Origin of the sequence: Bradyrhizobium prioriisuperbiae (genome assembly GCF_032397745.1) — a bacterium.
In the GTDB taxonomy this organism is placed as follows: Bacteria; Pseudomonadota; Alphaproteobacteria; order Rhizobiales; family Xanthobacteraceae; genus Bradyrhizobium_A; species Bradyrhizobium_A prioriisuperbiae.
Genome location: NZ_CP135921.1, coordinates 5675299 through 5785891 on the forward strand (window position 1 = coordinate 5675299; position 110593 = coordinate 5785891).

Below are 110593 nucleotides of genomic sequence, written 5' to 3' on the forward strand. Positions count from 1 at the left end.
GTCGTTGCTTCGCGGCTAACATTACCACCAAGCGAAGAAAAGCAGACCGCGCGGCGTTGTCACGTCGCAACAAATTGTCTTCTTCCAAAAGCAGTATATTCAGAAATTCGATCAGCGCCGTGCCAATAGCAGGTCGGCACCAGTGGCCCGCGCCCCCATCCGCACGCAAGGCTTGATCCAGGCGACGGCGTCAATCGACTCGGAAAAAGGTTCCCAATTCAAAAATGCCGCAGGCTTTTGAGCGATTTCGTGATCGCCCAACTGGGGGAATTGGTAGTAGAAGCATCGCCCGTGTCACGCAGCCAAGGCAGAATGCTTATGGGATACGCGTCGTACTTGGAAGACATTACAGAAAAGGCCCACGAAAACAGAATGATGCGCGGGGCGTATGAAGATCGGGGGCGCCTCAAACCGGTCTATGTGTCCGTCTCTCCCCCGTTGCAGCCGATCATTACGCCGATGACGCTGGCAGTCCCGGCCAACGCGGATGCCGAGATCGCCGCTAGACGCGCCCGGGTGCTGCACGAAAAGCACGTACTTGCGATCTACGAGCTTATGCCGGGAAAGAACTGGCGCCACTAGCACTAAGCCGCAGCCTTCCTCTTACCAGTACCGCGCCCGACAATCGTTTAGGGCGATGAACTCGCTACAAGACGAGTGTCAACGGAATTCTCGACAACGCGAAGCAGCACGTCGATGAACCCAACGACGAGGATTGCTTCTTCCTGCGAAAAACTATCGCTTACGTGGTGATGAGTATTGTTTCGGAACGCTGGAACAATGCCGCGCAGGATTTGCGTGAAGCCTCTTTGATCGTCGGCCTGACCACTTCCGACTTGAAGCACCGTTTTCGACATCTCGTCCTTGAATGCGAAATTCACCAAGGGCTCGCCGGTCATGGGCGTCGGTGGTCTTGCCTTCTTTCGTATGCGATCTTCCAGCACGAGCGTTGCCTGATTGATCGCGCGATCATATCGCGAACTTGCGCCGAGCAGGTCTAGACATCGCGCTCGAAGGCCCTGATCCTGCAGAAGGTGCTTTGTAGCGCTCATCAGGGAAGTGCGCTTGGATGCGGGCTTTCGCGGAGATGACGGCTGTTTCGCCGCGCGGGCGGTCGCAGTACGTTCTGGGACGCTCTTTGCCAGCAAGTCACGCACCTCCGCCTGCTTCGATGAGTCAAGCTTCCGCTGATAAACAGCAGTCCCGATGCCAGATTGTTTGGCGAGATATATGAGCGCAGCCTCGGAGGAAACGCCGTACTTATGCGCAAGCTTGCTCACCGTCTCACCAATGTATTTTCCCGGCTTGTTCTTTGCCGTGGCGATTTTGGTCAAAAGCTTGGGATCGAGGATTTTCCTCGCCATCACACTATTTCCGTCGCGTCGGTGTTAGGAGAGTCCGCACGCTGGTAACCGGGGACCCCACGATTGCCGCAATGTCGTTTGCGCCCAAGCCCATGTCAGCAAGGAAACGAACAATCTCGCCCACGCCCTGCTTACGCTTGCCCTTGGTGAAATCCTTGTCGTCAAGCAACTGCCGCATCGACAGCGCTATGAGGACGTTGAGTTTGCGCGATATGTCGTCCGAAAGCGCCTCACTGTTGCTGGCCATGACGCCTCGTCCCCTTCAACATCTTGTTGACGCTAGCGGTCGCTACGCGGAGGTGTTTCGCGATAGCCTGTTGCTTCACACCTTCGCGCGCCAATTCGAGCGCAAGGAGGTGCTGCAGCAGGGTGATGGCTGTATCTAGTTTTCCTTCCAAATCTGTTCCTTTTCCCTTCACGCGCTGGCTCCTTTTGTATCTTTGGGCTTCTTCATCAACTTCCCGATGCGGCTAACGCGGTGGATATCCACACCCACGATCTGCCGGATTTGATGCTGTCCGATCCCCGCGAGCACAAGCTGAACGATCATCATATCCTTCAGTAGCTCTTCTACGCTGCTTTGCCGTTCCTTCGCCTTTACCACGCTACTTCTCCTTCCGCTTCCGAATCCCCGACACCGACAGCTCTTTGTTTATGTGCGTCTGAGTCCGTCCGAGGATTTCAGCGATCTCGGAAGGGCGTATACCCAAGCCGTAGAGCACCTCGATCTGCTGCCGAAGAGACATTGGCCGGTCATCCTTGGGGCGAAGCATTAGGGCAATAACTACCTTTAACAGGCGGTTCGTTGATTCCAAAGAAGCAGGGTCCATATATATCAGCCTTCAAGAAAGATGTTGGTCTCGCCAATAATTAGTATGTGTATCTAAATTTTCAATGGATTAATATTTATATATATACATCAATTGCTTATATGAATGTTATGAAATACACTTTTTGTAGTATTATTGACGGAATTGCCGCAAGACTGATTCGGGGGGAATTCATGGCCGCTACCGCAGACAAGCAGCTTGAAGATATTAAACGCCTACTTGTCCTTCTTCTGATGAAGCTCGGCTCGTCCTCGGACGAGATCGCGCTGGCGCTGAGCGTCGATTCAAGCGCCGTACGGAGGCTTATTCCGGGGCGCAAGATCAAAAAGATCGTTTCGGAGCGAGGCGCCTGATGGTCGTCGCCGTCAACGACATTCGCTCCAATCCGCATGAGCAGATTGCTCATGCGGTGGCCGTTCTGAAACGATCAGCAGGCCTGCAGGAGATGTTTGAGGCGATCTGCAAGGGTGGAGCAAAGCCCAAGACAGTAACGCGGTTGATGGCGACCACCGGGCGAAGCCATGTGAACGTTCTTCAGCTTGGTGGTAAGCTGGCCGATGCCCAACTCGTGCAGAAGACCAAAGTAGGTGGCGAGACTGCGTATGCAAAGGATCGGTATCTTGCCTCTAAGCGGGCCATGATTCAGCGCCTAATCAAGGATCCAAAGAAGCTCGCCAAACTCCCGACAAAGTATTCGCCGCGCCAAAGTGTGGCCGCGAGCGTTAAGATCACCGTTCCACATGCAAAGATTCAGATTAGGGAAGTCACAGTTGACGACTTCGACCAGTTCTCCAAAGTCAAAAAGATCAAATCGGCACCGAAGAAGGTCGTGTCAGAACGCGCCTTTAAGGATGGCATTCTCAAACTCATCGGTGACTCTGGGAAGTTTCAAGATTGGGGCGGCGAGCCCAACGACCTCTACACCACCAAGCTTCGGCACAGGGGCGTGCGGCGCCCGATGGCGTTTGCGTTTAAGGGGCCGGCTACGACCGGCGAATTGACGCCTAAAAAACTCGGCAAGAATGGCGACCAGATACAGCGCCTATTTCTCTCCCCGGCGGAGGTCTTTATCGTCCAGTACCACGATCACGTGGGTCAGGCGGCCATCGAGCAGATGAAAGCCTTCGCCTCCTTGAATTCCGTACGCGAAGGGAAAGTGATTTGGTATGGGGTCATAGATGGTGACGACACTAATCGTCTTATTGCGGCCTATCCTCGTCACTTCAAACTGAAATAGATCTAAGTCTTAACACGCTTTGACTTTCGAACCGACTTACGATGGCAACGTCGTGCGGGTCCGGTTCCCGCCGTTCGCACCACCGATGTCTTGGCGAATCGGTGGTGCACACGGGAGATCGGACCATCCGGCTTGAAAATACCCTAGCAGGATGGCCCCAGATCCCGCGATCCCGGCATATAGGCAACGCTGAAGTTCGGCCGGGCCTGAATCCGGGCATACCAGTCTCTGACCCGCGGCAGTTCGCTCCACATCGTCGACAGGCCCAGGTCCTCCATCCGCACGATGGTCGGCGTGAGGCTGACGTCGGCAAGGGTGTAGTGGTCGCCGATCAGCCAGGGGCCGTCGGTGAGCGCCTGCTCCATCCGCTGCAGGGTCTGGTTCAGCTTGTCCAGGGCTTCGTCGATATCAGCCTGGCTGAAGCCGGTGCGGCCCATCTTGCGATAGAAGTGTTTTCGCAGCGGCAGCTGCTCGGTGTAGTCGAAGAATTGTTGGTCGCTCATCTGTGACCAGATCGGCACGAAATAGGCGTTGAACGAGGGCGGGCGGATCGCGGGTGTGGGCACCTCGTCGATATATTGCCGCCAGGCCCGCATCCGTGCGGCGATCTTGGGATCCTTCGGCCGCACAGGTCGCTCGGGATAGACATCTTCGAGATATTCGTTGATCACGGTGCTGTCGATCACCACGTCGCCGCCGTCGAGCAAAGTGGGGACCACGCCGTTCGGATTCATCTTCAGATATTCCGGCGAGAGGTGATCGCCCGATCCGAAGTGGATGACGTGGCTGGTCCAGGTGAGTTGCTTCTCGGCGAGCACCAGCCTGACCTTCTGGCTGCATGTCGAAATGGGCGCGTGATAGAGTTCGAGCATGATATTCCTCCCGTGTTGTCTCCGGCCAGCATCCGACAGTCCGGTGTGCGCTGGGAAATGCACAGTGGTTATCGCTCCCATGATCGTTTTGAAGGAAGGCTAGCGATGGATCTCGATGTCCTGAAAAGCTTCCGGCGCATCGTCGAGCTCGGCAGCGTGTCGCGGGCCGCGTCCGAACTCGGGATCTCCCAGCCGGCGCTGACGCGGCAGATGAAGCGGCTGGAGCATGAACTGGGCAGCGAGCTGCTGGTGCGGGACTCCCGGGGCGTGCAGCTCACGGAGGCCGGCGAGTTTCTATTGCCCCGCATCAGGCCGCTGCTCGATCAGGCCGCGCATGTCGCCGAGGAACTGTCGGAATGGCGCGGTGCACTGGCGGGGGACGTCGCCATCTGCATGCCCGCGTCGCTGCATCGCGCGGTCACATCGCCGCTGGTCGCCGATCTCCGGCGCACAGTGCCGGGGTTAAGGCTGCGGGTGATCGACGGCTTTGACGCGCTGCTGCACGATCAGTTGCGCGATGGCCTGGTCGATCTCGGTGTTCTGGTTCATGATCCCGAGCGGATTATCGATGGTGTCGACCAGACACCGTTGGTCCGCGAGCCGCTGATGCTGATCGGCCGGACATCGGCGTTTCCAGCCGATGCGCAGGTCAAGATCAGCGACATCGCCGACAAGGACCTGGCGCTTCCAGGCAAGCGAAACTACCTGCGCCATCGCATCGAAGCCTTGTTCCGAAAGAAGGGGCTCGCGCCGCGGATCGGGCTGGAGGTCGATTCGATGCGTCTCGCCAATGATCTTGTGATGGGCGGCGAATGCTTCTCCATCGTCCCGCAATCGGGGGTTGAAGTCGTGTCCCGAGCTGGCGTCGCAGCGTGGCCGATATCAGACGCGTCAATCTCCTGGGCGCTCTGTATTCAGAAACGGCGCCGGCAATCGCCGGTTGTCCGCCAGGTTGTCGCACGTCTCACAAGTTTTATGCTGCAGCCGCCGCGATCCAAGATCGCCTGATCGCGCTGCTCTTTTTTGGAAATCTGGAACCGCGTTAGCCGGCGCATTTTGCCGGTTGACATTCGTGCGGACGGATTCAAATATGCATTTCAAATGAGCATTTGAATTTTCATGACAACACGCGATCGCATCCTGTCAGCGGCTGAACGGCTCTTTGCGGAAAAGGGCGTCGAGAACGCCACGCTGAAGATGGTCACGCAGGAGGCAGGGGTGAACCTCGCCGCCGTGAACTATCATTTCGGCTCGAAGGAAGAGCTGGTGTTCGCGGTGTTCGACGATCTGGCCGACCGCATCTCGCGGCGGCGGCTGGCGCTGCTCGCGGCGCGGAAGCTGGCTGTTGGAGGCAAGCCGCTCGGCATCGAGGAGATCGTCTACTTCTTCATGGAGCCCTACGTGCTGCACGAGGGTGGGCGCGACGGCGCGCTGCTGATCAACATGATCCTGCACCACCGGGTGTCGCCGACGCGAACCGCTGAACGAATCCTGGCGAAATACTTCGACAAGGTTGCCTACAAGTTCGTCGAGGTGTTCACGGAATCGATCGGTCATCTCGACAAGAAAGCGCTGTGGTGGCGCTATTATTTCATGGTGAGTTCGATCCTGTTCACGGCGTCCGAGCGCGGGCAGGGCAATCGGCTGGCGCGGATCTCCGAAGGATCTGCTGATCTGAACAATCTCGATGAGCTGGTGCATCAGCTCACCATCTTTCTGGCCGCCGGGATGACCGCGCCAAAGGACAGTCCGCGCGTTCAATTGCCGCCTGGATTTACGACTGCGGACTCGCGCGCCGGCAATGCGCCAGCGCGACCCAAGGTCGCCGATAAGACGCCCGGCAAAAAGCCGGCGACATCAAAAAGAGTCAAGGGAGAGAATGATGAGCCGATGGCCATACGAAAAAGGACTTCACGATCTCGGTAACGGCTGCTTTGCCTGGCTGGTGCCGGACGGGTCGTGGGGATACAGCAACGCCGGCCTGATCGTCGACGGCGACGACAGCCTGCTGGTCGATACGCTGTTCGATCTCAAATTGACGCGGGAGATGCTGGCCGGCATGCGCACCAAGGTGCCGCAAGCCACCCATATCGACACCCTGGTCAACACCCACGCCAATGGCGACCACACCTTCGGCAATCAGCTGGTCGCAGACGCGCGCATCATCGGCACCAAGGCCTGCGTCAGCGAAATGCTGGAGCGGCCGCCGGAGTTCCTGCGCGAACGCATGGCCAACTGGCAGCAGCTCGGCGAAGCCGGGGCGTTCATGCACGAAGTGATGGGCAGTCGTTTCGATTTCGAAGGCGTCGTGAATACGCCGCCGACGTCGGCGTTCGATGGCGAGATGTCGCTGCGGGTCGGGGCCAAGGAGGTCAAGTTGCTGGAAGTGGGACCGGCCCACACCCACGGCGACCTGCTGGTGCATGTGCCCGAGGATCGCGTGGTGTTTACCGGCGACATCATGTTCGTGAAGGGGCATCCGGTGGTCTGGGCCGGACCGATCTCGAACTGGATCAAGGCATGCGACCAGATCCTGGCCTGGGATGTCGAGACCGTCGTGCCCGGCCATGGTGCCATCACTGACAAAAACGGTGTGCGCGAGCTCAAGACCTATTTCGAATTCATCCTGGTCGAGGCGCGCAAGCGGTTCGATGCCGGCATGACCGACGAGGAAGCCGCGCGCGACATTTCATGGGATGCGTTCCGCGACTGGGGTGATCCGGAGCGGGTGTTCGTCAATGTCAACGCCGCCTATCGCGGTTTCGTCAACGATACGAATCCGCCCGATGTCATGCGCATGTTCAGCCTGATGGCGGAGGCGCATTTCAAAAGAAAGGCCGCTTGCCCGGCCTGCGGTGGTCACGGCGACACGCATTCGCATTGAGGGGAGCCAGTCATGCTGACGCTCTACAACAATGCCTATTCGACCTGCAGCCAGAAGGTGCGGCTTTGCCTGCACGAGAAGGCGCTGGACTGGGACGATCGGCAGATCAACTTCCGCCTGCAGGAGCATCTGGCGCCGGAGTATCTGAAGCTCAATCCCAATGGCGTCGTGCCCACGCTGGTGCACGATGGCAGCCCGGTGGTCGATTCCTCGGTCATCATGGAATACCTCGACGAGGTGTTTCCGGACACGCCGATGACCCCGCGCGATCCGGTGGCGCGTGGACAGATGCGCGCATGGATGCGTTATTTCGAGGAAGTGCCGACGGTGGCGGTGCGGTTTCCGTCGTTCAACCAGGCCTTTGTGCGGCACTTCAGGGAGCTCGACGAGACCGAGTTCAATGGCGCGGCCGACGCGCGTCCGCTGCGCAAGCATTTTTTTCAGCAGATGGGGCAACAGGGGTTCAGCAAACGCGACGTCCGCAACGCGCTGGAACGCTTTCGCAACACGGCTGTGCGGATGGACACTGCCCTGCAGGACGGCCGCCCATGGCTGCTGGGCGATCAACTGACCATTGCGGACGCCTGCGTCGCGCCGCTGTTCGACCGCATGGACGATCTCGGTCTGGCGTGGCTGTGGGAGCGGCAGCTGCACACGGCCGGCTGGCTCGATCGTTATCGCGCACGCCCGGCCTACGGCGCCACCTTCTATGAGCGAACGCGGCTGTCGTCGATTTATCCCGATCTGCACGACACCGTCCCCGGACGCGACCTGCTTGAGGAGATGGCGCCATGAAGCTCGTGACCTTCGAGGCGGAGGGCGCACGTCATATCGGCTGTCTGCTGGCCGACGGCGAGGTGATCTCGGACTTCACGGCGGCTGATCCCTCGGCCGTTCATTTCCACGACATGCTGGCGCTGATCGATGGCGGCGCCGGCGCGCTGGACCAGGCCCGGGCGCTGGACCGAGCGCCGAAGAAGACAATCAAGCTCTCCGACGTATGCCTGCTGGCGCCCGTACCGGAACCGCGACAAATGCGCGACTTCCTGTGTTTCGAGCAGCATCTGCGGCAGGCGCGGGCGAACCGTCCACTGTTTTCCGGCGGTGCGCCGCTCGATCCGGCATCGATCGAGCTGCCGCAGGTCTGGTACGAGCAGCCGATCTATTACAAGTGCAATCGTTTCAGCGTGATCGGCACGGGACAGGACGTGCTGTGGCCGCGCTATTGCAAGCAGCTCGACTACGAACTCGAATTCGGCGCCGTTCTCGCCCGCGGCGGCAAGAACATTCAGCGCGAAGACGCGCGCTCGCACATCTTCGGCTACTGCATCTTCAATGACATGAGCGCACGGGACGCGCAGATGAAGGAGATGGCGGGGCAGCTGGGGCCTGCGAAAGGCAAGGACTTCGACACCGGCAACGTCCTCGGCCCATGGCTGGTGACGACTGACGAAATTCCCGATCCCTACGACCTGACCATGATTGCCCGCGTCAACGGCAAGGAATGGTCGCGCGGCAATTCGGGATCGATGAAGCACAAGTTCGAGGACATTTTGGCCCATGTCTCCGACGAGGAGACGCTGCACGCCGGGGAGTTCTTCGGTTCAGGCACAGTCGGCAACGGCTGCGGGCTGGAGCTGGGACGTTTCCTGCAGCCAGGCGACGTGGTCGAACTCGAAATCGATGGCCTCGGAATTCTGACCAACAAGGTCGTGGTGCAGGCCTGATCTCGATCGGGGCCGGGCTGCAAAAATAAAACGACCAATCCAACAACAACACAAGGAGGGAACAACCATGCGTGATCGCATCATTGGACTGGCCGTCACAGCGGGCGTACTCGCGGCAGCGCTTTCACCGGCGCGCGCGGACAAGATCGTGCTCGGGTTTTCGGCATCGACGGCATTTTCGACGGCGTTCGTCGCCGCCAACGAAGGTCTGTTCAAGAAGCACGGCCTTGATATCGAAATGAAGCTGGTGCCGAATTCGTCGACCACACCCGCGGCGCTGATGGCCGACAGCCTTCAGGTCGCGACTCCGACGGCGCCGATCACCATGCAGGCGATCGAGCAGGGGCTCGATCTGGTCGTGCTGGCCGGCGGCGGTTACTACACCAAGGGCATCGAGGATGTCGCCGTGATGGTGCGCCCCGACAGCCCGATCAAAACCGCGAAGGATTTCGAAGGCAAGCGGGTCGCCACGGCCGGCTTGAACGGCTTCCTGCATGTGCTGTTTCGCAAATGGATGGCCGACAATGGCGGCGACTACAAGAAGGTGAACTTTACGGAGGCCGCCTTTGCCCAGCAGATCGATGTGCTGCGTGGCGGCCAGGTGGACGCCATTCTGGCCGTGCAGCCGTTCCTTTCCCGCGGCCTTGAGACCAATGCCGGAAAAGTCGTGGCCTACTACATCGCAGCTTTGGAGGGCGAAACGCTCTCGGGCTGGTTCGTCGCCACCCGGGCCTGGACGGCGAAGAATCCCAAGGACGCCGCCGCGTTCCAGGCAGCGATGAAGGAGGCCACCGACATGATGCAGAAAGACCCCAGCATCGTGCGCACGGCCAACCTCGTTTACATCCCGTTCCCGGCGGAGGTTCAGGCCAAGTTTTCCGAAGGCAAGTATCGGTTTGAAGTCCAGCCCGAGGCGATCGACAAGTGGAACAAGATCGCGCTGGAACAGAATATGCTCAAGAAGCCGCTGGATCCGGCCAAGATCGTTTACAAGCCATGATCGCGGCGGTGTCCAAAGTGCAGGTTGGTGCTGTTCCCGAGGTGGCCGCTCCGGTGATGGCCGTCGACGATCTCTCCTATGTCGTCAATGGCCCGAGCGGGGAGTTGCTGATCCTGAAGAACGTGTCGCTTGCGGTGCGCAAGCGCGAGTTCGTCTCCATCGTCGGCGCATCAGGCTGCGGCAAGACCACGCTGCTGCGGCTGATGGCCGGGCTGCTGCGTCCGACCGAAGGGCAGGTCACCTTCAACGGCGCAACCGTGACCGAGCCGCACCAGCAGCTCGCGGTCGTATTCCAGGATTACGGCCGGGCCCTGCTGCCATGGCGCACGGTGGCGGACAACGTGTCGCTGGCGCTCGAAGCGCGCCGGGTGCCGGGGGCGGAACGGCCGGCCATCATCAGTGGATTGCTGCAGAAGGTGGGGCTGGGCGACCGGCATGACGCGTTTCCGCTGCAGCTCTCCGGCGGGATGCAGCAGCGCCTGCAGATCGCGCGCTGCCTGGCCCAGCAGCCGGAGGTGCTGCTGATGGACGAGCCGTTCGGCGCGCTCGATGCCATGACGCGGCAGAACCTGCAGGACGAGGTTGCCCGCCTGTCGGCGGAGAGCGGCACCACCGTGATCTTCGTCACCCATGACCTGGAGGAGGCGATTTATCTCGGCGATCGCGTCATCTCGATGGAAAGCCGTCCCGGCCGGATCAGCGAAGTGGTCGAGATCGACCTGCCGCGGCCGCGGCATCAGCTCCGAACCCGGGAGGATGCGCGTTTCCTGGCCTACCGGCATCGCCTGTTCGATCTGCTGCCGACCACGGGGCACTGACATGACGGGATCGCTCAAGGGGCTGATCTTTCCGGTGGCCGTGCTTCTGCTATGGGAGATTTTGGCGCGCAGCGGATTTTTCACCTCAACCAGTCTCTCCAATCCCAGCGCGATCGTCGCGGCAGGTTGGGGACTGGTGCTGGACGGCTCGCTGTGGCGGGCGACACGCGAGACCTTCGGGGCCGCGCTGGGCGGCATGGCCATTGGCGCGGTTCTCGGCATGACCGTCGGCGTGGCGTTCGGGCTGTCGCGGTTGCTGGCCTCGCTGATGCGGCTGTCGATGGAGTCGTTGCGGCCGGTGCCGTCAGTGGCGCTGATTCCGCTGGCGCTGCTGATCTATGGCTACGGCTATCGCATGGAAATCGCGGTCGTCGCCTTTGCCTGTTTCTGGCCGGTGATGATCGTGACTGAGAGCGCCGTGCGAGGCATCGAGCCGCGCCTGATCGAAGTCGCCCGGGCGCTGAAGTTTCCGGTGTTCGAACGGGTCACCAAGATCATCCTGCCGGCGGCGCTGCCGCGGGTCTTTGTCGGGCTGCGGCTGGCCGCGGCGATCTCGCTGGTGGTCGCGGTCACCGTCGAGATCACCACCAATCCCATTGGGCTTGGCTATGGCCTGATCGTGGCGCAGGAAGGCGACCGGGCCGACCGGGTCTTTGCCTTCCTGTTCTGGATCGGGTTTCTCGGCTGGCTGCTGAACGCGCTGCTGCTGCGCGCGCAGCGGCACTGGTTCGGCAAATACGGCAACTGGATGGAGACCGCACGATGACCGCGCGCGGGTCCCTGGTCGGGGCGGGAAGCCTCGTGGTGCTGCTGCTTCTCATCGGACTGTGGCAACTGGCGTCGAATGCGGAGCTGATCCCGCAGGCGTTTTTCCCCGGCCCGGACCGGAGTTTCGGCACCCTGTTCGAGCAACTGGGCACCGAGGAGTTCTGGTTCGCGTTCTCGGAAACCCTGCGGCGGATGTTCTTTGGCTTCGTGCTGGCGTCGATCCTGGGCGTTGCGCTTGGTACCGCATTGGGATCGTCGCCAAAAGTGCGCGAATATCTCGAGCCGACGCTGGAGTTGATCAGGCCTTTGCCGGCCTCCGCGGTGATCCCGGTGTTCGTGCTGATGCTCGGCCTGAACGAGCGCATGATCATCTGCGTGATCGCGTTCGGCTCGATCTGGCCGGCGCTGCTCGGCACCGTGCATGGCTTCAAGACCGTCGAGCCTCGCCTGTTCGAGGTGTCGCGCATCCTGCACCTCGGCCGGCTGGAGATGATCTGGAAGATCGCGCTTCCCAACGCGCTGCCGGATATTTTCGCCGGGTTGCGGCTGGCGCTCACCGTGTCGCTCATCCTTGCCGTGGTCACGGAAATGCTCTCCGGATCGAACGGCCTCGGACACAACATCATCCTGGCCGCGCGCTCCTTCCGCAGCGCCGATCTGTTCGCCGGCATCATCGTGCTGGGCGCGATCGGTTATGTTACCAACGCCGTGCTGGAGCGGGTGGAACGGCACATGCTGCGATGGCGGCAGTGACGGCGGGATCAAACAAAAACAACACAGGAGACGTTGCATGAAACTTGTCACCTTCGTCGCTGATCAAGGCGAGCAGCGTTGCGGCGCCCTGATCGAAGACGGCAGCCGAATCGTCGACCTGCAGGCGTCGCATCACACACGCTGGAGCAGCGAGGCGCCCGCGCTCGCCAGTGTGCTCGCGATTGCTGAGGGCGGGGCAAACGCGCTGGACCTCGCCGCCGACCTTGTCGCGCATCTTGTAAAGACCGGAACCGGCGTGACCGTCGCGCGTGATGCTGTGCGGTTAGATGCGCCGATCCCGCGGCCGCCGCAGATGCGCGACTTCCTGTGTTTCGAAAAGCACCTGGTCCAGGCCTTCCACCAGGCACGCGTGGTGCGCGCCAGGGAGACGCCCGATCCGGAAGCGGCGATGCGCGAGATGGAGGCCAAGGGCGTGCTCGCCATTCCGGCCGTCTGGTATGAGCGTCCGATCTTCTATCACCCTAATCGTCTCAACGTGGTCGGCCCGGAGACCGAGGTGGTCTGGCCGCCTTATTCGCAACTGATGGACTTCGAGCTGGAATTCGGCGCCTACATCGGCCGCAAGGGCAGGGACATTCCCAAGGACAAGGCGCGCGACCACATCTTCGGCTACACCATCTTCAACGATTTCTCCGCCCGCGACGAGCAGACCCGGGAGATGCCGGGCCAGCTCGGCCCCGGCAAGGGCAAGGATTTCGACGGCGGCAACGCCATGGGGCCGTGCCTGGTCACCGCCGACGAGATCGGCGATCCCTACCGGCTGACCATGATCGCCCGCGTCAATGGCGAGGAATGGGCGCGCGGCAACAGCGGCGAGATGTCCTGGACATTCGAGGACTGCATCGCCCACGCCTCCCGTTCCGAGACCATCCATCCCGGCGAGTTTTTCGGCTCCGGCACCGTTGGCGGCGGCTGCGGCCTGGAGACCATGCGATTCCTGAAATCCGGCGATGTCGTCGAGCTCGAAGTCGAGGGCATCGGCGTGCTGCGCAACCGCGTCGTGCGCGCTGGCTGAGCGCCACGATCTTTTTCACAACAAAACACGAACGGGGAATACACCGATGCCGTATCGCATTCGACGCGTGGTCACGGGCCATGACAAGGACGGAAAATCCAAAATCCTGATGGATGGCCTGGCGCCGAACATTCTCGAGATGGCCTCGATGCCCGGCGTCGCGCTGACCGACCTCTGGCGCACCAAGACATCACCCGCATCCAACATCGGCAACGCCGACACCGCGACCGGCAAGATCAAGCTCGAGCCACCGGAAAGCGGGACCATCCTGCGCATTGTCGAGTTTCCGCCGGACAAGGCCTGGCGCGACACTGCGAACGCCGCCACCGCCTTCAAGTCGATCGGCGCCGGCCATGCGCCCGATCATGCTTCCGGCGACCCCATGATGCACACCACAGCCACGGTGGACTACATCATCGTCCTGCAAGGCGCGATCTATGCCATCATGGACAATGAGGAAACGCTGCTGGAGCAGGGCGACATCTTGATCCAGCGCGGCACCAACCATTCCTGGAGCGTGCGCGGCGACGAGCCATGTATCGTTGCGGCAGTTCTGGTGGGCGCGAAGCCGGTCGGGCGGCTGGCGCGGGCGGCCAAGGCGAAACCGAAAAGCAGACCGAAGGCGCCCGTGAAGCGGAAGAACGCCGCCAAGGCGGTGAAACGCAAGAAGTGATGATGGCGATCCGGACTTTCAAAAAAGCTTTGCAAAACGGCTGATGCAGCCGGCGAGCCAGGTTACGGTCCGGCGCGTTGTCAGGCACCGTAGCCGCTCGCTGACTGACGTGCTCGGAATCTGGGAATTGCCTTCTGGTGGTCCGCCGCAAACCGTTCCAGTTCTCCAGCCAACCGATCGAGCACACTTGCCCAGTCCCTGGATCCAGGTTGGCGCAGCAGGCGCGCGGCCGGGTACCACGGCGTGTCGGCGCGCTCATAAAGCCACCGCCAGTCCAGAATATGTGGCAGCAGTATCCAGGTCGGCTTGCCGAGCGCGCCTGCCAGATGCGCGACGGAGGTGTCCACGGCGATCACCAGATCCATGGCGCTCGCCGCCGCCGCGGTGTCCGCGAAGGTCGTCAGCAGCGGCCCCAGGTCGACAACCCTGCTCTTGAGCTGTTCGAGTACGGGGCGATCGTCCGCGCGGGGGTCCTTTTGAAGGCTGAAGAGTTGGACGCCGGGGATCAGAAGGCGGGGCAAAATAATGTCGGCCGGCAGAGACCGCTTTCGGTCCTGCAGATGGCCGGGGCTTCCCGTCCAGACGACGCCGACTTTGAGACCGGCGTATTCAGCAAGCCTCTGTCGCCATTCGGCGGCCTTTGCCGGGCCGACCCTGAGATACGCCTCCCCCGGGATGGTCTCGATGCTGGTTCCGAGTTCGTAGGGAAGGCTCATCAGCGGCACATGCAGATCAAACGGCGGCTCCGGCTCGTCACGGGAGATCACGGTGACGTCCAGGCTGTCGCGCAACAACTCGGTCAATGGGGGCTGAACCTGCAGAACGACCGGGCCTCCGGTCGTCGCGGCGGCGGACACGAAGCGGACAAACTGCAGGGTGTCGCCGAGGCCTTGCTCCGCATGAATCAACAGGGTTCGGCCGTTGCGAGGTTCTCCGCTCCAGCGCGGCACGTCGAATGGCCTCTGCCTGAACCTCGGCGCCGGATGACAAAGCCTCCACTCGTATTCGCAGAAGCCCGCTTTGAGGTCACCAGCCAGCAGCAGATGCATCGCGTGATTGTAGTGAAGCTCCGGATCGGCGGGCTTGAGGTCCACCGCGCGGCCGGACATCTCGATGGCCGGCTGGCTCATGCCCAGGTTGCTCAACGCGATGCCCAGATTGGTATGGCCTTCGGGCGAATCCGGATCGAGACGGATGGCGTGTCTGTAGGCCGCGACCGCGCCTTCCGGATCGTCTCGCTTGCTCTGAATAATCCCGAGATTGAGATAGGCGCCGGCGTTGTGCGGAGCGAGTTCGATGGCCTTGTCGCAGGCCGCGCTCGCTTCAGTCAGGCGCCCTTGCCGCGCCAGGGCAGCCGCGAGGCTGGCGTGGATATCCGACCGCCCCGGCGCCGCCAGGGCGGCGAGCTGGTACATCGAAACCGCCTGGTCCGTCCGCCCGAGCCTGAGCAGAAGCCTGGCCATGATCAGATAGGCTTCAAGGTCGTCAGGCTGAAGCTCGACCGCGCGGCCGCACGCCGACAGCGCGTCGGTGAGCTGTCCATCCTGTGCGAGCGCCAATGCGAGATTGCGATATCCCGGGCCGAATTGAGGGGCGAGGGTGATGAGTTCGCGGTAGGCCTCGATGGCGCCGGCCAACTCGCCCTGATCCATCAGGCGATTGCCACGGTTCAGAACGGCTTCGATTGATGCTGCGGTGTCTCCCGTTTGTTTGTCCATCCCTGCTTGGTCCCGTTACATACCGCTGGGTTAAACGGGCGAGAGTAGGGTTTCCGGCAACATAGTGTGATTGGCGTGCAAAAATGTGCGCAGCCACGCGAAGCGCGAAGATCGGCGATTACGACACGTTGGTGGCCCGCGTGAGGGCTCTGCTGCGCCAGATGGTATTCGAGCGGGCGGAGAGCCATCTGCGCCTCTACCAGATGGTCTGCAACGGAGCCGAGGCAAAAGAGGTCAATGTCAAAGTCCGAAACGCGTTTCCGGGCACGCCGGAACGCATGTTGGAGCATGTCAGGCTTTGGGAGCGGATCGCCGCTGAAATCGCGGCCTCGGCACCGCCTGATGCGGAGGCGCGGTCCGTCGTGAATACGGAAGCAGTGGTGGAAGCTGCCTTTTTCAACGCATCCCATGGCGAGGGAATTTATCTGCCGATCCTTTACTGGAAGGATACGCAAGGTCAGCTGCAGTGTGCCTTCATATCGCCTCGGCCACTCGGCACCTACGCCAACCTGCTGCTGGAATACGATCCGGATTGGACGGTGGAACGGAAGGTGGTCAACCGCAACGCCTGCGGTTTCACTGCAACGCCCTCGCTGGCGATCTTTGCGACGGGACGTTTGGGAATCTGCTGCCTCGATCTGAACAGCACTGCAACGTTCGGCAAGCTTTCCGATTACGGGAGTTTGCGCGAAGCGCTAACCAGCCGCGAAGCGTTGCAGATGTTCGCGGAGCTGTCGAATGGCGTTGCCAGCAGTCGTGGGTGTCAGATTTGTATGGGAACCGGCAAGCAGCTGTGCGCGCCTGGCCACGCCGGCACGGTTTAATCGACAGTTGAAGCGCATCTCCGTTCGCCGGTCTCCGACCGGTGCCCGCACCACGCATCTCTCAGTCAGCGACGCGCGCGACGTCCTCACAGCCACGCATACAGCACCACTGCATTGAACGAGACTGCCGCGGTCAGCGCCAGCGGGACGGCCAGATGCAGGCTCCAGACGGTGGTTGCGAGGATCTTCGTCATGGGAAAAAGATGGCGCGATTCCACCCGGCGAGTCCCAAAGTATATTTTCGGGGACAGAGAGCCCCCATTTACTTTCGATTCACGACTCGGAGTCCGGCTGCCGAGGGTGTCCGACGCGGGGATTGCGGCGCGCTGACGCCGCAGCGCTTTCGTGCCGAAACGTTTGTTAAGCTACTGGAAAATAAATATAAAAATCCGAATCGCGGTGCCCGCTGCTCGCTTTGGATGGGCCGGGCTTGGGTCTCGGCATGGCCTCAATCCCGACACGCGGCTACGCTTTACGCAACGGCAATCCGTTCTGTTTTAAGAAAAGTCCGCATGACCCATCGTTCGAATATCAGCCTGATCCGTCGCGCCGCGGCCGTCACCGTCGTCTGTCTCGCTGGTGCCGTGTCGGGATGCTCGAATCTTCCCGACAACGTCGTGTCGGCCGCGTTTGTCGATCCCGCGAAATACGATCTTTATGATTGTACCCAGCTGCGCACGGCGCGGACGGGCACGGCCGCGCGTCTGAAGGAATTGAACGGACTGTCGGACAAGGCGAAGACCGGCGCGGGCGGTGCAGCGGTGGCCGAGGTCGCTTATGGCAATGATATCGTGACCACGCGGGCGCAGGCCAAGCTGATCGAGGATGTCTGGCAGCGCAACAACTGCGACAGCGCGCCGGTGCCGCCACAGAAGCCGGATCCCGCCGCGGCGGCGAAGGATCTCAACGCCACAGGTCAGCGCAACCGTACCGGTGTTCGCTGATAAAGCCAGCTTTCGCGATCAACTGGCGTCGGCCTTCCAATCGTAAATCCAGTCCTGCCGCGACAGCAGCCGTTCGCCATCGAGCAGCCGGATCACCGTATCGCGCGCGACGGCCAGCGGTCCGCGCAGGTGATAGATCTGTCCGGTGTGCCGCGCGGTGCGCTGCATGCGGGCGACGCGCGCCCGTCGCTGCGTGCTGTAGCGGACCAGCGCGGCGGGCACCTCGTTCGGCGTTGTCATGTCGGCCAAGCTTTCGGCCAGCACGGCTGCGTCCTCGATGGCCATGCCGGCGCCTTGCGCCACGAACGGCAGCATGGCGTGCGCAGCGTCGCCCAGCAGTGCGACGCTGTTGTTGGTCCAGGACGCTTCGGCATCGACGGCAAACAGGGCCCAGCGTCGCCAGCTGTCCACGGTGCCCACCAGCGACCGGGCGGCGGGCGGCCATCGACCAAGGTCAAACTGCTGCGCGATGTCGGCTGTGTCGGCGGCTTCGTCCCATCCCTGCGCACTCCAGCTGCCGGTCGAAATTGCCACCACATTGATACGTTCGCCGCCGCTCATCGGATAAGCGACGAGATGCGCGTTCGGCCCCAGCCATAATTGCACACCGTGGCGATTGAAATCCTGCGGCAATCGCCCGGCATCGACGGTGCCGCGCCAGGCGATGCGTCCGGTGAAGCGGGCTTGCATCTTCGGAAACACCTGTTGCCGCACGGTGGACCAGACCCCGTCGGCGCCGATCAGCGCCAGCGCCGTCTCCTTGAGGAGGCTGTCTCCCGTGCGCTGGGTGACGGTGACGCCGTCGGCACTGTCGACAACGTCCTCAACGGATGTACCCAGCCGCAGCTCGATATCAGCGATATCACCGATGCGCGCGAGCAGGGCCGCCTGCAGATCCGCGCGATGCACGATCCAGTACGGCGCGCCGTAACGCGCGCCCGCCTGCGCGCCGAGCGGGATGCGCCCGATCTGCCGGCCGGTCCGCGCACTCATGATGTGGACGGCATCGGGCACGATCACGCGCGACGCGAGAAGCGGCGCAACGTCGAGAGATATCAGGATGCGGCTGGCATTGGGGGAGAGCTGCAGGCCGGCGCCGGCCTGTTCAAGCCGCTCGGCCTTTTCCAGCACAACGATGCGGAAACCCCGGGACGCGAGCGCGAGTGCTGCGGTCAATCCCCCGATGCCGGCTCCCGCGATGAGGATGGTCCGGGACCGGGGCACGTTCGTGCTAAGCGGCTTTGTCCTTCAGCCGGCATTCCGGCGGACGCGATTCACCGGCCGCCAAGTCAGCCGCGAAACGATACAGCGTCGAGCAGTAGGGGCAGATGATTTCGGTGTCGTTGCCGAGATCGAGAAACACGTGCGGATGGTCAAACGGTGGATTGGCACCCACGCACATGAACTCCCTCGCGCCGATCTCAATGACCGGAACCCCTGCGTCATTGTGAAAGTGAGGAACGACGTGATCAGCCATACTTTTTTATCCACCTGTCATGCAGCCCATCGGGACTGCGCCTGCAAACGTTTTCACCAAGCAATTTCAACATATCCCGCGAAATGACCAGATTTCGCGGGGGTGTGCCGGCGAAGGCGCGCGGCACCATACTTTCCAACAACGGTAAGTTCCAGACATTGCACCCCAGAATCGACGACAATCGAGTCCGTTGATTCCAGGCTCACTTGCACCATGGAAATTCGACACAATCTTGTCGGTATGGAGAAGCCCTCCTTTCGTCGCCATAGACTTAAGTCAGGGGTTGTCCGTCGGAGTTATCGCGGCCTGCCTCGCAAAGGCGTATGAACAAGGCGCGCGGAGAACTGGCTGGGGGATACCGTTTTCGGATGCTGTTCGCAGGTCGACCGATCATTGTGGCTGTGGCGGCTGGCGCGGTTTGCGCGGCGGCTTTGATTGCGCTGTGGCCGCAGGCGCGCGCCGCGGGCGAGGTGTTGTGGGCGCAGGACGATCCGGCCTCCCTGTCGGATGCGCAGATGAAAGTGGCGCTCGGCGGCGCGGATGCGGTTGTGCGCCGGATCGAGGACGCGCTGGCCGCGAATGACGCTGAACTTGCACAAAGTTTTATCGATCTCGCTGTGACCAACGGCGTTGCGATTCCCGAAACGGTGACCACGCGCGTCGCGCAAGCGGTCGAGGTGGAAAACTCCGCGGCCCATGCCGCGACCCGTTTCGCGACGGGGCTTGTCACCGGCGAGGCCGACGATCTGGCCAGCCTGTCCGGCACGGTGGCGGGCGATCTCTTTGTGTTCGGCGATATCCGCGACGTCGTGCGTGAGGGCAAACGGCTGGCCACGGGCGAGGAGCCCGACCGGCTGGTGCTTGGGCTTGCGACGGCCGGCCTTGCCATCACCGCGGCAACTTATGTCTCCGTCGGCGGCGCCGCGCCGGTGCGGGCAGGTTTGACGCTGGTCAAGGACGCCCGCAAGACCGGCCGCCTCGGCGCCGGCCTCGCCGGATGGGCCGGGCGCTCGGCGCGCGATGTGGTCGACACTGCGATGCTGCGGGAGGCCGTGACCACCGCATCCGTGGCGCGGCCCGGCGCCAGCATCACGGCCATCAAGGCGGCTTTCCGCGCGGAGAAAGCGGGCGCCTTGCTGCGGGCGGCCAAGGATGTCGGCCGCGTCAGCGAGCGGGTCGGAACACGCGGCGCGCTGGAGACCTTGCGGGTCGCCGAGGGGCCAAAGGACATTGCGCGCGCCGCGCGGCTGGCGGAGGCCAAGGGCGGCCAGACGCGGGCGATCCTGAAACTCTTGGGACGCGGAGCGCTGCTGCTCGCAGCCGGCGCGTTCAATCTCACTTTGTGGGTGTTCTGGGCGGTGCTGGCGCTGTTCGGCGTGCTGTCCTCGATCAAGGCCACCACCGAACGCGCGACTTACTGGTGGATCGGACGCGCCAAGGCGCGCAAGAAGGTGCGCAAGGCCCGGCGGCAAGCCGCGGCGATGGCCGCCACCGATGCCTTAACTTCGCCACGTCCGCCGGTGGAATTGGTGCATAACACCCTTGCCGCGCCAGCCTAAATTGACTAGGCCGGTTATCGTTCTTCCCCCACAATATGGATTGATCCCGATGCCGAGCTTCCACAACGGCTCCGTTGAAATTGCCTATCTCGACGAAGGCGAGGGCGATCCGATCGTGCTGATTCACGGCTTTGCGTCCAGCATGAGCGTCAACTGGGGCTATACCGGCTGGGTGTCCGAGCTGCGCAAGGCCGGACGGCGGGTGATCGCGCTGGACAACCGCGGCCATGGCGGCTCCAGCAAGCTCTACGATCCCGAGGATTATCATATCGGCACCATGGCCGGGGACGTTGGTGCATTAATGGACCATCTCGGCATCCCCCGCGCCGACCTGATGGGTTATTCCATGGGCGGCCGCATCACCGCCTATCTCGCTTACTCAGCCCCCGAGCGCGTCCGCTCGGCGATCCTGGGCGGCATCGGCATCCGCCTGATCAAGGACGCGGTCCTGGCCGAAAACGTTGCCCAGGCCCTGGAGGCCGACGACGCGGCCGGCATCACCGACCCGCTGGGAAAGACCTTCCGCAGCTTCGCCGACCAGACCCGTTCCGACCGCCGGGCGCTCGCCGCCTGCATGCGCGGCTCGCGCCGGCTGATGACATCAGAGGAGGCCGCCGCCATCACGGTTCCGACCCTGATCGCGGTGGGGACGGTGGACGACGTGGCAGGCTCCGCCCACGCGCTGGCGGAGGTGATTCCGCAGGCCCAGGTGCTCGATATCCCGGACCGGGACCACATGCGCGCCGTTGGCGACCGGGTCTACAAGGCCGGGGTCAAGGATTTTCTGGCCCAGCGCCCCTGAGGACGATCCCGGGCGGTACGTCCGTCCGGACAAAGCAACCCTGCCGCGCGCGCGCCGGTTCCCCCTTGTGGCGGGATTGTCGTCTTTTTTAGACGCACTATGTGGTAGGATCGTTCTCCCATAGGGCTCGCGGATAAACCAAAATGGCGAAATCTCACCTGGACGCACAACCCGTGCTCTCGACCGTCGATCCGATCTGGACGCGTGTCCGCGCCGAGGCGGAAGACATCGTGCGGCGCGAGCCGGAACTCGCGACCTTCATCTTTTCCACCGTGCTGCATCATGAGCGCCTGGAGCAGTCCGTGGTGCACCGCATCGCCGAGCGGCTCGATCACACCGCGCTGTCCGGCGACCTGATCCGCCAGGCCTATGATGAGGCGCTGCGTGACCAGCCGGATCTCGGCAATGCATTCCGCGCCGATCTGGTCGCGGTGTTCGATCGTGATCCCGCGACCTCGCGCTTCATCGATCCCTTGCTTTACTTCAAGGGCTTCCATGCCATTCAGGCGCATCGCCTGGCGCACTGGCTCTGGCACAAGGGTCGCAAGGATTTCGCTTACTACGTCCAGAGCCGCTCGTCGGCGGCGTTCCAGACCGACATCAATCCCGCTGCGAAAATCGGCCGCGGGATTTTCCTCGATCATGCCACCGGCCTCGTGGTCGGCGAGACCGCGGTGATCGAAGACGACGTCTCGATCCTGCACGGCGTTACCCTCGGGGGCACCGGCAAGGAAAACGAGGATCGTCATCCCAAGGTCCGCCAGGGCGTGATGATCGGCGCGGGTGCGAAGATTCTCGGCAATATCGAAGTCGGCCGCTGTGCGCGCATTGCCGCGGGCTCGGTGGTGGTGAAGCCAGTTCCCAACAACGTGACTGTGGCCGGCGTGCCGGCAAAGGTGGTCGGTGCCGCCGGCTGTTCCGAGCCGTCGCGCACCATGAATCAGATGCTCGGTGCGAACGGTTTCGACGCCTCGATCTGAAATTTGAAATTTTTATGATTTGAGGGGCGAATAATTTTCCGGCTTTGATATAGAGCGTTTTCCAGCGAAGTGGACACCGGTTCCCCCGCGACAAACGCGAAGCGTTTGCGCGGAGAAAACGCGTCAAAACGAAAATCTAGAGCTTCCGTTCCGATTCTATCGGAACGGAAAAAGCTCTAGCGGTCGGGCGCGGATCGGCCTAAACCCTGCGCATCCCTCTTTTTGTTGGAGACGCTCGTGGACGTTCAGGAAGTCAGGAAGCTCGATGCTTATTTGAAGCGTCTTTTCGGCAACGCGAAAATTCGCGTGGTGCCGCGGCCGAAGAAGGACGATTCCGCCGAAGTCTATATCGGCGAGGAATTTGTCGGCGTGCTGTTCGTCGACGATGAAGACGATGATCGTTCGTATCAGCTGCAGATCGCGATCCTCGAGACCGATCTCGAAGAGCAGGTCTGATCGTCTTCCATTCGATCAAGTTGACGCCGCAGATGGTCATTGCCGTCTGCGGCGTTTTCGTTTGATCGCAATCAGCTCTGTGGCTTGTAGATCTGCGCGACGATGCGATCCATTGCGCCGGCGATCGCTCGCCAATCAGCCAGCCAGCCGCGCGGGAAGCGGAAGGTCAGGTCGGCGCCATCGAGGCGGCGTTCGCTGAGGCACATGCCGGGCGTTTCGCCGTCGCGGGTGCAGCGGGCCACCAGGGACGGCGAGGCGGCGACAAAGAGGTCCTCGTTCGCATAGGGCGTGTTGTCGCGAAAGGCCTGGGCCGTGAGGCCGTCGTCGGTGCGCGCGGCTCCGGCGGCCAGGTAGCGCGGATAGATGGTGCGGGTGCGTTCGTCCGGCGCGAGCGCTTCGCCATGTGCTGCGATCGACAGGAAGATCGCGTCGATCGACGGCTCGGTGTCCTCAACCGTTTCGGCGCTGATGCGCTTGCGCGGTTCGCCCGCCGCCAGCGACGGATAGGCAAAGCTGAGGTCGACGCGCTCCTGCGGACCGGTATGTCGCTGCACCTTCATGCGCATGCTTTCGGTGGGCACGTTGAACACCATGCCCCCGACGCTGATCGGCAGCCGCGACGGATCGCTGACCGCCTGGGGGGTCCAGGTGGGCCATAACAGATAACAGACGGCAGACACCGCGGCGGCGCCGATCACGCCCGACAGCAGAGCCGGCACCACATGACTGCGGCGCTTGCCGGGTCGCGCGCGCCGGCCGGAAACGGACATAAGCAACGTCATCAGAACTGCAGTTCGCAAATCGAGGGAAGGGCGAATCAATCGCCGGAGTATGCCACGCGGATCGCGAAGCCAAAGCGGGGGCGTGCGCGTCGAGTCATGCGGCAGTCGCAGTTCCGGCCGCGGTCGTTAACCTTTTCTTAAGGATGTGCTGGCGCGCGGCAACGCATTTTGCGAAGCAGGAGCATCGCGTAGCGGGGTGGGGCTGTCGATGTCGCCGGATGTGTTGAATTCGCTGTTCTCGCTGCTGATCGGTTTTGCCCTGGCGGGTGCATTGACCAGCGGTTACCAGGCGATGGCCAATCAACCCGCAGGCTTCGCGCTGTTGCAGCAGGGCGTCGCGCCGATGACCTTCGCCGCGGTGCCGTTCCTGGTGTTCGCCGCTCCCTTCATCATCATGCGCAACACAGTGCGTGGCCGCAAAATCGAAAAGCGGCGCGCTGAGTTCGTCATGTTGGCGACGGTGCTCGCCGGCTTCTGGAGCATGATGTGCGGCACGGTGTTTCTGCGGCTCCTGGAAATCACCGGCCTGTTCGCCTAGAGCCCTGTCGAAAACAGGGCTCCAGGTTTTTAATTGGCGCATTTTTTTGACGCGAACCCGCCTCCACTTCGCTTGAAAACACTATCGTTTTTAGCATCTAGCGGTCTCGCTTTCCGGTCCTGATCCGTGGCAATCTCGCCGCGATTTGAGCATCAGAAGAAAGCGTGGCATGGCGATTTATGAACTGGACGGGCGCTCGCCCCAACTTCCCTCGGACGGACACTATTTCATCGCAGACAGCGCCGAAGTGATCGGCAATGTGCGGCTTGGCCCAAACGCCAGCGTCTGGTTCGGCTCAGTGCTGCGCGGCGACAACGAGCTGATCGATATCGGCGAGGGCTCCAACGTGCAGGACAACTGCACCTTTCACACCGATCCGGGATTTCCGCTGACCATCGGCCGGAGCTGCACCATCGGGCATAACGTCATCCTGCACGGCTGCACCATCGAGGATGGTGCGCTGATCGGCATGGGCGCGATCGTCATGAACGGTGCACGGATCGGAAAGGGGTGCGTGGTCGGCGCCGGCGCAATCATCACGGAAGGCAAGACGTTCTCCGAGAACTCGCTGATCGTCGGCGCCCCCGCCAGGGTGATCCGCACCATCGATCCCGCCCAGGCTGGTGCGCTGTTTCGCGGTGCTAAGCACTATGTCGCGAACGGCCAACGTTTCAAGGCCGGCCTGAAGAAGATCGGCTGATCGGGAGGTCGCGGTTATGTCGACATCAGAGACAGCAGCGCCGCGATCGATCGCTGAGATCGCGAGCTATCACGCCCATGTCTACTACGATCCGGCGTCGTCGCGGGGGGCGGCCGAACACCTTCGCACGCTGATCGGCGAACGCTTCCGGCTGCGGCTCGGCAACTGGCATGACCTCAAGGTCGGGCCGCACGATCAGGCGATGTTCCAGGTCTCGTTCGCGAAGGAGCTGTTCGCGACACTGGTGCCGTGGCTGATGCTCAATCACGGCGGCCTGAGCATCCTGGTCCATCCCAACACCACCAATCCACGCCGCGATCATCTGATCGATCCGCTCTGGATCGGCACACCGGTCGTGCTTCATGGCGAGAAGTTGCCCGAGCACGACGATGCGGAAGACGCGCTCGAACCCAACACCATGCCGCATCTGCCGGCATGAGCCGGGATCGGCATAGACGTCCAGTTTGAGTGAGACGAATATTCCGCAGTTCACTGCATTTCTATCTTGCGCGATTGGCCGTATTGCGTCCGACGTTCTTCAAAAGATGCGGCTGTGTTGGAGCAGGGAGAACGGCAGCGAGAGCTGCCAAGATTTTAGGCGAGTATTGTTGTGAACGCTGTCTCTGCCAGCGGCGACAAACCGTGGAAGTTTCCATCGGAGAGTTGCAATGGGATTGCTTCACATTTACGACGCGGACGATTGGCGCATCAGGTCGACAGCAAACCGGTCGGATTCGTCCTGCCGCGTCGGGGTCACCAGCGGGGACCTGGCCGCCTCGCTGGATCCGTTGCTCAGTTTGGGTCGGATCTACGATCGCATCCTGTTCGAAACCCATGGCAGCCCGGGCACGATTTACTTTGGCGACAATTCCTTCGATGCGGATTGGTTTCGCTCGGTCATTCCACGCGGGTATTCCAGATTGGCGATCCGCAACGCTCGCGTCTACTTCAACGGCTGCAATGTCGCCGATGGTAAGGAGGGTTGGCGCTTCCTTGAGGCGGCCGCCGCACTTTTTCTCACGCCGGGCGGTGGCCAGGTCTTCGGTCAGACGTCAATAGGATTTAGCAACCTCTTCAACGGCCACGTTGTTCACCTGTGGGGCCGCACGCGCACGCTATTTGTCGACGCGAACGGCCGGATACTCGAGCGTTTTGCACAATAGCGTACGTCGACGTTTCGATGCATCTGCGATTGGATGCGGCACGTGACGGGCGCCGCGCAAAAAGTTGCGGCCAGCCCTGGGGGAGGCTGGCCGCGCGCGATCCGGTCTGGGACGGGGAGGGGTGGGGATGCGACCGGTTCGCGGGTCTCCAAATTCCTTCTAGGTTCAGCGTGCGCTCGCCGTTGAAACGGCAGGGCGGGTGTCTCCAAGCGAGACCCAGACATTGGGATCGCTCTGGCTCTGTCGCTTGACGTAGCGGTAGCCGGTGTCGGTCCAGGCCAGAACCTCTTCGTTCTGGTTGTCGAGAATGAACTCGCCCTTGCTCGACTTCACCGTCAGCACCGCGTGCCCGTCGCCTTTCTTGTCGCGGACCACCGTGATCAGCAGCGCTTCGCGCGGCCAGCCCGCATCGATCAGCATCTTGCGTTTCAGCAGCACATAGTCTTCGCAGTCGCCGTAGCCATCGGTCGGATACGACCACTTCTCGATGACACCCCAATGATCGACGTCGGTCATCGGCTTGATGTTCTCGTTGACCCAGCGATTGACGCGCAGCAGGTCGCGCCATGCGGTCTGCGTCATGACGATGTCGCGCGGCTGCGTCGCGCCGCTGCGGCAATCATCCGGATTGTCCGCGCAGAATTCGACCCAGCCGATCGGTGCTCGCGCTGTCTCGCCGACACCTGCATAAAGGCTTGCCTGTTGCACGCGCTCGCCGGCGCTGGCGTGTGCCGTCAACCCCATCAGAATGGCGCATGCCATTCCGATGCCCTGTCCTCGAATACGTGACACTGTGGCCCCCGTTTTTCTTGTTGGGCCATCTGTCGCATGGACGATTTGCAGCGCCGCTAAATCGCCTCAGTCAATTCGAGACGAATGAAAATCAAAACTGGCGCATGTTCGATTCAAATTTGAATCATCTTGGGCGGAGATTTGAGATGATCGGATTTGATTCAAATTTTATGGATTAAGCCGGAGCCAGTTGTTGCGGCGATGTTTTCAGGATCGCCATCTGCCGGCATTAACCCTGCGTGTGGCCGATCATGGTTATCGCGACGGTATCCATGCACGAAAAAGCCCGCCGTTCGGCGGGCTGGTGACGTCGATGGCAGGCGCCGGCGTTTACCTGGCGGTGACGTTATCTTCGAGAGTCTCGGCGAGCTGCGGAAATGCGAACTCGAGCGCGAAGCCGTCCTCGAGGTGGCGTATCACCTGGGCCTGCACCCGGCCGATCGTCACCTTGGAGCCGATCTCGGGCCGGGTCTGGGACGAAATTGCGGCGCCCGACAGCGACATATCGATGATCCGGCAGTGCATTTCCTGGCCGTCGACGAGCAGGATCCGCGCACTGGGGTTGCGCGGGACGATACGGTCGTGACGGCGGTCTTCCGGCAGGTTCAGGATCTGGCGGTTGGCGAGCCATGTCAGCTGCGCTGCCATCTTGTCGCGCTTGCGCGGCGTGGCGGTCACCGTCATCGCGAAACCGTTGTCGATGATCCGGGTGATCTTGCCTTCGACGCGGCCCACATGATCGAGATAGGCGATGACGCGGTCGCCGACATTGCCGATGCCCGGCGCCAGCATGGCCAAGCCGCCAGGCGACATATTGATTATCTGGCAGGGAAACTCGCGCCGATCGGGCAGCATGTAGCGGCCGAGCAGGTGCACCTTGACGCGCTGGAAACGCCGTCGTTCTTCAGCGGCGGGAAAGGCGGGCTTTCGTTGCGCCAATACCATAAATTTGTACCAGTTGAACCGCGCGTCGGTATGCACGAACCCTACGGCGGGCAGGGTTAATAGGCGGTTACTCCTGTCCTTTGTAGTGTCTTGGAATTGCAATGATTTTTCGATGGAGTTTGCGCCGCGCCAGGCTGCGCGGTTTTTTGCCAACGACATTTGCCAACGATAACCGTGACCATCGCGTTCAGGCTCATGACGGCGCCCCGTTGATCACGGCTATTGCGTCTTGGTCGTGATGATTTTGATTCAGCAGAGATTGAATCACGATCAGCAGCCGCAGATCAGCGCGTACCCTCATACACCATGAAACCCCGCACCCCACTCCACCGGCGCACAGTGCGCAGGCGGCTGCGCGGGCGTGGCGCGAGATGGCGCCACGTCGTCAGCTTGAAATCGGTCATCGGCCCGGTCGGCGGTTGAAACGGCGCCAGCAAGCCGGTCAGGCTGAGGGGTGTGTGGGCTCGTGCGCTGAAGGGCAGGAGCAGCAGTTCGAGATGAGCCGGCTGCCCATTCATCGCGCGGGCGGTGACGCCGGCAATGGTCGGCTGGGTCTCCTCGGCGACGATCGTCAGAATGTCCTCGATCTCGCGCCGGCGGGCGGCCGCAAACAGGGGTGTGAAACCCTGACCCTTGGCATCGCGCCCCAGCAGTGCGCAGACGCGGGTCCCGGCGACACGGAACGGGTATCCGGCAGCTGGATCGTTGGACAGCACGAAAATATCCCCGAGCAGCTCCCGCACGGCGCCGGGTTCCATGTCGCTGCGGTCGGGGGCCGCTGCATTGCCACGCTTTTCGTCCCAATAGTTGAAAAAGGCGCGGCTCGATGGGTGTTTCATAACCTGTCCCTGACCTGCCAACGGCCGGACACGGACATGTCTGTCCCGTTACCGGTCATCGTCGGGGTCTCTCCTGTTGTGCAGGAGGGGGGTTGCAGCGTCCATGCCGTGGCCGTGTTTTGGCCGGTTTCTCCGCGGCTTTATGGCGTTAACGTTAAATTAACTATGCGCTTGGGGCTTTTGCGTAGTCCGGCTAGTATCTGCTCACGTCAACTGCGGAACGGCTGTTCTCCACGGCCCGCACCGGTTGCCGATAACAGGTGGCGTCAAACAGGCTGGTCATCGCGGGGAGGGGTGGGGTTCCTGCGGCAAGACTGCTCACAACAAGACTTGCTTACGACAAGACTGCTCACGACAAAGACTGCTCGATCGATCGCCCACGTGCGATCCGGAAGGGAGGGCGAAAGCCCTCCCTTTTGTTTTTCTGGCCAAGCGAGGCCGCATTTGTCTTGCTGCGATGCAAGGGCGAGCTTGCGCGAGCGCTCCAAAGCCGCCTATCTGAAGCGCTTGGCGGCTGCCCGACTCGGCGCCCCGCATCGACATGTTGGGCCCGCGACCTTTGACGTCTCCACGCGAACCGATTTTGACCATCCCCGGCGCCATGACGGCGCTGCTCGTGCTGCTGGGCGCGGTCCATCTGGTGCGGGTTCTGCTGCCGATCGAACTCGGCGAATGGATGATCTGGGCGTTCGGCTTCGTCCCGGCACGCTACGATCTGCCATGGTCCGATCCCCGGTTTCCCGGCGGCGCCGGCGCCGCGATCTGGACTTTCCTGACCTATTCGCTGTTGCACGCGGATCTCAGCCATATCGGCTTCAATGCCTTGTGGATGCTGCCGTTCGGAAGCGCTTTGGCGCGCAGGTTCGGGACGATGCGCTTCTATCTCTTCATGGCGGTCACTGCCATCGCTGGTGCGGTTGCGCATCTTATGACGCATCAGCATGAGGTGGCGCCCATGATCGGAGCATCGGCGGCGGTGTCGGGCGCCATGGCAGGGTCGATCCGCTTTGCCTTCGGCCATGGCAGCTTTCTGGCTTTCGGGCGGCGCAGCGATGCCGAGAGCGCGGCGCAGGTCCCGGCACTGTCGCTGTTTCAGTCCCTGCGCAACCCGCGTGTGCTCGCGTTTCTGGCGGTCTGGTTCGGCATCAACATCGTGTTCGGCGTCGGATCGATCGCGGTCGGCGCTGCGGCGCAGAGCATCGCCTGGCAGGCCCACATCGGCGGATTTGTCGCAGGTCTCGTGCTGTTTTCGCTGTTCGATCCGGTTGCCCGGCAAAGCGGCGCCGAGAGCGATCCGTCGCCTGCGGACGTTGTCGACGGCGAGTAACGCCGCACGACGGCATTATCATCGATCCCAGCAGTTTTCTGCCGAATGGCTCCCATCCGTTCGGTGCGCTGTCCCGCGCCTTGCGAGTCCGCGCAAATTCATCCATCATCTTTGAACCAAATCGACACTGTGCTGTTTTTGACGACTGAAGAATACAAGGCCGCGGCGTTTGCAAAGCGGTTGTCTTTTCTCAGGAGGCGACAATGACGGTAAGGGCGATCCTCAATTCCAAAGGGCACGAGATTCTGGGCGTCGAGCCGAATGCCAAGCTGTCGACGGCCATCAAACTCCTGGCCGAGCGACGGATCGGCGCCGTGCTGGTGATGAAAGACCAGCAGCATATGGAAGGGATCCTGTCCGAACGCGACATCGTCCGTGTTCTCGGTGAGCGTGGTGCCAGTGTGCTGGATGAGCCGGTGAGCGCGGTCATGACCCGCAAGGTCGTGACCTGCAGGGAGGCCGACACCGTATCCACCATCATGGAAGTCATGACGACGGGCAAGTTCCGGCATCTGCCGGTCGTTGAAAACGACATTGTCGTCGGCCTGATCTCGATCGGCGACGTCGTGAAATCACGCGTCCAGGAATTCGAGCGCGAGCAGGAAGCCCTGCACGAGTATATCAAGACGGCTTGATCTAAAGCCATCTCGGCACCGGGGCATTACGCTCCGGTCGCTCGCGAGGCGTTGACGCGGCGTAGCCGAAGCGACAGCAGCGTTCCGACGAAACCGGCAATACCAACAATGGCTGCCGCAGCGGGCCAGCCAAAGGCGTCGATGGTTCTGCCGATCGCAATCGGTCCGATCACCTGGCCGAGATTGCTTCCCTGCATCACCAAACCTAGCACGACCGGCGTCAGCCGGTCTGCTGGAGCAACGACGGGTGCAGTGGCCAGAAGTGTGGCAGGCAGCAGACCGCCGATGGCCGAGAACAGGACGCATAGAAGAAAGGTCGGTGTGTTGGCGAAAACGGGCACAAAGATTCCAAGGCCGGCAAGGGTCATGATGAGACTGGCACTCCCTGCCAGCATCGCCCGTGGTGCCCCGCGAGACAGCAGCAGGCCAGCCGCGATGTTGCCGACGATGTTGGCGCTGGTCGCGACCGCACTCAGCAGGCCGGCGGTGCGCAGCGAAACACCCATGCGGTCCATCAGAAGCACGGGCAGGAAGCTGAACAGCGCAAAGAACATCAGACTGTAGAGTGCGAACGTGGCCGCGAGAACCAATGGTCCATTGCCGCGGCAGGTGGCAGTCACGTCTTGGCCCAGCCGTCGCCATGACGGCTGGGCGCGAGCACGCGTCGCGGGCACGACGGTCAAGACCATGGCGATGGCGAGGACAGCGAGTCCGGCCGAACACCACCAGACCATGCGCCAGTCGGCAAAGAGCGGCGCCGTGAGCATCGCTAGCGCCATGCCCGTGGGCATGAAGCAGCTCCAGAGTGCGATCGCGATGTTCCTGCGTTCGACAGGTGCGATGCGTTGCAGGACGGCGGGACCAGCAATGGTCACGAGAAGAAAGCCGAAGCCCTCGGCGATGCGCGACGCGAGTAGCATCGAATAGCCATTCGCCATCGCGCCGCCGGCGGCACCGAGCGCCGCCGCCACAAGGCCGGCGGTCAGAACACGTCGGTCGCCGATAGCGGCCACGATGCCGCCGGCGGCGACGCCGCCGAGCGCGCCGAGCAGGGCGATCACGGCGCTGAGCCAACCCACCGCCGTCAGGCTGAGCTGCAGATCGTGCTGAATCAGAGGGGCTGCGATCGCGACCTTGCCGATCTGGAGCGAGGCGACGACGCCGGCGGCGACAACGACAAGGATGCCGTTCCAGCCCGTGTCACTTGCGAAGGTGGCCGATGGGGATGCGTCGGTGGGGCTCATGGAGTTCGACTGCCTTACGACTCGGAAACTCGCGCCAGAGAGACGTCAGATTGAGCATTTCTTCCTGTTCTATGGGAGTGATATAATGACGATGAATTTGATCGATTGAGTTGATCATGTTGGACGCGCTCACACTCGACCAGATGCGGGTTTTCGTGACTGTCGCCGAAAGCGGCAGCTTCCGGGCTGGGGCCGGCCGGCTCTCGCGGGTGCAGTCGGCGGTCAGCCATGCGATCGCCAATCTCGAGACCGAGCTCGGAGTTTTGATCTTCGACCGCTCCGGTCATCGCCCGACCCTGACGCCCGCAGGACAGGCACTGCTCGCCAATGCCAGGGATATTCTTATGCGCGTCGACGCCATGCGTGCGCGCGCCAAGGGGCTCGGTGAGGGGGTGGAACTGGAGTTGTCGCTGATCGTGGATACGCTCGTTCCGATCGCGTCGGTCGGCGCGGCCCTGAACGCCATGCGCACACTTTATCCGTCGGTCGCGATCCGGGTGTCGGTCGAGCCTCTCGGCGGTCCGATCAGCGGCTTGATGGAACGGCGTTATATGCTCGGGATTGCCGCCGGCGACGGCTTCCGCGATCCGCGGATTGTGCTCGAGGCACTTTCATCCGTGCCGTTGATTGCCGTCGTCAGCGCACAGCATCCACTGGCACGCCACGCTGAAGGTGAAGTCCTCGATGTGTCGGATCTCGCCGATCACATTCAAGTCGTTCTGTCCGATCCTTCTCGTCTTAGCGAGGGCAGGGATTTCGGTGTCATCTCGCCGCAGACCTGTCGGGTCACCGGCCAGGACACCAAGCACGCGCTGATCCTTGCGGGTCTCGGCTGGGGACGCCTTCCGCTGTGGCAGGTCCAGCGGGATATCGCTGAGGGACGGCTGGTTCGGCTGGCGACCACTGCGTTGGGACGCAACAGCGAAGTCGCCATGGAAACCTATCTCGCCCGTCGCGTCGACGAGCCGCTGGGACCGGCGGCGCGCGCCTTCACCGAGGCGCTCAAGCGTATCAGTGCGACCGAATTCGACAATCGATCACGGTGACATGTTCTGATTTTGCCCCATGCCCGGCGTGTTGCTCGAGGTCGGGGACAGGATCGAGATCGCTTCCTGGATCGATTCGAGGTTGCGCTCGGCGGCGCGTGCGCCATGCGCAATGGTTTCCTCGGCGCGGTGGAAATCAAACCATCCGATCTTGCCGACCCGCGGCGAGATCAGCACGTCCGGCGGATCGCCGGCGAGGCGGGCGCGGGTGATGCGGTCCTGCATGATATTGAAGGCCTCGACCATCACCGTGGAAATTCCGGGGCGGTCGCCGCTGCCGAAGAATTCACGTTTGACGGTGCGCTCGGCTGAAAAGAATTTTCCGATGCCGCGCTTGGGTGCCGGCAGCTCGACCGTCTCATCCGCTGTTCCTTCGACGGCGCCATAAGTCGAGATGATGGTGCCGTGGCCGAACACGTCGGTGCTGACGTTGGCCGCGATGACGATCTCGGCGCCGAGCGCGCGGGCGGCCGAGACCGGCACCGGGTTGACCAGCGCGCCGTCGATCAGCCAGCGGTCGCCGATCGCGACCGGCGAGAAGATCCCGGGGAGAGCATAGGAGGCGCGCATGGCGTCGACGACGCGGCCATGGGTGAGCCAGATTTCGTGCCCGGTCTGAATTTCGGTGGCGATGGCGGCAAACCGCAGCGGCAGATCGTCGATGCGGGTCTTGCCGAGCGACGCTTCGAGTTGCGCGGCAAGCTTGTTGCCGCCGATCAGGCCGGATCCGTTCAGGCGGATGTCGAGATAACTGAAGATGTTTTTCGGCTGCAGGCTTCGCGCCCACTCCTCCAGCGTGTCGAGTTGGCCGGCTGCATAACATCCGCCGACCACGGCGCCGATCGAGGTGCCGACCACGATGTCGGGAAGAATGCCGTTGGCGATCAACGTCCGCATGATGCCGATATGGGCGAACCCGCGGGCCGCGCCGCCACCGAGCGCCAGTCCGATTGTCGGTCGTCGCGTCGGTCCGAGACCGGCCTTGTCCCGATTTCGTCCGATCAAGCCCTCGAGCACCGTCATATTCTCCAGAGGACGGCAAGAATCAGCCGTCCCGCACAAACAAGCACAAAGCGTACCTGTACAAACGCATATAGGATTGAATTGTGCCGTTAGCCTTAACCGGCGGGGATGACAAACATGACCGGACGACATGCCTCCCCGGCGGACTTGCTCCTGCGTGGTGTGAATGCGCCCTGAATTGAACGGTCACAGGCTTGAATTCGCCGCGTTTTCGGTCAAAAACCCTGCAATGATGCCCACCCGCACCCCGTGCCGTGACCAGTCCCGTTTTCGCGTGCAATGGTCCCGTGCCGGACTGCGTGCGCTGCTGGTGGTTTTGGCTCTGGCGTGTCCGCAGGTTGCCTCGGCCCAGCTGTTTACCGACCGCCCGCCGCCGGTTCCGCCGGGATCGGTGCCTGAAGCGCCGTCGGGACCGGCCATGAACCTGGCGCCCCCTTCCGGAGCGGCGGCTGCGCCGGCCCCGTTGCCTGCCCCGATCACCCAGCCGCCGGTATCCGCGGCGCCCCTGGCCGCACCACCCGCCACCGCGGCCGTCGCGACCCCCGGGCAGGCCGTACTGGCGCTAACCGCGCGGTATGGCAAGGATCTGCCGGTGGTCAACAGCGGTCTCGTTTGGCGGATCTACGCCGACAAGCCGGATGCTGCCGGCGCGTTCAAATTGATCCGCGAGGAGCGCACCCCGACACCGAACATCGTGCTGCCGCCCGGCAGCTATGTCGTGCATGTCGGTCTCGGCCTCGTCAGCGCGGTGCGTCCCGTGACGTTGCGCCAGGAAACCACCCGCGAATCGTTCGATCTTCCGGCCGGCGGGTTGCGGATCGATGGCCGGGTCGGTTCCAGCAAGATTCCGCCGAACCAGATCGCCTTCGACATTTTCAAGGGCAGCCAGTTCGAAGTCGGCGATCGCGCGCCGATCTCGCAGAACATTCCCGCAGGCGATGTGCTGCTGGTGCCTGAGGGCACCTATTACATCATCTCGAAATATGGCGACGCCAATTCGATCGTGCGTTCCGACATTCGCGTTCAGGCCAGCAAGCTCACCGACGTGATCGTCACCCACCGCGCCGCGGTGGTGACGCTGAAGCTGGTCGGCGACAAGGGCGGCGAAGCGCTGGCCAACACGGCATGGTCGGTGATCACCCCCGCGGGCGACGTGATCAAGGAATCGATCGGTGCGTTTCCACGCGTCATTCTCGCCGAAGGCGAGTATCGCGCCATCGCCAAGAACGAGGGCAAGGTGTTCGAGCGCGCCTTCAATGTCGTGAACGGCGTCGACGGCGAAGTGGAAGTGGTTGCGCGCTAGTGTCCCGAATCCGAAGTTCGCTATGCTTAGCAGCGCGCTCGGGAGCGAACTTCGGATTCGACAAGGACACTAGCAAGCCCATGATTGTCGTGTCGTTTATGGTTCAGAAATTCGCTCGACGGACTCGCGGCGATGATGGAGCGAATTTCTGAACCACGACACGAGTATTTGAGACCGCTCAACCTCGCGGTGTTTTCGCCAATGATTTTCTAACCATTGGCTGTCTTATAAGTATCATAATCAGCATTAAGCCGGCGCTATTTACCACTCATCAATACGGCAAGGTTGAATTAACCCCGAAATTCGCTGCGTGCTGAGTTGGGGGCTGTCGTGGGTGCTGTCAGGAAGACGATCGAGGAAGAAGTCCTCACCGATACGTTGAACGACGTTTCGACCCTGCGACGAAAATGGTTTGCCGCGCTGCGCCCGGGACAACAACTGCCGGCCTACGAGGAAGTCGTGCTCGGCAGCATGGGCCGGCTCGCCGATCACATGGCGCTGCTGCAGGGAAGCGGCGAGACGCTGACCATCATGCGGACCGGACGCGCGTTGCGGCATTGGCTCGGACAGGATGCCTGGGACACCCGCGTCAGCGATCTCGCGCCGCAGTACGAGGGCGTGCTATCGGAAGCGGCCGTCAATGCGCTGGCGAGCGGCCGCCCCTATGCGACCTCGGCCTACAATGTCACCAATGGCATCGTCCGGTCCTTCGACATCTACGCCATGCCGATGGCCTGTCGGTGGGGACCGCTGCTGATTTCGGTCTACGTTCAGGAGCGCGGCAGCGGTTATAGCCTGGTCGACACCATCTTCAGCGCTACCGACGGCGGATTCCTGGCGCTCGCCGCCTGCCGCAATGCCAGCCACACCACGGTCGACTTCCAGATCGTGGATCTCAATCAGGGCGCCTCCCAGTTGCTGCAGCAGCCGGTGGAGACACTGCGCTGGCACCGCCTCAGCGAAGGGCAGCACGATCTGGCGACGGCGGATGTTCTGCGACGCCTGAGTGCCGTGATCGACAGCGGTGTAACGGATCAGTTCGAGATCGCGTCGTCACGCGGCACCCATATCAAGGTCAGCGTTGCCGCGATCGGCGATCTGTTGTCGGCGACATTGACCGACGTTACTGACCTGAAACGGCGCGAACAATCGTTTCGGTTGCTGTTCGACAACAATCCGATGCCGATGTGGGTGTTCGACGACACGAGTTTCGAGTTTCTCAACGTCAACGACGCCGCGGTGGCGCACTATGGCTACAGCCGCGAGCAGTTCCTGCGGATGAAGATCGGGGATATCTGGCCGCACGACGAACGCGACGTTCACTTCAAGTCGTTGCAAGTGTTGCAGGACAGCTATCAATCGCGGCGCAGCTGGCGGCATATCCGGGCCGACAGCAGCGAGATCGAGGTCCTGACTTATGGTCGCCGGGTCGGCTTTGGCGAGCGCAGCGCCTTCCTGGTGTCGATCATCGACGTCACCGAACGGCGCAAGGCTGAGGCGAAAATTTCCTACATGGCGCATCACGATGCGCTGACCGATCTGCCGAACCGCGTGACGTTCCAGCAACGGCTGCAACAGACGGTGGAGCAGTGCGGCCGCACCGAGCGCCGGGCAGCGGTGTTGTGCATTGACCTCGACATGTTCAAGGCGATCAACGATTCGTTCGGCCATCCGGTCGGCGACCGGTTGCTGCAGCAGGTCGCGCAGCGCCTCGGTGCCGATCTCGGCCCGAGCGATCTCGCCGCCCGCCTGGGCGGCGACGAATTCGCGGTGATCCTGGATCCGATTTCCGGGCCGACCGAGGTCGGCGATCGGGCCGCCCGGCTGATCGCGTCACTCAGCGCGCCCTATGACGTCGACGGTCGCGAACTGACCATCGGCGCCAGCGTCGGGATCGCTATCGCGCCGCTCGACGGCGACACCTCGGAGGTGCTGCTGCGCAATGCCGACATGGCGTTGTACCGGGCTAAAGCCGGCGGTGGCGGTGCTCACCACTTCTTCGAGATGGAGATGGATCGGCAGGCACAACTGCGCCGCGCGCTGGAGGCCGATCTGCGGCAGGCGCTGAACAATGGCGAGCTCGAACTGCACTACCAGCCGCTGGTCAATCTCGCCGCCGACCGCATCACCTCGTTCGAAGCGCTGTTGCGCTGGCACCATCCGGTGCGCGGCATGGTGTCGCCGGCCGAGTTCATTCCGGTGGCGGAAGACATCGGCCTGATCGTGCCGATCGGCGAATGGGTGCTGCGTACCGCCTGCGTGGATGCCGCGACATGGCCGTCCGACATCAAGGTTGCGGTCAATCTGTCGCCGGTGCAGTTCAAGAGCCGCAATCTCGTGCCGGCGGTGATGGCGGCGCTGGCGCATTCGCAACTGTCCGCGGAACGACTCGAACTCGAGATCACCGAATCCGTGCTGCTGGCGGAGACTGACGCCAATCTGCAGACACTGCATCAAATGCGCGGACTGGGCGTGCGGATCTCGATGGACGATTTCGGCACCGGCTATTCCAGTCTGAGTTACCTGCGCAGTTTTCCGTTCGACAAGATCAAGATCGACCGCTCGTTCATCCGTGATCTGCCGGATCGTGCCGACTGCATTGCCATCGTGCGAGCGATTTCGGGGCTGGCGCAAAGCCTCAGCATCGCCACCACGGCGGAGGGGGTCGAGACGCGGGAGCAACTGGAGCGGCTGCGCGCGGAAGGCTGCACCGAGGTGCAGGGCTTTCTGTTCAGTCCGGCACGGCCGGCGGAGTCGGTGGCGGGCCTGCTGGCGCGCTTCGGCAGCAATGCGGCTCAGGCGGCGTGAGGTTCAAATAGCCGCCAGCGGGCACGATCGGCGGCGTTATCCCGCGCCGTCGAGAAACAGCCGATAGGCTGGATTGTCGGTCTCATCCCAGTACGGGTAGCCCAGTTCATCGAGACGGTTGTGAAAGCGTGGCCGATCGTCTGCCGGCACCTGAATGCCGGCGAGCACGCGCCCATGATCGTCGCCGTGATTGCGATAGTGAAACAACGAGATATTCCAGTCGGGCGTCAGGCCGTCGAGGAATTTGAGCAGGGCACCCGGGCGCTCGGGAAACGCGAAGCGCAACAGCAGTTCGTTTTCGATCCCGACCACGCGTCCGCCGACCATGTAGCGGACATGGAGCTTGGCCATTTCGTTGTCGGTCATGTCTTCGACGCCATAGCCCTGACGGCGCAGGATATCGACGATCTCTCGTTTCTCCCGCTCGCCCTCACTGAGGCCGAGGCCGAGAAACACATGGGCCGGCCCGCTGCCCGACAAGCGGTAGTTGAACTCGGTGACGGGACGTGGCCCCAGGGCCTGAATAAATGCCCGATAACTGCCGGGGTGTTCAGGGATGGTGACCGCGAGCAACGCCTCGCGGCGTTCGCCGATTTCGGCGCGCTCGGCAATATGGCGCAGCCGGTCGAAGTTGAGATTGGCGCCGCTGTTGATGGCGATCCGGCTGCCGCTGGTCGAGGAGGCGGGACCGAAGGCTTTCAGGCCGGCAAGCGCGAGCGCCCCCGAAGGCTCGGCGATGGCACGGGTGTCATCGAAGATGTCCTTGACCGCGGCGCAGATCGCATCGGTGTCCACCGTCACTACTTCATCGAGAAACTCACGGCACAGGCGGAAGGTCTGCTCGCCGACCTGGCGCACCGCAACGCCATCGGCAAACAGGCCAACCTGACTGAGTGTCACGCGCTCATCGGCTTGCAAGGAGGCCGCCATGCCCGCGGCGTCGTGCGGTTCGACGCCGATCACCTTGATGTCCGGCCGCAGGAATTTGATGATGGTTGCGACGCCTGCGGCAAGGCCGCCGCCACCGATCGGGATGAACACGGCGTCGATCGGATCGGGATGCTGGCGCAGAATCTCGAGGCCGATGGTGCCCTGTCCGGCAATGACGTCGAGATCGTCGAACGGGTGGACGAATGTCAGTCCCTGCTGCAACTCGATCTGCCGGGCCTGGGCGTAGGCTTCGTCGAATGTATCACCGGACAGGATCACTTGCCCGCCGCGACGCTTCACCGCCTCAACCTTGATCGCGGGCGTCGTGCGCGGCATCACGATCGTTGCCTCAACCTGAAGGCGTTGCGCGGCGAGGGCGAGCCCCTGGGCATGGTTGCCGGCGGATGCGCAGATCACGCCCCGCGCCAATGCGTCTGCCGGGAGCGAGGCAAGTTTGTTGTAGGCGCCGCGCAGCTTGAAGGAGAAGACCGGCTGCAGGTCTTCGCGTTTGAGAAACACCGGCGAGCCGAGACGCCCGGTCAGTCTCGGCATCGGGTCGAGAGGACTTTCGATCGCGACATCATAGACGCGGGCGGACAATATCCTCTTGATCAAGTCCTGCATGAGCAAAGCCCTGGATAAGCAACGTCCCTGCTGACCAGAACCGGATCAGCGCGTCAATCAGAACCGGGTGACGAGATCGCTGAGGTTCGGCCGCGGCCGGTCCTCGACCGGCTTGTCGATGCTGCCGATATGGACGAAACCAGCCAGCTTTTCGTCGGCCTGCAATCCGAATGCACTCAGCACCTCGCGGTCGAACGCGAACCAGCCGGTCAGCCAGTTGGCGACATAGCCGAGCGCGTTGGCGGCGGTAACGATGTTCATGGCGCTGGCACCGGCCGACAGCTCCTGCTCCCAGGGCGGCACCTTCGGATGCGGCTTGATGGAGGAAACCACCGCGATCACCAGCGGCGCTTCCGCCAGCCGGTTCTTCTCGGATTCGATCTGCTCGATGGTGGCGCCGGGGTTTTTCGCGGCGAATACTTTTGCGATCACGTCGCCGGCCCGCCGCCTGGCGTCGCCCTCGAACACGATGAAGCGCCAGGGCGCGATCTTGCCGTGATCCGGCACCCGGGCGCCGATGGTGAGAATGGTCTCGAGTTCGGAGGGTGAGGGGCCGGGGCCGTTCATCTCGCGCGGCTTGGCGGAACGGCGGGTTTTCAGGAGCTCTAGGGCGTCGGGCATTTGGGCACCGGAGTTGTGTCGAATGCGTTCAAGCGATCATCGGATATCGGATCGCACCGGGTGCGGGGCAAGGGCCGCGGTTTGGTAATGCTCTAAACCGCGGCCCTGCATCTGTCTCCGCTTCAGTCGTCGCCCGCCCGGGCCCGCTTGACGTCCGGCGGTGTCGCTTCCGCGACCAGTGCAGCCAGCGCTTCGTCGAGCGGCATCACGGTCTGGCCCTCGCTGCCGAGGCGGCGGATCGAAACCGAACGGGTCTCCGCTTCCTTCTTGCCGACCACGAGCAACGCGGGAACCTTCGCCAGCGAGTGTTCGCGCACCTTGTAGTTGATCTTCTCGTTGCGCAGGTCGATGTCGACGCGCAGGCCGGCACGGCGTGCGGCCGTCAGCACCTGCCTGGCATACTCGTCGCCCTCCGAGGTGATGGTGGTCACCATCGCCTGGGTCGGCGCAAGCCACAGCGGGAAGTGGCCGGCGAAGTGCTCGATCAGAATGCCGGTGAAGCGCTCCATCGAGCCGCAGATCGCGCGATGCACCATCACCGGCGTCTTCTTCGAGCCGTCGGCGTCGATGTAGAACGCGCCGAACCGTTCCGGCAGGTTGAAGTCCACTTGCGTGGTGCCGCACTGCCAGTCGCGGCCGATGGCGTCGCGCAGCACATATTCGAACTTCGGCCCGTAGAACGCGCCTTCGCCCGGATTGATCGCGGTCTTGATCCGGTTGCCGGACCGGCTTTCGATCTCGCGCAGCACGGTCGCCATCACGCGCTCGGCATGATCCCACGCCTCATCGGAGCCGACCCGCTTTTCGGGGCGGGTCGAGAGCTTGACGGTGAGTTCGCCCTCGAAGCCGAAATCCGAATAGGTCGACAGGATCAGGTCGTTGATCTTGAGGCACTCGTCGGCAAGCTGCTGCTCGGTGCAGAACACATGCGCGTCGTCCTGGGTGAAGCCGCGCACGCGCATCAGCCCGTGCATGGCGCCTGACGGCTCGTAGCGATGCACCACGCCGAACTCGGCGAGGCGCAGCGGCAGGTCGCGGTAGCTCTTCAGCCCGTGCTTGAAGATCTGCACGTGTCCGGGACAGTTCATCGGCTTGATCGCGAACCAGCGCTTGTCCTCGGCCTCGTCGCCGGCGGACTGCGCCGCGAACATGTTCTCGCGGTACCAGTCCCAGTGCCCGGAAGTCTCCCACAGCGACTTGTCGAGCATCTGCGGCGCGTTGACCTCGTCATAGTCGCCGGCCAGACGGCGGCGCATATAGGCGACGATCGCCTGGAACAGCGTCCAGCCCTTGGCGTGCCAGAACACCACGCCGGGGCCTTCTTCCTGGAAATGAAACAGGTCGAGCTCGCGGCCGAGCTTGCGGTGGTCGCGCTTCTCGGCTTCCTCGATCTGCTTCAGGTAGGCGTCGAGCTGCTCCTGCTTGGCGAACGCCGTACCATAGATGCGGGTCAGCATCGGGTTCTTGGCATCGCCGCGCCAGTAGGCGCCGGCCACCTTCATCAGTTTGAAGGCCGTGCCGACCTTGCCGGTCGAGGTCATGTGCGGACCGCGGCAGAGGTCGAACCAGTCGCCCTGCTTGTAGATCTTGATCGACTGGTCTTCCGGAATGGCGTCGACCAGTTCGACCTTGAAAAGCTCGCCCTTGTCCCTGAACACCTGCTTGGTCTGGTCGCGGGTCCAGACCTCCTTGGTGAACGGAGCATCGCGCGCAATGATCTCGCGCATCTTCTTTTCGATGGCGGCGAAATCCTCCGGCGTGAACGGCTCGTTGCGGAAGAAATCGTAATAGAAGCCGTTTTCGATGATCGGGCCGATGGTCACCTGGGTGCCCGGCCACAGCGCCTGCACCGCTTCGGCGAGCACGTGCGCGGCATCGTGCCGGATCAGCTCCAGCGCGCGCGGGTCGTCGCGGTTGATGAATTCAATCTTTGCGTCATGCTCGATCGGGTCGGCCAGATCGGCGACGACGCCATCGAGCGCCATCGCCACGGTGCGTTTGGCGAGCGAAGGCGAAATGCCCTTGGCGATGTCGAGGCCGGTGATGTTTCTGGGAAACTCGCGCTTGGCGCCGTCCGGGAAAGTCAGCGACAACGGCTGGTCGGCGGGGCGAAGGTTGGCGAGGCCGAATTTGAATTTTTGAGGATCGTTCTTGAGGTCGTCGTTCATTGTTTTCTCCTGTAGCTCACTCCTGCGAACGAACGCAGGTAAGCGGGCCCGGAAATAACCCAGGGCGGGGGCGGGGGCAATCGCCACGGGCGGTTTCCCAGGCCGTTTGGCGAAATTTTGATTGCAAGATGGACTTGATGCAACCCGCTTGGTAGCCTTCGGCCGTTGCCGGTTTCCAGTTTGGCCTTTGTTGGCTCCATGACATTGCACCGTTTTGTCCTGGCCGCGCGCGGTCTGGGTCTTGGCTTGGTTGTTGGACTGCTTTTTGGCTTGGTCCCGAATCCCGTGTCCGCCGCTGAGGCCGCCAAGCCTCCGGAGCCGTTTTCTCCCACTTTGATCTTTTATGTCGCCAAGGGCGGCCCCGATGCCTGCGGCCAAGGGTGCGATACCTGGATCGCTGCGGAAGGCAGGATCGACAGCGAGGCCGCCGCGCGTCTCCGGAAGTTTTTCCGGCAGCACAAGGACCAGAAGCTGCCGATCTACTTTCATTCGCCGGGTGGCAACGTGGAGCAGGCGCTGGCGATGGGCAGGATGCTCAGGAACGACAAGGCGGTTGTCAGGGTGGGGCGCACGCTGGTCAAGGGCTGTGTTTCCGGCCTTCAGATCGATGATGCCTGCCTCAAGCTCAAGCAAGCCGGTGGCCAGATCGATGCGGAGATCGCCACGCGCGGTGCGATGTGCAATTCGGCATGTCCGTTCGTGCTTTTTGGCGCGATCACGCGGGGAGATCGCGCCCGACGCGTTGCTTGCCATTCACTCTCCACGCCTGACATTGACGTTTCTGCACGGCCGACCGTCTGAAGCACTGCGCGCCGAGGCGATGCGACGGGCGCTGGAGCGCGCCGACCGCAACACGTCGAAATATGTTGCCGAGATGGGGATCGATCGCGGCCTGCTCGACCTTCAGAGGACGATCAAGTTCGAGGACCGGCATGTCCTGACCCGCGATGAGATCTTCCGGTTCGGGATCGACCGGCGCGAGTTCGTCGAGACGCCCTGGCTGCTGGAGACCGGCACTCGTGCATTCCTGAGAAAGCTGGCGGTCGAAAAGCTGGAGGGGAAGACGTCATATCGTCTGTTGCAATGGCAGCTGTCCTGCTTGGCCGCCGACGATTTCCGCTTGAACTATCAGCGACAGCTCGAAGGGCCGGGGACGTATGGAATGGTCTCCATTGCCGGTGTCGCGCCCAAACCACTTCAATTCCGGTTTCCGCCGTTCAAGTCGCCGGGTTATGAAAACTGGCAACTTCGAATGACCAAGGCTTCGGTGGAGTCGCTGGCCGGACTACCGCAACTGGAGATCACCGAGACGTCGATCGCTCCCGACGGCCAGCGCCTGGTGCACGTCGCGAAATTGTCGACCGACGGACTGTCCACATCGATGAAGACACTGTTTGGCGGCTGTACGGTACCGACTATCGGCAACGATTGGTGGCGCGCTGCGGTCGAACTCAAAAAACAGAATGTTGCTCCCAAACAAGACATAACTCCGAAACAAGATCTGGCTCCCAAACAAGAGGCGGCGCCCAAAGAGTCTCCTTCCGACAAATAGTCGCGCATGTGTCCGTTGCCGACAAAGTAGATGCATTTGCATTCAACATGAATTAGTCTGCGCGAATGGGACTTAAAAAGTTTGCGGCGCCGACAGCGCTGATGTTCGGGAATTTCGTCACCGGTCTTGCGGTGATGTCGCCGGCGGGAATGCTGGCCGATCTTGCAAAAAGCCTCGGCGTGTCTGTCTACCAGGCCGGGCTGCTCATCACCTTCGGCGCGATCGTGCTGTGCATCGGCTCGCCGCTGATGACCTGGTTGACCAGCACCATCGATCGTCGCCGGCTGCTGGCCGGCAGCATGCTCGGGGTCGCCATCAGCCACGCTGCGGCGTTCGTCGCGCCGGATTACACCAGCCTGATGGTTCTGCGCCTGGTGATGCTCGCCATCATCGTGGTGTTCACGCCGGTCGCGGCGGGGACCGCCGCCATGATCGTTCCCGAGGACCAGCGGCCCAGCACCATCGTCTATGTCTTTCTCGGCTGGTCGCTCGCACTTGCGCTCGGCATGCCGTTGGTGACCTACGTGGCCGCGCATGTCGGCTGGCGCGAAATGCTCGGCGGCATCGGTGCACTGGCGCTGCTGGCGTCGGTGCTGGTCGCCGTTGTCCTGCCGAAGGGGCTGGTCGGCGCGCCGGTCGAATTGCGCACCTGGATCGTGCTCGGCCGCAATCGTCTGGTGCTGTTGCTGCTGCTGATCACGACTCTGCAGGTCGCGGGGCAGTTCTGCACGTTTCCTTATCTTGGGCCGCTGCTGTTGCAGATGACGCGGGCCACGCCGGAAACGATCGCGCTCGCGTTCGGCATCTTCGGAGTGTTCGGGTTTTTCGGCAATATTTTCGCCATGCGTGCCGTCGGCTGGATCGGGCCGTTCTGGACGTCGGTGATCTTTCTGTCGCTGTTGCTGCTGGGAAGTGTGGTGTGGGTGATCGGTGCCGGCATCACCGCGCTGCCGGTGCTGCTGGCGGCAAGCGTATTGTGGGGTCTCGGCTTTGCCGCGATGAATTCGATGCAGCAGACCCGTCTTATCGGCGCCGCACCGGTGTTCGCGAGCGCAGCCGTCGCGCTGAACACGTCGATGCTGTATGTCGGGCAGGCGGTCGGCTCGGGCCTGGGCGGACAATTCTTCGCGCACGATCAATTGCAGGCCAACGGCTATGCGGGCATTGCTTTCATCGTGCTGGCGATCGGAGTGCTGTTTCTCACGCGCCCGAGATCCTCAGTTGTCGGCGCGTGACGCGCCCGCAACACATCGCCTTCGATTTCGCTCGATCCGGCAGAACGCATTGCATCGACAGGCGGGGTCGGTCAAACATCCAGCCGATCTTCATTTGCCGTCCCGTCACCATCTCCCATGTGAGAGTCTCATGTCCGAGGGATCCCTGAAATTCATCGTCGGAGTTGGTGCCAGCCTTTTGCTGTCGGCCTGCGCATCGATGCCCCAGCCATGCCTGCCGCCGGCGCAAACCATGGCCACGGCCGAAATGTTCTTCGGCCGCAAAATTGGTGACCGGATCGGCGTCAGCGAAGCCGCGTTTGCGCAATTCACCGCACGCGAAATCACGCCACGATTCCCCGATGGCCTCAGCGTGATCGACGCCCGCGGTCAGTGGAAGGACACGGAGCGGGGAACGGTGGTGCGTGAGCCGAGCAAGCTGGTGCTGATCACCTTCAAGGATGACGCGCAAAAACGCGCCGATCTCGGTGCCATCGCCGAGGCCTACAAGCATCAGTTCAAGCAGCAGTCGGTGATGACGTCGATCAAGACGGCATGCGTCGGGTTCTAGCTGTTGCCGTCATTGACGCCACGCCAGCGCGCATAACGCCACGGCAGGTACCACCGCGCGCCCGACGGAATCGTTGCAACGACATTGTCGATCCCGGACGTGCCGAAGGGTTGGCAGCGCAGCAGCCGCGCCAGTGTCATCCAGCCACCCGCCCACAGGCCGAACCGCTCGATCGCTTCCTCGCCATAGGCCGAGCAGGTCGGCAGGTGCCGGCAATGAAATCCGATCAGCGGCGATAGGGTGTAGCGGTAGGCCACGATCATCGCGCGGCCGGCATTGCGTGGAAGCCGCTGCATCGTTTTCGCACAGGTCGCGCAATGGGGCGAGAGTTTCAGCGACGGTTTCATTTCGCTCGTTTCGACAGGGCCTGCGGCGCATCCAGGCCGGCAGCGCCGGGTTCCGCAACCGGGAACCATGCCCATGGTTTCTGCGCCACACCGGCGAAATATCGCACGGTTCTAACTGCACTGCACCAAAGTTTCATGGACGCGAATCCCCGGTGCGGGTACCTTTTTGATAACGGCGGTGTGACAGCAGGGGTCGCACGGGGCTGGTCCGATTTCCGTTTAGGGGCGGGGAAGGAACCAACTTGTTTTTGAAGGGGTCGCTCACTTTCCGGGCCTGGCTGCGGCTGGGCGTGGCTGCGGTCGTGCTCTCTTTGCCGGGAGCGTCACTGTCGGGGACCGGCAGTGCTGCGCGCGCCGGCGACACGCTTGAGCAACGCAAATTGCCGATGCGCTTTGCTTGGCATGAGCGGGCCGGTTTCGGCGGGCAACTGGTCGCTGCTGTCGGAACCATCACCAGCGATACACCGAAAGAGTTCGCCGACTTCGCTGATGGCCGCGACCTGAAGGGCGTCGCGATGGTCCTCGATTCCAGTGGTGGCTCGGTGCTCGATGCCATCAAGCTGGGACGGCAATGGCGTGATCTCGGCGTCACCACGACCGTTGGCATCGTGACGGAAACCCAGACTGCCGACGGTACGACATCGAGCATCTTCTCGGGTGCCTACTGTGAATCGATGTGCGTGTTCCTGCTGCTGTCCGGCCAGACCCGCACCGTGCCGGATGGCGCCCACGTGCGTGTGCATCAGATCTGGATGGGCGATCGTGCCGACGACGCCAAGGCCGCGACCTACACCGCGCAGGACGTCATGATCATCGAACGCGATGTCGGCCGGCTGGCGAAATACACCTTCGACATGGGCGGCACCGGCGATCTCCTGGCGCTGGCGCTGAGTGTGCCGCCATGGGAGCCGCTGCACGAACTGACGCCGTCCGAATTGCGCCTGACCAATATCGTGACCGATGACGCGGTTGCCGAGGTGGCGCCGAAGGGCAATGCGCTGACCGCACTGTCAGCGCCGGCGGCAGAGCCAGCGCAGACGAAATCAAAACCGGTTCAGGACCGCTTTATCGCCGGCGCGTTGTCGCTGGATGGCAAGACGCTGGACGACAAGCCGCTTGACGACAAGACGGCTCCAATCAAATCGACCAAGACGGCCGAGGCGGGGGCGCCGACCGGCGCGGCGGCGGCGACACGGCACTGAGTGCGTGTCGTCGCCGCGCGAGGCGGCGAAGTTGATCGCCAAGTTTATCGCAATGGTTAGTTTTGGGCTGTGTCCAAGGTCTCGGACTTGACGGCCGATTTGGCCTCGATCTGCCCGATCGCGTCGACCACGGCGTCGAAGGTCAGCAGGGTCGAGGCATGTCGGGCCTTGTAGTCCCGGACCGGTTCGAGCACGGCAATATCGGACCACTTGCCCTGCGGCGGCGCGCCACCTTCCTTGAGCATCCGCCGCACGGTTTCGCGCAGGTCGCGCAGCTCCGTGGCGTTCGAGCCGATCACGTGCCGTGCCATGATCGAGGACGAGGCCTGGCCGAGGGCGCAGGCCTTCACGTCATGGGCGAAATCGGTCACCACCGGGCCGTCCATCTTGAGGTCGATCTTGACGGTCGAGCCGCACAGCTTGGAATGGGCGGTCGCGCTCGCGTCCGGGTCCGAGAGCCGGCCCAGCCGCGGGATATTCCCCGCCAGTTCGATGATTTTTTTGTTGTAGACGTCGTTCAGCATGGCAGGTGCATACTACGGTTGCGGATACGCCCGCGTCAGCGGTCTTGGCTGGCTTCGGGGCCTATCCTATATATGTACCGGGTCGCAGGAATAAACCCACCTGTTTCCCAAGCCTGTTCTCAAAGTCCCCGGAAATAGAGAATTTCTTCCGGACCTTACGATGATATGGGTTGCGCGGATGTCGGTTGACCCCCGATATCTGCATGGGTGGCGTCCGGCAGCTGACTGCGCTGTTGCGGCGACCGGTGACACTCCGGATCCTCGATGAGGGGCCGGTCGAACGGAGAGCTGAATGGACGCGATCATCAAGCCAATACGCCCGAACCCGCCGTCGGAAATCCCGGCCTCGGAATTCCAGGCATCCGCCATCCAGGCCGACCTGCCGCGCCCGTCGCGGGAGGAAGCCGAGTTGGCGGTCAAAACCCTGCTGGCCTATATCGGTGAAAATCCCGCCCGCGAGGGGCTGCTCGATACGCCACGCCGTGTCATCGAGGCCTATGACGAACTGTTCCAGGGCTATCATCTCTGTCCCGCCGAGGTGCTGAACCGGACCTTCGGCGAAACCGCCGGCTACGACGACTTCGTGCTGGTGCGCGACATCGAATTTCATTCGCACTGCGAGCATCACATGATGCCGTTCTACGGCAAGGCGCACATCGCCTATACGCCGGTCGAGCGGGTGATCGGATTGTCGAAGCTCGCACGCCTGGTCGATATCTTCGCCCATCGGCTGCAGACCCAGGAACATCTCACCGCGCAGATCGTGGGTGCGATCGACACCGTGCTGAAGCCGCGTGGCGTCGCGGTGCTGGTCGAGGCCGAGCACACCTGCATGTCGGTGCGCGGCATCGCCAAGCATGGCGCCAACACCATCACGACGCGCTTCACCGGGCTGTTCCGCAACAATCCCGACGAGCAGAACCGCTTCCTGAGCCTGGTGCGTCAGCATCAGCGCTGAAGCAGAGAGATCGCGTAGCCCGGATGAGCGGAGCGACATCCGGGTCAGCATCGAGATAGATCCCGGATATCGCTCCGCTCATCCGGGCTGCGGGAAAGCATGTTTCCCGCCGTTCCCTTCACAAGGCTTCTGAGTTCGGAGCGAGGGTATTGCCGTGACCGCGACCAACGAGATCGAAGAGGGGCTGGTGCTGCGTCCGAAGTTCGACGCCGCCGGCCTCGTCACCTGCGTCACCACGGATGCTGTGACCGGCGACGTGCTGATGGTCGCGCATATGAACGACGAAGCGTTGCGCAGGACTATCGACAGCGGCGAGGCGTGGTACTTCAGCCGCTCGCGGGGGGCGCTCTGGCGCAAGGGCGAGAGCTCCGGCCATGTCCAGCGCGTGGTCGAGATGCGGCTCGACTGCGACCAGGATGCAGTCTGGATCCGGGTCGACCAGGCCGGCGGCGCGGCCTGCCACACCGGCCGGCGCTCCTGCTTCTACCGGGCGGTCAGCCGGGGGGCCGATGGGGCCGCGTCCCTGGCGTTTGTCGATTCGGACCGGCTGTTTGATCCGGCTGCAGTCTACCGCAAGCCTGGCTGATACCCTGAAGGGGCTGGAAAGAGGCCTAAATGGCCATCCGGCCATGAATTAACCCCGCGTTTACCATAATCGTTCAGGTTCTCTTAAGGGCCTACCGGGGAGCGGGGCACCTGAACATGACGGTCGACACCACCAGCATCGCCGCGGGCCTTGAGTCCGTGCGCGCGCAGATCACGGGTGCCATCAAGCAGGCCGCCAACGCGACTGGCGCCAGCTTCGAGTACCTGCTGTCGGCTGCAAAAATCGAATCCAATCTCAATCCGACTGCCGCTGCCTCGACCTCATCGGCGCGCGGCCTTTATCAGTTCATCGAACAGACCTGGCTCGGCACCGTGAAGGAAGCCGGGCCAATGCTTGGGTTCGGCAAATATGCCGATGCGATCAGCAAGTCGGATTCCGGCACCTATTCGGTGAGCGATCCTGCGGCCCGCAACGACATTCTCAAGCTGCGCGACGATCCGGCGATCAATGCCGCGATGGCCGGGGTGCTGACGCAATCCAACAGCTTCAAGCTGACAGGGCAGATCGGCCGCCGTCCGACCGATGGCGAACTCTATATCGCGCACTTCATGGGCGTCGGTGGCGCCTCTAAATTGATCAATGCCGCCGAAAACAATCCCCGCGCCAGTGCCGCCGGGATGTTTCCGAACGCGGCCGCGGCCAACCAGCCGATCTTTTATGATCGCAGCGGCAATGCGCGCAGCGTGTCCGAAGTCTATTCGGTGCTGACGTCGCGTTATGCCAATGCCGCGAATTCGCAGACCACGCGCGCCGCCATCGCCGCGCTCGGAGCCGGATCTGGGGCGCCGCCGGCGTATGCCGCGGCGGCGTCGGACAGCAACGCATTCTATCTCTCCGGCTTTCCGCAGGCGCAGCAAGCCGCGTCGTCGCAGCAGGCGGGCGGTGCGCAGGCAGGCTTCCGGGCGCTATTTCAGGCCGGCGATCGCTCTGAGCCCGTGTCGCCGGCGGTCCGCACATTGTGGGGCAATGGCGCCTCGATCACCGCGGATCCCGCCCCGGCTTCAGCGGCGGCCCAGTCGGCCCAGGGATCGGCTGGCGCACCGGCCGTTGGCCGCCCGAGGCCGTTCGATCTGTTCAGCGACCGCAGCGGACTTTTCAGCAGCTGAGCGGGATCAGCGTACCGCCCCCGCGTCCTTAATAAAATGTCAATAAATGCAGATAGTTATGGTGAACGCTTTGTTAAGCGTCGTGGTTTATTTTGCGTCAATGGCACCCATGAGGGTGTGGTTTTCCAAGTTGCGTAGCCGGCAGAGCCTTAATGATCGTTCGGCAGTTCATCAGTTGGGTACGGACCGCTCCCGCAGGGGAGCGTGCAGAGGCCACCCGGGCTTTGGCCCGGGCCTGGTTGATCTCCGATCTGTCGGAGGACGACCGCGCCGCCGCCGAGGGCGCGTTGCTGATGCTGCTGGACGACGGATCGCCGCTGGTTCGCCAGACCATGGCGGAGGTGTTCGCCCGCAGTCTCGATGCCCCGCCCGCCATTGTGCAGGCGCTGTCGGTCGATCAGGCCTCGGTGGCGCTGCCGATCCTCGAGCATTCCCCGCTTCTGATCGATGCCGACCTGGTCGATATCGTCGCCACCGGCAATGCCGAGACCCAATGCGCCATCGCCCGTAGGGCCTTCCTGCCGCCCTCGATCGGCGCGGCCATTGCCGAAGTCGGGCATGCCGCCGCGACCCTCGAACTGATCGAAAACCCCGATGCGGCGCTCGCGCCGTTCTCGCTGGAACGGATCGTCGAACGCCACGGCCATCTGGCGGCCATCCGGGAGGCGCTGCTCGCCCGCCATGACCTGCCGTCGGCGACCCGGCTGGCCCTGGTCGCCAAACTCTCCGATACCCTCGTGCAGTTCGTCACCGCGCGAAGCTGGCTCAGTGCCGATCGCGCCGCCCGGATGGCCGCGGAGGCAACCGAGCGGTCGACGGTGAACATCGCCGCCCGCTCGCGTGGCGACGACATGCGTGACCTGGTGCGCCATTTGCGCGCGACCGGACAATTGAACGCCGGCCTCATTCTGCGCGCCTTGCTGTCGGGCAACCTCGACCTGTTCGACGCGGCGTTGGTGGAGCTGACGGGCCTGCCGCAGAATCGTGTCTCGGCGCTGGTCTATGATCGCGGTGCCAGCCTCGATGCGCTGCTGGCGCGTGCGGGATTCCCGCCATCGACGTTTGCCGCGTTCCGCGTCGCCGTCGAGGCCGTGCACGAGATCGGCTTTGTCGGAAGCATCGAGGGCATGACACGGCTGCGCCGCCGCATGGTCGAACGCGTGCTGACGCAATGCGAGATGATGAGCTCGGAAGCGACCGAGCCGTTGCTGATCCTGCTGCGGCGCTTTTCCACGGAATCGGCCCGCGAGGAGGCGCGTCTGTTCTGCGATGAACTCGCCGAACTCGATGCGATGGCGCCGATCGATGATCGGCTGATCGCGGCCTGAGGCGCGAACCAATCTATCTCAGCGACGAAGGGCTTATTGTTATTCCCGTGTCATGCGCGGGCTTGACCTCGTAGGCGCTGGCAATTGAAGCGTCTCGACACTCTCAGCTGTCATGCCCGCGAACGAACGTGCCGTGTGGAATTGCTCGCAGGAATGCACGCAGCCGCTTCCCGCGATTCCGCAGGCGCGCGCGAGATGCATAAAGTTTTCTGAAAGTCGCGCGAAAGTTCCCGCTGCATTGCACGACGGGGGCGGATCATCGGCAGCGGATGATCGGCCGTAAATTTTTTTCTCAATTCGTCAAATTATTTTTTCAGCGATCTGCCATGCAGATTGGTCGAATGTTGAAATGAAGAGACACACATCAGAAAAATTGTGACATACGCAGTTTCCATACTTGCTCCTTATGCGATCATCGCAATGATCAGAAAAAATTGTTCACCGTGCGGAGCCGGTTCCAGAGCTCGGTGAAGCGTACGTGTCGAAATTGTGGTGCCTGCGTCTCGATGTGGGGAAGGGGCCAAGATGCGACGGATTGTTCAACGCGGACTGTTGTTGCCGGCTTTGGTCGCGGCGACGGGATTGGCGAGCGGCGGTGCAGCGCGCGCCGGGTGCGCCCCGGCTGCCAGTGCGGGCGACGATGTCCTGACCTGCGATGCGGCAACCGCACCTGATCCGACTGTCGCTCCTGTGAATCTTCTTGCCGGCAACGACCGGTTGACGGTGAACAGCGGAACCTACAGCGGTGGCATCACCGGCGGCGTCGGCACCAAGACGATCATTTTCAATGGTGGCGCGATCGCGAGCTATTCCAACACCACCGGCACGACCTCGATCCTGCTTCCGGACGGCAGCAGCGCAACGGTGAGCGGCAACATCACGACCGGCGATCTCGGCAATCGGTTCGAGATTCGCTCCGGAACCGTGAATGGCACGATTTCGCAAGGCACCGGCATCGACACTTTCATCATGACCGGCGGACGGATCCAGGCGCTTCAGCAAGGCAACGGCCGCGACAGCTTCTTCATGTCGGGCGGCACCATTGTCGGCGCCTTTGAGGACGGTGATGTCGCCACCATGACCGGCGGCACGATCGGCCGCGTCGACATGAAACTCGACAACAATATTTTCAACATGTCGGGTGGCACCATCATCGGCAACCTCGTGGCGGGCTTCGGCAACGACACCGTCACCGTGACCGGCACCAGCGTCATTGGCGGTAACATCAGCCTGAGCGGGGGCACCGACAGGGTCACCATCACTGGCGGCGAGGTCCGCGGCAATGTGCTGATGAGTTTCGGCAGTGACACCGTCGTGTGGGCCAATGCTGGCATCGTCCGCGGCACCATCGACATGGGGGCTGACAATGATAGCCTCACGCTGCGCAATCTGACGGCGTCCTCTCTCAGTGCGACCCAGGGCTTCGACGGCGGGGTTGGAACGGACAGTTTGACGTTTGACAATGTGACGACGGACGGTGTCGCGCGGTTCCGTAATTTCGAGACGGTCGGCGTCACCAATGGCTCGCGACTCACTCTCGACGGCAATTTTGTTTTGGGCGACAGCGGCACTCAAACCGGCACCATGTCGGTTGATGCGACCAGCACACTGCTCGCCGGCGGCGGCTTCAACCCGAGCATTAGCCCCTTTACGGCCGGCCAGTTCGTCTCTCTCACGAATGCCGGCACCATCGATCTCACCAACGGTCCCGCCAGCGCCGCCGACAGTTTGACGGTGGTTGGCAACTATGTCGGGGCCGGTGGCCGGCTGCTGCTCAACACGGTGCTGGGCGGCGACGGCTCGGCCTCCGACAAGCTTGTTGTCTCCGGGGGCGCGGCGAGCGGCAGCACGGGCGTTGTCGTGACCAATCTGAACGGTCCGGGCGCACTCACCACCATCGACGGCATTCAGGTGGTACAGGCAACCAATGGTGCGACCACGGCGGCGGGCGCGTTCTCGCTGTCGGGGCCGGTCGCGGCCGGCGCCTATGAATACTTCCTGTTCAAGGGAGGCGTGACGCCTGGATCGGCCGAGAATTGGTACCTGCGCTCGACGGTTGTCGCGCCTCCGCCGCCCCCCGCGCCGCCTCCGTCGGGCCCCGTGCCGCCGCCGCCACCGCCGCCGGTCGCCGCACCAGGTACGCCGCCTCTGCCGCCGCCACCGCCTCCTGGCGCCGCGCCGATTCCACTCTATCGCCCCGAAGTGCCGATCTACGCTGCCGTGCCGGCAGTCGCCCGCCAGCTCGGTTTGACGACGCTTGGCACGTTTCACGAGCGCCAAGGCGGGCAGTCCATCCTGACGGGTGGCGGCGCTGTACCCGGCGGCTGGGCACGAAGCTTCGGCTTGCACAGCGAGCAGCGCTGGTCGGGTACTGTGAGCCCGGAATTCAACGGCAATTTATGGGGGCTGCAGACAGGCCTGGATCTCTACGCGGCCGAACGGCCGAGCGGTCATCGCGACCGGTTCGGCCTGTTCTTCGGCTATGCCGGGGCGGACGGCGACGTGCGTGGCTTCGCCCGCGGCTTTGACCGGCTTCACGTCGGCAGCTTGATCTTCGATTCCTACAGCCTCGGCGGCTACTGGACCCATCTCGGCCCGTCGAACTGGTATGTCGACGCCGTCGCCATGACGACCTGGCTCAACGGACATTCGCGCTCCATCAACGGTGTCGGCGCCCGTGTCGACGGCACGCTGGTCACCACCTCGCTCGAGAGCGGCTATCCCATTCATCTGATGCAAGGTCTGACCCTGGAGCCGCAAGCCCAGATCATCTGGCAGAATCTCTCGATGAATAACACCGCGGACAGGTTCTCCACCGTGTCCTTTGGTGACTCGGACGCATTCACGGGACGGATCGGGGCCCGTCTTCAGGGTGACACCCAGGCCGGTTTGGCGAGGCTCCAGCCTTATCTGACCGTGAGCGTCTGGCACGATTTCGCTCGCACCGACAAGGTGACCTTCGCCGCGACCGACATCATCCCGACGAAGTACGGCTCCACCGCGGTCGAGTTTGGCGGCGGCGTCGTCGCGAGGCTCAACCAGTCTGCCAGTCTTTATGCGACCGCAAGTCATCTCACCGACGTTGACGGTGAGCGGCGACGGATTCTGAAGGGCAATCTGGGATTGCGCGTCACGTGGTGATTCCGGAGCGCTTTTTGATCCGACGTTCTGCCGGAACTTCAGATCGGCACTAATCGTTCGGCGCGATGCTCGGCGCGAGAATGGCTTCGAGATGCTCGGGGCGATCTTGATTGACCGTGACGAGATACTTGTCGGCCATGCCGCGCAATTTGCGGCTCAGCTCGTCGGCCATGCCGAGCTTGTCGATCCGCTTATGCTCGCGCACGATCGCCTGGATCGCGCTGACATGATAGGCGAGCAGGTCGGTCGGCACCTGATCGAGGCTCGGGGCATGCTCGATGATGCGGGACAGGCTTTCGGCCGCGGCGGCGGCGATCGGATAGCCGAAGGTGGCGGCGTGCCCCTTGACGTCATGCGCGGCGCGAAAGAACTCTTCACGCGCCTGCGGAGTGAAGCCGTTCTTGACGATAGCAGCATGGGCTGCCGCGAGGCGCTCGCACTCGGTCGCCATCCAGTCGTTGAATTCGCCGGACAGATCCGCCAGCGCCTGCTCGGCGCGGGCCACCGGATCGTCCTTGTCGTCGTCGGCCACCCGCCGGACGGCGGCCCGCAGCGGATTGGGCGGGGTGATCACCTGATAGTCGGCGAAGGTCTCGACCTTGAGGGCGGGTTGTTTGTCTGCGGCCATAGCGGTGCCTTCGCAATCTTATCGGGGGTCAGCTTGAAACGCGTGCTTTGTCAATCAAGGCGGACTGCGGCATCACCTCGGCCTTGCCGCCATTGCGGCGCTCCGGTCCGATGTAGGTGTTGGAGGTGTTGCGGCGACGATCCGGGCCGAAATAACTTTTGGTCCGGATGAAGGGGCGTGGGTTCGCGACCACGCTGAGAATGCGCTGATACAACGCCTTCGCGGAAATCGGCTTGGCGAGGAATTCGGTGATCCCGGCATCGCGCGCAATGGTGACGCGGCGCTTCTCGGAATGACCGGTCAGCATGATGATCGGGGTGTAGGGATTGCCGACGGCGTCCGGCTGGCGGATGATCTGGGTGAGCTCCAGTCCGTCGAAGATCGGCATGGCCCAGTCGCAGATCAGGATGTCCGGGACCGAGTGGCTGAACATCTCCAGCGCGGTGGCGCCGTCCTCGGCCTCATAGACTTCGCGCGCGCCGAACGAGTGCAGCAGCGTGCGCAGGATTCGCCGCATGTGCGGGTTGTCGTCGCAAATCAGAAATCGGAGCTTGTTGAAATCGATGCGGAACATGATACGGCCCGGGCGGTGAGAACGAACCGCCAGAAGCGACGGATACACCTGCCGTTAACTATAACGGGGCCGTTGTTAAAGAATGGTTGCGATCCCGCCGATGGACCTGAGCGCGGGCCGTCCAGGGGCGTTTTAGTAGCTGAACTGCTCCCGCAGGATGCGTTCTTCCAGGCTGTGGCCGGGATCGAACAGCATGCGCATCGCAATGGTGCGGTCGGAAATGATCTCGACCCGCTGCACGTTACGGGCTTCTTCGTTATCGGCGACCGCGGCCACCGGACGCTTGTCACCCTCCAGCACCTCGATCACCACAAAGGCGGTGTTCGGCAGCAGCGCGCCGCGCCAGCGGCGCGGACGAAAGGCACTGATCGGGGTCAGTGCCAGCAATGCCGCATTGATCGGCATGATCGGGCCCTGCGCCGACAGGTTGTAGGCCGTCGACCCCGCCGGGGTCGCGACCAGCACGCCGTCGGCGATCAATTCGGGCATCCGCTCGTTCTCGTCGACCAGGATGCGAAGGCGCGCCGCCTGATGGCTCTGCCGAAACAGTGCGACCTCGTTGATGGCGTGGTGGATGTGGACGTTGCCGTGGACGTCGGTGGCGCGCATCAGCAGCGGATGGATGACCGTGACTTTTGCGGCGTCGAGGCGCTCGCCCAGCCCGTGAAAGCTGAACTCGTTCATCAGGAAGCCGACGGTGCCGCGGTGCATGCCGTAGATCGGCTTGCCCGAGCGCATGTGACGATGCAGGGTTTGCAGCATCAGGCCGTCGCCGCCGAGCGCGACGATCACGTCAGCGATATCGGGGTCGTGATTGCCGTAGGCCTTGGTCAACTGCTCGAGCGCCTGCTGAGCCTCCGCGCTGGGGCTCGCAACAAAGGCGACACGGTCGTATTGTTTCGAGACGGTCATTTTTGTCGAACTCGAGCACGGGACCGCGGCGGAAGCTTAAAAAGGTCCAACAGGTCAAAGTCATGGAACGCGCGGTTCTGGTCTATACAACCTTCCCCAGTCTTGTCGAGGCGGAAGCGGTCGGCAAGGTTATCGTGGAGCGGAAGCTGGCGGCCTGCGTGAATATTTTGCCTCGTGTGGTGGGTCAGAAGCTCCCCTCCCGTCGTTGCGAGTCCGAGAGGGAGCTTCTGACCCAAAAACCACACGAGAATCATAGATTCTAGTGTCCCTTTAAATCCGAAGTTCGCTCAGAAGGTGCGGCAAGTTCGAGCGAACTTCGGATTTGGGACACTAGAATGGTCTCGCACTACTGGTGGGAGGGGGTGGTCGAGCGGGCCGAGGAAGTGGTGGCGATCTTCAAGACCCGGACGTCGCTCGCTGGCGATGTCAGCGATGCCGTTCTCGAGCACCATTCCTATACGACGCCGGCCATCATGGTGCTGCCGGTGGAAAGCGTGGAGCGCGGCTACCTCAGCTGGCTGCTGAATGCGACACAGCCGGCGGCGCCCAAATAATAAAGGCGTCGCCGGCTGTCGGAATCCACCGATATCAGTCGATCGAGCTAGTACACCGCGTGGGCGCTCGAGGTCGTGCCGTTGATCGCATCCGCGAGAGAGCGATATTCCGGGCAGGTCGTGCCGCAGAGCTGCTCGATCTTGGCGAGATTGACCTTCGCCACGTCGCGGTGGCCCTGTTCGACCTGCCACAGGCCGTAATACTGCCAGGTCTTCACATGGGCCGGATCGGCCTGCAGCGCGCGCTCGTACCAGATCTGCGACAGCTTGTAGTCGCCGAGCTTGCGATAGGAGTACCCGATCAGGTTGGCGACATCGGCGCGGTCGTCCTGTCCCAGGGTCTTCAACTGGTCGATGGCCGCGGCATAGTCGTTGCGCTCGTAGATCGTCGCATAGGCGTTGCGGTAGCCCTGCAGGAACGCGGGATCGTCCAGGCTCGAGTTTGTATTGGACTTCTTGCTCTTCTTCGGCGGCTTGGATTTTTCGCCGGACGAGGCCGGCGGCGCGGGGGTGTCGGAGCCGGCGGCGAGCACGGGCCCGGTCAGTGCGGAGGTTGCACCAAATGCCAAAACAAATGCAGCCAAGGTCAAGAAACGTGTCACACGTGCCGTCATGCATCTCTCCTGTTGCCGTCGACGCCTGGTTGGCGGCGGAAATCCTATCCGAACCCGAATCCTATCCGAACCATCGTGATGAGAACACCTGCCGCACCGTAACATTCCCTGGTTTTCGTCGATATTTCGCCCGGTTCACCGCAAGCGATCTCGTAGCCGCAAGTGATCTTGGCCGGCTGTGCCGAAGCATGGGCAAAATGTCATCCAGATGAACGCTGTCTGTCCGAGGTCCTCAGAATGAGTTCAGCGCCGCCGCCCTAAGGTTCATGCCGACGATCACAAAATCCGGCCAACCCCGACCGGCCAGCCGTGATCACATCGAGAGGAGATCATCATGTTCAAGACCATCTCAGCCGCACTGCTTGCCGCTTCGATCATCGCGGCGCCTGCAATGGCCGCCGGCACGGTCAAGAGCGATGTCGCGCCGGTCACCAAGCTGGCGCCGACCGCCAAGGTTCTGGACACCAAGGTTCCGGACGCCAAGGTTCTGGATGCCAAAGCCAGCATGCGCAAGCATGTCCGTCATCGCCACCACATCCGCCATCATCGCTCCCACAAGCATTCCGTCGTGTTCAAGAAGCACACGATCGCCCATGTGGCGAAACCGGCGATCAAGCGGGTGTCCTCGGCCAAGCCGGTTGCAGCGAAGATCAGGGGCTGAACGCGCCTCACCAAATGGGGTGCGGTCGCTCTTTGCCCGCCCCGCCAGTGCGGCCGGCGCATCCCATCGAAAGAGAACCCCGGAGTTCGCTCCGGGGTTTTCTGATTCGGTGGCGCGATCGGGGCCGAAAACCAGTCTCCACATTGCGTGCAATCCGCTTTAGAGTTCGCGCCAGTAGGATTTTTCGTGACGTGAGCAGGGCATTGGCGACATTTTGGCGCACCGCGGCCGTGGTGGGCATGGCTTTGGCTGCTACGGCGTGTGCCAGCGGTGGTGACGAGACCGCCCCTTATAGCGGCGGCAGCGCGCTGGCGGTGCAGCCTTATCCTGCGACCTATCGCGCGGATCTCCTCGCGTTCATGCGAACCTATCTCAATGATCCCCGTTCCGTGCGCGATGCGGCTATTGCCGAGCCGGTCCAGCGCGATGTCGGCGGCAAGCAGCGTTATGTCGCCTGTGTGCGCTACAGTGCGAGCGGGCAGGGCGATGCCGGTGCCGGCGAGCGGGCCGTGCTGTACCTCGACGGGCGTCTGGAGCGGCTGATCGAAAAGGGGCGCGAACTCTGCGTCGGGGTGACCTATACGCCGTTTCCCGAGATGGAGAAGCTCGCGCGCTGACGCGAGCGGTCGCGGGACGGGCGTGGTCCGACATTCTCGATCTCGCCGACACACCGGGAACAAATTTCACTGGCTGTAGTTTGTCAGGGTTCAGGTCGGTTGCGGCCTTGCTGGCGCGTTATGTTTAGAAATATTTTTCCGGGGCTATCACCTGATGCTGACATCGATTGGGCGCCTGCTGCTGTCCCTGCTGCTGTGTGCGGCCGTGGCCGGGATTGCGGGGGCTGTCACCGCGCCGGAAATCAACGGCTGGTATGTCAGTCTGGCCAAACCGTCATGGACGCCGTCGCGGTCGACTTTCCCTATCGCCTGGGCGATCTTGTATGTGCTGATGGCGCTTTCGCTGTGGCGGCTGTGGGACCACGCACTGCCGTCGCCCGCGCGGCGGGAGGCGCTCCTGTTCTTCTTCGCCCAGCTGCTGCTCAATGCGGTCTGGTCGCCGGTGTTTTTCGGCCTGCACAATCTTCACATCGCACTCGCGATCATCATCGTGCTGGTGGTGACGATCGTTGGAACGATCTTCACCAGCGCGCGTGTCGATCCACCGGCGGCCTGGATGCTGGTGCCGTATTTCTTTTGGGTGGCCTACGCGACCACTCTGAACGCCGGCATCGTGGCGATGAATTGAGCTGCATAGCGTTTTCCAGCAAAGTGGATACCGGTTTGCGCGAAGAAAACGCGTCAAAACAAAATGCTAGAGCTCCGTTCCGATTCTATCGGAACGGAAATGGCTCTAGCCAAGCCGGGCGATGGCGGCAAACCCCCGCACCCAGAGCCGCGCGCTATCCGGATCGAGCGGAATGCCGTCGGAGCCCAATCGAATAATGACGGTTTCGCTCGGCGGGTCGATGTAGATCCACTGGCCATGGATTCCCAGCGCACAGAGCACGCCGCGAGGCCGGTCGATCAGATACCATTTGCTGCGGTAGCTCCCACCGGGGAGAATCTCGGCGTAGTCACCACGCGCCCATGCTGCGGGATCGCCGCGGGTGTTGATGTCGTCCACCCACCATCCCGGAAGGATCTGCCGCCCGTTCGCGACACCCCGCCTGCGCATCATCTCGCCAAACCGCGCGAGGTCGCGTGGGGTGGTGCAGATGCCGCCGGCGGCACGCATCGCGCCGTGCGCATCGACGGTGATATAGGCATCGTGTTCCGCACCCAGCGGCTTCCAGATGTGATCACTGATCAACTGCGCCAGCGGCTGCCCGCAGGCGCGCTCATAGAGCCATCCCAGCACGTCGGTGTTGGTGGAGACGTAGTGGAAGGTCTCGCCGTGCGGGCGACCGTCCGGCTTCTGCAAAGCGAGGAAGCTGCGTAAGTCGATGGCTTGCTGTCCCGGCAACTGGGGATCCCAGCCGACGGCACGGCGATAGCGGATCACGTCGCCGTCCGGGTCGTTGTAATCCTCGGTGAACGAGATCCCGACCGTCATGTCCAGCAGATGCCGGATCGTACAGGTCGCGTAGACCGATGATGCAAGCTCCGGCAACGTGTCGCGCACCGGACGGTCGGGATCGATCAGGCCGCGATCGGTCAGGATGCCTCCGAGCGCGCCGCAGATCGATTTGCTCACCGAAAAAACGATGTGATGCTCACCTGCATCCATGCCGTTGGCGTACCATTCCGCCGCGATGCGTCCGTGGCGGAGAACGACGAGCGCATCGGTGCTGGTGGTTCGCAGCAGTGCATCGATGGTGGCGGGTTTTCCATCGGGGCCATCGAAAGTCGCGTGTCCGATGTCACGCAAATCGGACTCAAGAGGTGAAGGGACACCCGATGCTGCGATGGTCGCGGTCGGCAGCAGCTGGCGGACGTTGCGAAAGCTCCAGGTCGTGAACGGATAGGTTCTCCAGTTCGCGAGGGTGACGAGCTTGTCGGCCGGCGGCGGAAATCCATCCATCAGACGTGGTGCAGTCACTGCGTTTCCTTTTTTGGCTTTGATCTGCTGTGCATTTTGCGGGGAATTGATTGCGGCGCAAGTTGGCCGTCTTGATTTCGCGAAACAGTGAACAGGATTGTGCCCCACGAAAAATCATTGAATTCAGTGGGGTTCGTTCCGCATGTCGGTTCTGCACGTCGTTGCGTTGCCGCGCGAGCGCCGCAAACCATCTCAGTGACGATTTGAAGCCATGCAGCAAGCGCAGTCCATGCTGCTGCACGCGATGACGGGATGGTGTCGAATGGTCACAGGGATTTAATCTGCCGGACTCACATTGGTCACGTTGTTCGGTCACTTGTCGCGCACCATTCGATACGGAGAGTGCAATGACACGAAGTTCCCACAACGAGTTCGACTCTGAGTTCGTCTCGACGCTGAGGGCGGTGTTGGACGAGGCAGTGAAACGGATTTCCCAAGAAAATCGCACGCCGGCGACCAAGGCCAAAATGGCCGAGCGGATCGTCAGGAGCGCGGCGGCGGGCGTCACCGATGCCGGCGATCTGATCTCGGAGGCCGTGGAAGAAGGACGCGTTCCGGCCGCCTGAGCGCGTGATAAAGTTTAGGACGAAAACAGGCTCCGGGTTTCCGGAGCCTTCGTATTTTAAGGCCCGGTATTTAAGGCCCGTCATTCAAGTCGGCATTTGAGGCTCATGCACGCCAGCAAGAATCGGCAGACGGACTCGGTTGCGGCGTTTCGGCAAGAGGCGTACCGACAAATAAATCGCGGGACTCTTTGCCGGCTCCGGAGTCAGATTATCGCATGTCATATGCGATTCTCAGATCGACATGCGACGGGGCGGCGCTGCAGGCGACGCTCGTGGTAGCATTGGTCACCGCAATTTCGGTGAACGCGGTGCTGCTTCTTGCATTTGTCGGCTAGTTCTCGCCGGCAATAATTCTCCGGCAACCACGGCCGCGAAGCCCGTTCCAAAGCGTCCTGATGCCTATCTGAACTGCGCGCGGCATAGCGGGCTGAGCCTCTTGATATTCTTTTCCATGCAAGCGGTGACCCGGCTGACATTTGGAATGGCGTCGCGGCACAACCGGAAGGCATCGGCACGGCAGGCGCGGCGCTGCTCCGGCGTGCCTGCGGCGTGAGCCGAAAGGACACTCGCAAACGTCAACAGGACGACGGCGAGCGCTAGGCGCTGGATCGGTTTGACCTTGAACACGGCAGCTCCTTTTTTGGGCTCCGGGGCGGGGAGCCTGAGGTTTGCCACGTTTGGATGTGCGTGGGGCGCGATGTTTCCCAAACCGGTTGTGGTTTTCGATGCAAAATCAATAAACTTTGTGGAGCGGCCTCTCAATCCGGGCGATTTTCGGGTGTTGTCTCCACCCGCAGCTGGGTCTTGTCCCTCGCGGGAGACGCTGCTAGCTGTTCGGCGGCGCCGGCTTAGCTCAGCGGTAGAGCAGCGGTTTTGTAAACCGAAGGTCGGGGGTTCAATCCCCTCAGCCGGCACTAGTTTCTTCAATAAAATCAATTATTAGATGTGCGGTAGGTTTTGCTGGCGCAGACCTCTCCCGCTGCAATAGCCACCCGATAGCCACGGATTTTCGACGGCGTCGATTCATATTCGTTCGTTTGTCGCGCCACTTGAATGGCTGAATTTCCGACATCTGATCTCGCAAGGGGAGATCGCAGCGTGATGTCCGATCTCCCGGTTCGCCACCGGCAGTTAGGGTGATATCGCCCATTCGTCGATCGGGAATATCCGCATTGTTGATGCGCGCGAATTAACAAGCCGCGTCGGGCGGCTTGTGTGAGGGCGCGAATTGCCTGGCCGTGCAGAGTCGAAATTGTCCGCCATCTTCCCTGGTTCTCCCGACGGTTTCACGCCTGGCTCATGGACCATGCGTCGAGACGAAGACATGAAGCTGGTCGAAAGCCTCCTGAAGCAACGAGCCCCTCGCTTGACAAGTTGTCCGGCCGCTGCTGATGGTGTTCACGCTGGTTCCTGTCCTGCGACAGGCGAAGAGGGAATGCGACAGGGCCTCGAATTTGGCCCGAATCGCAGCCGCCCCCGCGACCGTGACCGGAGAGATGCCAAAGCCACTGATCCGTGTTGGGTTGGAAAGGCGGGCATCAAGGGCAAAATCCCACTCTGCAAGCCGGGAGACCTGCCAGCACAGGAATTGAAACCGGCGGGCGGGGTGGTTCCGCAACGGGGGACCGACCCTCAATCACGGTTCGTCTGCCTCATTGTCTCCGCCAAACTGCGAGAAGGGCGATGACCGTTACACTCCCCGTCTGTGCGCCATGCCGCGCCGGTGGTAGACCAAGAGACATCAAGACCACGGCGCGTGCGCGTCTGCGTCCGGAGGATGCGGTCCAAGTCGGTTACAGCCATGTTGAGTGAGGTTGCGTGAGTGCCGTTGCGATCAAGGGCTGGTGCCCCGGCGCCTTGCGGCCGATGCGATCGGGCGATGGACTCGTGGTTCGCGTCCGGCCGCACGGTGGGCGGATCGATGCACAGCAGGCGGCTGGACTTGCGGCACTCGCAAAACGATATGGCAATGGCCTGATTGATCTGACTGCCAGGGCTAACCTTCAGATCAGGGGCGTCAGCGATGAAGGCTACGGGTCTCTGATCGAGGAGCTCTCTCGTTTGCGCCTGATCGACCCGGATCCGGAATCGGAGACGCGGCGCAACATCCTGGTGACGCCGTTCTGGGACTCTGGCGATGAGACCTGGTCTCTGGCCACGGAGCTTGAGCAGGAACTTGCGCTGGGGTCGCTCAGCCTGCCGGCCAAGTTTGGATTTGCCATCGATTGCGCGGCGACCTGCGTGCTGGCCGGCGCATCTGCCGACATCCGTTTCGAGCGCGACATTGCGGGTGGGCTCCTGGTCCGCGCCGATGGCCTGCAGACGGGTCGTCCCGTCACGCGCGCAGAGGCCGTGAAGGTTGCGCTCGCGCTGGCTGACTGGTTCGTTGATTCGGGCGGTGCCCGGGACGGGCGAGGGCGGATGGCTGCGCATATCGCGGCTGGTGCAACACTCCCTGAAGCTCTTCATGGCCATGCCAGGCCCGCTCGCGTGCTGGAGGTGCCGCAGCCCGGACTCTCTGCGTATGGCGCGATGGTCGGCGTGGCGTTTGGGCAGCTCACTTGCGACCTCCTCGGTGATCTTGCCGGGCACGCACAAGGTCTGCGGCTGACGCCTTGGCGCATGATCCTTGCGGAGGGGCTGCGCGAGATGCCGGAAAACAAAAGTCTCATCACAAACCCTGACAATCCGATGCTGCGCGTTGTCGCCTGCAGCGGTGCGCCCGCCTGCCGGGATGCGCATGCCGACACGCGCACACTTGCGGCGGCGCTTGCCCCGCATCTTCCTGCCGATGCCCGGCTCCACGTGTCCGGTTGTGTGAAGGGGTGCGCTCAATCCGCTCCGGCTGCGATTACACTGGTTGCCACCAGCTCCGGATTCGATCTCGTCCGCGGTGGCTCGACGCGGGATATCCCCGTCCTGCGTGGACTGAGCTGTGCCGGCATGGTCGCGAACCCCTCTGCGCTTGTGGGAGGGCACTGATGCCACACACCTACGAGACCGATGGTGCCGCGATCTATCGCCAATCCTTCGCAACGATCCGGGCGGAAGCGGACCTCACCCGTTTTTCGCAGGACGAGGAGCCGGTCGTTGTGCGCATGATCCATGCTGCGGGCATGGTGGGGCTCGAAGCGCAGATCCGATTCACGGTCGATATGGCGCGCATCGCGCGGGCGGCCCTGCAGAAGGGGGCGCCTGTTCTGTGCGATGCGCGCATGGTGTCGGAAGGAATCACGCGGTCGCGCCTGCCAGCCGGCAATGCCGTCATCTGTACGCTCAGTGATCCCGCTGTTCCCGCGCTTGCGTTATCCATGGGTAACACCCGCTCCGCGGCCGCGCTGGAGCTGTGGCGGCCGCATCTGGATGGGGCTGTGGTCGCCATCGGCAATGCGCCGACGGCGTTGTTTCACCTTCTCAACATGCTGGAAGATCGCGCTTCTCCAAGACCTGCGGCGATCATCGGTTGTCCGGTCGGCTTTGTCGGCGCAGCCGAGTCCAAGGCGGCTTTGATGGCCAACCCACCGGTGCCGGCCCTCACGGTGGAGGGCCGCCTTGGGGGCTCGGCGATCACCGTTGCCGCCGTGAATGCCCTGGCGAGCTGGAGCGAATAGCTGTGGGACGTATCATCTGCTGTGGTCTCGGGCCCGGCGATCCGGATTTGATGAGTGTGCGCGCCGACCGGGAGGTCCGCGCGGCCAGGCATGTTGCTTATTTCAGGAAGCGGGGCCGTCCCGGCGTGGCCCGGCGCATCGTCGATGGCATGCTGGCCGAGGATGTCCGCGAGTATCCGATGGAATATCCGGTCACGACCGAGGTCGCCTTCGACAGTCCGGACTATGTCCATCTTCTGGCCGGCTTTTACGACGCGTGGGCGGAGCGCCTTGCGCAGCTTGCACGCACCGTCGATGTTGTCGTGCTCTGCGAGGGTGATCCCTATTTTTATGGATCGTTCATGCACCTGCATAGCCGTCTGCAGGGGCGCGTCGAGATCGAGGTCATCGCAGGCATTCCCGGCATGGCCGGCTGCTGGAATGCGGTCGGTTTGCCGATTGCGCTCGGCGATGATGTTTTGACCGTGCTGATGGGCACGCTTCCGGAGGACGAATTCGCTCGGCGCGTGCGCAACTCCGATGCGCTTGTCATCATGAAAACCGGGCGCAATCTGATGAAGATCCGCCGCGGGCTTGCGGCGGCCGGCCGCCTCGGCCAGGCCTGGCTGATCGAACGCGGCACCATGCCGGGCGAGCGTATTGCGCGGCTGGAAGATGTCGAGAACACCGAGTGTCCCTATTTCGCGATTGTGCTTGTGCACGGGCAGGGGCGGCGGACGGACTCCGTCGAATGACGGGCACATTGACCATCGCGGGACTTGGACCGGGCGATCTGGCGCTGGTCACGCCGGAAGTATCCGCTGCACTCGCGGATGCGACCGACATCGTGGGCTACGCGCCCTATGTCGCGCGCGTGCCGGTCCGTGCCGGGCTTACGCTGCATGCGTCCGATAACCGGGTGGAGTTGTTGCGCGCAGGCGAGGCCTTGCGGCTGGCATCGGAAGGACGCCGTGTCGTCGTGGTGTCTTCAGGCGATCCCGGCGTATTCGCAATGGCCTCGGCCGTGTTCGAAGCGCTGGAAGCATCGCCGCAATGGCAAGGGCTTCCCATTCGGGTGCTGCCCGGCGTGACCGCGATGCTGGCCGCGGCCGCGCGCATCGGCGCGCCGCTCGGCCATGATTTTTGTGCCATCAATCTCTCGGACAATCTCAAGCCCTGGCCGATGATCGAGAGGCGCCTGCGACTTGCCGTTGAGGCCGATTTTGCGATCGCGCTCTACAATCCGCGCTCAGTGAGCCGGCCCGAGGGATTTGGGCGCGTGCTCGAGATTCTGGGTGAGGCGGGGCGCGACGATCGTCTCGTGATGTTCGCGCGCGCGGTCAGCACGCCCGAGGAGCGAATTGAGACGGTGATGCTGCGCGAGGCCCGGCCGGAGATGGCCGACATGAGAACCCTGGTGATTGTTGGCAATTCGGCGACCCGCCGGGTCGGTCGCTGGGTCTATGCGCCCAGGCAGGCCCGATGACCAAGCCACTGCATGACCTCAGTCACGCTGTCCGCCCGCGGCCTGTCCGGCACCTGCGGCCGCGCGATCATGATGACGGGAAGGCCGAGTTCGCCCGCGGCATCGATCTTGGCGCGTGCGCCATCTCCTCCGGAGTTGCGGGCGACGATCCATGCGATGCCACGGGCGCGCATCATGTCCAGGTCGCCGGTGAGCGTGAATGGTCCGCGCGAGACGATGACATCGGCATCCGGAAGCGGCAGCGCCGCTTCGGGCGGATCGACAAACCTCAACGTGTAGGCGTGCTGCGGCCTGGTCGCGAAGGGGGCGATGTGCTGCCGCCCGATCGCAAGAAACACCCGCGTGCGTTGCTCCGGCAGCGCCGCGACCGCGGATGCGATATCCGGCACCTCGATCCAGCTGTCTCCGGTCGCCTTTGCCCAGGGTGCGCGCTCGAGCGCGATCAGCGGCGTTTGCGTGATCATACACGCCGCCACCGCATTGCGGCTCATCTCGGCCGCGAAGGGATGGGTCGCGTCGACGACATGGGTGATGCTTTCCCGGCGGATATAGTCGGCAAGGCCGCTTGCGCCGCCGAATCCGCCAGTGCGGGTCGGCAGCGGCTGGTGCGCAGGCGCGCGGGTGCGACCGCCATAGGAGTAGATCGCGTCGAGTTCCGCGCGCGCTGCGGCCTCCGCAAGCAGATTGGCGTCGCTCGTTCCGCCAAGAATAAGAGCGCGCACCATGGCTGATCCCTGGTTGACCATTGTCGGTTGCGGCGAAGATGGCCTTGACGGCCTCTCGGATGCAAGTCGAAAGGCGCTTGCGGACGCCGAGACGGTCTTCGGTGGCGAGCGGCATCTCGCGCTGGCAGGCATCACCGGCCGCGGCCATCCCTGGCCGGTCCCGTTCGCCACGAGCGGCGTGCTGGCTTGCCGCGGCCGCCCGACCGTGGTGCTCGCCTCGGGAGATCCGTTCTGGTTTGGCGTTGGCAGCACTCTCACGGAGCAGCTGAATGACGATGAGTGGATTGCGTATCCCGCACCGTCGACATTTTCGCGCGCCGCGGCGCGGTTGGGATGGCGGCTCGAATCCGTCGTCTGTCTCGGGCTTCACGCGGCACCGTTCGAACGCCTGGTGCCGCATCTCGCCCTTGACGCACGCATCATTTGTCTGGTGCGTGACGGCAAGGCGGCGGGTCTTCTGGCCGAATGGCTGACGATGCGCGGCTGGGGCGAATCGAAGCTCTGGAACCTGGTCGCGCTCGGCGGCCCGCGCGAATCCATCACGCAACATCGCGCCGACGACTACACGGCCGATCCCGGTGAGAGACTGGTGGCTGTTGCGCTGGAACTTTCCGGATCGGATGGGTTGCCGCGCAGTTCCGGACTGCCCGACGCGCTGTTCGTTCATGACGGCCAGATCACCAAGCGGCCGATACGTGCACTTGCGTTGTCCGCGCTCGCGCCGAGACTGGGTGAGAGGTTGTGGGACATCGGCGCCGGCTCCGGCTCGATTGCGGTGGAATGGGCGCTGTGCGGAGGGAGCGCGATCGCAATCGAAACGCGGGAAAGGCGCGCGGCGAACATCCGGGCCAATGCCGCAGCTTTTGGCCTGACGCATCGGATCCGTGTCGTTGAGGGAACGGCGCCCGATATCCTTTCGGGCCTCGAGACGCCGCAGGCCGTGTTCATGGGCGGCGGGCTCGACGCGGCGATGTTCGATGCGATCTGGTCGCTTGTTCCCCCGCGCACGCGGCTGGTTGCGCACGCCGTCACGCTGGAGACGGAGGCATTGCTCGCGGATCTGCAGCAACGTCATGGCGGCGAACTGATGCGGATCGAGATTGCGCATGCAGCCAGCCTCGGCCGCTATCGGTCCTGGGACGCGGTGCGGCCGATCGTGCAATGGAGCGGTTTCAGGTGAAGGTCGCAGGTCTGGGATTCAAACGCGACGTGGATGTCGCTGCGCTGCGCGAGGTGCTCGCTGCAACGGGCTGCGCCGATGGGCTTGCCGCAATCGCAACCATCGGCGACAAGGCCGAGACGGCTGCGCTCCGATTGCTCGCCCGCGAATTAGGCGTGCCGATCAAGGCGGTTCCGGCCGATGCCCTGGTCGGCATCGCCACTTGCACGCAATCCGAATTGATCAAGACGACCTTCGGCACGGGATCCATCGCCGAAGCTGCGGCCCTCGTGGCGGCTGGCCGAGGAGCGCGTCTCATTTCGACACGGACGGTGTCACGGGATCGGACCGCCACCGCGGCGGTCGCGGAAGGAGACGGCGAATGACTGTGCATTTCATTGGTGCCGGTCCGGGCGCCGCCGATCTGCTGACCTTGCGCGGACGCGATCTCATCGCCGCCTGTCCTGTCTGTCTTTATGCCGGCTCTCTGGTGCCCGAGGGGGTTCTGGCGCATTGCCCGCCTGGTGCCCGCATCGTCAACACGGCTTCGTTGTCGCTTGACGACATCATGTCGGAGATCGTCGCCGCGCACGGTGAGGGCAAGGACGTCGCGCGGCTGCATTCCGGAGACCTGTCGATCTGGTCGGCGATGGGGGAGCAACTGCGCCGGCTGCGGGCGCTTGACATTCCCTATTCCGTCACGCCCGGCGTGCCGGCATTTTCCGCCGCGGCAGCGGCGCTCGAGGCCGAACTCACGCTGCCGGGACTCGTACAATCCGTCGTGCTGACGCGAACACCGGGACGGGCGAGCGCGATGCCCGAAGGTGAAAAGCTCGCGGCCTTCGCTGCCACAGGCGCGGTGCTTGCCATCCATCTCTCGATTCATCTCCTGGCCAAGGTGGTAACTGAGCTGACGCCGCATTACGGAGCGGATTGTCCGGTGGCGATCGTCTGGCGTGCGAGTTGGCCGGACCAGCGCATCATCCGCGCGACCCTCGCCACGCTCGATATGGCTGTCGGCGAGGAGCTCGAGCGCACCGCGCTCATTTTGGTCGGCCGGTCGCTCGGCGCCGGGGAGTTCGACGAGAGCCGCCTCTATGCGGCCGACTATGACCGGCGCTACCGGCCGCTCGGCCCGGCGCCGCGCTTTCCGGAGAAGTCCTGATGCCGGCGAGCCTCCTCATCTCCGCGCCTGCTTCCGGTGTCGGCAAGACGACGCTGACGCTGGCATTGGCGCGCGCCTATCGCGATCGCGGGCTGAAGGTTCAGTGTTTCAAGAGTGGGCCAGACTATATCGATCCTGCTTTTCATACCGCAGCCACCGGACGCGCCTCGGTCAACATCGATAGCTGGGCCATGGATCGTGCAACCATCGGAGCGCTCGCCGCGCGGGGGGAGGATTCGGATCTTGTCCTGGCTGAAGGATCGATGGGCCTGTTCGACGGTTCTGCCGCGAAGGGCGTTTGGGGCACCGGCGCCACGGCTGATATCGCCGAGATGATGGGGTGGCCGGTGCTGCTTGTCATCGATCCTTCGGGACAGGCGCAAACCGCTGCAGCTATAGCTACGGGACTGCGCGATTTTCGCGCGGGCGTGCGTATTGCCGGGGTCGTCCTCAATCGCGTCGCCAGTCCGCGGCACGAGAAGCTGGTGCGCGATGCGTTGGCCGGGGTCGACATACCCGTCTTCGGCGCATTGCCTCGCCACGCTGCGATCGCGCTGCCGGAGCGGCACCTTGGCCTGGTGCAGGCTGAGGAGCATGGTGAGGTTGACGGCCTGATCGCAGAGGCCGCACGTGTCGTCACCACGCATGTTGATCTGGATGCGGTGTTGCAGGCGGCGGCGCCCGCCCGGTTGCCACAACGGCCGTCGTCGCCCGCGGTCGTGACGCCGCCCGGTCAGCGCATTGCTTTGGCGCGCGATAGCGCTTTTTCTTTTGTCTATCCGCATATGCTCGAAGCCTGGCGTGCCGCGGGTGCCGAGATCGCAACCTTCTCGCCACTCGCCAATGAGGCTCCCGATGCCGGCGCCGACGTCTGCTGGCTGCCGGGCGGCTATCCGGAGCTGCATGCCGGCCGGATCGCAGCCAACACACGCTTCCGCCGCGCGTTAACATCCTTTGCCGAAACGCGCCCGGTGCATGGCGAGTGCGGGGGCTATATGGCGCTTGGCGGCGGGTTGACCGATGCTGGGGGTGTCCGCCACGAGATGGTGGGATTGCTCGGCCTGGAAACCAGCTTCGCCCAGCGCCGCTTGCATCTGGGCTATCGGCTTGCCGAGCTCGTGGTGCCGATGCCCGGACATCAGGTGGGGGCGCGGCTGCGCGGCCACGAATTCCATTATTCCACCATCGTCTCGCAGCCCGATCCATCCCTGGCCGTCGTTCGCGATGCGGCCGGCACGGGTGTCGCGGAAACCGGCTCGCGGCGCGGCAACACCACCGGCACATTCTTTCATCTGATCGCGGAGGACAGGTGAGCGGCTTCGTTTCCTTTGTCTCGGCCGGTCCTGGCGATCCCGAGCTATTGACGCTCAAGGCGGTTGCGCGTCTGCGCGCGGCCGATGTCGTGCTCTACGACGATCTCGCGTCAGGCGCGATCCTTGATCATGCCCGTCCCAGGGCCAAGCTGGTGGCGGTTGGCAAGCGTGCAGGCCGCCCCTCGACCAAGCAACAGCACGTCAACGAACTGCTTGTCGAGCACGCTACGGCCGGCGCGTGCGTCGTGCGATTGAAGTCGGGAGATGCCGGAATCTTCGGCCGGCTTGAGGAGGAGATCGCCGCGCTGCGCGCGGCGGGCATCGGCTATGAGATTGTTCCCGGGGTTACTTCGGCGTGTGCTGCCGCAGCGCAGGCGGGCATCCCGCTGACCCGACGATACACATCGCGCCGTGTCCAGTTCGTGACTGGCGCCGACGTGACCGGGCAGTTGCCGACCAATCTCAATTGGTCCGCGCTGGCCGATCCGGAATCGACGACCGTCGTCTATATGGGTCAGCGAACGTTCCCGGCCCTTGCCGCGAAACTGATCGCCCATGGTTTGGCCCCCGATACGCCGGCGCTGCTCGCCGAATCTCTCGGTCATGTCGAGGAAAGGCTTGTCCGGACCACGGTTGCGGCACTCGCCGAACGGCTGGCACAAAGCGGCCCCGCAGCGACAGCGGCCGTCATTTTGTTCGGCGCATTGGCGGGAGAAACGCCGTGACGCTGGCGCTGTCCCTGATCGGCATTGGTTGCGGCGACCCCGAGCAACTGACGCGCGCGGCTGTTCGCGCCATCAATGCGGCCGATCTCATCCTGATTCCGCGCAAGGGCGCCCTCAAGTCCGATCTCGCTGAGCTGCGCCGGTCGATCTGTGCGCAGGTGCTCACGAACAGCCGCACGCGCATCATCGAGTTCGATCTGCCCGTGCGTGACGCCGGCCAGGATGACTACCGCAAGGGCGTTGATGAATGGCACGACGCCGTGGCCGCAACCTGGTCGCGGGAAATCGCACGCCATCTCGGAGGTGAGGGGCGCGCGGCTCTGCTGATCTGGGGCGATCCGTCCCTGTTCGATTCAAGCCTGCGGATCGCGCGACGGCTCGATCCGGCACCAAGCATCGAGGTGATCCCGGGCATCACCTCGATCCAGGCGTTATGCGCGGCGCATGCGCTGCCGCTGAACGAGATCGGCGAGCCGTTCCTGGTGACGACGGGGCGACGGCTGCGCGAAGACGGTTGGCCGTCGGGGACGGACACCGTGGTGGTGATGCTCGATGGTGGTATGGCCTTCCAGTCGCTCGAGCCGGATGGGCTGCAGATCTGGTGGGGCGCTTATCTCGGTATGCCCGACCAGGTCATCGTATCCGGGGCGCTGGCCGAGGTCGGCCCTCACATCGTGGCCACACGGCAGCAAGCGCGCGAAAGGCATGGCTGGATCATGGACAGCTATATTATCAGGCGCGACAGAGCGGAGGTGTCGAAATAGTCGCGCGCGTTCTATAAGCGGAAGGTCGGGGGTTCAATTTCCTCAGCCGGCACCAGTTTATGCAGTTTCTTGGCGCTTGGTCATATTTGCTGCGGCGACGGGCCCGGCGCTGGCACGGAGCTTTGTCCGGACCTCGCGTGATGGCATGATGCAACCCCGGTTGAGGCAGACTCTATAGGATTACGTTGATCGTCTTCGTTTCCGTGTAGCTGAGCAGTTCCTCGATGCCTTCCTCCCGTCCGATCCCGCTGTTCTTCATGCCGCCGAACGGCACGCCGAGATAATGCGAGCCGAAGCCGTTGATCCAGATGTGACCGGATCGCACGCGTTTTGCGGTGTTGAGAGCGTTCTTGATATCGTTGGTCCAGATCGCCGCGGTCAGGCCGAATTCCGTGCTGTTCGCGAGGGTGATCGCCTCCTCGAGACTGCGCCAGCGGCCGACGGACAGGATCGGCCCGAAAACCTCTTCACGCCACAAGCGCATCTGCGGCCGAACGTCGGCGAACACCGTCGGCCGGACCCAGAAGCCGCGCTGGAATTCGGCGCCGGCCGGCGGTTCGCCGCCGGCGAGCAGACGGGCACCCTCCCGCCGTCCATCCTCGATGAAGCCGACCACTTTGCGGAGCTGGTCGGCCGAATTGATCGGGCCCATATCAGTATCCGCCCTGGACGGATCACCCACGCGCAGGTCGGCCACGCGGGCCGCGACACGCTCGACCACCGCGTCATGGATATCCTCGTGCAAGAGCAGCCGGCTGGTTGAACCGCACGACTGCCCCTGCCACGTGAAATTCATGCCTCCGACCGCCGCCTTTGCGACGGCGTCCACGTCCGCGTCGGGGAAGACGATCATCGGGTTCTTGCCGCCGAGTTCGAGGGTCACATGCTTGACCCCGGCGTCGGCCGCGGATCGCTGGATGGCGCGGCCGGTGACGGTCGATCCGATGAAGGCGATCCGTTTGATCGCAGGGTGCCTGACAAGGGCGTCACCCGCCGTCCGTCCGGGTCCGGTTATGATGTTGAAGATGCCGGCCGGAAGCGCGTCGCGCGCGATATCGGCCAGCACCATGGCCGAGAGCGGACTGGTTTCGGGCGGCTTGACGATCACCGCGTTGCCCGACGCCAGCGCGGCCGCGGTTCGCGCCACGGCGAACATCAGCGGATGGTTGAACGGCACGATGCGGGCGACGACACCATAGGGTTCGCGCAACGTGAAATGGATCTTGTCCGGCGTGGCGGGAAAGGTCTCGCCCTTCACCTCGTGCGCGAGGCCGGCATAGTAATTCAGGCTTTCGACGGCCATGCGAACGTCGCCGCGCATCGGCGTGATGGTGTTGCCGGTATCCGCGACTTCGACGTGCAGGATTTCCTCAGCGCGCGCCAGCAGCCGCCGTCCGAATTCACGCAACTGCTCCGCGCGCTCGCTCACTGGCATGGCCGACCAGGCCGGCCACGCGGCTTCGGCGGCGGCAGCGGCCCGTGCGACGTCCTCGGCCGTTGCAGAGGGAACACGGCCGATCACCTCCTCGGTAGCCGGATTGATCGAATCGTCCCACAGGCCGCTTTCGCTGACCACGAGTTCTCCGCCGATCAGCATGCGCTCATGTGTCGTGACACGTGCCATGATCCATTCCTTCAATTTCCAATCGTGCGAGATACGATCGGTATCATGTTTTCGTCAGTCCGAGTCAGCGACCGCCGCCTTCGATGGCATGTCGGGCCAGCATGTGAACCGTCCTCCGCGCGGCAGCGCCGCTGCCGGCCAAGACAAAGCCTCCGGCAGAACAGTGCCGAAGGCTTTTCGAGATGCCGCTGTCATCAGAAACTGCGCAGGGCCTGGACAGCGCCGTTGTATCGGTTCTGATCTCTGACATTGAATGTGGTGGCGCCTGCATAACCGGGCACGCCTGTGACATTCACCGTGCCGCTCAGGTTCTGGTCGAGACGGGTGTAGGTGAATTCGGCCGACAGCGTCAGATTCCTGACCGGACTCCAGGCCGTTCGCGTGCCGATTTGAGCGAAGCCGAGCGAAAACGTGCCGGCGAGCGCGGAGCCGGCTGCAACGCTGTTGGGGGGCGGGACCGGCGCGTTGAATGCGGCAAGCAGAGCAGCGTTCGCACCGCTGCCATAGGAGATCTGACTGTACGAGCCGAATACCGAGGTCCGCCAGGCCGGGTTCCAATAATGCTCATAGTAGGCGCTCACCTCCCACGCATCGGTCTTTGAGATGCCGGTTCCATTCGCGGCATTGGTGCCGGTATACACGCCGTCAAGGATGTAGCCGAATGCGATGCCGTTGCCGTTGGCGATGGCGAAACGGCCGGCGCCGAGTTGGTCGATGGTGCCGCCGAAGACATATTTGGCCGCGCCATTGGCGAAGCTGGCTTCGACTTTCAAGCTGTCACCGGTGCCTGTCGGCAGGTTCTTCAGCTCGAAAGCGCCGCTGATCGCGTAGCCCCAGGTGGACGATGGGTGGCCCGTATCGCTGTTGGCGGCGGTATAATATGTCCCGTGGACTTCGTGGGCGGCGGCTGCGATGTGCGCCGATCCCCAGGCCTGGTCGATGCGCAGATTGCCGACAATGTCCGGAACATGGTCGCCGCCCTGCGCGTTGCCGACAAAGCTGTTCGCGACCGTGCCATAGGTCGGGCCGCTGGTGCCGTTGGATCCGAACGGACCAAGAAACGTCACTGCGGTGTTGATGACGCCAGCCGAGCGATAGGGCTGCGCGTCTTCCAGCGAGATCGTCGCCGACAGGCCGTTGCCGAGTGTTGCGGTGTAAGCCAGCATCGGAATGCCGGTTGTGTTGTTCGAACCGGTCATGAAGCCGTTCGAGATAAACGGCTTGCCCAGCGCCCACTGCGGGTCGAACATCGAGACGGCCTTGCCGAAGGTGAATCCGGCGAACTGGATGAATGCAAAGTCGGTTGCGCCGAAGCCGCCGGCGATATTGTCCCGGCCCTGGGTGAAGTCCAGTTGCAGGTTGGCGTAGGTGCGCAGAAGGCCGTAGTCGGTGGCGGTGCGTGTATCGACGAACAGGTTGACGCGCTCGCGCGTCGAGAAGTAGTTGCGGTTGAACGAGCCGGCACCGTTTGCGCCACCCAGCCAGAACGGCGCGTCGTAGACGGCGCCGTTGAAGGCGGTATCGATGCGGATTGCTCCACCGATCCGAAGGCAGGTGTCAGTGCCCGGGATGAAGTAGAAGCCGGCACCATAGAGATTGCAGATCTTGACGTACTCGATTGCTTTGGTCTTTACGGGGAGATCGGCGGCTTGTGCACCGGCCAGGGCGACAAGACCTGCCGCAGAGCCGAGCGTGAGCGACTTAAGAACACTCATGGAAACCTCCAGGTTTGCCCTTCAGGAAGCGTCCCGGTTCCGTTGTGCAAAGCACACGCGGGAGTCGAGACCAATGCTCTCGTGTTCGTCGCGAACGTCGACGTTTGATTCGATTGGCGGAATATGCGGATGCCGACATGGCGCGACCGCGCCGGGCATCCGTCCTGGGCCGGCATGCAATCCGCGGCCGTCAATTCGCAGCGCACCCGACTGGGTCATTGCGTGTCCCCCTGTGATTGTCGGCTCGATTGGCCGTTTCTTGACCGCGAGCAAAGCGCACGGTTGCTGGCCTGTCCAAGACATGTTTCTTTTCAGCCAGACCGAATTGGTTTGACTGATACCGGGCGGATGCCGAAGGTTTCACCCAGGGAGGACATGCGGTGCGCATGCGGCAGCTGGAGTATTTCGTGCGGGTCTGCGAGGCGGGCAGCCTCACCAAGGCGGCCGAGCTACTCGGTGTCGCCCAGCCGGCCCTGGGGTTGCAGATCAAGAGCCTCGAGGACGAACTCGGCATGCAGCTCCTGGTCCGGACACCAAGGGGAACCGTCACCACGGATGCGGGCGAAATCCTGCTGGAAGACGCGCGGGTCATCCTGAACCGGGTGCGAGAGCTACGGCGGAAGCTGCGCGATGTGGGCACCGCCGCGAAGCGCTCCATCATGCTCGGCATGACGCCGAGTCTGACCAATCTGCTGACGAGCCGGCTGCTTGGCGCGCTTCCCAAAGAGGCGCCGCACGTCAAGGTGCAGATCCTCGAGGAATTCAGCCATAGTTTGATCGAACGGGTCGACCGCGGTCAGCTCGACCTTGCACTGGCCTACAGCATTCCCGCCGATCACCCGCTGGCGCGCGAGCCGCTGCTGCGGGAAGCGCTGTTTTTTGTGTGCTGTCCGGGCTCGGAGTTCGATCGGCCAGGGCCGCTGCCGTTCCGCGATCTCGCCATGGCGGAATATGTCATGCCGGGCGAGGGCGATCTGGTTCGCCAGCGTGTGGAAGAAACGTTACACCGCAACAGCCTGCCCCTGAACATCATCTATCAGGTGCAGTCATCGCAGGCGATGAAGGATGTGATCGCCCGTGGCATGGCCTGCGGGGTGCTGCCTTACGGAACAATCGCCAAGGAACTCGCTGCCAAATCCCTGGTCGCCCGTCCCATTATCGATCCGCCGATCGTGAGGGAGCTGTTCGTGGTTTGGCCGTCCGGCAGGACGCTGACGAAGGATGAGCGCCGGGTTCTGACCATCATCAAGGGTCTGTTGCGGAGTCTCTTGATCGAGATCCCGGAACTGGCGGAGTGGCACTCCGCCGCTTAGACGTTTGAAGTGATGAACCAATGACCCGGATGGAAACGATCGCGGGAATGCTTTTGCGGTTTCCACTCGGCATCCGGTCGACATCAGCCAAACCAATTCGGTCTGGCTGAGCAGAAACATGCCTTGGACAGGCGGCCAACGGTGCGCTTTGCTTGCGGTCAAGAAAACCGCCGATCGAGCCGGGGAGGCAACAATGACCCAATCGGACGCAGTGCGTCGCGAACTGGTCGCCGCGAACCACATCCTGGCCCATGAAGGGGTGCTGGACGCGTTCGGCCATGTCAGTGTTCGCAATCCGGCCGATGCCGGCCGCTATCTGCTGTCCCGGTCCCGCAGCCCCGAAATCGTGGCGGATGCGGACATCCGCAGCTTCACCCTTGATTCGACTCCAATGGAGCCCGAATCCGGGCCGTTTTATATGGAGCGGGTGATCCACGGCGCTCTTTACCAGCTCCGTCCCGACGTCAGTGCGGTCTGCCATTTCCACGCTCCGCCGATCATGCCGTTCTGTGTCACTGGTATGGAGATTGTGCCGGTGACACATCTCGGCGCCACCATGGGTGCGAAGGTCCCGTTCTGGAGCGGGCAGGATAGTTTCGGCGATACCAACATGCTGGTCTCGACGGCGGAGGAGGGGGCCTCGCTCGCCAAGGCGATGGGCTCCAACTGGTCCGTCCTGATGGCCAACCATGGGGCCGTGGTCGCCGGCCGGACGCTGCGCGAGGTGGTCTTTCGCGCGATCCATTTTTGTCGCAACGCAGAAGTCCTCGGAGCCTCATTGCGGCTCGGCAGCGTGACACCGCTGACGGCAGGCGAGATCCGGCTTGCCAGTGAAGTCAACCTTCAGGATGTGGTTTTGCAGCGCGCCTGGGACTACTGGCTGCACAGGGTACCGCGCGATGGGGACCGATGGCCTCGCCAGGCCGGTACGGCGGCGGGGTGAACAGGAATGGCAAACCACGGACCGCAGCAGAGTTCCGCCAACGCTCCAGGGCGGGATGGGCACGATAATGTTCGAGCGGGTGGGGCGGCGATGGAAACCCCGATGGGCCGCGCCGAAACAGCTGCCTTTGGCAGCGACATCGTGGCCGAAACCCTGAGGTCGCTGGACATTCCCTATATCGCGCTCAATCCCGGCGCGAGCTTCCGTGGCTTGCACGACAGCCTGGTCAATCATCTCGGCAACGACCGGCCGCAGATGCTGCTCTGCCTCCATGAGGAGCACGCGGTCGCGATCGCGCAGGGCTATGCCAAGGTTACAGGCAAGGCGATGGCCGTCGCGGTCCATTCCAATGTCGGCCTGTTCCACGCCACCATGGCCATCTTCAACGCTTGGTGCGATCGCATGCCGGTGCTCGTGATCGGTGCGACCGGCCCGCTCGATGCCGAGAAGCGGCGCCCCTGGATCGACTGGATCCACACCGCGCGGGACCAGGGCGCGATTGTCCGCAATTACATCAAATGGGATGACCAGCCGGCATCCCCCGGTGCCGCTCGCGAGGCGCTGATCCGCGCGACATGGATCGCCGAAACGCTTCCCGCGGGGCCGGTCTACGTCAATCTTGATGCCTGGATGCAGGAGGCGCCGCTCGCCGCTCCGCTGCCGCCGCTTGACCCCAGGCGTCTCGCACCGAAGATCGAGCAGCGGCCGGCCGCAGAAGATGTCGACCGCGTTGCCGCCATGCTCCGTGCAGCGAAGCGGCCGCTGATTCTGGTTGGCCGCGTCTCTCGCTCGGAGCGCGGATGGGCGGAGCGCATCGCGCTTGCGGAAGCGGTCGGCGCGCGTGTGCTCACCGACCTTAAAGTGGGCGCCGGCTTTCCAACCGATCATCGGCTCTCGCTCGCGCCACCCGGCGTATTCCCCCTGCCTCCAGCCCATGCTGCGCTGGAGCAGGCCGATGTCGTGCTCAGCCTTGATTGGATCGCTCTCAACGGCGTGCTGCCGTCCAGGCCGGCGGCGCAGGTGATCCATGTGTCGCTCGATCACCATCTGCATAACGGTTGGAGCATGGACCATCAGGCACTCGCGCCGGTCGATCAGTTGATCGCTGCCGATCCGGATGCGCTGGTGTCGGCGCTCTGCCGTGCACTCGCCGTCGCGAGCGGTGCCGTGGAGACGGCCGTCGTGACGTCGCCGGAGTCGGGGCTGGAATCGGCTGATGCCGCGGGACCGCTTTTGGTCTCCGATCTGGCCGTCCGGCTCAGGGCGGCGCTCGCCGGAAGGCTGGTGTCGCTGCTGCACCTGCCACTGTCCTGGGACGGAGCGTTCTGGCCGTTCCGCCATCCGCTCGATTTCATCGGTTCCGACGGCGGCGGAGGCATCGGTGCCGGGCCGGGCATCTCGGTTGGCGCAGCACTTGCGCTGAGGGGCAGCGGCCGGCTGCCGGTCTCGATCTGCGGCGATGGCGACTTCCTGATGGGCGTGACCGCGCTGTGGACCGCGGTGCACTACAAGCTGCCGCTGCTCCTCGTTGTCGCCAACAACCGTTCCTTCTTCAACGATGAGGTGCATCAGGAGCGGGTGGCACGGGCGCGCGGGCGCCCGGTGGAGAACAAATGGATCGGACAGCGCATGACCGATCCGGAGATCGATCTCGCCGGGATGGCGCGCGCGCAGGGCGCCGAAGGGTTTGGCCCGGTGACGGCCCGCGCAGAGTTGGACCAGGCCTATCGCCGCGCGATTGCGGTGGTCGAGGCCGGCGGGGTCGCGGTGGTCGATGTGCGGGTCGAACCCGGCTACACGCCGGCCATGGCGAGCGCTCTCACGCGGGAGACCAAGATCCGGGAGACCAAGGAATGAGCGCGACGATTCAGGCCCTCGCCATGTCCGCCCAATCTCAGTCCGCCAAATCCCTGTCGGCGGCGGCGCCCCTCCAGGCGCCGGTTCTTGTGGTCGACGACGTGGTCCAGAGCTTCATGACGCCGGACGGGCCGATCGTCGCCGTCGATCATATGTCGCTCGATGTCGCGCCCGGCGAATTCCTGACCGTCATCGGGCCGTCCGGCTGCGGCAAGTCCACGTTGTTCAGCGTCATCGGCGGCCTGCTGGCTCCGACGGAGGGGCGCATCCGGGTCGCCGGCGAACTGGTCTCCGGGCCGCATCCGGCGATCGGCATGGTGTTCCAGGAGGAATCGACCTTTCCTTGGCGGACGGTCGTCGACAATGTCGCCTTTCCGCTGGAGATCCGCGGCTTGCCGAAGGCGGAGAGGCTGGAGCGGGCGCGCCATTTCATTTCGCTGGTCGGGCTCGACGGTTTCGAACGGCGCTACCCGGCAGAACTGTCCGGGGGGATGCGGCAGCGCGTGGCGATCGCGCGCACGCTGGCCTTCGAACCCAAGATCCTGCTGATGGATGAACCGTTCGCGGCGCTCGACGAACAGACCCGTCTCCTGCTGGGCGACAAGGTGCTCGAGATCCAGCAGGCGCTGAAGCAGACGATCGTGCTCATCACCCACAATATTGCCGAGGCGGTGCAACTGTCCGACCGCATCGTGGTGATGACCTATCGGCCGGGGCGCACCAAGCGGATCGTCGATATCGATCTGCCACGGCCGCGAACCTCCGAGATCGTCGGCAGCGACATGTTCGGCCGCTATGTTGCGGAGATCTGGAGCGATCTGCGCGACGAGGCAAGTCGGGGCATGATCGAGACCGAGCGCGCCTCGCGGGCGCGGGGCTGAGCCATGTCACGCGCGGCGACGTCAAGTCAACGCTGGGGAGCCGCGATACTTGGATTCGGTGCACTCGTCGCCGCCGTCGTCGTGCTCGAAATTCTGATCCGGGTCGACCTCGTCAGTCCGTTTGTCGTCCCGCTGCCGTCCGACGTCCTGCTCGCGTTTGAGCGCATCGTGGTTGAGGAGGGGGTGTTTCGCCGCTTTCTGGTGACCGCCGGCGAGGCTTTTGGGGCGGGTCTCATCCTGGCCGCCGTCGGCATATCTGTCGGCATTCTGCTGGATCGTCTGGAACTGCTTCGGCGAGCGACCGAAAACTGGATTGCGGCGTTCGCGGCAGCGCCGATCGTGCTGATCTATCCGCTCTTCCTCGTCATCTTCGGGCGGAGCGCCTGGACCATCGTGATGATCGGTGCGCTTGCCGGACTGCCGCCCGTCATTCTCAAGACGCTGGAGGGGCTGCGCGCGGTCCCGCCTGTCTTGATCGATGTCGGTCGCAGCTTCAGTCTCGATGCGCGCCAGCAGTTCCTGAAGATCAAGCTGCCTGCAGCGCTGCCGAGCATTTTTGTCGGTATCCGGCTCGGCCTGATGTTTGCCCTGATCAATGTTGTCGGTGTCGAGTTCCTGATCAATTTCGGCGGCCTCGGTCCTCTGATCAATGTATTGGCCGAGCGTTACGATCTGGCCGGTACCTATGCCGCGATCGCTTTCGTGGTGCTCGTCAGCGTCTGCTTCTTCGCCTCCCTGGAAAGGATCGAGCGATGGCTGCGACCCGGCTCGTAACTGGCCTCGCGCAAGGCGGCAATTCCGTTCTCGCGCTGCGCATCGCCATCATCGTGACCGGTCTGGTGCTGTGGCAAATGCTGGCGCAATCCGGACTGCTGTATCGCGACGTGGTCCCGAGCCTCTGGGCGATCGGAAGCGCGCTCGCTCGGCTGGTGGCGAGCGCGGAGTTCTACGGCAATCTGCGTGTCACCGCCATGGAGGCAGGTCTGGCCCTGCTTGTGGGCGGCGTCGCCGGCCTTGCCGTCGGTATCTTGCTGGGTGGCAACCGCCTGCTCAGCAGTGCCTTCGAGCACTATCTCTACTGGCTCGGCCCGACACCGAAGATCATCTTTTTTCCGGTCATGATCATGTGGTTCGGCGTCGGACCGGGCTCCAAGGTCGCGATGGGAGCGCTTTCCTGCTTCTTCCCGGTCGCCCTCAGCACCGCCGCGGCGATGCGAGCCATCAACCCCGTCCTGATCCGCGTCGGCCGAACCTTCCGCGCCGGCACTCTGCAAATAGTGACCAAGATCTATCTGCCGGCAATGCGGGAATCCGTCATCAACGGCCTGAGGTTGGGTCTGGGCATTGCCATCATCGGCGTGCTGCTGGCGGAGACGAAGCTCTCGAACCAGGGGCTCGGCTTCCTCATCATGCAGCACTACCAGCGTTTCGACATGCCGGCGCTGTACGCTCTGATGATCGCGATCTTCACCATCGTGATTGCTGTCAACGCGCTGCTGACCGGCGCCGGCGCGGTCGGCGGGCCGTTACGTCGGAGCAGATCAACCAAGGTGAGGTCGACATGAGCCGCATCGTGGCCGGTGTGATCGCCGTCGTGATGGCCATGAGTTTCACGGCTGCGGAGTCTGCGGAAACGAAGCTGAAACTGGCCATCGGCCAGCGTGGCAACTGGGATACGTCTGTTGCCGAACTCGGCCAGCGCGCAGGCATCTTCCGAAAGCGTGGGCTCGATCTCGATCTGCTCTACACCCAGGGGGGCGGCGAGACCATGCAGGCCGTGATCTCCGGCAGCGTCGAGATCGGCGTCGCGGCCGGAACGCTGGGCGTGCTGGGCGCCTTCGCCAAGGGAGCGCCGGTCCGCATCATCGGTGCGCAGGCCACCGGCGCGGCCGACTTCTGGTATGTCCGGGCCGACTCCAGGATGCAGACAATTCAGGATGCGGGGGCAGGAACGACGATCGCTTTTTCGACGAATGGTTCTTCCACCAACAGCGTCGTGATCGGCTTCGTCAAGGAATACAAACTCAACGCGGATCTGGTGGCGACCGGTGGCCCGCCCGCCACTTTCACTGCCGTGATGTCGGGACAGGTTGCAGTCGGATGGTCGTCGCCGCCCTTCGCTTTCGAGGCCCTCGATCAGGGCAAGATTCGCATCGTTGGGCGCGCCAACGATCTGTCTTCGATCCGCCAGGAGTCGATCCGGTGTCTGATCGCCAATGCGTCGGTGGTGGGCAAGCAGAAGGAGGCCATCACCCGCTTCATGACAGCCTATCGCGAGACGGTCGACTGGATGTATGCGAGCGACGACGCGCTGCGGTCCTATGCCGATTTCGCCCAGATCAGCATCGATACCGCGCGCCGGGTCCGCGACGAGTTCTTTCCGAAAAGCCTGCTCGATCCCGACCGGATGTCGGGCCTCGATCTGTTGACGGCCGACGCCGTCGCTTTCAAGAACCTGTCGCAGCCAATGACCTCCGAGCAGCTCAAGACCTTGATCCAGATTCCACCACCACAATAAATGGCCGGCAGATCATCGTCGGAGCAGGCAACGGCAATTGAGTTCGTTTAGAAAGGAGGCGTCATGGGTAAGCTGCTGCTGGCAATAGGGCTGATGTTGGGTATGACCGCCGGCCCTGTTGCACCGGCGGCCGCCGAGACGCTGACCCTTGCCATTGGTCAGCGCGGCAATTGGGAAAATTCCCCGCCGCATCTCGGGCAGGAGGCCGGCATTTTTAGAAAACATGGTTTGAATCTCCAGATCCTTTACACCCAGGGGGGTGGCGAGACGTTGCAGGCCGTGCTGTCGGGCAGCGTCGACATCGGTCTTGGCGTCGGGACGTCCGGCGTCATGGCAGCCTTTTCCAAAGGCGCGCCGGTCCGCATGATTGCCAACTCGGCGACTGGCGCAGCCGAGTTCTGGTACGTCCCGGCGCGCTCGGCGATCAACGCGATGAAGGATGCCGGCGGGCACAGCGTCGCCTATTCGACCAGCGGGACGTCCACCAACATCATGGCGCTGGCGCTGCTCAGAAATCTCGGAATCCAGGCCACACTCGTCGCGACCGGAAATCCGTCTTCGACCTTCACTCAGGTGATGTCGGGCCAGGTCGATGTTGGTTGGTCATCACCGCCCTTCGGCCTCCAGGCGATCGAGGAGGGCAAGATCCGCATCGTCGCGCGCGGCAGCGATCTGCCGTCGTTTCGCAATCAAACCGTGCGCGTGATGATCACCAGCACGCGCGTTCTCGCGGAGAAGAAGGGCGCCGTCGGTCGTTTCCTGGCGGCATATGCCGAAACACTCGACTGGATGTATTCGGACCCCGCCGCGGTTGCAGCCTATGCCAAATGGGTTGAAATCCCCATAGCGATCGCGCAGCGCATGCGCGACGATTTTTATCCGAAGGAGAGCCTGCGGCTCGACCGGCTTGCCGGCATCGATGCTGCGATGAGCGACGCGGTCGCGTTCAAGCTCCTGACCGCGCCGTTGAGCCGGGAGCAGCTCGCGACGCTGGTTCAGTATCCGACCAAACCAACCGAATGAGATCGCACTGATGCATCACGTTGTTTGTCTTCGTATCGCTCCGTCGATGGGATGCTCATGAGCAAGCTGCAACTTTCGGTCGCCGTCGGCGACTATGACCGCATGCGCCCGCTGGTGGACGGCCTGGTGCAGATCGACGGTGTCGATCCGCAAATCATGCTGCTGGAGCCGGAGGAAATCTTCTTTCGCGCGTTCAGGCATGAGGATTTTGACATCTGCGAATTGTCGCTCAGCAGCTACAGCATCCAAATCGCCACGGGAACCAGTCCCTACATTGCGGTGCCGGTTTTCCCGTCCCGCGCTTTCCGGCACACCTCGATCTATGTCCGCACCGACCGCATAAAATCCCCGGCCGACCTCAAGGGCCGCCGCGTCGGGGTGCCGGAATATCAACTCACGGCCAATATCTGGGTCCGCATGATTCTGGAGGAAGATTACGGAATCCGTCCGGCGGACGTCACCTGGGTTCGAGGCGGTTATGAGCAGCCGGGACGGGTCGAGAAGATCGGTCTCAATCTTCCCGCTGGCGTTGTTGTCGAGGATGTTGGCCCTGACGACACCATTTCGGCGCTACTGGCAAGCGGCCAGCTGGATGCCGTGATCGGGCCGCGGGCTCCGTCCTGTTTCGAGCGCGGCCATCCCGATGTCGGCTATCTGTTTGCCGATCCGCAGCAGATGGCGGCGGACTGGTATCGGCGGACCGGCCTTTTTCCCATCATGCACACGCTGGGGATCCGCCGTTCGCTTGCCGATCAGCATCCCTGGCTGCCGGTCGCGGTGTTCAAGGCGTTCGAACGCGCCAAGACAATCGCGCTCTCGAAGTTGGGCGATACATCTGCCGCCAAGGTGACGCTGCCTTTTGTCGAGGAGCAACTGCGGGCGGCGCGCCTCCTGATGGGTGAGGACTTCTGGGCCTACGGATTGGAACCAAACCGCAGAGTGCTGACTCGATTCCTCCAGCGTCACCACGCCGAGGGGCTGTCGGCCCGGCTGCTCACGCCGGAAGATGTGTTCCATCCGGCCTCGCTGGAGCTGCACAAAATCTAACCGACAGGCATGGTCGCAAGAGGTGATGCGGACCAGCAGTGCCCAAGCCTGCGTGCGCAACGTATTTGTCTCACGCAGCCAGGCGCGAGCAACTCAAGGCTTTTGATATTTAAGGAAGCTGCCCGACCAGAGCGGCGATCGGGGCCTCGGACTCAGCCTTCGACTGATCGCTAATCAAGCAGTCAGTTTGCGCGGACGGCCTCTGCGTTTGGAGCTGATCAAGTTGCCCAAGGAACCACTTTTCGGTTCCCGCTTCGCGCGGTCGTGCGCGGGTAAGATGTCTTGCGAGGCAGCTCTAGCGAAGTCTCGCTGGTGCTCCACGAACAGTCGCAGTTGGATTTCACAAGTATCGCAGCAGTCCTGCACAATGGCGGTGCGGGCCATGATGGCATCACGCCGTATGATTCCGTCCAGCGCTCGCGCATGGTTGGTCAGTGTGCCGACGGCATCGCCTATCGCGGCCCAGCGGCTATAGGCGGAGATCTTCGCCCACATGGTTTCGATCATGGCCAGCAGCGTTTTAGAACTGCTGGCGCGATAGATGCACATGTGGAATTTTAGATTCAGGGCGATATAGCTCCGGATGTCGTCCGACCGCAGCGCCTGCTTCATCGCCTCGAAATGGCCTTTGAGCTCTTCGATCTCGCGCGTTGATGCATGTTGCGAGGCGAGCTCGGCGGCGAGGCCTTCAAGGGCAATGCGGATATCGCGGTACTCGACGATCTGCGCTGGTGTCACTTCGGGCACGGTCACGGTTCGGTTCTCGTGCATCACGAGAATGCCTTCGGCCTGCAGCCGGCTCAGCGCCTGACGAACCGGCATCTGGCTGATGCCGAAGGCTTCCGCCGTGCTGCGCAGACTGATGCTCTGTCCCGGTAGGAACTCGCCATTCAGCAGGGCGTCGCGGAGCAGGTCGTAAGTTCGCTGCGCGACGGTAGTGAAATTCTCGGTGGTGTCGTTCGACTCGGCCTGGACGGTCATGTCCGCAAATCCCTCCGGCCTGTGTGCATCCGGAGTCCGGCTGTTTGCGGCCTTCACTTCTCCGGGGGCGGGATCGGACTTGGGCGGGCGTGGCATGGGGCACCTGAGACGGCTCGGAGGCCTTTGAGAACGAGATTCGGCGCAATTTATCTCATTTGTGATCGCGAATATATGGACTTGGATAAGGGAAGCCCAGCTGCCGGACAATGAAGGCCGAGATAACCCGTTAAAAAGATTCCTATTGACACTTTCGCGAAACTATTAAAAATTCGCGATCACTAATTTAAAACAACTCAATCCCTGCGTAATGAGGCAGCACACCGGCTTTGGGGTGGGCAACTGCCGCAGCCGGAGGCTGATGTGATCGAAGCCCTGCAAGGCACAGCTCCGAAGGATGTCATCCGGATCAGCCGGCTGCGCAAAACGTTCGGTCGGGGCACGGCGAGCGAACTGATCGCGCTCAACGACATCAATTGCTCGATCCGTGAGGGCGACTTCGTCTCAGTCGTCGGACCGAGCGGCTGTGGCAAGAGCACGCTGCTGCGGATCCTGGCGGGCCTGCTCGATTATTCCGACGGATCGGTCACCATGGATGATCAGCCGGTGCGCGGCACCCGCCGCGACGTCGGCGTGGTGTTTCAAAGTTCGATTCTGCTGCTGTGGCGGACCATCCTCGACAACGTCATGCTGCCCGCCGAAGTGCTCGGGCTCGACATTACTGCCGCGCGGCATCGCGCCCGTGAGTTGCTGGCGATGGTGCGGCTCGAGGGCTTCGAGGATCGGTTACCTTGCGAGCTTTCCGGCGGGATGCAGCAGCGGGCGTCGATCGCCCGTGCCTTGCTGCACGATCCGCGCATCCTGTTGATGGACGAACCGTTCGGCGCGCTCGACGCCATGACGCGCGAGCAGATGAATATGGAGCTGCAACGCATCTGGGCCGAGAGCCGCAAGACCATCATCCTGATCACCCATTCGATTCCCGAAGCGGTGTTCCTCGGCGACGTGGTGCTGGTGATGACCGCGAGACCCGGGACGCTGGAGCGAGTGATTGCGGTCGACCTGCCGCGTCCGCGGACGATGGCGTCGACGTCGGCGCCGGAGTTCGGCGCCAGGACGCAGGAAATTCGCACACTGTTCAATCACGCCGGCTCGTTCGACTGAGCGGTCCGACACCTGATCGTGGAGCAGGGGATGTCCGAGATGACGACCATGAGTTCGGGAGCGGGCGGGATGACCGAGGACATGACGGCACGGCCGAAAGCTGGCCGCGCGATCCCGCCCAGAATCCAGTCGCTGATCCTGCTCGTTGCGTTCATTGTGCTGTGGGAGGGCGGGGTGCGGATCTTCCAGGTCCCGCGCTGGCTGATCCCGCCCGTCAGCGACATCGCTGTTGCGTTGTGGCGCGGCCTGGCCACCAGCCCGTTCGCCCACGACGGTTTTTGGTACCACAGCTTCATTACCATGACCGAGACCGTGCTCGGCTATCTGGTCGGCTGTGGGCTCGGGTTCGCGCTCGCCGTGGCGATTTCCCAGACCGAGAATCTGGAAGCCGTGCTGCGGCCGTTCATCGTCGCGTTCCAGAGCCTGCCGAAGGTGGCGGTGGCGCCGATCATCGTGCTGTGGCTCGGCTTCGGATTGGCCTCGAAGGTCGCTATCGTCGCGTTGCTGACATTCTTTCCGGTGCTCATCACCGGCCTTGCCGGATTTCAGGCGGTCGAACCCGAGCGCATTGAGCTGCTGCGTTCGCTCTCCGCCAGCCGCTGGCACATTTTCACCAAGGTGAAGTTCTGGACCGCGCTGCCGTTCATTTTTGCCGGCCTCGAAATGGCTGCCGCCTTCGCCGTGGTCGGGGCCATCGTCGGGGAGTTCGTTGGCGCTCAGTCCGGCCTCGGCGTGCTGATCCTGCAACTCGATAGCGCCATGGACGTTGGCGGCAGTTTTGCGGTGTTTGTGATCCTGTCTCTGATCGGCATTGCGCTGAGCGCGATTATTCGCGCACTGCAAAACAAGGTGCTGTACTGGCAGCCGAAGCAGCAGACACAGCGCACCATCAATCTCTAGCGCCGGGGAGACCGAGATGATCGACCGACGACGATTGGGACAGTCCGCATTGGGACTGGCGCTGGCCGCAGCGCTGCCGTCAACCATAGCGCGATCACAGCAGCCGACGCTGTTTCGGATTGCGAACGCGGCCGGCATCAACGATCCGCAACAGATTTTCGTGTCCGCGGGACGTCATCCGCGGCTCGGCTTCTACCAGGCCGAGGGCGTCGACTTCGAGTTGGTCAACGTCGCCAATCCGTCGCAGGGTATGCAATCGGTAGCGACCGGCGAAACCACGCTGGCGTCGCTGTCGCCGGGGATTTTTCTGCCCATAGTTGCCAGGGATCCGTCGTTTCCGGTGATCGCGGCCTATTGCTGGCTACCACGCAACGCCTCCACGATCGGGGTCAAACCCGACAGTCCCTATCAGACGATCGCCGACCTTCGCGGCAAACGGATCGGCGTGCGCAATCAGGGCGATATCGGACGCTACGTGGTCAAGACCATGCTGCGGGAGTTAGGCCTCGACGACGCCGGGACGGACTACATCGCCGTCGGCGACGGCGGCGGCGCGGGCACCGCCCTCCATCACGGTCAGGTCGACGCCATCGCCTCGTTCGACACCGCCTGCGCTCGCGTCGAGCTCGCCGGCTTCAAACTGCGTTACGTGCCGCTGACGCCGGGGTTTGCCGCGACACCCTCAGGCTATTTCGGTTTCAGCAAGAAGATGGTCAGCGAGAAACGCCGGGAGCTGGTCGGCTTCATGCGCGCGGTCGCGAAATCGACGATCTTCGCCCGGACCAATCCCGCGCCGTGCATCGATATGCATTGGGAAATGTATCCCGAGAGCCGGCCGAAGTCGAAATCCGAGGCGGAGGCGAGGGCCGAGATGATGTTCCTGCTCAGCAAGCGGATGGACAAATGGATGCCGCGCCCGAACGACCCGGACCAGCGCATGGGCGCGACCACGATCACGGACTGGAATTCGCTGATCACGATCACCGGCGAGACGGTGAGCGACCCGCAGCTTGCGGCCAAAATCGGTGACCCGCGCAAACTGTTCACCAACGACATGATCGACGACATCAACGCATTCGACAGGGAGGCTATCGTGCGCCAGGCCAAGACTTTCGAGCTCTAAGACTTTCAAGCTCCAAGGCATTTAACTCCTCGGGTTCTAAGGCGTCTTAGACTCCAAACATCAAGACCTGCAAAGTCTCCAGGCCGGCGCACGAGGCGCCGATCGCGGACTCATGCGCCAAAAAGCGGAGCGACTGCCATGAAGGACATCCAGCAAACGTCGGTGATGATCGTCGGGGGCGGTCCGGTCGGGCTATCCATGGCAATGCTGCTCGATCGTTTCGGCATCGGCTGCATTGTTGCCGAACGCAGCGCCGCCACGACGGAGCACCCCAAAGCGCGGGGCTGCTGGGTCCGCACTATGGAAATCTTTCGGCAATGGGGCGTCGAGGCGCCGATCCGCAACCGCGGACTGAAGAACGACAGCGATACCTTTGCGATCATGCAGACGGTTGCGGGTCATGAATACGGGCGTTCGCGCCCGGAGCCGAACCGCGAGCAGACGCCAGCATGGAAAAGTGTGGTGGCACAGGACGCCATCGAAGAGGAAATCTTCAAGAAATTGCAAGGCGCCCGCAACGTCCGGATTTGGTTCAACACCGAAGTCCTCTCATTCGAGGAAACGAATGACGGAGTCCTGGTCCGCACCCGTTCGATGGACACCGGGGAGGAAACGGAATGCCGCGCGACCTATCTGATCGCCGCTGACGGGGCGGCCAGCACCATGCGCCGGGCGGCCGGCGTCGAGATGATTGGACCGGCGACACTCGCCGTCATGTCTAACGACTATTGGAAAGGCGATCTGTCGAGCCTGGGTGGCGTTGCGCAGGATGCCGCAGGTTTTTTCCTGGTTCCTGAACACGCCGGCGAGCCGCGTGTCACTATTCTGAATACCAACGGCCGTGATCGCTGGCTGACGGTCATGAAGATTGGCGGCACCAAGGATGACCGCGAGCGCCCCTGGACTGACAGCGAATTCGCTGAGATGACGCGGCGGCATGTCGGGTTGCCCGATCTCGATGTCAGCGTCATCAATCGTTCGATCTGGCGCGTCAGCATGCAGATCGCCGAAACCTTCCGCAAAGGTCGTGTCTTCATTGCCGGCGATGCCGCGCATCGTTTTCCGCCCACAGGTGGATTCGGGATGAACACCGGGGTGCAGGATGCCCACAATCTGGCCTGGAAGCTTGCCTTTGTGCTGAAGGGACTGGCCTCGGACCGTCTGCTCGACACCTATTCATCGGAGCGGCGGACGGTCGCCCAGTCCAATGCCAATTTCAGCCTCGGCAATCACCACCGCTTCGACGCGATCGAGGAGGCGGTGCGGTCGAAAAACCAGGATCGGATTCAGTTCTGGGTCGACGACATGGACAACCACACCCACAGCATCGGCCAGAATCTGGGATTGAGTTACGAGGGCAGCGCCGTGATCGGAGACGGGACCGTCGCCCCAGCACACAACCCGCGCTACTACACGCCGTCGGACCGGCCGGGCGCGCTTCCCGCATCTGTGGCTAGATCCCGCGCGCAAGACGTCGACGCTGGACTGGTTCGACCAGGATTTCGTCGTTGTCACCGGGCCACAAGGTGGCGAATGGTTGGAGGCGGGTCGTACGGTGTCGAAGAAGACCGGCATTCCGCTCGGACTTGAAGCGCTGCCACGGTCGGATCCACGCGACGGCATTCACATCGGTTCGCGCGGCGTGGCGCTGGTGCGTCCCGATGGTCACGTGGCCTGGCGCATGCCGTGGCTGCCGGTCGATCCGGCCAGGGAATTGGCCGGTGCCCTGACCACGTTGCTCGGGTGAGGTGCGGAGATGGAGCAGATCAGAGCCAACGGCATCTCGGTTGCCTTCCAGCGCCGCGGCAACGGTCCGCCACTGGTGCTGATGCACGGCAACGAGGCTGACCATGCGATGTTCGACGCGCTGGTTGAATGTCTCATCGGAGACTTCACGGTGTATGCCTACGACCAGCGTGATTGCGGGCAGACGGAAAATCCAGCGCTGCCCTATACGCTCGCCGATCTCGGCGACGACGCGGCAGCCTTTATCACGGCCCTGGGGCTGCCACGGGCGCATGTCTATGGCAGTTCGCTCGGCGGCCTCGTTGCCCAGTCGCTCGCCGCGCGGCATCCGGACAGCGTCGACCGTCTGGTGCTTGGCAACACCTGGCGCGCTGGCATTAGCCCGGTTGAATTCAATCCCGAAGGCATCAAGCAGATGGCTGCCTACCGCGCGGACCTAGCCGCCTATGCGCCGAAGCTCGCGGAGTTGTTCTTTCCGCCGGCGTTCATCCGGCAGCGACCGTCGATTGTCGAGATGTTCCGCGCCGGCGGCCGCAGCGAGGACAAGCGCACCCGCCGCGGCGCCGTGATCTCGCAGACCGCGCCTGCGGAGCTCTCCCGTTTCCCCAGACCGGTGCTGCTTCTCACCGGCTCTGAGGATCGGATGATCCCGCCGGCGGCGACCGCCGCGCTCGCCGACACCATCCCCGATGCCCGGCTCGTGACCCTCGACGGCGTCGGCCATGTCGGCGTGATCCAGGTTCCCGATCTCGTTGCGAGAATTGTCATCGATTTCCTGCGCGAGGCCGCCTGACCCGCGATCGAACCGCGCCAGTCTGTTCCATCATTGTGAGACCTGACCCATGCGACACGAAACCGTGACAGACATTTTGCTCCCGAAGTTTGATTGTACCCGCCTCGACCGATTGATGGACGACGCCGGACTTGACGTCATCCTCGCAACGTCGCGGCACAATGTGCAGTATTTGCTGGGGGGCTATCGCTGCTTCTTCTTTGAGTCGATCGAGGCGATCGGAACCAGCCGCTATCTGCCGATCCTGGTCTATCCGAAGGCGCGCCCCGAGGACGCGCTCTATATAGGCAGCGTCATGGAAAAGGCGGCACGCGAGCGAGGCTGTCTCTGGACGCCTTATTGCGCCCCGGAGGGTTGGGGGTCGATGGACGCGATTGCGATTGCGATCGCGCATCTGAACAAGCTTGGCCATCCGCCGGAACGCATCGGGATTGAGGCCGGGTTTCTACCCGCAGATGCGAAGGATACGCTGGCTGCGGGTTTTGAGGGCGCGGCCATCATCGATGCCCATCGCACGCTTGAACTGCTGCGTGCGATCAAGACCCCGGAGGAGCTTGCGCTGGTTCGCGGCGCGTCCGACGGAGTGGTCGATGCCATGGTCGCGACGTTTGCCGCAGTTCGGGTCGGGATGACCAAGCACGAGATCGTCGAGCAACTGCGCCGCGAGCAGTTCGCCCGCGGTATCGATTTCAACTTCTGCCAGATAGCGGTCGGCGCGAGCTTCGACCGGGTGCCGTCGGATCAGGTGCTGCAGCCGGGCGATGTCGTGTCGCTGGATTCCGGTGCGAACCTCAAGGGTTATGTCGGTGATCTCTGCCGTATGGGGGTCGCCGGCGATCCCGATCCTGAACTCGCGGACATTCTCGCCGAGATTGATCAGGTGCAGCAGGCCGCGCGCGGTGCAGTTCGTGCCGGCATTGCGGGCAGGGAGTTGATTGCGGCGGGCGACGCGGCAGTCAAAGCCAGTTTACATAGCTCCCTGATTGATTTCACGGTCCATGGTCTCGGACTGGTGAATCACGAGGCGCCGCGGCTGGCCCATGGAAGGCCGCTGCCTTACCCCGCCGACGATGCGCAGCTGCCGCTTGAAGCCGGGATGGTGATTTCGGTTGAAACATCGGTCCGTCACCCGACGCGTGGTTTCATCAAGCTGGAGGATACGCTTGTTGTCACCAGCGACGGCAGCGAAGCTTTTGGCGATCACGCGCGTGGCTGGAATCGGATCCCAGGGTAACAAGACGATGGACATTCCGGCGTTGCAGCAGGCGATTGACAGCATCGATGATGAATTAATTTCGTTGCTGCAGCGACGATTCGTGTTTTCTCGGCAAATCGGTGCACTCAAGAAACAGACGGGACAACTTTCGATCGACGAACAAAGAGTCATCAGCCAGCGAACGCGGTTCGTCCGCCGCTGCATCGAGAGCGGGCTTGACCCGACCATGTCGCAACAGCTCGTTCTTGTCATCACCGAGCAGGTCATCACGGAGCGACTCGGCGGATCCACTCGACCGACTTAGTAAATTTGCGAACAGTTCGGATAGAAATTCAAACACATGATCTATGATCATCCCGACGCCCGCCCGGGGCGGGCGCTTGCAGTTTTTTCCATGGTTCCGGCGGTCAGTGGCTCTGCCGCGTCTGGTAAGTCGGCGGGACGATGGTCTCGACCGGACGGCTCGCCCAGTCCAGCGATGTGGCACGGCCGACGATGCGCTGTTGCGCTTCGCGCAGCCGTGTTGCGGCGGCGGGATAGTCGTACGACAGCACCTGGCCGCGATCCACCACATGGCGGCCGTCGACATAGACCGAGCGGATCACCCGTGAATCCCCCGCGTAAAGCAGATTTCGAATCGAGTCATGGACCGGCTGCAGCATGGGATGGTCGAGATCGACCAGCACCAGGTCGGCCCGGCATCCGGTCTCGAGGCGGCCGATGTCCTGTAACCGCAGCGCCGTGGCGCCGGTGGTGGTCACCGCATTGAACAGGTCGGTGGTGCTCAGCGCCCGCGGCGTCACCGCCTGGGTGCGGGCGAGATAAGCGGCGAGCCGCATCTCGGTCAGCATGTCGTGCGGATAGGTGTCGGTGCCGATGCCGACGCGCACGCCGCGTTTCAGATAACGCCCGAGATGACGCAGCGTGATCCCGCGGCGGGCGAATACCGTCGGGCAATGCGCGACGAACGTTCCGCTGTCCGCAAGCCGGTCCAGATCGCTGTCGCTCGACCAGCGGGTGGAAGCGTGATCGTCGAGGAAAATGGCGTGGCCGATGATGGAGCGGTCCGACAGCACGCCCAGTTCATGCAGCCATTCGATCGGCGTCTTGCCGTGGCGCCGCGTCATCTCGTGAAACTCGACCACCGACTGGGCAGCGTGGGTCTGCCAGGGCAGGTCGCGCCGCACCGCTTCCGCAAAGGACTCGCGCAGCAGGTCGGCACTGCAGGTATCGATCTGGGCCGGAATGACCATGCCGGAGAGGCGGCCTTCGGAATGACGCGCAACATCGTCCAGCAGAGCGAAGGCGGCCGCCATGTCGCGGCGGCCGGCCGGCTCGTCCCAATCGTAGTCGACCACATGGCCGTTGGTGGTTTTCCAGCTCGCCGATTTGAACATCGGCGCGAGGCACACCCGCAGGCCGCTTTCGGCGGCAACCTCACGCCAGCCCTCGTAGGGCAAAGAGAGATCGGCAACGGTCGTGACACCCGAGAGCAGCATCTCGCCATAGGCGACCCGCGCGCAGTCGGGTTTGGCCTGTGCGTCGGACCGGAAGATCGGCATGAACTCGTAAAGCGAGGAGTTGTAGAGGCCGGCGCTGCCGAGTTCGTCGATCAATCCCTTGTTCATCGGCTCGGTCGACGGATGGCTGTGGATGTCGACCAGGCCCGGCATCACCATCAGGCCGCCGCCATCGATCGTGGTTTCGGCCGTGCCGTCGAACGACGCTCCGACGAAACTGATCCGCGACCCGGTGAATACGAGGTCGGCGTTGCGCAGGTACACATGGGTTTTCGTCTCGGTATCCCATGCGACGATGGTGTCCGCGTTCTTGATCAGGGTGGTGGCGGTTGGCCGGTCGCTGCGCGCACTCATGCCTCGGCCTCGCAGGCTTCGAAATGCGTTGCGATCTGCTGGCCCGTGGCGATCCACAGTTCAGGCCGGCTCTGTGCGTAAGCGAGAAATTCGCGCAGCAGCCGCAGCCGCATCGGGCGGCCGCTCACCTGCGGATGCAGCACCGTCGTGACCATCGCGCCCCAGTCGATGGTTTCGTCGAGCTCGTCGCGCCAGAGCGACAGCACATGCTCCTTCGGGAAGATCGATCGCGGGCTGAAACGATTGGACAGCCCGAACATCCAGTCGTCGTAACTCGCCGTCACCGGCAGTTCGACCACGCCGGGCGTGCCGTCATCCAGGATCTGCCGATACGGCCTGACATCGTCGCGCCATGAGCTGGAATAGCGGATGCCGCGCTCCTTCAGCAGCCGGCGCAGCGCCTCGCAGCTCTCGCCAAAGGGCGCGCGATAGCCTGTGGGTACGACGCCAAGGCGGCGCTTCAGGGCCTCGAAACCACGATCGATTTCCTCCACCAGAAGCGGTGCGTCGGGATCTGGCATCAGATGATGGTAGCCGTGATGGCCGATCTCATGGCCGGCCTTCAGGATCGCCTCGGCCATCGCCGGATGCGCGTCGGCCGACCAGCCGGTGACGAAGAAGGTCGCTTTCAGATCGCACTGCGCCAGCAGTTCCAGAAGCTTGGGCACGCCGACCCTGGCCTCGAAGCCGCCATAGGACATGGTCACCAGGCGCGCGTGATGAGCGGGATCCTTGCTGGTCCAGGCGCTCTCCGCGTCGACATCGAATGACAGGAACATCGCGGCCTGCTTGCCGCCGGGCCACGGAAACACCGGTGCAGGAGCCGCGGCGTTGGCCGGCCGCAACGGGATCGCGTCCCATGCGTTATTATTGTTATTGTCCGGCATCGATCGTCACCTCGCTGACGGCGTTGGTCGAGAGCTGATACTTGTCGAGCAGCTTGTGATAGGTCCCGTCCGCGATCAGCGTGCGCAGCGCATCGGCAAAGGCGTCGCGCAGCGCTTCGGATCGCTTCGGGAAAGCGATCCCGGCCAGTTGTTGCCGGAGCGGCTCGCCGACAAGAACGTAAGCATTCGGTTCGAGTTTCATCATGTAGTGCAGCGTCTCGTTGCCCTGGAGGCCGGCATCGATGCGGTTCTGCTTGAGCTGCAGCCGGCTGTCGGCCGGACCGTCATTGCCGGCGAAAATAATGTCCGGCTTTCCATTGGCGACGCAATTGGCCTGGCTCCAGGTCGCGACTTCCTTGGCATAATTGGTCTTGCGGCTGGCGCCAATGGTCTTGCCGCAGAGAGCCGCGTTGTTGGGAAATTCGGCCGCTCTGTCGATCCGGACGAAGGCCTGCGGCCCGCTGCGGTAATAGTTGACGAACGTCATGGTGCCGCGGCGGCTCGGCAGATCCGTGATCGCCGAGAGGATCACGTCGACGCGCCCGGTCTCGAGCGAAGGGATCATCTGCTCGAAGGTGCTGGGCACCCATTCGATGGTCAATCCCAGCTGTTTGCCCAGCGCGTTGCCGAGATCGTGATCGAAGCCGGTGAGTTCGCCGGTTGCCGGATCGCGCCAGTCCAGCGGCGCGTAGTTGGGCGACACCGCGGCCTTCACCGAGCCGCGGGCCATGATCTCCGCGGGCGGCCCGGCCTGCGCGGCCCCCGCATACATCAGGCAAGCCACCAAAAGAATTGCACGCATGTCGCCCCACCTCCGCATTTGCCGCACCCCCAGTGTCAGGCCAGAACTGCCGCCAGAAAATCCTTGGTCCGTGTTTCCTTGGGCGCGGCCAGCAAATCGCGCGCCCTACCGGTTTCCACGATCGTTCCGTGATCCATGAACACCACGCGGTCGGCGACCTCCCGGGCAAAGCCGAGCTCGTGGGTCACGACGATCATGGTCATGCCGCTGGTCGCCAGTTCGCGCATCACCGCCAGCACTTCGCCGACCAGTTCGGGATCGAGCGCGCTGGTGGGTTCGTCGAACAGCATCACCTGCGGCCGCATCGCCAGCGCCCGCGCGATCGCAACGCGCTGCTGCTGGCCGCCCGACAGCTCGGATGGATAAGACCTGGCCTTGGATTCGAGACCGACGCGGGCGAGCAGCGCATGCGCCTCGTCGGTCGCCGCGCCGGGATCGCGCCGCTGAACCTGGATCGGTCCCTCGATCACGTTTTCGATCGCGGTCATGTGCGGAAACAGATTGAAGCGCTGGAACACCATGCCGGTCTTCAGCCGCTGGCGTGCGATCGCCGGCTTGTCGAGGGGGCGCAAGCGCTGGCCGTCGATGCGGTAGCCCATCAGTTCGCCGTCGATCCACACCGCGCCGGAGTCGGGCTGCACCAGCTGGTTGATGCATCGTAACAGCGTCGTCTTGCCCGATCCCGAGGCGCCGATCAGGCAGACGGTTTCGCCCGCGCCGACATCCAGTGAGACGCCCTTCAAGGCATGGAATGCGTCGAAATGCTTTTCGATGTGCTGCAGCGAAACCATCGGTCGCATGTCAGCGGGCCCTCGATCGGCCGCGGGAGAAGCGGCGTTCCAGCAACACCTGCAGCGGGGTCAGGATCGTCACCACCGCGAGATACCAGAGGCCGGCGACGATCAGGAGTTCGATGACCCGTGAGTTTGCGAAGTAGATGTTCTGGGCGTTGTGCAGCACTTCGGCGTACTGGATCACGCTGGCCAGCGACGTCAGCTTGATCATGCTGATGAACTCGTTGCCGAGCGGCGGGATCACCACCCGCATGGCTTGCGGCAGGATGATCCGGCGCAGCGCCCGCAGGTCGGTCATGCCAATCGCCTGTGCCGCTTCGCGTTGCCCGGTGTCGACGGCGAGCAGGCCGCCACGCACGACCTCCGAGGTGTAGGCGCCTTGGTTGATGCCGAGGCCGAGCAGGGCGGCCATGAACGGCGTCATGATATCGACCGTTCGGATGTCCCAGATGCCGGGAAAACCGATGGTCGGAAAGACCAGCGCCAGGTTGAACCACAGCAGCAGCTGCAGGATGATCGGCGTGCCCCGGAACAGCCAGACATAGGCCAGCGCCAGGCCGCGCAGCACCGGATTGTCCGACATGCGCAGGATCGCGACCCCGACGCCGAGGATGATTCCAAGGGTCATGGCGAGGATCGCCATGATGATGGTGTTCCTGATCCCGGTAAGGATCACCGGCGCAGTCAGGAATTGCGAGACCACCGGCCATTCGATCTGGCCCTCGGCGAACGCCTTGACCAGCAGAACGAGCAGACCAGCGAGAATAATGATGCTGAGCCATCGTCCCCAGGGGGTCGGACGGGCTATGGTGAAGCCCGAGACATCAGGAAAGGTGTCGGCTCCGCTGCTCCGTCCGCTCATGATCGTGGCTCTCCGTTGAGCAGCACCGTGTCGAGCGCGTGTGCGCCGAGGTTCCATTTTTCGAGCACGCGCTGATAGCTGCCGTCCGCGATCAGCGCGGCGAGCGCATCGGCGACGGCCGCGGTCAGTTGCGGATTGGTCTTGGCGATGGCAATCGCCTGATAGCCAGTGGCGAATGGTGCACCCAGCGGACGATAGACTCCCACATCCTGCGACATGGCGTAGGGGAGGGTCTCGCTGCCTTGTGCCGCGGCATTGATGCGCGTTTGCTTGAGCGCGGCGCGGGCATCGAGATTGCTGGACATCCCCACCACCTCGATTGCCGGCTTGCCGCCGGCCTCGCAGGTCTGCCGGCTCCAGTCGGCGATCTGGTTCGGCAACGATGTGCTGCGGCTGGTGCCCACCGTTTTGCCGCAGAGATCGGTCGGCACCTGCGCCGGGCTATCCTTGAGGACATAGAACTGCGGGCCGGTCCGCAGATAATCGATCAGGTCGAAGCTCGCACGGCGTTCCGGACGGTCGTTCAAGGCGCTGATGACAAAGTCGGCCCGTCCGGTCTGCAACGACGGCAGCAATTGCTCGAACGCGCTGTCCGACCACACGATCTTGAGGCCGAGTTTGTCGGCGATCGCCTCACCGAGATCGACATCGAGGCCGACGAGCTTGCCGCTCGCCAGATCCTTGTATTCCATCGGCGGGTAGATTGCGTTGATGCTCGCGCGCAGCGTGCCGCGGGCCCGGATGTCGGCGGGAAGCTCGGCCGCGCCGGCCGTCGCCAGGGTTATGAGCAGGGTCGTGAGAACGGCCGCAACAGAAGCGGCGAGCTTGGCGATGATGCCGAGGCGGAGGACCGTGCGCGCGACCATGTCGTCCTTTGTGTCTGGCGTTGGCGCTCAGGCGGGTGCGATCGCGCCGACCTGAGCGGTGATACGGCCGTAATGCTGCGGACGGCGATGGGCCGCGAAATTGAACATCTTGCTTTTGCCCTGCAAACATTGGTCCAAGTCGCAATCCGCAACGATCAGTTCGTCGTCCAGGCTTGTTGCCTCAGTGAGGATCAGTCCGTTGGGATCGACGATGCAGGAGCCGCCGATCAAAGCGGAGCCGTCCTCGTTACCGGCCTTCGCCACGGCAACCGCGAAAGTGGCGTTCATGTAGGCGTTCGCCTGGATCGCGAGCTTGGCGTGGAAGGTGCGCAGCGTGGCGTCTTCGCTGCTGCCGCCGTTGGGGTCGTAGCCTGCGGAGTTGTAGCCGACACAGAGCAATTCCATCGACTGCAGGCCGAGCTCGCGCCAGGCCTCCGGCCAGCGGCGATCGTTGCAGATCAACATGCCGAAAATGCCGCGCTGCCACGCCTTGGGACCGCGAAACGCCTGGAAGCCGAGATCGCCGTACGCGAAATAACGCTTCTCGAGTTGTTGAAAGTGTGAGTCGGGCCGCGGCTGTTCGCTGCCCGGTAGATGGACCTTGCGATAGTTGCCGACGACGGCGCCATCCGGCGCCACCAGCATCGAACTGTTGAACCGCTGTCCCTCAGGCGTGAGCTCCGCGTAGCCGACGTAAAAGCCGACCCCGAGTTCGCGAGCGCGGGTGAACAGCGGCGCGACGGCGGGGTTGGGCATGGAGCGTTCGAAGTAGTGCGTGAGCTCGTCGTCGCTCAAGAGCCAGCGCGGGAAGAAGGTGGTGAACGCGAGTTCCGGAAACACCACCAGTGAGGCGCCGCGGTCGGCAGCCTGCTCCAGCAAACGGATCATGCGCGCGAGGATGTCCTCGCGCCGATCACCGCGCTGATTGGGGCCCATTTGCGCGCCAGCCACCCTGACAATCCGTGTCATCCGCAGTCTCTGATTCCCGTCTCGGTTGGGCCCAGCTTGCCCGCGTTGCCGTGCAGGATTCAATAACTTGGACTATGATAATTTCGGGCAGACTATTCAGATGGCTTATAATGAACCTGAGGCAGCTGGAGATTTTCCGTGCGGTATTCCGGTATCGGACTACCATGGCGGCGGCGTCCGAACTGGGCTTGTCCCAGCCGGCGGTCAGCAACGCCATCAAATCCATCGAGTTGAACGTCGGCTTTCCGCTGTTTGAGCGGATCAACAACCGCCTGCACCCAACGGCAGAGGCGAAATTCCTCTATGACGAAGCCGATCCGCTGTTCGCCATCCACGATGCGTTCGCAGCCAAGCTGGAGGATTTGCGCGAGAACCGCAGCGGCCGGCTGCGGCTGGTCGCAACCCCTCCGCTCGGCTACGGCATCCTGCCGGGCGCTCTGAAACGGTTTCTGGCGCGGCGTTCCGGCACCAGCGTCTTTTTCGATGTGCGCCGCCTCGAGGGCGTGGTCGATGCGATCGAGCGCGGCATCGCCGAGCTTGGCTTCGCGCTCAACATCGGCGCGCTGCCGAACGCGCGTGTCGAGCCGCTGTTCGAAGGCGAGATGGTGTGCGTGTTCGCGCCGGATCATCCATTGGCCGCACTTGATGTCGTGACCCCGGCCGATCTGCAGGGGCTTCCATTGATCGGCCTGGAGCGGGGGACACGGTTGGGCGAAGCCGTCCGCCGAAGTTACGAGAGTGTCGGGTTACCCTATCGTTTCGCCGTCGAAGTCCGCTACTGCAACACCGCGTGCGTGCTTGCGGAGAGCGGGGTCGGCGTCGCCATCGTCGATCCGTTCTCGCCAAGTCGTGGCGCGCGACATGACCTCGCGGTCAGGCGCTTCCGGCCCAGCACCCCGGCCGTCGCCTATGCCATCTGGTCCGACGTCCGACCGCTGTCGCGCACCGCGCAGGCCTTCCTGCAGGAGGTCAAATCGGAAAGCGCGCGCCAGATTAACCTTCCGCCCCTGTGAACGCTGCGGAATCCGGATCGTTATCCTTACCAACAGATTGCTGGCCGGCTTTAACCCGTGGATTTACGCACTGGATTAGACTGGCCTGCAATCGAGGGACCAGATCCATGCGGAGCGTGTTTGCAGCCGCCATCATCATCGCAGCGACCCTGCCGGCCATGGCCGAAGACGGGTTCGACATCGCCATTCCGGGGCGCCCCCGGGTCCCCGTGCTGATCAACGGCCGCGACGCCTCCTATTCCATGGTGGAAGGCAACTGGGGCCTTTCCAAGAACGTCCACGTGCAGCCGTACATCGTTGGCGGCGGTTACGCCTACGTCGAGAAGCCGGTCGGTCATTATTATCCGAGCGCCGGCCGGATCCCGGGTTATGGCCGGCTCGAAATCGAGCCGCCGGCAAACCGGGCGCTGCCGCCGGAAGCGGAGAGTTTTAGCCGCTCCTGGTCCGCCCAGTCGGCGCCGCCGCAAATGCAAATTCCGCAATACCCGCCACCCGTCATCGTCGCGCCGCAGTTCGACGGGCGCGGACGTCCTGATCGCCCGCACGGCGGCAAAAGATTCTGAAAGGCGGGCACCGATTTATTCGAGCGATGCGACAAGAGACGTCAACGACATAAATAAAACGAGTAACAGGAGAGAGCGTAACATGCGTAAGACGATCACAGGATTGGCCGCGGCCTTGGCCGTGATGGCCGCAAGTGCCGCGCCGGCGATGGCCTGCGGCGGCGATTATTATGCGGGCGGTTGCTCGCGGGGCCTTTTCACCTCCGGCGTTTTCGGTTCGGGCTTTGGCTACAACGAGAGCTACGGCTACGAACGGCTGCCGGACCCCAGTCCGGTGTACCGCGGCCGGGCGTATGGGCCGCAATACTACTACGTCAACCAGGGCCCGACCTACAGCGGACCGGCCGACTACGCGCCGGCGCCGACCTACCAGGAGCGTGCGGTCAATGGCTGGCGCGGTTATGACCGCGGCTACCATTACGGCTACAGCGGCGGTCCCTACGGCAATGCCACCAGCCACTACTATGACGGCATGCCCGCCGCGCAAGGGCCGGTGGTCTATCGCTACTCCGGCTACCGATCCCACGGCTATCGTGCCCACCGCCACAGCATGCGATACGGCTATCGTGCCGCGCGTTATGGCTATGGTTATGGCATGCGCTCGGTGATGCCGCGCCATGGCTATGCGCCGCGCTTCTATGCCCCGCGCGTCGGCATGCATGGTCCGCGCATGACTCACATGCCGCGTTATGCCGGTCCGACCATTCGTCGTGGCTCCAAGCCGCACTTTATGCACTGACGGCATGCACTGACGACGTCGTCAGCTCACACCACAAAGCGCCCGCCCGCATTATGCAGGCGGGCGCTTTTGTTTGAATGCGTCAGGTCATCAGGCCGAGCCGGGTCGCGCCGATATAGAGCGCGAGCACGGCGGCATTGGAGACGTTCAGGCTCTTGATCTCGCCGGGCATGTCGAGCCGCGCCACCACGCGGCAGGTCTCCCGGGTCAGCTGCCGCAGGCCCTTGCCCTCGGCGCCGAGCACCAGCGCCAGCGGCGCCTGCAGGTCGACAGCCGCGAGGTTCTCGCCGCCTTCGCTGTCGAGGCCGACGGTCATGAAGCCGTTGTCGTTCAGCTCGGTGAGGGTGCGGGCGAGATTCTGCACGGTGACGAACGGCACCAGCTCCAGGGCGCCGGAGGCGGATTTCGCCAGCACGCCGGTCGCCTCGGGGCTGTGGCGGGCGGTGGTGACGATCGCCTTGACCCCGAACGCCGCCGCCGAGCGCATGATGGCGCCGACATTGTGCGGGTCGGTGATCTGGTCGAGCACCAGCACGATGCCTTCCTGGGGCAGGGTGTCGATGTCGGGCGAGGGCAGGGGATCGGCCTCGGCCAGCAGGCCCTGGTGCACGGCGTCGGGGCCCAGCCGCTGGTCGATCAAGCTGGGACGCACCAGTTCCGGGGGCACCCGGGTCTCGATCTTTTCCTCGGCCAGGCGCCGGGCGGCGTTTTCGGTCAGAAACAGCTTGCGGATCTTGCGCCGGGGATTGGCCAGCGCAGCGGTCACCGTATGCCAGCCATAAAGGATCGCCGGGCCGTCCGAAGGCTCCCGTTCGCGCTGCCAGGCGGGTCTGCGCCCGCCGTCGCGGGATTTGGGGCGGAATCGGGCCTTGTGGTCGCGGTCGCTCATGGCGGGCTTGTCTCACGACCGTCCAAACTTGGCAATTTGATGGGGAGCAAACAGGGAATTAAATGCTGCGATTGGTTGACTTTACCCCGGCGCTTCGCCCATAAACGCGCCAATTCGGAGCCCGTCGCGGATCTGCTGACTGGGCTCGCTTTTTGCCGTCATTCCTGACCGCAATCCCACCCCCAAGACCTGATTGATAGGGGGTGGATGCGAGGTTGACGGTTCTGAGCGGGGGAGTGTCCCGAGTGGCAAAGGGAGCTGACTGTAAATCAGCCGTCTTATGACTTCGAAGGTTCGAGTCCTTCTTCCCCCACCATTTTGAAAACGCTCGGGAACTTCGGTTCCCGGGCGTTTTTGTTCCAGACGGTCCGCCCGTGCCGATGCACCCCTGATGTGAGGGTGTGGCAATGCACCGCGAGCCTGATCCCGGCGTTTGATCCCCATTTCCAGGGTTCCAGTAAAAAAGAACGCGCCTGCGCTGCAAAAGTCCTGCACAACAGGGGCCTGCACGGGCAGGCGGCGATAGTCGGCAAGACGGGAGCGAAGACATGACACTCGTGCGAGGCGGCTTTCGGCGGTACGACGAGGATCGTGGCGTCGTTCTGTTCACGATGACCAATGCGGCAGATGAAGTGACCTGCGCCATCAGTTCGGCCGCCATGGACGATCTTGATGGCAAGACCGGACTCAAACCGTCGCAGCGCGAGGAACAGTTTCTCCGGCTGCGCGACCGGATCGAGGAACGTGCGACCCGCAAATTCGATGCGGCCGAGCTCGAAGGCCGGCCGCCGGGGATCATTCTTCGCTCGATCGATTTCCGCTGAACGATGCTGGGTACGGCCGCTGATCGGTTATTTGCCGAGGTGGCGCCGCACGGCAGCCACTGAGGTCCCGACCTGTTCGATCGCCGCGAACAGATCCTGCGGCGAGACGCTGAGCCGGTAGGCCCAGTAGTTGGTCGCCTGGGCGTCCTTGGTGTCGATGGCGGGTGGTGGCTTCACCACGTCCATCTCAGGCGCGACGATCGCAGCTCCATTGCTGGCGATGATCATGCTGGTCTCCAATCCCCCGATGAGGAAAATAGCACGATCGGAGAGACGGGCGGACGGCCGGTTCGGCGTGGCGTTAATAAAGCCTGAAAGGCCCGCGGCACTAAAGCCGCGAGCCTTTCAGAGCGGTCTTGGATTCGACTCAGTAGTTGGCGTGTCGGCGATGCCGGCGCGGGCGTTCCTGTTCGTAACCGTAGGAGGCGAACGGGTTGCGGTAGCAGCCGCCACGCAATCCGCTGACGGCGGCGCGGCATTGATCGTAGGTGTAGTACATGCAGTCGTTGGCATAGCCAGTGCTCGATGTGCGCGCGCACCACCCGATTTCCCGGGCCTGCGCCGGTGCCGACATCGCCGTCATGCCGGCGGAGGCCGCTACCAGGGTCGCCGCCAAAATCAACTTGCGCATTGTGAGGCTCCTTCAATTTCCAAATAACGGCGAGTTCGCCGCGGGTTGTCGGGCTGTCCCTGCCGGACTGCCCCCGTTGGACGGTCTCCGAACGGACTGCGTTCGATCATCCGGGGTCACAGCTTCGGGAGATCCTGCTGCCCTAAACACCAGCTTGCGCCAGCCTGTTCCCAGGGGAGGCAAATAAACAGACGGTTTTTGGCCGCATGCGACCGATCGCGCGAAAAAAGTCCAGTGGAATCAAGCCCGCTGCCGAAAGTGCACCGTTGCCAAGCCGGCCGATCCGTTGCATATCTCCGCCTGATGCGGGTGTAGCTCAATGGTAGAGCAGCAGCCTTCCAAGCTGAATACGAGGGTTCGATTCCCTTCACCCGCTCCAATGTTTTCAATGGCTTAGGTCGTCAAGACCTTTCCGTTCTGACAAGGAGCGCGCTTCCATTCTGACAAACGTTCACTTTTTAGCCGTTCGATTGCGCCGTTTAATGCGCTTAATCTGCGCTTCCTGCTTGCCCTCGTCATCGTTGTGCAGGTAGTTCCCCATCGCTGCGACTGACGACCACTGGCCTTTTTCCATCAACTGCAATGTCGTCAGCCCCGAATACTTAGATTCGGTAGCACCGCCAGTCGGACGAAGCGCCTTCATTGCATCTAGCTCAGCCATCAGCAGAGGATAGAGCGGCTTGCCCTTCTTATCGAAGAGCGGTTCCCATGAGCCTTTGCTGGTCTTGTAGTTGATGACATAGACGTGGTTCGGATGGGCGTCCGGACGATAGTGCTCGGCCATGAAGCGGATGAAGATGTGAGCCTTGCGCTGCAGCCACTCCCAGCCGATCAGAACACCCGTTGCCAATGACGGGTAGCCCATTTCGATCGCAGTCGCGCGGAATGCCGCCAATTCGGCAAAATTTGCATGTGGCGTTTCCCGCTTCGTGGATCGCAGGCCCATTTTCTCGAACGGGTTCCGCGGTGGAAACAAGCTTGGCTGCGCGCGTGAGATTGTATTCCACGCACTGCGTGCGGTTTTCATCGCGTGATTGACGGTGGTGCGGCGCTCGACCTTTTCACCCTTCACTTTTTTTTAAAGAGTAGCTTCTCGAACAGCTGATCGACGAACGCTGTATCGACGCTCGAAACCCGCCTCGTCCCCAATCGCCTGCCGTCCCGCAAGATGTATTCGCAAATCATCTTGATGCCGGTCTCATGGACTCGGCATTGACCAGGGCTCAACAGCTGAAGCCGCTTTGCAGTTTTCTGAGACCAAGTTCGGCGATACTCGTGGAACAGTCAGTCCAGAGTACCAATTACCACGCCAATGCCGACCGGATTGGCGTTCTCGCCGCCGGTGCGCCAGCTATCGAAAGCGGGCAGCAATATCTTCTCAGCTCGGCTGACAGCGCTGTCGTAGTCGGTCCCGAGTGAGCTGCTGCCGGTTTGATGCACACCGAGATTAGGTGTTTCATAAAGCCGGAGGTGGGCGATGAAAAGACGGAAGTTCACAGGCACTCGACTATCCGTTATCTCAGCCCGGCTGAGTTCGAGCGCAAGGTGGGATTAGCTTAACCGGGTGTGCATCAAACCGGCAGCAGCTCAGAGTGACTCGTCTCCCGACGTGACCGGAAGAAGGTCGAAATGTTGTTCGCGCACCTTAAGCGCATCCCGCATCGCGACCGGCCCCGATTATGCCGCCCGAACGGCGCGCGCGACCAGTTTAACGTCGCCGCCGCTAACCAAAGATTTCTGACCAAAAGGCGAGAAGCGAATGTCTGGTCGCTGTCGTATAGGCAAATGTGGCGGCGATAGTGAACCCGGGCTTCGGCCCAAACTTCTCAAATCCTGTTACGTCAGATTCATTGCGGCAAAGATGTCGGCATAGGTGCCGTCCCGCTCCGCCCACCGGCGCGCCCGATCACGTTCAAGCAGGATTTCTCCCCCCGGGGTGTTCGCCTCGTTCAAGCAGCCGGATTACATCTGCAACGAAGGCACCGAGAGGCATGGCACGCGGATCTGAGGCCTGCTGAACGCCCGTCAGCTCTGTCTGCATTCGTCGCTGCTCCCACGTCTCGACCGAATGCCCGCTGAAGATGCGACCGCGTGGCAGACCGAAGATGAAATAGGGGTTGAGCATGGGCAGTGCTCCCACGGCCTCCAGGCGCGATTTCTGTTCGGTCGACAGCTCAATGTCGAGCGCTGTGACGTTCTTCCGTAGCTGCTCCTCCCTGCTTGCGCCGATCAGCACCGATGACACGCCGGGCCGGTTCGCGACCCAGGCGAGCGCCACCTGCGCCATCGGTCTGCCGACCCAGCCGCGCGGGAACAAGGCGCATGACACTTGCAGCAGGCAGCGCCCAGAAGCCGCCAATCGAAATACCAAGCAATGCTCGTCCAAGCAGCAATAACCGGTAGGCGGTCGCCAAGGCCACGACCGATCCTGACACCGCTAACAAGAAGGTAAGACCGATCAACACATGACGGCGATCTAGCCGATGTACGACCGCAGTGACCGACAGGCTGGCGAGGACAGCGAAAATGCCTGACACAGAAATCGCTTGGCCTGCCTGGCCCTCGGTCAGTCCGAGGTCGTGCGCGATCGGGCTAAGCAGGCTCATCGGCAGGAATTCGGAGGCGATCAGCACGAAGGTGCAGAGCGAGATCGCATAGATTGCGCTCCAGGCAGCCGCGGGTTCGTCTTGCAGCCCTGCAACATGGGCCTCCGGCATGGTATTTGTTGTCATGGTCATTCCTTGACCGCGCGACTGAGTCACTGCGAAATGAGCGCCATCCCCCAATGGTCGAATAATGGACAGCGAACCTAGCCGCCGGCGATGCCGTTCAACGCCACGACCGCTTCAGTCGGCAGATCCAGTTCGCTTACGGCGAGATTCTCGCGCAAATGAGCGGCGGACGATGTGCCCGGGATCAGCAGGATATTGGGGGACCGGCGCAAGAGCCAGGCTTGCGCCACCTGTGTCGGTGTGGCACTCAGTTCGCTTGCGACATCAGACAGGACTGCCGATTGCAGCGGCGAAAATCCGCCCAGCGGGAAAAAGGGGACATAGGCGATGTCGTCCCGGGCCAGGGCGTCGATCATCGTATCGTCACCTCGATGCGCGATGTTGTACATGTTCTGCACGCACACGATGCTGACGATGGTGCGCGCCTCCGCCGCTTGCTTGGACGTGACGTTGCTGACGCCGATATGGCGAACCAATCCCTGCTGCTGAAGCTCCGCCATGGCGGCCACAGCTTCCTCGATCGAACCCTCGGCAGGTCCCATCATGCTGAACATGGCGCGAATATTGACGATGTCGAGCACATCGCGGCCAAGATTACGCAGGTTGTCATGAACCGCTTGTGTCAGTTCCGCAGCCGACATCGCGGGCAACCAAGACGCGTCGTGACCGCGACGGGCACCCACCTTCGTCACGATCACCAGATCATCGGCATAGGGATGCAGCGCCTCCCGGATGATCTCGTTCGTGACGTGGGGGCCGTAATAATCGCTGGTGTCGATATGATTGACGCCCAGCGCGATCGCCTCGCGTAACAGCGCCACCGCCGCCTTTCGATCCTTGGGCGGCCCGAATGCCTGTGGACCGGCGAGTTGCATTGCGCCGTAGCCGATCCGCTTTACGATCCGGTCACCGAGCGAGTATGTGCTGCTGTTATTGAGCATATTCGTTCAATCCAATTCTGCTGGAGCCCGTGCAAACGGGTGAGCCCTGCGGTTCGGTGTGCATTTGCGGCGTGACGGCGACCGGAGGGATCGCCGTCACCCAAAATGCGAGCGCCTCTGTTGCGGAAGGTCTCGGCGTCCCACGGCAAGGGCAACTGCCGAGAAATCCCGATACGCTAGTACCCGGAATCATAGCCAAGTGACACGAGCAAACACTGTACGTGCCCACCGATTCTGAATCACGTTTGATCAAAAGTGGGTACTAGATACCGACGGTCGCGCCGCGCACCTTCACCACGGCACAATGCCGTCCGCGTTGCGGAACTGTCCTGCAATCTCGCCATCCGCTTGCAGGGCAAGCCGGACAGCTTCCGAGGCGCCCTCCGCCGGGGTCATGTGCCCACGATGACCGTTGAGGTCCGTCTTGACGAAGCCAGGGCACACCGAATTGGCAATGATATTCTTGTCCTTCAGCTCAGCGGTGAGCTGTACAGTGAGCATGTTAAGTGCCGCCTTGGACGCATTATAGCCCAGGAAACGGCCCAGCAGATCAGGGGCGCCGTTGATCGTCAGCGATCCGAGGCTGCTCGACATGTTGACGATCCGCCCGGCGTCCGACTTGTGGAGAAGCGGCAACATCGCCTGCGTGACGATGAACGCGCCGAAGAAATTCGTCTCGAAAGTCCGACGAATGGCATCGAGCGAGGTCGTGCTGGGGCCGGCGTCCGAGAAGTCCGCGATGCCGGCATTGTTGACCAGAATATCGAGACGACCATAGTCCGCCTCGATCGTCGCGGCCGCGCCCGCTACGCTTGTGGTATCCACGATGTCGAGCTGGATCGGAACCACGCTGAGTCCCTCGCCGACAAGCGCGTCGGCAGCTGCCTTGCCGCGCGCCGTATCGCGCGCGCCGAGTAGAACGAGCGCACCAGATCGGGCGATCCCACGCGCGATTTCAAAACCGATGCCTTTGTTTGCGCCGGTCACGAGCGCGATCCGATTGGGGGGGCTGGCCATATATTTTGCTCCTGTGGTTGGAATTGCCGGTCAGCATCTATATATGAACAAAAGTTCGATTTTGGATTCGCTTATGAAAGTGGCCTCTCTTCCTAGCTTAAGCCCGCGGAAAACACCGGTTCAGGCCCGCGCGGCGGTTACGATTGACGCGATTTTCGAAGCAACTATTCAGGTTTTGCTGGCCGGGGGCTTGGGCCGTTTGACGACCACCAAGGTGGCGAAGCGCGCCGGTGTGTCCGTCGGAACGATGTACCAGTACTATCCGCACAAGCAGTCATTGCTCTATGCGGTGCTCGATCGTCACCTTGCCATGATCCGGGACGCGATAGAGGAAACCTGCCGCAGTCACCGTGGCCTGCCCATCGCTATCATGTCGGGCGCTGTCGTGACGGCCTATCTCAATGCCAAAACACGCCGCTGCGACGAGACGCGCGCGCTGTATCAGGTTGCGGCAGAACTCGACAGTGGGGAATTGATCGATTCCGTTTACCGCCGCATCGGATCAGCGACGGCAGCATTGTTTGCGACGGCCACAGACGCGGAGTTCAGCGATTTGGCACTGGTGAACTCGACATTTCTGAACGCCCTCTCGGGATCGGTCCATTCGCTGTTCCA

At 62.9% G+C, this 110593-nt stretch carries 121 protein-coding genes, 3 tRNA genes, 1 pseudogene and 1 riboswitch (1 of these 126 cut by a window edge); of the genes and pseudogenes, 81 read left to right on the top strand and 44 right to left on the bottom strand.

The genetic code is table 11. From position 1 onward, the window contains the following. The first annotated feature begins 249 nt into the window (after window positions 1–249). A complete protein-coding gene (locus tag RS897_RS26810; protein ID WP_315831737.1) occupies window positions 250–582 on the top strand; it encodes a hypothetical protein in 333 nt (110 codons plus the stop codon). A 47-nt stretch (window positions 583–629) separates the two neighbouring features. Here the strand turns inward: RS897_RS26810 and RS897_RS26815 are convergent, their stop codons facing one another. From RS897_RS26815 to RS897_RS26830, 4 genes are read right to left on the bottom strand one after another with little or no spacing between them, the layout of a single operon-like run. Beyond that, entirely contained in the window at window positions 630–1364 is a 735-nt protein-coding gene (locus RS897_RS26815; RefSeq protein ID WP_315831738.1) for a TIGR02391 family protein, read from the bottom strand. 4 nt (window positions 1365–1368) lie between these two features. Beyond that, window positions 1369–1611 carry a hypothetical protein gene (locus RS897_RS26820; protein WP_315831739.1) on the bottom strand — a complete coding sequence of 81 codons (243 nt, stop codon included), beginning with the start codon at window positions 1609–1611 and terminating at the stop codon, window positions 1369–1371. Continuing rightward, entirely contained in the window at window positions 1595–1783 is a 189-nt protein-coding gene (locus tag RS897_RS26825) for a helix-turn-helix domain-containing protein (RefSeq protein WP_315831740.1), read from the bottom strand. Before RS897_RS26825 ends, RS897_RS26820 begins: the two co-directional genes overlap by 17 nt. After that, a complete protein-coding gene (locus RS897_RS26830; RefSeq protein ID WP_315831741.1) occupies window positions 1780–1968 on the bottom strand; it encodes a hypothetical protein in 189 nt (62 codons plus the stop codon). Before RS897_RS26830 ends, RS897_RS26825 begins: the two co-directional genes overlap by 4 nt. A gap of 399 nt (window positions 1969–2367) precedes the next feature. Between RS897_RS26830 and RS897_RS26835 the strand changes: the two genes are divergently transcribed. Together RS897_RS26835 and RS897_RS26840 are read left to right on the top strand one after the other, a co-directional pair. Further along, window positions 2368–2547, top strand: a complete 180-nt coding sequence (locus RS897_RS26835) for a hypothetical protein (RefSeq protein WP_315831742.1) — start codon at window positions 2368–2370, stop codon at window positions 2545–2547. After that, entirely contained in the window at window positions 2547–3431 is an 885-nt protein-coding gene (locus RS897_RS26840) for a hypothetical protein (protein WP_315831743.1), read from the top strand. The genes RS897_RS26835 and RS897_RS26840 overlap by 1 nt, the downstream gene beginning before the upstream one ends. Window positions 3432–3574: 143 nt before the next feature. On the opposite strand, the gene RS897_RS26845 is transcribed toward RS897_RS26840, so the two are convergent. After that, the gene (locus tag RS897_RS26845; protein WP_315831744.1) at window positions 3575–4303 is read right to left on the bottom strand and encodes a glutathione S-transferase family protein; all 729 of its coding nucleotides are present in this window, start codon (window positions 4301–4303) and stop codon (window positions 3575–3577) included. Between the two features lie 105 nt (window positions 4304–4408). Here RS897_RS26845 and RS897_RS26850 point away from each other — a divergent pair, with 105 nt between their 5' ends. The 11 genes from RS897_RS26850 to RS897_RS26900 all read left to right on the top strand — a co-directional run bounded on the left by RS897_RS26850 (window position 4409) and on the right by RS897_RS26900 (window position 13962). After that, entirely contained in the window at window positions 4409–5311 is a 903-nt protein-coding gene (locus tag RS897_RS26850; protein WP_315831745.1) for a LysR family transcriptional regulator, read from the top strand. 111 nt (window positions 5312–5422) lie between these two features. Next, a complete protein-coding gene (locus RS897_RS26855) occupies window positions 5423–6229 on the top strand; it encodes a TetR/AcrR family transcriptional regulator (protein ID WP_315831746.1) in 807 nt (268 codons plus the stop codon). Continuing rightward, window positions 6186–7187, top strand: coding sequence for an MBL fold metallo-hydrolase (locus RS897_RS26860; RefSeq protein ID WP_315831747.1), 1002 nt, complete (start codon window positions 6186–6188; stop codon window positions 7185–7187). Before RS897_RS26855 ends, RS897_RS26860 begins: the two co-directional genes overlap by 44 nt. Window positions 7188–7199: 12 nt before the next feature. Beyond that, window positions 7200–7982, top strand: coding sequence for a glutathione S-transferase family protein (locus RS897_RS26865; protein ID WP_315831748.1), 783 nt, complete (start codon window positions 7200–7202; stop codon window positions 7980–7982). Beyond that, a complete protein-coding gene (locus RS897_RS26870) occupies window positions 7979–8914 on the top strand; it encodes a fumarylacetoacetate hydrolase family protein (protein ID WP_315831749.1) in 936 nt (311 codons plus the stop codon). The genes RS897_RS26865 and RS897_RS26870 overlap by 4 nt, the downstream gene beginning before the upstream one ends. Window positions 8915–8981: 67 nt before the next feature. Then, window positions 8982–9914, top strand: coding sequence for an ABC transporter substrate-binding protein (locus RS897_RS26875; protein WP_315831750.1), 933 nt, complete (start codon window positions 8982–8984; stop codon window positions 9912–9914). An 8-nt stretch (window positions 9915–9922) separates the two neighbouring features. Continuing rightward, on the top strand, window positions 9923–10732 hold the full coding sequence (locus RS897_RS26880) for an ABC transporter ATP-binding protein (RefSeq protein ID WP_315831751.1): 810 nt from the start codon (window positions 9923–9925) through the stop codon (window positions 10730–10732). Window position 10733: 1 nt separating this feature from the next. Next, window positions 10734–11498, top strand: coding sequence for an ABC transporter permease (locus RS897_RS26885; RefSeq protein WP_315831752.1), 765 nt, complete (start codon window positions 10734–10736; stop codon window positions 11496–11498). Next, window positions 11495–12253, top strand: a complete 759-nt coding sequence (locus tag RS897_RS26890) for an ABC transporter permease (protein ID WP_315831753.1) — start codon at window positions 11495–11497, stop codon at window positions 12251–12253. The genes RS897_RS26885 and RS897_RS26890 overlap by 4 nt, the downstream gene beginning before the upstream one ends. Window positions 12254–12290: 37 nt before the next feature. Continuing rightward, complete coding sequence (locus tag RS897_RS26895; protein ID WP_315831754.1) at window positions 12291–13289, top strand: fumarylacetoacetate hydrolase family protein; 999 nt, start codon at window positions 12291–12293, stop codon at window positions 13287–13289. A gap of 46 nt (window positions 13290–13335) precedes the next feature. Further along, on the top strand, window positions 13336–13962 hold the full coding sequence (locus tag RS897_RS26900; protein ID WP_315831755.1) for a cupin domain-containing protein: 627 nt from the start codon (window positions 13336–13338) through the stop codon (window positions 13960–13962). Between the two features lie 80 nt (window positions 13963–14042). Here RS897_RS26900 and RS897_RS26905 read toward each other — a convergent pair whose 3' ends face one another. Continuing rightward, window positions 14043–15680, bottom strand: a complete 1638-nt coding sequence (locus tag RS897_RS26905; RefSeq protein ID WP_315831756.1) for a tetratricopeptide repeat-containing glycosyltransferase family protein — start codon at window positions 15678–15680, stop codon at window positions 14043–14045. Between the two features lie 83 nt (window positions 15681–15763). On the opposite strand from RS897_RS26905, the gene RS897_RS26910 reads away from it, so the two are divergent. Continuing rightward, a complete protein-coding gene (locus RS897_RS26910) occupies window positions 15764–16504 on the top strand; it encodes an SPASM domain-containing protein (RefSeq protein ID WP_315831757.1) in 741 nt (246 codons plus the stop codon). A 512-nt stretch (window positions 16505–17016) separates the two neighbouring features. After that, window positions 17017–17448, top strand: coding sequence for a twin-arginine translocation pathway signal (locus RS897_RS26915; protein ID WP_315831758.1), 432 nt, complete (start codon window positions 17017–17019; stop codon window positions 17446–17448). 18 nt (window positions 17449–17466) lie between these two features. On the opposite strand, the gene RS897_RS26920 is transcribed toward RS897_RS26915, so the two are convergent. Both RS897_RS26920 and RS897_RS26925 read right to left on the bottom strand, forming a co-directional pair. Beyond that, entirely contained in the window at window positions 17467–18672 is a 1206-nt protein-coding gene (locus RS897_RS26920; protein WP_315831759.1) for an FAD-dependent monooxygenase, read from the bottom strand. Window positions 18673–18679: 7 nt separating this feature from the next. Beyond that, window positions 18680–18925 carry a zinc-finger domain-containing protein gene (locus RS897_RS26925; protein WP_315831760.1) on the bottom strand — a complete coding sequence of 82 codons (246 nt, stop codon included), beginning with the start codon at window positions 18923–18925 and terminating at the stop codon, window positions 18680–18682. A 368-nt stretch (window positions 18926–19293) separates the two neighbouring features. On the opposite strand from RS897_RS26925, the gene RS897_RS26930 reads away from it, so the two are divergent. The 4 genes from RS897_RS26930 (at window position 19294) to RS897_RS26945 (ending at window position 22722) form a co-directional block, all read left to right on the top strand. Continuing rightward, complete coding sequence (locus tag RS897_RS26930; RefSeq protein ID WP_315831761.1) at window positions 19294–20484, top strand: hypothetical protein; 1191 nt, start codon at window positions 19294–19296, stop codon at window positions 20482–20484. Between the two features lie 49 nt (window positions 20485–20533). Next, a complete protein-coding gene (locus RS897_RS26935; protein ID WP_315831762.1) occupies window positions 20534–21286 on the top strand; it encodes an alpha/beta fold hydrolase in 753 nt (250 codons plus the stop codon). A 143-nt stretch (window positions 21287–21429) separates the two neighbouring features. After that, entirely contained in the window at window positions 21430–22266 is an 837-nt protein-coding gene (gene cysE / locus RS897_RS26940; RefSeq protein WP_315831763.1) for a serine O-acetyltransferase, read from the top strand. Window positions 22267–22503: 237 nt separating this feature from the next. Continuing rightward, entirely contained in the window at window positions 22504–22722 is a 219-nt protein-coding gene (locus RS897_RS26945; protein WP_315831764.1) for a DUF3126 family protein, read from the top strand. 71 nt (window positions 22723–22793) lie between these two features. On the opposite strand, the gene RS897_RS26950 is transcribed toward RS897_RS26945, so the two are convergent. Beyond that, a complete protein-coding gene (locus tag RS897_RS26950) occupies window positions 22794–23504 on the bottom strand; it encodes a hypothetical protein (protein ID WP_315831765.1) in 711 nt (236 codons plus the stop codon). A gap of 208 nt (window positions 23505–23712) precedes the next feature. On the opposite strand from RS897_RS26950, the gene RS897_RS26955 reads away from it, so the two are divergent. From RS897_RS26955 to RS897_RS26970, 4 genes are all read left to right on the top strand, one after another. After that, a complete protein-coding gene (locus RS897_RS26955) occupies window positions 23713–24042 on the top strand; it encodes a DUF6949 family protein (RefSeq protein ID WP_315831766.1) in 330 nt (109 codons plus the stop codon). A 169-nt stretch (window positions 24043–24211) separates the two neighbouring features. Then, a complete protein-coding gene (locus tag RS897_RS26960) occupies window positions 24212–24742 on the top strand; it encodes a gamma carbonic anhydrase family protein (protein WP_315831767.1) in 531 nt (176 codons plus the stop codon). Between the two features lie 16 nt (window positions 24743–24758). Continuing rightward, window positions 24759–25181 (top strand): DOPA 4,5-dioxygenase family protein, encoded by a 423-nt coding sequence (locus RS897_RS26965; protein ID WP_315831768.1) that lies wholly within the window; start codon window positions 24759–24761, stop codon window positions 25179–25181. Window positions 25182–25410: 229 nt separating this feature from the next. Then, window positions 25411–25905, top strand: a complete 495-nt coding sequence (locus RS897_RS26970) for a hypothetical protein (protein WP_315831769.1) — start codon at window positions 25411–25413, stop codon at window positions 25903–25905. Between the two features lie 165 nt (window positions 25906–26070). On the opposite strand, the gene RS897_RS26975 is transcribed toward RS897_RS26970, so the two are convergent. The 3 genes from RS897_RS26975 to RS897_RS26985 all read right to left on the bottom strand — a co-directional run bounded on the left by RS897_RS26975 (window position 26071) and on the right by RS897_RS26985 (window position 28481). Further along, on the bottom strand, window positions 26071–26667 hold the full coding sequence (locus RS897_RS26975; protein ID WP_315831770.1) for a transglutaminase-like cysteine peptidase: 597 nt from the start codon (window positions 26665–26667) through the stop codon (window positions 26071–26073). 360 nt (window positions 26668–27027) lie between these two features. Beyond that, window positions 27028–27642, bottom strand: coding sequence for a PilZ domain-containing protein (locus tag RS897_RS26980; protein WP_315838755.1), 615 nt, complete (start codon window positions 27640–27642; stop codon window positions 27028–27030). A 284-nt stretch (window positions 27643–27926) separates the two neighbouring features. Beyond that, window positions 27927–28481, bottom strand: coding sequence for a PAS domain-containing protein (locus RS897_RS26985; RefSeq protein WP_315831771.1), 555 nt, complete (start codon window positions 28479–28481; stop codon window positions 27927–27929). Window positions 28482–29022: 541 nt separating this feature from the next. Here RS897_RS26985 and RS897_RS26990 point away from each other — a divergent pair. Further along, window positions 29023–29808: a rhomboid family intramembrane serine protease gene (locus tag RS897_RS26990; protein WP_315831772.1), complete on the top strand. Its 786-nt coding sequence runs from the start codon at window positions 29023–29025 to the stop codon at window positions 29806–29808. 203 nt (window positions 29809–30011) lie between these two features. Further along, on the top strand, window positions 30012–30443 hold the full coding sequence (locus RS897_RS26995; RefSeq protein WP_315831773.1) for a CBS domain-containing protein: 432 nt from the start codon (window positions 30012–30014) through the stop codon (window positions 30441–30443). Between the two features lie 26 nt (window positions 30444–30469). Here the strand turns inward: RS897_RS26995 and RS897_RS27000 are convergent, their stop codons facing one another. Next, window positions 30470–31687, bottom strand: coding sequence for an MFS transporter (locus RS897_RS27000; RefSeq protein WP_315831774.1), 1218 nt, complete (start codon window positions 31685–31687; stop codon window positions 30470–30472). A 116-nt stretch (window positions 31688–31803) separates the two neighbouring features. Between RS897_RS27000 and RS897_RS27005 the strand changes: the two genes are divergently transcribed. Continuing rightward, window positions 31804–32733 carry a LysR family transcriptional regulator gene (locus RS897_RS27005; protein ID WP_315831775.1) on the top strand — a complete coding sequence of 310 codons (930 nt, stop codon included), beginning with the start codon at window positions 31804–31806 and terminating at the stop codon, window positions 32731–32733. On the opposite strand, the gene RS897_RS27010 is transcribed toward RS897_RS27005, so the two are convergent. Further along, window positions 32725–33750: a patatin-like phospholipase family protein gene (locus RS897_RS27010; RefSeq protein ID WP_315838756.1), complete on the bottom strand. Its 1026-nt coding sequence runs from the start codon at window positions 33748–33750 to the stop codon at window positions 32725–32727. The two genes, RS897_RS27005 and RS897_RS27010, sit on opposite strands and share 9 nt — an antisense overlap. Before the next feature lie 235 nt (window positions 33751–33985). Here RS897_RS27010 and RS897_RS27015 point away from each other — a divergent pair, with 235 nt between their 5' ends. Next, the gene (locus tag RS897_RS27015) at window positions 33986–35059 is read left to right on the top strand and encodes a hypothetical protein (RefSeq protein WP_407654308.1); all 1074 of its coding nucleotides are present in this window, start codon (window positions 33986–33988) and stop codon (window positions 35057–35059) included. Between the two features lie 330 nt (window positions 35060–35389). Continuing rightward, window positions 35390–37867 carry a putative bifunctional diguanylate cyclase/phosphodiesterase gene (locus RS897_RS27020; RefSeq protein ID WP_315831776.1) on the top strand — a complete coding sequence of 826 codons (2478 nt, stop codon included), beginning with the start codon at window positions 35390–35392 and terminating at the stop codon, window positions 37865–37867. A gap of 36 nt (window positions 37868–37903) precedes the next feature. Here the strand turns inward: RS897_RS27020 and ilvA are convergent, their stop codons facing one another. The 3 genes from ilvA to thrS all read right to left on the bottom strand — a co-directional run bounded on the left by ilvA (window position 37904) and on the right by thrS (window position 42210). Further along, window positions 37904–39421, bottom strand: a complete 1518-nt coding sequence (ilvA, locus tag RS897_RS27025; protein ID WP_315831777.1) for a threonine ammonia-lyase, biosynthetic — start codon at window positions 39419–39421, stop codon at window positions 37904–37906. 57 nt (window positions 39422–39478) lie between these two features. Continuing rightward, window positions 39479–40042: a nitroreductase family protein gene (locus RS897_RS27030; RefSeq protein ID WP_315831778.1), complete on the bottom strand. Its 564-nt coding sequence runs from the start codon at window positions 40040–40042 to the stop codon at window positions 39479–39481. 122 nt (window positions 40043–40164) lie between these two features. After that, on the bottom strand, window positions 40165–42210 hold the full coding sequence (thrS, locus tag RS897_RS27035) for a threonine--tRNA ligase (protein ID WP_315831779.1): 2046 nt from the start codon (window positions 42208–42210) through the stop codon (window positions 40165–40167). Between the two features lie 198 nt (window positions 42211–42408). Here thrS and RS897_RS27040 point away from each other — a divergent pair, with 198 nt between their 5' ends. The 4 genes from RS897_RS27040 (at window position 42409) to RS897_RS27055 (ending at window position 45547) form a co-directional block, all read left to right on the top strand. Next, window positions 42409–43011, top strand: coding sequence for a hypothetical protein (locus tag RS897_RS27040; protein WP_315831780.1), 603 nt, complete (start codon window positions 42409–42411; stop codon window positions 43009–43011). After that, the gene (locus RS897_RS27045) at window positions 42953–43762 is read left to right on the top strand and encodes a hypothetical protein (protein ID WP_315831781.1); all 810 of its coding nucleotides are present in this window, start codon (window positions 42953–42955) and stop codon (window positions 43760–43762) included. The genes RS897_RS27040 and RS897_RS27045 overlap by 59 nt, the downstream gene beginning before the upstream one ends. A 65-nt stretch (window positions 43763–43827) precedes the next feature. Next, complete coding sequence (locus RS897_RS27050) at window positions 43828–44997, top strand: MFS transporter (RefSeq protein WP_315831782.1); 1170 nt, start codon at window positions 43828–43830, stop codon at window positions 44995–44997. 130 nt (window positions 44998–45127) lie between these two features. Further along, entirely contained in the window at window positions 45128–45547 is a 420-nt protein-coding gene (locus RS897_RS27055) for a DUF3574 domain-containing protein (protein ID WP_315831783.1), read from the top strand. Here RS897_RS27055 and yidD read toward each other — a convergent pair. Continuing rightward, window positions 45544–45843, bottom strand: coding sequence for a membrane protein insertion efficiency factor YidD (gene yidD, locus RS897_RS27060; protein ID WP_315831784.1), 300 nt, complete (start codon window positions 45841–45843; stop codon window positions 45544–45546). The two genes, RS897_RS27055 and yidD, sit on opposite strands and share 4 nt — an antisense overlap. Window positions 45844–46136: 293 nt before the next feature. Here yidD and RS897_RS27065 point away from each other — a divergent pair, with 293 nt between their 5' ends. Continuing rightward, window positions 46137–47096: a COG3904 family protein gene (locus RS897_RS27065; RefSeq protein ID WP_315831785.1), complete on the top strand. Its 960-nt coding sequence runs from the start codon at window positions 46137–46139 to the stop codon at window positions 47094–47096. A gap of 56 nt (window positions 47097–47152) precedes the next feature. Here the strand turns inward: RS897_RS27065 and RS897_RS27070 are convergent, their stop codons facing one another. Continuing rightward, window positions 47153–47620 carry an iron-sulfur cluster assembly scaffold protein gene (locus RS897_RS27070; RefSeq protein WP_315831786.1) on the bottom strand — a complete coding sequence of 156 codons (468 nt, stop codon included), beginning with the start codon at window positions 47618–47620 and terminating at the stop codon, window positions 47153–47155. A gap of 292 nt (window positions 47621–47912) precedes the next feature. Between RS897_RS27070 and folE the strand changes: the two genes are divergently transcribed. The 5 genes from folE to RS897_RS27095 all read left to right on the top strand — a co-directional run bounded on the left by folE (window position 47913) and on the right by RS897_RS27095 (window position 54760). Further along, on the top strand, window positions 47913–48578 hold the full coding sequence (gene folE / locus RS897_RS27075; protein WP_315831787.1) for a GTP cyclohydrolase I FolE: 666 nt from the start codon (window positions 47913–47915) through the stop codon (window positions 48576–48578). 154 nt (window positions 48579–48732) lie between these two features. Continuing rightward, on the top strand, window positions 48733–49164 hold the full coding sequence (gene hisI, locus RS897_RS27080) for a phosphoribosyl-AMP cyclohydrolase (RefSeq protein WP_315831788.1): 432 nt from the start codon (window positions 48733–48735) through the stop codon (window positions 49162–49164). A gap of 116 nt (window positions 49165–49280) precedes the next feature. Beyond that, window positions 49281–50291 carry a lysozyme family protein gene (locus tag RS897_RS27085; protein ID WP_315831789.1) on the top strand — a complete coding sequence of 337 codons (1011 nt, stop codon included), beginning with the start codon at window positions 49281–49283 and terminating at the stop codon, window positions 50289–50291. 152 nt (window positions 50292–50443) lie between these two features. Then, entirely contained in the window at window positions 50444–51619 is a 1176-nt protein-coding gene (locus tag RS897_RS27090; RefSeq protein ID WP_315831790.1) for a DUF2336 domain-containing protein, read from the top strand. A 525-nt stretch (window positions 51620–52144) separates the two neighbouring features. Next, complete coding sequence (locus RS897_RS27095; protein ID WP_315831791.1) at window positions 52145–54760, top strand: autotransporter family protein; 2616 nt, start codon at window positions 52145–52147, stop codon at window positions 54758–54760. 49 nt (window positions 54761–54809) lie between these two features. Here the strand turns inward: RS897_RS27095 and RS897_RS27100 are convergent, their stop codons facing one another. The 3 genes from RS897_RS27100 to RS897_RS27110 form a co-directional block, all read right to left on the bottom strand. Next, on the bottom strand, window positions 54810–55388 hold the full coding sequence (locus tag RS897_RS27100) for an Hpt domain-containing protein (protein ID WP_315831792.1): 579 nt from the start codon (window positions 55386–55388) through the stop codon (window positions 54810–54812). Between the two features lie 28 nt (window positions 55389–55416). Further along, window positions 55417–55962, bottom strand: coding sequence for a response regulator (locus RS897_RS27105; protein ID WP_315831793.1), 546 nt, complete (start codon window positions 55960–55962; stop codon window positions 55417–55419). Window positions 55963–56094: 132 nt separating this feature from the next. Next, window positions 56095–56874 carry an NAD kinase gene (locus tag RS897_RS27110; RefSeq protein ID WP_315831794.1) on the bottom strand — a complete coding sequence of 260 codons (780 nt, stop codon included), beginning with the start codon at window positions 56872–56874 and terminating at the stop codon, window positions 56095–56097. A 62-nt stretch (window positions 56875–56936) separates the two neighbouring features. Here RS897_RS27110 and cutA (RS897_RS27115) point away from each other — a divergent pair, with 62 nt between their 5' ends. Both cutA (RS897_RS27115) and cutA (RS897_RS27120) read left to right on the top strand, forming a co-directional pair. Next, complete coding sequence (gene cutA / locus RS897_RS27115; RefSeq protein ID WP_315831795.1) at window positions 56937–57137, top strand: divalent cation tolerance protein CutA; 201 nt, start codon at window positions 56937–56939, stop codon at window positions 57135–57137. Between the two features lie 72 nt (window positions 57138–57209). Beyond that, the gene (cutA, locus tag RS897_RS27120; RefSeq protein WP_315831796.1) at window positions 57210–57428 is read left to right on the top strand and encodes a divalent-cation tolerance protein CutA; all 219 of its coding nucleotides are present in this window, start codon (window positions 57210–57212) and stop codon (window positions 57426–57428) included. Window positions 57429–57475: 47 nt separating this feature from the next. Here the strand turns inward: cutA (RS897_RS27120) and RS897_RS27125 are convergent, their stop codons facing one another. Next, complete coding sequence (locus RS897_RS27125; protein WP_315831797.1) at window positions 57476–58042, bottom strand: tetratricopeptide repeat protein; 567 nt, start codon at window positions 58040–58042, stop codon at window positions 57476–57478. Window positions 58043–58376: 334 nt separating this feature from the next. Between RS897_RS27125 and RS897_RS27130 the strand changes: the two genes are divergently transcribed. The 3 genes from RS897_RS27130 to RS897_RS27140 all read left to right on the top strand — a co-directional run bounded on the left by RS897_RS27130 (window position 58377) and on the right by RS897_RS27140 (window position 59948). Continuing rightward, window positions 58377–58703, top strand: coding sequence for a His-rich protein BRANT (locus RS897_RS27130; protein ID WP_315831798.1), 327 nt, complete (start codon window positions 58377–58379; stop codon window positions 58701–58703). 191 nt (window positions 58704–58894) lie between these two features. After that, complete coding sequence (locus RS897_RS27135; RefSeq protein ID WP_315831799.1) at window positions 58895–59320, top strand: hypothetical protein; 426 nt, start codon at window positions 58895–58897, stop codon at window positions 59318–59320. Between the two features lie 154 nt (window positions 59321–59474). Next, the gene (locus RS897_RS27140; RefSeq protein ID WP_315831800.1) at window positions 59475–59948 is read left to right on the top strand and encodes a TspO/MBR family protein; all 474 of its coding nucleotides are present in this window, start codon (window positions 59475–59477) and stop codon (window positions 59946–59948) included. Between the two features lie 105 nt (window positions 59949–60053). Here the strand turns inward: RS897_RS27140 and RS897_RS27145 are convergent, their stop codons facing one another. Further along, window positions 60054–61265, bottom strand: a complete 1212-nt coding sequence (locus tag RS897_RS27145; RefSeq protein ID WP_407654571.1) for a serine hydrolase domain-containing protein — start codon at window positions 61263–61265, stop codon at window positions 60054–60056. A 323-nt stretch (window positions 61266–61588) separates the two neighbouring features. Here RS897_RS27145 and RS897_RS27150 point away from each other — a divergent pair, with 323 nt between their 5' ends. The 6 genes from RS897_RS27150 (at window position 61589) to cobJ (ending at window position 66883) form a co-directional block, all read left to right on the top strand. Continuing rightward, on the top strand, window positions 61589–61807 hold the full coding sequence (locus tag RS897_RS27150) for a hypothetical protein (protein ID WP_315831802.1): 219 nt from the start codon (window positions 61589–61591) through the stop codon (window positions 61805–61807). 842 nt (window positions 61808–62649) lie between these two features. Beyond that, a tRNA-Thr gene (locus RS897_RS27155) sits at window positions 62650–62721 on the top strand. A gap of 473 nt (window positions 62722–63194) precedes the next feature. Then, window positions 63195–63402, top strand: a riboswitch (cobalamin riboswitch). 223 nt (window positions 63403–63625) lie between these two features. After that, the gene (cobG, locus tag RS897_RS27160; protein WP_315831803.1) at window positions 63626–64789 is read left to right on the top strand and encodes a precorrin-3B synthase; all 1164 of its coding nucleotides are present in this window, start codon (window positions 63626–63628) and stop codon (window positions 64787–64789) included. Next, on the top strand, window positions 64789–65418 hold the full coding sequence (locus RS897_RS27165; protein ID WP_315831804.1) for a precorrin-8X methylmutase: 630 nt from the start codon (window positions 64789–64791) through the stop codon (window positions 65416–65418). Before cobG ends, RS897_RS27165 begins: the two co-directional genes overlap by 1 nt. Before the next feature lie 2 nt (window positions 65419–65420). Beyond that, on the top strand, window positions 65421–66152 hold the full coding sequence (locus RS897_RS27170; protein WP_315831805.1) for a precorrin-2 C(20)-methyltransferase: 732 nt from the start codon (window positions 65421–65423) through the stop codon (window positions 66150–66152). Beyond that, window positions 66149–66883, top strand: a complete 735-nt coding sequence (gene cobJ, locus RS897_RS27175; protein WP_315831806.1) for a precorrin-3B C(17)-methyltransferase — start codon at window positions 66149–66151, stop codon at window positions 66881–66883. The genes RS897_RS27170 and cobJ overlap by 4 nt, the downstream gene beginning before the upstream one ends. On the opposite strand, the gene RS897_RS27180 is transcribed toward cobJ, so the two are convergent. Continuing rightward, window positions 66859–67608, bottom strand: a complete 750-nt coding sequence (locus tag RS897_RS27180) for a cobalt-precorrin-6A reductase (RefSeq protein ID WP_315831807.1) — start codon at window positions 67606–67608, stop codon at window positions 66859–66861. The two genes, cobJ and RS897_RS27180, sit on opposite strands and share 25 nt — an antisense overlap. Here RS897_RS27180 and cbiE point away from each other — a divergent pair. Genes cbiE through cobF form a run of 6 tightly spaced genes read left to right on the top strand, consistent with a single transcriptional unit; the run spans window position 67607 to window position 72734 of the window. Next, a complete protein-coding gene (cbiE, locus tag RS897_RS27185; protein ID WP_315831808.1) occupies window positions 67607–68788 on the top strand; it encodes a precorrin-6y C5,15-methyltransferase (decarboxylating) subunit CbiE in 1182 nt (393 codons plus the stop codon). The two genes, RS897_RS27180 and cbiE, sit on opposite strands and share 2 nt — an antisense overlap. Beyond that, complete coding sequence (locus RS897_RS27190; RefSeq protein ID WP_315831809.1) at window positions 68785–69153, top strand: cobalamin biosynthesis protein; 369 nt, start codon at window positions 68785–68787, stop codon at window positions 69151–69153. Before cbiE ends, RS897_RS27190 begins: the two co-directional genes overlap by 4 nt. After that, complete coding sequence (cobM, locus tag RS897_RS27195; RefSeq protein ID WP_315831810.1) at window positions 69150–69932, top strand: precorrin-4 C(11)-methyltransferase; 783 nt, start codon at window positions 69150–69152, stop codon at window positions 69930–69932. The genes RS897_RS27190 and cobM overlap by 4 nt, the downstream gene beginning before the upstream one ends. After that, the gene (locus RS897_RS27200) at window positions 69932–71245 is read left to right on the top strand and encodes a cobyrinic acid a,c-diamide synthase CobB (protein ID WP_315831811.1); all 1314 of its coding nucleotides are present in this window, start codon (window positions 69932–69934) and stop codon (window positions 71243–71245) included. The genes cobM and RS897_RS27200 overlap by 1 nt, the downstream gene beginning before the upstream one ends. After that, window positions 71242–71970 (top strand): uroporphyrinogen-III C-methyltransferase, encoded by a 729-nt coding sequence (cobA, locus tag RS897_RS27205; RefSeq protein WP_315831812.1) that lies wholly within the window; start codon window positions 71242–71244, stop codon window positions 71968–71970. The genes RS897_RS27200 and cobA overlap by 4 nt, the downstream gene beginning before the upstream one ends. Beyond that, the gene (gene cobF / locus RS897_RS27210; protein ID WP_315831813.1) at window positions 71967–72734 is read left to right on the top strand and encodes a precorrin-6A synthase (deacetylating); all 768 of its coding nucleotides are present in this window, start codon (window positions 71967–71969) and stop codon (window positions 72732–72734) included. Before cobA ends, cobF begins: the two co-directional genes overlap by 4 nt. 172 nt (window positions 72735–72906) lie before the next feature. Here the strand turns inward: cobF and RS897_RS27215 are convergent, their stop codons facing one another. Then, window positions 72907–74358, bottom strand: a complete 1452-nt coding sequence (locus RS897_RS27215) for an aldehyde dehydrogenase family protein (protein WP_315831814.1) — start codon at window positions 74356–74358, stop codon at window positions 72907–72909. A gap of 194 nt (window positions 74359–74552) precedes the next feature. Then, complete coding sequence (locus tag RS897_RS27220) at window positions 74553–76073, bottom strand: porin (RefSeq protein ID WP_315831815.1); 1521 nt, start codon at window positions 76071–76073, stop codon at window positions 74553–74555. 386 nt (window positions 76074–76459) lie between these two features. Between RS897_RS27220 and RS897_RS27225 the strand changes: the two genes are divergently transcribed. The 9 genes from RS897_RS27225 (at window position 76460) to RS897_RS27265 (ending at window position 85655) form a co-directional block, all read left to right on the top strand. Then, entirely contained in the window at window positions 76460–77386 is a 927-nt protein-coding gene (locus tag RS897_RS27225) for a LysR family transcriptional regulator (RefSeq protein WP_315831816.1), read from the top strand. Between the two features lie 193 nt (window positions 77387–77579). Further along, entirely contained in the window at window positions 77580–78329 is a 750-nt protein-coding gene (locus RS897_RS27230; protein WP_315831817.1) for a class II aldolase/adducin family protein, read from the top strand. A 102-nt stretch (window positions 78330–78431) separates the two neighbouring features. Continuing rightward, window positions 78432–80186, top strand: coding sequence for a thiamine pyrophosphate-binding protein (locus RS897_RS27235; RefSeq protein ID WP_315831818.1), 1755 nt, complete (start codon window positions 78432–78434; stop codon window positions 80184–80186). Next, complete coding sequence (locus RS897_RS27240) at window positions 80183–81067, top strand: ABC transporter ATP-binding protein (RefSeq protein ID WP_315831819.1); 885 nt, start codon at window positions 80183–80185, stop codon at window positions 81065–81067. Before RS897_RS27235 ends, RS897_RS27240 begins: the two co-directional genes overlap by 4 nt. Before the next feature lie 3 nt (window positions 81068–81070). Further along, entirely contained in the window at window positions 81071–81841 is a 771-nt protein-coding gene (locus RS897_RS27245) for an ABC transporter permease (protein WP_315831820.1), read from the top strand. After that, complete coding sequence (locus RS897_RS27250) at window positions 81820–82632, top strand: ABC transporter permease (RefSeq protein ID WP_315831821.1); 813 nt, start codon at window positions 81820–81822, stop codon at window positions 82630–82632. The genes RS897_RS27245 and RS897_RS27250 overlap by 22 nt, the downstream gene beginning before the upstream one ends. After that, on the top strand, window positions 82629–83585 hold the full coding sequence (locus RS897_RS27255; RefSeq protein WP_315831822.1) for an ABC transporter substrate-binding protein: 957 nt from the start codon (window positions 82629–82631) through the stop codon (window positions 83583–83585). Before RS897_RS27250 ends, RS897_RS27255 begins: the two co-directional genes overlap by 4 nt. A gap of 63 nt (window positions 83586–83648) precedes the next feature. After that, entirely contained in the window at window positions 83649–84608 is a 960-nt protein-coding gene (locus RS897_RS27260) for an ABC transporter substrate-binding protein (protein ID WP_315831823.1), read from the top strand. Between the two features lie 57 nt (window positions 84609–84665). Further along, window positions 84666–85655 carry an ABC transporter substrate-binding protein gene (locus tag RS897_RS27265; protein WP_315831824.1) on the top strand — a complete coding sequence of 330 codons (990 nt, stop codon included), beginning with the start codon at window positions 84666–84668 and terminating at the stop codon, window positions 85653–85655. Between the two features lie 174 nt (window positions 85656–85829). Here RS897_RS27265 and RS897_RS27270 read toward each other — a convergent pair whose 3' ends face one another. Further along, window positions 85830–86636, bottom strand: a complete 807-nt coding sequence (locus RS897_RS27270; protein ID WP_315831825.1) for a GntR family transcriptional regulator — start codon at window positions 86634–86636, stop codon at window positions 85830–85832. A 360-nt stretch (window positions 86637–86996) separates the two neighbouring features. On the opposite strand from RS897_RS27270, the gene RS897_RS27275 reads away from it, so the two are divergent. The 8 genes from RS897_RS27275 (at window position 86997) to RS897_RS27310 (ending at window position 93879) form a co-directional block, all read left to right on the top strand. Next, entirely contained in the window at window positions 86997–87797 is an 801-nt protein-coding gene (locus RS897_RS27275) for an ABC transporter ATP-binding protein (RefSeq protein ID WP_315831826.1), read from the top strand. Window positions 87798–87827: 30 nt separating this feature from the next. Further along, a complete protein-coding gene (locus RS897_RS27280; RefSeq protein ID WP_315831827.1) occupies window positions 87828–88697 on the top strand; it encodes an ABC transporter permease in 870 nt (289 codons plus the stop codon). 16 nt (window positions 88698–88713) lie between these two features. Then, the gene (locus tag RS897_RS27285; RefSeq protein WP_315831828.1) at window positions 88714–89820 is read left to right on the top strand and encodes an ABC transporter substrate-binding protein; all 1107 of its coding nucleotides are present in this window, start codon (window positions 88714–88716) and stop codon (window positions 89818–89820) included. 138 nt (window positions 89821–89958) lie between these two features. Further along, complete coding sequence (locus RS897_RS27290; RefSeq protein ID WP_315831829.1) at window positions 89959–91410, top strand: FAD-dependent monooxygenase; 1452 nt, start codon at window positions 89959–89961, stop codon at window positions 91408–91410. Continuing rightward, window positions 91301–91567 carry an aromatic-ring hydroxylase C-terminal domain-containing protein gene (locus RS897_RS27295; RefSeq protein WP_407654572.1) on the top strand — a complete coding sequence of 89 codons (267 nt, stop codon included), beginning with the start codon at window positions 91301–91303 and terminating at the stop codon, window positions 91565–91567. Before RS897_RS27290 ends, RS897_RS27295 begins: the two co-directional genes overlap by 110 nt. Window positions 91568–91576: 9 nt before the next feature. After that, on the top strand, window positions 91577–92359 hold the full coding sequence (locus tag RS897_RS27300; protein WP_315831831.1) for an alpha/beta fold hydrolase: 783 nt from the start codon (window positions 91577–91579) through the stop codon (window positions 92357–92359). A gap of 49 nt (window positions 92360–92408) precedes the next feature. Beyond that, complete coding sequence (locus RS897_RS27305) at window positions 92409–93593, top strand: M24 family metallopeptidase (protein WP_315831832.1); 1185 nt, start codon at window positions 92409–92411, stop codon at window positions 93591–93593. 7 nt (window positions 93594–93600) lie between these two features. Next, entirely contained in the window at window positions 93601–93879 is a 279-nt protein-coding gene (locus tag RS897_RS27310; RefSeq protein WP_315831833.1) for a chorismate mutase, read from the top strand. Between the two features lie 103 nt (window positions 93880–93982). On the opposite strand, the gene RS897_RS27315 is transcribed toward RS897_RS27310, so the two are convergent. From RS897_RS27315 to RS897_RS27345, 7 genes are read right to left on the bottom strand one after another with little or no spacing between them, the layout of a single operon-like run. Further along, window positions 93983–95449 (bottom strand): amidohydrolase family protein, encoded by a 1467-nt coding sequence (locus RS897_RS27315; RefSeq protein ID WP_315831834.1) that lies wholly within the window; start codon window positions 95447–95449, stop codon window positions 93983–93985. Then, the gene (locus RS897_RS27320; RefSeq protein WP_315831835.1) at window positions 95446–96336 is read right to left on the bottom strand and encodes a polysaccharide deacetylase family protein; all 891 of its coding nucleotides are present in this window, start codon (window positions 96334–96336) and stop codon (window positions 95446–95448) included. The genes RS897_RS27315 and RS897_RS27320 overlap by 4 nt, the downstream gene beginning before the upstream one ends. After that, a complete protein-coding gene (locus tag RS897_RS27325) occupies window positions 96323–97138 on the bottom strand; it encodes an ABC transporter substrate-binding protein (RefSeq protein ID WP_315831836.1) in 816 nt (271 codons plus the stop codon). The genes RS897_RS27320 and RS897_RS27325 overlap by 14 nt, the downstream gene beginning before the upstream one ends. Window positions 97139–97173: 35 nt before the next feature. Beyond that, window positions 97174–97938 (bottom strand): amino acid ABC transporter ATP-binding protein, encoded by a 765-nt coding sequence (locus RS897_RS27330; protein WP_315831837.1) that lies wholly within the window; start codon window positions 97936–97938, stop codon window positions 97174–97176. A 1-nt stretch (window position 97939) separates the two neighbouring features. Next, window positions 97940–98794, bottom strand: coding sequence for an amino acid ABC transporter permease (locus RS897_RS27335; protein WP_315831838.1), 855 nt, complete (start codon window positions 98792–98794; stop codon window positions 97940–97942). Continuing rightward, entirely contained in the window at window positions 98791–99660 is an 870-nt protein-coding gene (locus tag RS897_RS27340; protein WP_315831839.1) for an ABC transporter substrate-binding protein, read from the bottom strand. The genes RS897_RS27335 and RS897_RS27340 overlap by 4 nt, the downstream gene beginning before the upstream one ends. Window positions 99661–99687: 27 nt before the next feature. Continuing rightward, window positions 99688–100629: an N-carbamoyl-D-amino-acid hydrolase gene (locus RS897_RS27345; protein ID WP_315831840.1), complete on the bottom strand. Its 942-nt coding sequence runs from the start codon at window positions 100627–100629 to the stop codon at window positions 99688–99690. A gap of 110 nt (window positions 100630–100739) precedes the next feature. Here RS897_RS27345 and RS897_RS27350 point away from each other — a divergent pair, with 110 nt between their 5' ends. The 3 genes from RS897_RS27350 (at window position 100740) to RS897_RS27360 (ending at window position 102944) form a co-directional block, all read left to right on the top strand. Then, window positions 100740–101642 (top strand): LysR family transcriptional regulator, encoded by a 903-nt coding sequence (locus RS897_RS27350; RefSeq protein WP_315831841.1) that lies wholly within the window; start codon window positions 100740–100742, stop codon window positions 101640–101642. A gap of 107 nt (window positions 101643–101749) precedes the next feature. Further along, window positions 101750–102205: a hypothetical protein gene (locus RS897_RS27355; protein ID WP_315831842.1), complete on the top strand. Its 456-nt coding sequence runs from the start codon at window positions 101750–101752 to the stop codon at window positions 102203–102205. Window positions 102206–102287: 82 nt separating this feature from the next. Beyond that, window positions 102288–102944: a hypothetical protein gene (locus RS897_RS27360; RefSeq protein WP_315831843.1), complete on the top strand. Its 657-nt coding sequence runs from the start codon at window positions 102288–102290 to the stop codon at window positions 102942–102944. 82 nt (window positions 102945–103026) lie between these two features. On the opposite strand, the gene rlmB is transcribed toward RS897_RS27360, so the two are convergent. Then, complete coding sequence (gene rlmB / locus RS897_RS27365; protein ID WP_315831844.1) at window positions 103027–103833, bottom strand: 23S rRNA (guanosine(2251)-2'-O)-methyltransferase RlmB; 807 nt, start codon at window positions 103831–103833, stop codon at window positions 103027–103029. Window positions 103834–104063: 230 nt separating this feature from the next. On the opposite strand from rlmB, the gene RS897_RS27370 reads away from it, so the two are divergent. Then, window positions 104064–104149, top strand: a tRNA-Tyr gene (locus RS897_RS27370). Window positions 104150–104381: 232 nt separating this feature from the next. Next, a complete protein-coding gene (locus RS897_RS27375; RefSeq protein ID WP_315831845.1) occupies window positions 104382–104657 on the top strand; it encodes a DUF1488 family protein in 276 nt (91 codons plus the stop codon). A gap of 27 nt (window positions 104658–104684) precedes the next feature. On the opposite strand, the gene RS897_RS27380 is transcribed toward RS897_RS27375, so the two are convergent. Both RS897_RS27380 and RS897_RS27385 read right to left on the bottom strand, forming a co-directional pair. Then, the gene (locus RS897_RS27380; protein ID WP_315831846.1) at window positions 104685–104885 is read right to left on the bottom strand and encodes a DUF3606 domain-containing protein; all 201 of its coding nucleotides are present in this window, start codon (window positions 104883–104885) and stop codon (window positions 104685–104687) included. Between the two features lie 139 nt (window positions 104886–105024). Next, a complete protein-coding gene (locus RS897_RS27385) occupies window positions 105025–105288 on the bottom strand; it encodes a DUF3551 domain-containing protein (protein WP_315831847.1) in 264 nt (87 codons plus the stop codon). Window positions 105289–105593: 305 nt separating this feature from the next. Between RS897_RS27385 and RS897_RS27390 the strand changes: the two genes are divergently transcribed. After that, window positions 105594–105667 (top strand) — tRNA-Gly (locus RS897_RS27390). A 72-nt stretch (window positions 105668–105739) separates the two neighbouring features. Here RS897_RS27390 and RS897_RS27395 read toward each other — a convergent pair. Further along, window positions 105740–106360 (bottom strand): hypothetical protein, encoded by a 621-nt coding sequence (locus RS897_RS27395; RefSeq protein WP_315831848.1) that lies wholly within the window; start codon window positions 106358–106360, stop codon window positions 105740–105742. A gap of 212 nt (window positions 106361–106572) precedes the next feature. Then, the gene (locus RS897_RS27400; RefSeq protein WP_315831849.1) at window positions 106573–106791 is read right to left on the bottom strand and encodes a hypothetical protein; all 219 of its coding nucleotides are present in this window, start codon (window positions 106789–106791) and stop codon (window positions 106573–106575) included. 93 nt (window positions 106792–106884) lie between these two features. On the opposite strand from RS897_RS27400, the pseudogene RS897_RS27405 reads away from it, so the two are divergent. Continuing rightward, window positions 106885–107088, top strand: a pseudogene (locus RS897_RS27405) (hypothetical protein); the annotation flags it as partial. A gap of 112 nt (window positions 107089–107200) precedes the next feature. Here the strand turns inward: RS897_RS27405 and RS897_RS27410 are convergent. The 4 genes from RS897_RS27410 to RS897_RS27425 all read right to left on the bottom strand — a co-directional run bounded on the left by RS897_RS27410 (window position 107201) and on the right by RS897_RS27425 (window position 109978). Next, window positions 107201–107575 (bottom strand): aldo/keto reductase, encoded by a 375-nt coding sequence (locus tag RS897_RS27410; RefSeq protein ID WP_315831850.1) that lies wholly within the window; start codon window positions 107573–107575, stop codon window positions 107201–107203. Next, a complete protein-coding gene (locus RS897_RS27415; RefSeq protein WP_407654310.1) occupies window positions 107463–108020 on the bottom strand; it encodes an MFS transporter in 558 nt (185 codons plus the stop codon). Before RS897_RS27415 ends, RS897_RS27410 begins: the two co-directional genes overlap by 113 nt. 77 nt (window positions 108021–108097) lie before the next feature. Further along, window positions 108098–108961, bottom strand: coding sequence for an aldo/keto reductase family oxidoreductase (locus RS897_RS27420; protein ID WP_315831851.1), 864 nt, complete (start codon window positions 108959–108961; stop codon window positions 108098–108100). A 291-nt stretch (window positions 108962–109252) separates the two neighbouring features. Then, the gene (locus tag RS897_RS27425; RefSeq protein ID WP_315831852.1) at window positions 109253–109978 is read right to left on the bottom strand and encodes an SDR family oxidoreductase; all 726 of its coding nucleotides are present in this window, start codon (window positions 109976–109978) and stop codon (window positions 109253–109255) included. A 43-nt stretch (window positions 109979–110021) separates the two neighbouring features. Here RS897_RS27425 and RS897_RS27430 point away from each other — a divergent pair, with 43 nt between their 5' ends. Then, window positions 110022–110593, top strand: partial view of a TetR/AcrR family transcriptional regulator gene (locus tag RS897_RS27430; protein ID WP_315831853.1) — the 5' portion only. It continues 103 nt past the right edge of the window; only the first 572 of its 675 coding nucleotides appear in the window; the start codon lies at window positions 110022–110024; its stop codon lies beyond the right edge, outside the window.

Bases quoted from the DNA above. Each gene is read 5' to 3' on its own strand.
- RS897_RS27305 (WP_315831832.1), top strand. From the start codon at position 92,409: ATGCGACACGAAACCGTGACAGACATTTTGCTCCCGAAGTTTGATTGT.
- RS897_RS27335 (WP_315831838.1), bottom strand. From the start codon at position 98,794: ATGAGCGGACGGAGCAGCGGAGCCGACACCTTTCCTGATGTCTCGGGC.
- RS897_RS27280 (WP_315831827.1), top strand. From the start codon at position 87,828: ATGTCCGAGATGACGACCATGAGTTCGGGAGCGGGCGGGATGACCGAG.
- RS897_RS27110 (WP_315831794.1), bottom strand. From the start codon at position 56,874: ATGACCGTCTCGAAACAATACGACCGTGTCGCCTTTGTTGCGAGCCCC.
- RS897_RS26950 (WP_315831765.1), bottom strand. From the start codon at position 23,504: ATGACGTTGCTTATGTCCGTTTCCGGCCGGCGCGCGCGACCCGGCAAG.
- RS897_RS26930 (WP_315831761.1), top strand. From the start codon at position 19,294: ATGCTGTTCGCAGGTCGACCGATCATTGTGGCTGTGGCGGCTGGCGCG.
- RS897_RS27355 (WP_315831842.1), top strand. From the start codon at position 101,750: ATGCGGAGCGTGTTTGCAGCCGCCATCATCATCGCAGCGACCCTGCCG.
- RS897_RS26815 (WP_315831738.1), bottom strand. From the start codon at position 1,364: ATGGCGAGGAAAATCCTCGATCCCAAGCTTTTGACCAAAATCGCCACG.
- RS897_RS27240 (WP_315831819.1), top strand. From the start codon at position 80,183: ATGAGCGCGACGATTCAGGCCCTCGCCATGTCCGCCCAATCTCAGTCC.
- RS897_RS27285 (WP_315831828.1), top strand. From the start codon at position 88,714: ATGATCGACCGACGACGATTGGGACAGTCCGCATTGGGACTGGCGCTG.
- RS897_RS26860 (WP_315831747.1), top strand. From the start codon at position 6,186: ATGAGCCGATGGCCATACGAAAAAGGACTTCACGATCTCGGTAACGGC.
- RS897_RS26845 (WP_315831744.1), bottom strand. From the start codon at position 4,303: ATGCTCGAACTCTATCACGCGCCCATTTCGACATGCAGCCAGAAGGTC.
- RS897_RS26875 (WP_315831750.1), top strand. From the start codon at position 8,982: ATGCGTGATCGCATCATTGGACTGGCCGTCACAGCGGGCGTACTCGCG.
- cobJ (WP_315831806.1), top strand. From the start codon at position 66,149: ATGACGGGCACATTGACCATCGCGGGACTTGGACCGGGCGATCTGGCG.
- RS897_RS26855 (WP_315831746.1), top strand. From the start codon at position 5,423: ATGACAACACGCGATCGCATCCTGTCAGCGGCTGAACGGCTCTTTGCG.
- RS897_RS26870 (WP_315831749.1), top strand. From the start codon at position 7,979: ATGAAGCTCGTGACCTTCGAGGCGGAGGGCGCACGTCATATCGGCTGT.
- RS897_RS27415 (WP_407654310.1), bottom strand. From the start codon at position 108,020: ATGACAACAAATACCATGCCGGAGGCCCATGTTGCAGGGCTGCAAGAC.
- folE (WP_315831787.1), top strand. From the start codon at position 47,913: ATGGACGCGATCATCAAGCCAATACGCCCGAACCCGCCGTCGGAAATC.
- RS897_RS27325 (WP_315831836.1), bottom strand. From the start codon at position 97,138: ATGCGTGCAATTCTTTTGGTGGCTTGCCTGATGTATGCGGGGGCCGCG.
- RS897_RS27095 (WP_315831791.1), top strand. From the start codon at position 52,145: ATGCGACGGATTGTTCAACGCGGACTGTTGTTGCCGGCTTTGGTCGCG.
- RS897_RS26935 (WP_315831762.1), top strand. From the start codon at position 20,534: ATGCCGAGCTTCCACAACGGCTCCGTTGAAATTGCCTATCTCGACGAA.
- RS897_RS27245 (WP_315831820.1), top strand. From the start codon at position 81,071: ATGTCACGCGCGGCGACGTCAAGTCAACGCTGGGGAGCCGCGATACTT.
- RS897_RS26835 (WP_315831742.1), top strand. From the start codon at position 2,368: ATGGCCGCTACCGCAGACAAGCAGCTTGAAGATATTAAACGCCTACTT.
- RS897_RS27200 (WP_315831811.1), top strand. From the start codon at position 69,932: ATGCCGGCGAGCCTCCTCATCTCCGCGCCTGCTTCCGGTGTCGGCAAG.
- RS897_RS27055 (WP_315831783.1), top strand. From the start codon at position 45,128: ATGTCCGAGGGATCCCTGAAATTCATCGTCGGAGTTGGTGCCAGCCTT.
- RS897_RS26850 (WP_315831745.1), top strand. From the start codon at position 4,409: ATGGATCTCGATGTCCTGAAAAGCTTCCGGCGCATCGTCGAGCTCGGC.
- RS897_RS27255 (WP_315831822.1), top strand. From the start codon at position 82,629: ATGAGCCGCATCGTGGCCGGTGTGATCGCCGTCGTGATGGCCATGAGT.
- thrS (WP_315831779.1), bottom strand. From the start codon at position 42,210: ATGAACGACGACCTCAAGAACGATCCTCAAAAATTCAAATTCGGCCTC.
- RS897_RS27350 (WP_315831841.1), top strand. From the start codon at position 100,740: ATGAACCTGAGGCAGCTGGAGATTTTCCGTGCGGTATTCCGGTATCGG.
- RS897_RS27340 (WP_315831839.1), bottom strand. From the start codon at position 99,660: ATGGTCGCGCGCACGGTCCTCCGCCTCGGCATCATCGCCAAGCTCGCC.
- RS897_RS27420 (WP_315831851.1), bottom strand. From the start codon at position 108,961: ATGCTCAATAACAGCAGCACATACTCGCTCGGTGACCGGATCGTAAAG.
- RS897_RS27130 (WP_315831798.1), top strand. From the start codon at position 58,377: ATGTTCAAGACCATCTCAGCCGCACTGCTTGCCGCTTCGATCATCGCG.
- RS897_RS27230 (WP_315831817.1), top strand. From the start codon at position 77,580: ATGACCCAATCGGACGCAGTGCGTCGCGAACTGGTCGCCGCGAACCAC.
- RS897_RS27425 (WP_315831852.1), bottom strand. From the start codon at position 109,978: ATGGCCAGCCCCCCCAATCGGATCGCGCTCGTGACCGGCGCAAACAAA.
- RS897_RS26985 (WP_315831771.1), bottom strand. From the start codon at position 28,481: ATGAAACACCCATCGAGCCGCGCCTTTTTCAACTATTGGGACGAAAAG.
- RS897_RS27375 (WP_315831845.1), top strand. From the start codon at position 104,382: ATGACACTCGTGCGAGGCGGCTTTCGGCGGTACGACGAGGATCGTGGC.
- RS897_RS27165 (WP_315831804.1), top strand. From the start codon at position 64,789: ATGCCACACACCTACGAGACCGATGGTGCCGCGATCTATCGCCAATCC.
- RS897_RS26905 (WP_315831756.1), bottom strand. From the start codon at position 15,680: ATGGACAAACAAACGGGAGACACCGCAGCATCAATCGAAGCCGTTCTG.
- RS897_RS27150 (WP_315831802.1), top strand. From the start codon at position 61,589: ATGACACGAAGTTCCCACAACGAGTTCGACTCTGAGTTCGTCTCGACG.
- RS897_RS26865 (WP_315831748.1), top strand. From the start codon at position 7,200: ATGCTGACGCTCTACAACAATGCCTATTCGACCTGCAGCCAGAAGGTG.
- RS897_RS26915 (WP_315831758.1), top strand. From the start codon at position 17,017: ATGACCCATCGTTCGAATATCAGCCTGATCCGTCGCGCCGCGGCCGTC.
- cutA (WP_315831795.1), top strand. From the start codon at position 56,937: ATGGAACGCGCGGTTCTGGTCTATACAACCTTCCCCAGTCTTGTCGAG.
- RS897_RS27290 (WP_315831829.1), top strand. From the start codon at position 89,959: ATGAAGGACATCCAGCAAACGTCGGTGATGATCGTCGGGGGCGGTCCG.
- RS897_RS27270 (WP_315831825.1), bottom strand. From the start codon at position 86,636: ATGACCGTCCAGGCCGAGTCGAACGACACCACCGAGAATTTCACTACC.
- RS897_RS27015 (WP_407654308.1), top strand. From the start codon at position 33,986: ATGATGCCCACCCGCACCCCGTGCCGTGACCAGTCCCGTTTTCGCGTG.
- RS897_RS27225 (WP_315831816.1), top strand. From the start codon at position 76,460: ATGCGGCAGCTGGAGTATTTCGTGCGGGTCTGCGAGGCGGGCAGCCTC.
- cutA (WP_315831796.1), top strand. From the start codon at position 57,210: ATGGTCTCGCACTACTGGTGGGAGGGGGTGGTCGAGCGGGCCGAGGAA.
- RS897_RS27235 (WP_315831818.1), top strand. From the start codon at position 78,432: ATGGGCCGCGCCGAAACAGCTGCCTTTGGCAGCGACATCGTGGCCGAA.
- cbiE (WP_315831808.1), top strand. From the start codon at position 67,607: ATGGCTGATCCCTGGTTGACCATTGTCGGTTGCGGCGAAGATGGCCTT.
- RS897_RS26885 (WP_315831752.1), top strand. From the start codon at position 10,734: ATGACGGGATCGCTCAAGGGGCTGATCTTTCCGGTGGCCGTGCTTCTG.
- RS897_RS26960 (WP_315831767.1), top strand. From the start codon at position 24,212: ATGGCGATTTATGAACTGGACGGGCGCTCGCCCCAACTTCCCTCGGAC.
- RS897_RS27180 (WP_315831807.1), bottom strand. From the start codon at position 67,608: ATGGTGCGCGCTCTTATTCTTGGCGGAACGAGCGACGCCAATCTGCTT.
- rlmB (WP_315831844.1), bottom strand. From the start codon at position 103,833: ATGAGCGACCGCGACCACAAGGCCCGATTCCGCCCCAAATCCCGCGAC.
- RS897_RS26890 (WP_315831753.1), top strand. From the start codon at position 11,495: ATGACCGCGCGCGGGTCCCTGGTCGGGGCGGGAAGCCTCGTGGTGCTG.
- RS897_RS27345 (WP_315831840.1), bottom strand. From the start codon at position 100,629: ATGACACGGATTGTCAGGGTGGCTGGCGCGCAAATGGGCCCCAATCAG.
- RS897_RS27070 (WP_315831786.1), bottom strand. From the start codon at position 47,620: ATGCTGAACGACGTCTACAACAAAAAAATCATCGAACTGGCGGGGAAT.
- RS897_RS27385 (WP_315831847.1), bottom strand. From the start codon at position 105,288: ATGCGCAAGTTGATTTTGGCGGCGACCCTGGTAGCGGCCTCCGCCGGC.
- RS897_RS27315 (WP_315831834.1), bottom strand. From the start codon at position 95,449: ATGAGTGCGCGCAGCGACCGGCCAACCGCCACCACCCTGATCAAGAAC.
- cobM (WP_315831810.1), top strand. From the start codon at position 69,150: ATGACTGTGCATTTCATTGGTGCCGGTCCGGGCGCCGCCGATCTGCTG.
- RS897_RS27105 (WP_315831793.1), bottom strand. From the start codon at position 55,962: ATGTTCCGCATCGATTTCAACAAGCTCCGATTTCTGATTTGCGACGAC.
- RS897_RS27125 (WP_315831797.1), bottom strand. From the start codon at position 58,042: ATGACGGCACGTGTGACACGTTTCTTGACCTTGGCTGCATTTGTTTTG.
- RS897_RS27320 (WP_315831835.1), bottom strand. From the start codon at position 96,336: ATGCCGGACAATAACAATAATAACGCATGGGACGCGATCCCGTTGCGG.
- RS897_RS27085 (WP_315831789.1), top strand. From the start codon at position 49,281: ATGACGGTCGACACCACCAGCATCGCCGCGGGCCTTGAGTCCGTGCGC.
- RS897_RS27380 (WP_315831846.1), bottom strand. From the start codon at position 104,885: ATGATCATCGCCAGCAATGGAGCTGCGATCGTCGCGCCTGAGATGGAC.
- RS897_RS26895 (WP_315831754.1), top strand. From the start codon at position 12,291: ATGAAACTTGTCACCTTCGTCGCTGATCAAGGCGAGCAGCGTTGCGGC.
- RS897_RS26980 (WP_315838755.1), bottom strand. From the start codon at position 27,642: ATGGTATTGGCGCAACGAAAGCCCGCCTTTCCCGCCGCTGAAGAACGA.
- RS897_RS27140 (WP_315831800.1), top strand. From the start codon at position 59,475: ATGCTGACATCGATTGGGCGCCTGCTGCTGTCCCTGCTGCTGTGTGCG.
- RS897_RS27000 (WP_315831774.1), bottom strand. From the start codon at position 31,687: ATGAGCCCCACCGACGCATCCCCATCGGCCACCTTCGCAAGTGACACG.
- RS897_RS27250 (WP_315831821.1), top strand. From the start codon at position 81,820: ATGGCTGCGACCCGGCTCGTAACTGGCCTCGCGCAAGGCGGCAATTCC.
- RS897_RS27030 (WP_315831778.1), bottom strand. From the start codon at position 40,042: ATGCCCGACGCCCTAGAGCTCCTGAAAACCCGCCGTTCCGCCAAGCCG.
- RS897_RS27410 (WP_315831850.1), bottom strand. From the start codon at position 107,575: ATGGCGCAGGTGGCGCTCGCCTGGGTCGCGAACCGGCCCGGCGTGTCA.
- RS897_RS26970 (WP_315831769.1), top strand. From the start codon at position 25,411: ATGGGATTGCTTCACATTTACGACGCGGACGATTGGCGCATCAGGTCG.
- RS897_RS26820 (WP_315831739.1), bottom strand. From the start codon at position 1,611: ATGGCCAGCAACAGTGAGGCGCTTTCGGACGACATATCGCGCAAACTC.
- RS897_RS27090 (WP_315831790.1), top strand. From the start codon at position 50,444: ATGATCGTTCGGCAGTTCATCAGTTGGGTACGGACCGCTCCCGCAGGG.
- RS897_RS26995 (WP_315831773.1), top strand. From the start codon at position 30,012: ATGACGGTAAGGGCGATCCTCAATTCCAAAGGGCACGAGATTCTGGGC.
- RS897_RS27040 (WP_315831780.1), top strand. From the start codon at position 42,409: ATGACATTGCACCGTTTTGTCCTGGCCGCGCGCGGTCTGGGTCTTGGC.
- ilvA (WP_315831777.1), bottom strand. From the start codon at position 39,421: ATGCAGGACTTGATCAAGAGGATATTGTCCGCCCGCGTCTATGATGTC.
- RS897_RS26925 (WP_315831760.1), bottom strand. From the start codon at position 18,925: ATGGCTGATCACGTCGTTCCTCACTTTCACAATGACGCAGGGGTTCCG.
- RS897_RS27215 (WP_315831814.1), bottom strand. From the start codon at position 74,358: ATGGCACGTGTCACGACACATGAGCGCATGCTGATCGGCGGAGAACTC.
- yidD (WP_315831784.1), bottom strand. From the start codon at position 45,843: ATGCAGCGGCTTCCACGCAATGCCGGCCGCGCGATGATCGTGGCCTAC.
- RS897_RS27360 (WP_315831843.1), top strand. From the start codon at position 102,288: ATGCGTAAGACGATCACAGGATTGGCCGCGGCCTTGGCCGTGATGGCC.
- RS897_RS27220 (WP_315831815.1), bottom strand. From the start codon at position 76,073: ATGAGTGTTCTTAAGTCGCTCACGCTCGGCTCTGCGGCAGGTCTTGTC.
- RS897_RS27310 (WP_315831833.1), top strand. From the start codon at position 93,601: ATGGACATTCCGGCGTTGCAGCAGGCGATTGACAGCATCGATGATGAA.
- RS897_RS26955 (WP_315831766.1), top strand. From the start codon at position 23,713: ATGTCGCCGGATGTGTTGAATTCGCTGTTCTCGCTGCTGATCGGTTTT.
- RS897_RS26900 (WP_315831755.1), top strand. From the start codon at position 13,336: ATGCCGTATCGCATTCGACGCGTGGTCACGGGCCATGACAAGGACGGA.
- RS897_RS27005 (WP_315831775.1), top strand. From the start codon at position 31,804: ATGTTGGACGCGCTCACACTCGACCAGATGCGGGTTTTCGTGACTGTC.
- RS897_RS27265 (WP_315831824.1), top strand. From the start codon at position 84,666: ATGAGCAAGCTGCAACTTTCGGTCGCCGTCGGCGACTATGACCGCATG.
- RS897_RS26910 (WP_315831757.1), top strand. From the start codon at position 15,764: ATGTGCGCAGCCACGCGAAGCGCGAAGATCGGCGATTACGACACGTTG.
- RS897_RS26990 (WP_315831772.1), top strand. From the start codon at position 29,023: ATGTTGGGCCCGCGACCTTTGACGTCTCCACGCGAACCGATTTTGACC.
- RS897_RS26975 (WP_315831770.1), bottom strand. From the start codon at position 26,667: ATGGCATGCGCCATTCTGATGGGGTTGACGGCACACGCCAGCGCCGGC.
- RS897_RS26840 (WP_315831743.1), top strand. From the start codon at position 2,547: ATGGTCGTCGCCGTCAACGACATTCGCTCCAATCCGCATGAGCAGATT.
- RS897_RS27300 (WP_315831831.1), top strand. From the start codon at position 91,577: ATGGAGCAGATCAGAGCCAACGGCATCTCGGTTGCCTTCCAGCGCCGC.
- RS897_RS26965 (WP_315831768.1), top strand. From the start codon at position 24,759: ATGTCGACATCAGAGACAGCAGCGCCGCGATCGATCGCTGAGATCGCG.
- RS897_RS27260 (WP_315831823.1), top strand. From the start codon at position 83,649: ATGGGTAAGCTGCTGCTGGCAATAGGGCTGATGTTGGGTATGACCGCC.
- RS897_RS27330 (WP_315831837.1), bottom strand. From the start codon at position 97,938: ATGCGACCGATGGTTTCGCTGCAGCACATCGAAAAGCATTTCGACGCA.
- cysE (WP_315831763.1), top strand. From the start codon at position 21,430: ATGGCGAAATCTCACCTGGACGCACAACCCGTGCTCTCGACCGTCGAT.
- RS897_RS27050 (WP_315831782.1), top strand. From the start codon at position 43,828: ATGGGACTTAAAAAGTTTGCGGCGCCGACAGCGCTGATGTTCGGGAAT.
- RS897_RS27100 (WP_315831792.1), bottom strand. From the start codon at position 55,388: ATGGCCGCAGACAAACAACCCGCCCTCAAGGTCGAGACCTTCGCCGAC.